87 protein-coding genes are annotated in these 89,436 nt (G+C 60.5%); 45 read left to right on the forward strand and 42 right to left on the reverse strand.

Features of this window, described 5'->3' with window-relative positions; genetic code table 11:
* Positions 1-312: 312 nt before the first annotated feature.
* Complete coding sequence (locus QD409_RS22020) at positions 313-933, reverse strand: hypothetical protein (RefSeq protein WP_092856614.1); 621 nt, start codon at positions 931-933, stop codon at positions 313-315.
* A gap of 313 nt (positions 934-1,246) precedes the next feature.
* On the opposite strand from QD409_RS22020, the gene thrC reads away from it, so the two are divergent.
* From thrC to QD409_RS22040, 4 genes are read left to right on the forward strand one after another with little or no spacing between them, the layout of a single operon-like run.
* On the forward strand, positions 1,247-2,644 hold the full coding sequence (thrC, locus tag QD409_RS22025) for a threonine synthase (RefSeq protein WP_092856612.1): 1,398 nt from the start codon (positions 1,247-1,249) through the stop codon (positions 2,642-2,644).
* 20 nt (positions 2,645-2,664) lie between these two features.
* On the forward strand, positions 2,665-3,963 hold the full coding sequence (locus QD409_RS22030) for a M16 family metallopeptidase (protein WP_092856611.1): 1,299 nt from the start codon (positions 2,665-2,667) through the stop codon (positions 3,961-3,963).
* A 50-nt stretch (positions 3,964-4,013) separates the two neighbouring features.
* Entirely contained in the window at positions 4,014-4,628 is a 615-nt protein-coding gene (locus QD409_RS22035) for a GNAT family N-acetyltransferase (RefSeq protein WP_092856608.1), read from the forward strand.
* The gene (locus QD409_RS22040) at positions 4,625-7,537 is read left to right on the forward strand and encodes an EAL domain-containing protein (protein ID WP_430763702.1); all 2,913 of its coding nucleotides are present in this window, start codon (positions 4,625-4,627) and stop codon (positions 7,535-7,537) included. The genes QD409_RS22035 and QD409_RS22040 overlap by 4 nt, the downstream gene beginning before the upstream one ends.
* A gap of 36 nt (positions 7,538-7,573) precedes the next feature.
* Here QD409_RS22040 and QD409_RS22045 read toward each other — a convergent pair whose 3' ends face one another.
* Both QD409_RS22045 and QD409_RS22050 read right to left on the reverse strand, forming a co-directional pair.
* Positions 7,574-8,632, reverse strand: coding sequence for a zinc-binding metallopeptidase family protein (locus QD409_RS22045; RefSeq protein WP_092856603.1), 1,059 nt, complete (start codon positions 8,630-8,632; stop codon positions 7,574-7,576).
* Positions 8,633-8,921: 289 nt separating this feature from the next.
* Positions 8,922-9,527 carry a YqgE/AlgH family protein gene (locus QD409_RS22050; RefSeq protein WP_092856600.1) on the reverse strand — a complete coding sequence of 202 codons (606 nt, stop codon included), beginning with the start codon at positions 9,525-9,527 and terminating at the stop codon, positions 8,922-8,924.
* Between the two features lie 139 nt (positions 9,528-9,666).
* Between QD409_RS22050 and QD409_RS22055 the strand changes: the two genes are divergently transcribed.
* The 6 genes from QD409_RS22055 (at position 9,667) to QD409_RS22080 (ending at position 14,011) form a co-directional block, all read left to right on the forward strand.
* Positions 9,667-10,506: a protein-disulfide reductase DsbD domain-containing protein gene (locus QD409_RS22055; RefSeq protein WP_167668109.1), complete on the forward strand. Its 840-nt coding sequence runs from the start codon at positions 9,667-9,669 to the stop codon at positions 10,504-10,506.
* 84 nt (positions 10,507-10,590) lie between these two features.
* The gene (locus QD409_RS22060) at positions 10,591-11,076 is read left to right on the forward strand and encodes a peroxiredoxin (RefSeq protein ID WP_092856597.1); all 486 of its coding nucleotides are present in this window, start codon (positions 10,591-10,593) and stop codon (positions 11,074-11,076) included.
* 236 nt (positions 11,077-11,312) lie between these two features.
* Positions 11,313-11,441 (forward strand): hypothetical protein, encoded by a 129-nt coding sequence (locus QD409_RS22065; protein ID WP_280949819.1) that lies wholly within the window; start codon positions 11,313-11,315, stop codon positions 11,439-11,441.
* On the forward strand, positions 11,438-12,220 hold the full coding sequence (locus tag QD409_RS22070) for a metal ABC transporter ATP-binding protein (RefSeq protein ID WP_092847135.1): 783 nt from the start codon (positions 11,438-11,440) through the stop codon (positions 12,218-12,220). Before QD409_RS22065 ends, QD409_RS22070 begins: the two co-directional genes overlap by 4 nt.
* Entirely contained in the window at positions 12,217-13,089 is an 873-nt protein-coding gene (locus QD409_RS22075) for a metal ABC transporter permease (protein ID WP_092847133.1), read from the forward strand. Before QD409_RS22070 ends, QD409_RS22075 begins: the two co-directional genes overlap by 4 nt.
* A 19-nt stretch (positions 13,090-13,108) precedes the next feature.
* Positions 13,109-14,011: a metal ABC transporter solute-binding protein, Zn/Mn family gene (locus tag QD409_RS22080; protein WP_092847131.1), complete on the forward strand. Its 903-nt coding sequence runs from the start codon at positions 13,109-13,111 to the stop codon at positions 14,009-14,011.
* Positions 14,012-14,091: 80 nt separating this feature from the next.
* Here the strand turns inward: QD409_RS22080 and QD409_RS22085 are convergent, their stop codons facing one another.
* Entirely contained in the window at positions 14,092-14,400 is a 309-nt protein-coding gene (locus tag QD409_RS22085) for a Dabb family protein (RefSeq protein WP_092847129.1), read from the reverse strand.
* Between the two features lie 223 nt (positions 14,401-14,623).
* Between QD409_RS22085 and QD409_RS22090 the strand changes: the two genes are divergently transcribed.
* From QD409_RS22090 to QD409_RS22100, 3 genes are all read left to right on the forward strand, one after another.
* Complete coding sequence (locus QD409_RS22090; RefSeq protein ID WP_092847127.1) at positions 14,624-14,947, forward strand: ArsR/SmtB family transcription factor; 324 nt, start codon at positions 14,624-14,626, stop codon at positions 14,945-14,947.
* Positions 14,944-15,354, forward strand: a complete 411-nt coding sequence (locus tag QD409_RS22095; protein ID WP_092847125.1) for an SRPBCC family protein — start codon at positions 14,944-14,946, stop codon at positions 15,352-15,354. Before QD409_RS22090 ends, QD409_RS22095 begins: the two co-directional genes overlap by 4 nt.
* A 66-nt stretch (positions 15,355-15,420) precedes the next feature.
* Positions 15,421-15,648, forward strand: coding sequence for a hypothetical protein (locus QD409_RS22100; protein ID WP_092847123.1), 228 nt, complete (start codon positions 15,421-15,423; stop codon positions 15,646-15,648).
* 95 nt (positions 15,649-15,743) lie between these two features.
* On the opposite strand, the gene QD409_RS22105 is transcribed toward QD409_RS22100, so the two are convergent.
* A complete protein-coding gene (locus QD409_RS22105) occupies positions 15,744-15,890 on the reverse strand; it encodes a hypothetical protein (RefSeq protein WP_159432157.1) in 147 nt (48 codons plus the stop codon).
* Positions 15,891-16,497: 607 nt separating this feature from the next.
* On the opposite strand from QD409_RS22105, the gene QD409_RS22110 reads away from it, so the two are divergent.
* Positions 16,498-17,163: a YiiX/YebB-like N1pC/P60 family cysteine hydrolase gene (locus QD409_RS22110; RefSeq protein ID WP_092847115.1), complete on the forward strand. Its 666-nt coding sequence runs from the start codon at positions 16,498-16,500 to the stop codon at positions 17,161-17,163.
* A gap of 86 nt (positions 17,164-17,249) precedes the next feature.
* Here the strand turns inward: QD409_RS22110 and rnhA are convergent, their stop codons facing one another.
* From rnhA to ispH, 3 genes are read right to left on the reverse strand one after another with little or no spacing between them, the layout of a single operon-like run.
* Complete coding sequence (rnhA, locus tag QD409_RS22115; protein ID WP_092847113.1) at positions 17,250-17,690, reverse strand: ribonuclease HI; 441 nt, start codon at positions 17,688-17,690, stop codon at positions 17,250-17,252.
* Positions 17,687-18,652: a homoserine kinase gene (locus tag QD409_RS22120; protein ID WP_092847111.1), complete on the reverse strand. Its 966-nt coding sequence runs from the start codon at positions 18,650-18,652 to the stop codon at positions 17,687-17,689. The genes rnhA and QD409_RS22120 overlap by 4 nt, the downstream gene beginning before the upstream one ends.
* 34 nt (positions 18,653-18,686) lie before the next feature.
* The gene (ispH, locus tag QD409_RS22125; protein ID WP_092847164.1) at positions 18,687-19,694 is read right to left on the reverse strand and encodes a 4-hydroxy-3-methylbut-2-enyl diphosphate reductase; all 1,008 of its coding nucleotides are present in this window, start codon (positions 19,692-19,694) and stop codon (positions 18,687-18,689) included.
* A gap of 236 nt (positions 19,695-19,930) precedes the next feature.
* Between ispH and QD409_RS22130 the strand changes: the two genes are divergently transcribed.
* On the forward strand, positions 19,931-20,212 hold the full coding sequence (locus QD409_RS22130) for a hypothetical protein (protein ID WP_092847109.1): 282 nt from the start codon (positions 19,931-19,933) through the stop codon (positions 20,210-20,212).
* Here the strand turns inward: QD409_RS22130 and QD409_RS22135 are convergent.
* From QD409_RS22135 to QD409_RS22145, 3 genes are all read right to left on the reverse strand, one after another.
* A complete protein-coding gene (locus tag QD409_RS22135; RefSeq protein WP_430763703.1) occupies positions 20,187-20,540 on the reverse strand; it encodes an NIPSNAP family protein in 354 nt (117 codons plus the stop codon). The two genes, QD409_RS22130 and QD409_RS22135, sit on opposite strands and share 26 nt — an antisense overlap.
* Before the next feature lie 379 nt (positions 20,541-20,919).
* Positions 20,920-21,681, reverse strand: coding sequence for an SURF1 family protein (locus QD409_RS22140; RefSeq protein WP_092847105.1), 762 nt, complete (start codon positions 21,679-21,681; stop codon positions 20,920-20,922).
* A complete protein-coding gene (locus QD409_RS22145) occupies positions 21,674-22,093 on the reverse strand; it encodes a DUF983 domain-containing protein (RefSeq protein WP_425348528.1) in 420 nt (139 codons plus the stop codon). The genes QD409_RS22140 and QD409_RS22145 overlap by 8 nt, the downstream gene beginning before the upstream one ends.
* Positions 22,094-22,240: 147 nt before the next feature.
* Here QD409_RS22145 and QD409_RS22150 point away from each other — a divergent pair, with 147 nt between their 5' ends.
* Positions 22,241-22,894 (forward strand): chloramphenicol phosphotransferase CPT family protein, encoded by a 654-nt coding sequence (locus QD409_RS22150; RefSeq protein ID WP_092847103.1) that lies wholly within the window; start codon positions 22,241-22,243, stop codon positions 22,892-22,894.
* 62 nt (positions 22,895-22,956) lie between these two features.
* Here QD409_RS22150 and QD409_RS22155 read toward each other — a convergent pair whose 3' ends face one another.
* From QD409_RS22155 to coxB, 6 genes are all read right to left on the reverse strand, one after another.
* Positions 22,957-23,835, reverse strand: coding sequence for a cytochrome c oxidase subunit 3 (locus QD409_RS22155; RefSeq protein WP_092847101.1), 879 nt, complete (start codon positions 23,833-23,835; stop codon positions 22,957-22,959).
* Positions 23,836-23,897: 62 nt separating this feature from the next.
* Entirely contained in the window at positions 23,898-24,509 is a 612-nt protein-coding gene (locus QD409_RS22160) for a cytochrome c oxidase assembly protein (RefSeq protein WP_092847099.1), read from the reverse strand.
* 9 nt (positions 24,510-24,518) lie between these two features.
* Positions 24,519-24,659: a hypothetical protein gene (locus tag QD409_RS22165; protein WP_037149692.1), complete on the reverse strand. Its 141-nt coding sequence runs from the start codon at positions 24,657-24,659 to the stop codon at positions 24,519-24,521.
* Positions 24,656-25,615: a heme o synthase gene (locus tag QD409_RS22170; protein WP_092847097.1), complete on the reverse strand. Its 960-nt coding sequence runs from the start codon at positions 25,613-25,615 to the stop codon at positions 24,656-24,658. The genes QD409_RS22165 and QD409_RS22170 overlap by 4 nt, the downstream gene beginning before the upstream one ends.
* Positions 25,616-25,673: 58 nt before the next feature.
* Positions 25,674-27,368 (reverse strand): cytochrome c oxidase subunit I, encoded by a 1,695-nt coding sequence (ctaD, locus tag QD409_RS22175; RefSeq protein WP_092847095.1) that lies wholly within the window; start codon positions 27,366-27,368, stop codon positions 25,674-25,676.
* 17 nt (positions 27,369-27,385) lie between these two features.
* The gene (gene coxB / locus QD409_RS22180) at positions 27,386-28,276 is read right to left on the reverse strand and encodes a cytochrome c oxidase subunit II (protein WP_092847093.1); all 891 of its coding nucleotides are present in this window, start codon (positions 28,274-28,276) and stop codon (positions 27,386-27,388) included.
* A gap of 334 nt (positions 28,277-28,610) precedes the next feature.
* Here coxB and QD409_RS22185 point away from each other — a divergent pair, with 334 nt between their 5' ends.
* Together QD409_RS22185 and tldD are read left to right on the forward strand one after the other, a co-directional pair.
* Entirely contained in the window at positions 28,611-29,225 is a 615-nt protein-coding gene (locus QD409_RS22185; RefSeq protein ID WP_092847091.1) for an invasion associated locus B family protein, read from the forward strand.
* 63 nt (positions 29,226-29,288) lie between these two features.
* On the forward strand, positions 29,289-30,704 hold the full coding sequence (gene tldD, locus QD409_RS22190; protein WP_092847089.1) for a metalloprotease TldD: 1,416 nt from the start codon (positions 29,289-29,291) through the stop codon (positions 30,702-30,704).
* A 12-nt stretch (positions 30,705-30,716) separates the two neighbouring features.
* Here the strand turns inward: tldD and QD409_RS22195 are convergent, their stop codons facing one another.
* Together QD409_RS22195 and QD409_RS22200 are read right to left on the reverse strand one after the other, a co-directional pair.
* A complete protein-coding gene (locus QD409_RS22195) occupies positions 30,717-31,025 on the reverse strand; it encodes a pyrophosphatase (protein ID WP_092847160.1) in 309 nt (102 codons plus the stop codon).
* Positions 31,026-31,133: 108 nt separating this feature from the next.
* On the reverse strand, positions 31,134-32,456 hold the full coding sequence (locus tag QD409_RS22200) for a D-alanyl-D-alanine carboxypeptidase (protein ID WP_092847087.1): 1,323 nt from the start codon (positions 32,454-32,456) through the stop codon (positions 31,134-31,136).
* A gap of 227 nt (positions 32,457-32,683) precedes the next feature.
* Here QD409_RS22200 and QD409_RS22205 point away from each other — a divergent pair, with 227 nt between their 5' ends.
* Entirely contained in the window at positions 32,684-33,742 is a 1,059-nt protein-coding gene (locus QD409_RS22205; RefSeq protein WP_092847085.1) for a polysaccharide deacetylase family protein, read from the forward strand.
* A gap of 24 nt (positions 33,743-33,766) precedes the next feature.
* Here the strand turns inward: QD409_RS22205 and pdxH are convergent, their stop codons facing one another.
* Positions 33,767-34,387, reverse strand: coding sequence for a pyridoxamine 5'-phosphate oxidase (gene pdxH / locus QD409_RS22210; protein ID WP_092847083.1), 621 nt, complete (start codon positions 34,385-34,387; stop codon positions 33,767-33,769).
* A 64-nt stretch (positions 34,388-34,451) separates the two neighbouring features.
* Here pdxH and QD409_RS22215 point away from each other — a divergent pair, with 64 nt between their 5' ends.
* The 4 genes from QD409_RS22215 to QD409_RS22230 all read left to right on the forward strand — a co-directional run bounded on the left by QD409_RS22215 (position 34,452) and on the right by QD409_RS22230 (position 37,949).
* Positions 34,452-34,910, forward strand: coding sequence for an RT0821/Lpp0805 family surface protein (locus QD409_RS22215; protein ID WP_092847081.1), 459 nt, complete (start codon positions 34,452-34,454; stop codon positions 34,908-34,910).
* A gap of 304 nt (positions 34,911-35,214) precedes the next feature.
* Entirely contained in the window at positions 35,215-36,393 is a 1,179-nt protein-coding gene (locus tag QD409_RS22220; RefSeq protein ID WP_092847079.1) for a DnaJ domain-containing protein, read from the forward strand.
* 122 nt (positions 36,394-36,515) lie between these two features.
* A complete protein-coding gene (gene fabI / locus QD409_RS22225; RefSeq protein ID WP_092847077.1) occupies positions 36,516-37,334 on the forward strand; it encodes an enoyl-ACP reductase FabI in 819 nt (272 codons plus the stop codon).
* An 18-nt stretch (positions 37,335-37,352) separates the two neighbouring features.
* Positions 37,353-37,949 (forward strand): histidine phosphatase family protein, encoded by a 597-nt coding sequence (locus tag QD409_RS22230; protein WP_092847075.1) that lies wholly within the window; start codon positions 37,353-37,355, stop codon positions 37,947-37,949.
* Positions 37,950-38,052: 103 nt separating this feature from the next.
* Here the strand turns inward: QD409_RS22230 and QD409_RS22235 are convergent, their stop codons facing one another.
* The gene (locus QD409_RS22235; RefSeq protein ID WP_004110020.1) at positions 38,053-38,313 is read right to left on the reverse strand and encodes a DUF1344 domain-containing protein; all 261 of its coding nucleotides are present in this window, start codon (positions 38,311-38,313) and stop codon (positions 38,053-38,055) included.
* Between the two features lie 310 nt (positions 38,314-38,623).
* Here QD409_RS22235 and aroC point away from each other — a divergent pair, with 310 nt between their 5' ends.
* Entirely contained in the window at positions 38,624-39,721 is a 1,098-nt protein-coding gene (gene aroC, locus QD409_RS22240; RefSeq protein WP_092847158.1) for a chorismate synthase, read from the forward strand.
* Between the two features lie 10 nt (positions 39,722-39,731).
* Positions 39,732-40,835, forward strand: coding sequence for a 3,4-dihydroxy-2-butanone-4-phosphate synthase (gene ribB, locus QD409_RS22245; RefSeq protein WP_092847073.1), 1,104 nt, complete (start codon positions 39,732-39,734; stop codon positions 40,833-40,835).
* Between the two features lie 109 nt (positions 40,836-40,944).
* On the opposite strand, the gene QD409_RS22250 is transcribed toward ribB, so the two are convergent.
* Positions 40,945-42,150, reverse strand: a complete 1,206-nt coding sequence (locus QD409_RS22250; RefSeq protein WP_092847071.1) for a winged helix-turn-helix domain-containing protein — start codon at positions 42,148-42,150, stop codon at positions 40,945-40,947.
* Between the two features lie 207 nt (positions 42,151-42,357).
* Between QD409_RS22250 and QD409_RS22255 the strand changes: the two genes are divergently transcribed.
* The 3 genes from QD409_RS22255 to QD409_RS22265 are packed head-to-tail and all read left to right on the forward strand — an operon-like array spanning position 42,358 to position 44,223.
* The gene (locus QD409_RS22255) at positions 42,358-43,035 is read left to right on the forward strand and encodes an energy-coupling factor ABC transporter ATP-binding protein (protein WP_092847069.1); all 678 of its coding nucleotides are present in this window, start codon (positions 42,358-42,360) and stop codon (positions 43,033-43,035) included.
* Positions 43,035-43,637, forward strand: a complete 603-nt coding sequence (locus QD409_RS22260; protein ID WP_092847067.1) for an energy-coupling factor transporter transmembrane component T family protein — start codon at positions 43,035-43,037, stop codon at positions 43,635-43,637. The genes QD409_RS22255 and QD409_RS22260 overlap by 1 nt, the downstream gene beginning before the upstream one ends.
* Positions 43,638-43,665: 28 nt before the next feature.
* Positions 43,666-44,223: a biotin transporter BioY gene (locus tag QD409_RS22265; RefSeq protein ID WP_092847065.1), complete on the forward strand. Its 558-nt coding sequence runs from the start codon at positions 43,666-43,668 to the stop codon at positions 44,221-44,223.
* A 7-nt stretch (positions 44,224-44,230) separates the two neighbouring features.
* On the opposite strand, the gene QD409_RS22270 is transcribed toward QD409_RS22265, so the two are convergent.
* The gene (locus QD409_RS22270) at positions 44,231-44,632 is read right to left on the reverse strand and encodes an acyl-CoA thioesterase (protein WP_092847063.1); all 402 of its coding nucleotides are present in this window, start codon (positions 44,630-44,632) and stop codon (positions 44,231-44,233) included.
* 168 nt (positions 44,633-44,800) lie between these two features.
* On the opposite strand from QD409_RS22270, the gene QD409_RS22275 reads away from it, so the two are divergent.
* The 4 genes from QD409_RS22275 to dxs all read left to right on the forward strand — a co-directional run bounded on the left by QD409_RS22275 (position 44,801) and on the right by dxs (position 49,032).
* Positions 44,801-45,742, forward strand: coding sequence for a histone deacetylase family protein (locus QD409_RS22275; RefSeq protein ID WP_092847061.1), 942 nt, complete (start codon positions 44,801-44,803; stop codon positions 45,740-45,742).
* A 2-nt stretch (positions 45,743-45,744) separates the two neighbouring features.
* Positions 45,745-45,996, forward strand: a complete 252-nt coding sequence (locus tag QD409_RS22280) for an exodeoxyribonuclease VII small subunit (RefSeq protein ID WP_034488124.1) — start codon at positions 45,745-45,747, stop codon at positions 45,994-45,996.
* Between the two features lie 70 nt (positions 45,997-46,066).
* Positions 46,067-46,990 carry a pirin family protein gene (locus QD409_RS22285; protein WP_092847059.1) on the forward strand — a complete coding sequence of 308 codons (924 nt, stop codon included), beginning with the start codon at positions 46,067-46,069 and terminating at the stop codon, positions 46,988-46,990.
* Between the two features lie 125 nt (positions 46,991-47,115).
* Positions 47,116-49,032 (forward strand): 1-deoxy-D-xylulose-5-phosphate synthase, encoded by a 1,917-nt coding sequence (dxs, locus tag QD409_RS22290; protein ID WP_092847057.1) that lies wholly within the window; start codon positions 47,116-47,118, stop codon positions 49,030-49,032.
* 46 nt (positions 49,033-49,078) lie between these two features.
* Here dxs and QD409_RS22295 read toward each other — a convergent pair whose 3' ends face one another.
* The 4 genes from QD409_RS22295 to QD409_RS22310 all read right to left on the reverse strand — a co-directional run bounded on the left by QD409_RS22295 (position 49,079) and on the right by QD409_RS22310 (position 53,638).
* A complete protein-coding gene (locus tag QD409_RS22295; RefSeq protein ID WP_092847055.1) occupies positions 49,079-50,107 on the reverse strand; it encodes a sensor domain-containing diguanylate cyclase in 1,029 nt (342 codons plus the stop codon).
* Positions 50,108-50,189: 82 nt separating this feature from the next.
* A complete protein-coding gene (locus tag QD409_RS22300; protein WP_092847053.1) occupies positions 50,190-50,393 on the reverse strand; it encodes a hypothetical protein in 204 nt (67 codons plus the stop codon).
* A 63-nt stretch (positions 50,394-50,456) separates the two neighbouring features.
* On the reverse strand, positions 50,457-52,403 hold the full coding sequence (locus QD409_RS22305) for a methyl-accepting chemotaxis protein (protein ID WP_092847051.1): 1,947 nt from the start codon (positions 52,401-52,403) through the stop codon (positions 50,457-50,459).
* A 227-nt stretch (positions 52,404-52,630) separates the two neighbouring features.
* Positions 52,631-53,638: a DUF4424 domain-containing protein gene (locus QD409_RS22310; RefSeq protein WP_092847049.1), complete on the reverse strand. Its 1,008-nt coding sequence runs from the start codon at positions 53,636-53,638 to the stop codon at positions 52,631-52,633.
* 112 nt (positions 53,639-53,750) lie between these two features.
* Here QD409_RS22310 and QD409_RS22315 point away from each other — a divergent pair, with 112 nt between their 5' ends.
* Positions 53,751-54,491, forward strand: coding sequence for a TlyA family RNA methyltransferase (locus tag QD409_RS22315; protein ID WP_092847047.1), 741 nt, complete (start codon positions 53,751-53,753; stop codon positions 54,489-54,491).
* On the forward strand, positions 54,488-55,738 hold the full coding sequence (locus tag QD409_RS22320) for a class I SAM-dependent RNA methyltransferase (protein ID WP_092847045.1): 1,251 nt from the start codon (positions 54,488-54,490) through the stop codon (positions 55,736-55,738). The genes QD409_RS22315 and QD409_RS22320 overlap by 4 nt, the downstream gene beginning before the upstream one ends.
* Positions 55,739-55,742: 4 nt before the next feature.
* Here the strand turns inward: QD409_RS22320 and QD409_RS22325 are convergent, their stop codons facing one another.
* Entirely contained in the window at positions 55,743-56,495 is a 753-nt protein-coding gene (locus QD409_RS22325; RefSeq protein ID WP_092847043.1) for a crotonase/enoyl-CoA hydratase family protein, read from the reverse strand.
* Positions 56,496-56,504: 9 nt separating this feature from the next.
* Entirely contained in the window at positions 56,505-58,283 is a 1,779-nt protein-coding gene (locus tag QD409_RS22330) for an acyl-CoA dehydrogenase (RefSeq protein WP_092847041.1), read from the reverse strand.
* Positions 58,284-58,570: 287 nt separating this feature from the next.
* Here QD409_RS22330 and QD409_RS22335 point away from each other — a divergent pair, with 287 nt between their 5' ends.
* Positions 58,571-59,572, forward strand: a complete 1,002-nt coding sequence (locus tag QD409_RS22335) for a transporter (protein WP_092847039.1) — start codon at positions 58,571-58,573, stop codon at positions 59,570-59,572.
* Between the two features lie 68 nt (positions 59,573-59,640).
* Here QD409_RS22335 and QD409_RS22340 read toward each other — a convergent pair whose 3' ends face one another.
* Positions 59,641-60,105: a BA14K family protein gene (locus tag QD409_RS22340; protein ID WP_092847037.1), complete on the reverse strand. Its 465-nt coding sequence runs from the start codon at positions 60,103-60,105 to the stop codon at positions 59,641-59,643.
* A 246-nt stretch (positions 60,106-60,351) separates the two neighbouring features.
* On the opposite strand from QD409_RS22340, the gene QD409_RS22345 reads away from it, so the two are divergent.
* Positions 60,352-61,356 carry a glycoside hydrolase family 25 protein gene (locus QD409_RS22345; protein WP_092847035.1) on the forward strand — a complete coding sequence of 335 codons (1,005 nt, stop codon included), beginning with the start codon at positions 60,352-60,354 and terminating at the stop codon, positions 61,354-61,356.
* A gap of 26 nt (positions 61,357-61,382) precedes the next feature.
* Here the strand turns inward: QD409_RS22345 and QD409_RS22350 are convergent, their stop codons facing one another.
* From QD409_RS22350 to QD409_RS22360, 3 genes are all read right to left on the reverse strand, one after another.
* Positions 61,383-62,471, reverse strand: coding sequence for a hybrid-cluster NAD(P)-dependent oxidoreductase (locus QD409_RS22350; protein ID WP_092847033.1), 1,089 nt, complete (start codon positions 62,469-62,471; stop codon positions 61,383-61,385).
* 2 nt (positions 62,472-62,473) lie between these two features.
* Positions 62,474-63,718: an aromatic ring-hydroxylating oxygenase subunit alpha gene (locus QD409_RS22355; RefSeq protein WP_092847032.1), complete on the reverse strand. Its 1,245-nt coding sequence runs from the start codon at positions 63,716-63,718 to the stop codon at positions 62,474-62,476.
* A 410-nt stretch (positions 63,719-64,128) separates the two neighbouring features.
* Positions 64,129-64,542 (reverse strand): ACT domain-containing protein, encoded by a 414-nt coding sequence (locus QD409_RS22360; RefSeq protein ID WP_092847031.1) that lies wholly within the window; start codon positions 64,540-64,542, stop codon positions 64,129-64,131.
* A 98-nt stretch (positions 64,543-64,640) separates the two neighbouring features.
* Between QD409_RS22360 and QD409_RS22365 the strand changes: the two genes are divergently transcribed.
* From QD409_RS22365 to QD409_RS22375, 3 genes are read left to right on the forward strand one after another with little or no spacing between them, the layout of a single operon-like run.
* The gene (locus QD409_RS22365) at positions 64,641-65,258 is read left to right on the forward strand and encodes a DUF6656 family protein (protein WP_092847029.1); all 618 of its coding nucleotides are present in this window, start codon (positions 64,641-64,643) and stop codon (positions 65,256-65,258) included.
* Positions 65,259-65,316: 58 nt separating this feature from the next.
* A complete protein-coding gene (locus QD409_RS22370; RefSeq protein WP_092847027.1) occupies positions 65,317-66,291 on the forward strand; it encodes an L-threonylcarbamoyladenylate synthase in 975 nt (324 codons plus the stop codon).
* A 29-nt stretch (positions 66,292-66,320) separates the two neighbouring features.
* Entirely contained in the window at positions 66,321-67,751 is a 1,431-nt protein-coding gene (locus QD409_RS22375; RefSeq protein WP_092847025.1) for an FAD-binding oxidoreductase, read from the forward strand.
* 4 nt (positions 67,752-67,755) lie between these two features.
* Here QD409_RS22375 and phnF read toward each other — a convergent pair whose 3' ends face one another.
* Positions 67,756-68,490 carry a phosphonate metabolism transcriptional regulator PhnF gene (phnF, locus tag QD409_RS22380; RefSeq protein ID WP_430763704.1) on the reverse strand — a complete coding sequence of 245 codons (735 nt, stop codon included), beginning with the start codon at positions 68,488-68,490 and terminating at the stop codon, positions 67,756-67,758.
* A 72-nt stretch (positions 68,491-68,562) separates the two neighbouring features.
* Here phnF and QD409_RS22385 point away from each other — a divergent pair, with 72 nt between their 5' ends.
* The gene (locus QD409_RS22385) at positions 68,563-69,114 is read left to right on the forward strand and encodes an MOSC domain-containing protein (protein ID WP_092847155.1); all 552 of its coding nucleotides are present in this window, start codon (positions 68,563-68,565) and stop codon (positions 69,112-69,114) included.
* 142 nt (positions 69,115-69,256) lie between these two features.
* On the opposite strand, the gene QD409_RS22390 is transcribed toward QD409_RS22385, so the two are convergent.
* Positions 69,257-72,208 (reverse strand): DNA translocase FtsK, encoded by a 2,952-nt coding sequence (locus tag QD409_RS22390; RefSeq protein WP_092847021.1) that lies wholly within the window; start codon positions 72,206-72,208, stop codon positions 69,257-69,259.
* Between the two features lie 218 nt (positions 72,209-72,426).
* On the reverse strand, positions 72,427-74,934 hold the full coding sequence (locus QD409_RS22395) for a DUF1217 domain-containing protein (RefSeq protein ID WP_092847019.1): 2,508 nt from the start codon (positions 74,932-74,934) through the stop codon (positions 72,427-72,429).
* A 317-nt stretch (positions 74,935-75,251) separates the two neighbouring features.
* On the opposite strand from QD409_RS22395, the gene QD409_RS22400 reads away from it, so the two are divergent.
* Complete coding sequence (locus QD409_RS22400) at positions 75,252-75,818, forward strand: DUF6101 family protein (RefSeq protein WP_092847017.1); 567 nt, start codon at positions 75,252-75,254, stop codon at positions 75,816-75,818.
* A 123-nt stretch (positions 75,819-75,941) separates the two neighbouring features.
* Here QD409_RS22400 and ubiA read toward each other — a convergent pair whose 3' ends face one another.
* Both ubiA and QD409_RS22410 read right to left on the reverse strand, forming a co-directional pair.
* Positions 75,942-76,904 (reverse strand): 4-hydroxybenzoate octaprenyltransferase, encoded by a 963-nt coding sequence (ubiA, locus tag QD409_RS22405; protein WP_092847015.1) that lies wholly within the window; start codon positions 76,902-76,904, stop codon positions 75,942-75,944.
* A 67-nt stretch (positions 76,905-76,971) separates the two neighbouring features.
* Entirely contained in the window at positions 76,972-77,781 is an 810-nt protein-coding gene (locus QD409_RS22410; RefSeq protein WP_092847013.1) for a MipA/OmpV family protein, read from the reverse strand.
* Between the two features lie 267 nt (positions 77,782-78,048).
* On the opposite strand from QD409_RS22410, the gene QD409_RS22415 reads away from it, so the two are divergent.
* Positions 78,049-78,480, forward strand: a complete 432-nt coding sequence (locus tag QD409_RS22415) for a hypothetical protein (RefSeq protein ID WP_092847010.1) — start codon at positions 78,049-78,051, stop codon at positions 78,478-78,480.
* Positions 78,481-78,573: 93 nt separating this feature from the next.
* On the opposite strand, the gene QD409_RS22420 is transcribed toward QD409_RS22415, so the two are convergent.
* Both QD409_RS22420 and QD409_RS22425 read right to left on the reverse strand, forming a co-directional pair.
* Positions 78,574-79,833 (reverse strand): SAM-dependent methyltransferase, encoded by a 1,260-nt coding sequence (locus QD409_RS22420; RefSeq protein ID WP_092847008.1) that lies wholly within the window; start codon positions 79,831-79,833, stop codon positions 78,574-78,576.
* Positions 79,834-79,977: 144 nt separating this feature from the next.
* A complete protein-coding gene (locus tag QD409_RS22425; protein ID WP_092847006.1) occupies positions 79,978-82,287 on the reverse strand; it encodes a Tex family protein in 2,310 nt (769 codons plus the stop codon).
* A 247-nt stretch (positions 82,288-82,534) separates the two neighbouring features.
* On the opposite strand from QD409_RS22425, the gene purD reads away from it, so the two are divergent.
* The 3 genes from purD to QD409_RS22440 all read left to right on the forward strand — a co-directional run bounded on the left by purD (position 82,535) and on the right by QD409_RS22440 (position 86,606).
* Positions 82,535-83,803 carry a phosphoribosylamine--glycine ligase gene (purD, locus tag QD409_RS22430; RefSeq protein WP_092847004.1) on the forward strand — a complete coding sequence of 423 codons (1,269 nt, stop codon included), beginning with the start codon at positions 82,535-82,537 and terminating at the stop codon, positions 83,801-83,803.
* Positions 83,804-84,019: 216 nt separating this feature from the next.
* On the forward strand, positions 84,020-84,448 hold the full coding sequence (locus QD409_RS22435; protein ID WP_092847002.1) for a plant virulence effector HPE1-like domain-containing protein: 429 nt from the start codon (positions 84,020-84,022) through the stop codon (positions 84,446-84,448).
* Between the two features lie 340 nt (positions 84,449-84,788).
* Complete coding sequence (locus QD409_RS22440; RefSeq protein WP_092847000.1) at positions 84,789-86,606, forward strand: methyl-accepting chemotaxis protein; 1,818 nt, start codon at positions 84,789-84,791, stop codon at positions 86,604-86,606.
* A 74-nt stretch (positions 86,607-86,680) separates the two neighbouring features.
* On the opposite strand, the gene QD409_RS22445 is transcribed toward QD409_RS22440, so the two are convergent.
* Both QD409_RS22445 and glyS read right to left on the reverse strand, forming a co-directional pair.
* The gene (locus QD409_RS22445; protein ID WP_092846998.1) at positions 86,681-87,175 is read right to left on the reverse strand and encodes a DUF523 domain-containing protein; all 495 of its coding nucleotides are present in this window, start codon (positions 87,173-87,175) and stop codon (positions 86,681-86,683) included.
* Between the two features lie 14 nt (positions 87,176-87,189).
* Positions 87,190-89,304: a glycine--tRNA ligase subunit beta gene (glyS, locus tag QD409_RS22450; RefSeq protein WP_092846996.1), complete on the reverse strand. Its 2,115-nt coding sequence runs from the start codon at positions 89,302-89,304 to the stop codon at positions 87,190-87,192.
* Positions 89,305-89,436: the final 132 nt, after the last annotated feature.

Below are 89,436 nucleotides of genomic sequence, written 5' to 3' on the forward strand. Positions count from 1 at the left end.
TCACCGATACGCCCGCTTCCGAAGTCTCGTGTGCGTCAGATGCCAGTGCCTGCTGGCTGCCGCCGCCCAGAACATCAAGAAGATCGCAATGGCCCTCACAAAGGCGCCAAAGCCAAGCATGGCCTGAGCAGATCAGGCCGTTTCAACAAAATCGAAACGCCACCTTCTCAAAAGCATCAATCCGCAAACACAAAACCCGCCGAAAATATCGACGGGTTTGTCAGCGGTCTGAGGCCGCGCTCTCAGGCGGGGCCTTTTCTTTTCAACCTATCACGGCCCAGCGTTGTTACGCACGGGCCGTGATCAAATATCTTAATGACGCTTCTTGCGCACCGGCTTTGCGCCCTTCACAGGCTTCTGTGGGCCTTGGTCGAAGCTAATCTGCACGATCGTGAAGCCACCGGAGCCGCCGGCGACCTGGATATCATTGTCGGTAAACAGGAACTGCGCCGTGGTCTCGCCCGGCGGGATCTCGGCGACATAGTTGATGGTCTTGCTGTAAAGGGCGTTGTCGTTGTCCATGACGGCGACATGGATCGGCAGGGTCACCTTGCCCGAGCTGCCCATCGGGCCGGCAACCAGACGTCCCTGCGCTACGACGTTAATGCCGAGGCTGGTGCCGTCGCTGGTGCACTGGCGGGTCGCCTGAGCCAGCGAGGCCTGGTAGATCAGCTGCTTCGGATCGTCCTTGGCGCCCTTGGCGTAGGTGCGATAGACCGAGTCATCGTCCCGGATAACCGCCTGGGGGCACTTGCCGGCGATGTAGGCCTGACCGCCCGTCGGCGTGGCACCCGGAGCCGCAGCTTGCGGCGCAACCGTTACTTCCGTTGCGGGCTGCTTGTCATTGTTGCCGCCAATACCCAGAGTGCTGCAACCCGTCAGCAATGCCAGAAGCGAAGCGGAGAAAAGACGACGCGAAACCTTGCCAAACACTATTATTCCACCCTCTCCATATATTTCACATTATCGGTCTGCAGCCTGTCAAACGGGCCTTTTATGACACTTGGCGTTGGTCTATACCAGCGACGCAACGAAAAATCGATTGGGTAGACACCGTTTTGGCTCACTTTTCGAGATCGACAGATTGCCGGAAACAACCTCCACATGGCGCCGATCCCGCGCGCCTTGCGCAAACGCGAAAACCACGCGGCTGATCCGACGCAAAAAGACGGGCCGCCGTCGCTTCGTTCCTCTACCCTCTCAATCGATCACTCAGGCAATTTTGCGACCAAAGGAATTCTAAACCGTGGACTACATTTCAACGCGGGGAGAAGCCCCTGCCCTTGGCTTCTGCGACGCCCTCCTGGCCGGTCTTGCTCGCGATGGCGGGCTTTATGTTCCTCGTGAATGGCCGACGCTGCCGAAAAAGGAAATCCGCGCCTTTCGCGGCAAGAGCTACCAGGAGGTCGCTTTCGCCGTCCTGTCGCCCTTTACCAATGGCGAGATCCCGGCGGATGTCTTCCGCGGCATGATCGACGATGCCTATGCCACCTTCCGGCATCCCGCGGTGGCGCCCCTCGTCCAGACCGGGCCGAACAGCTTCGTCATGGAGCTTTTCCATGGCACGACACTCGCCTTCAAGGACGTCGCCATGCAGCTGCTCGCGCGGCTGATGGACTATGCGCTGGAAAAGCGCGGCCAGCGGGCAACCATCGTCGGTGCCACGTCGGGCGATACCGGTGGTGCAGCGATCGACGCCTTTGCCGGACGTGAGCGCACCGACATCTTCATTCTCTTCCCGCATGGCAAGGTTTCGCCGGTACAGCAGCGCCAGATGACCACTTCGACGGCGGCGAACGTTCATGCACTGGCGGTCAAGGGCAATTTCGACGATTGCCAGAACCTCGTCAAAGCCATGTTCAACGACGCCGCCTTCCGCGACAAGGTCAAGCTGTCCGGCGTCAATTCGATCAACTGGGCGCGGATCATGGCGCAGGTGGTCTATTACTTTACGACGGCTGTCGCGCTGGGCGGCCCGGATCGGAAAATTTCCTTCACGGTGCCGACGGGCAATTTCGGCGACATTTTTGCCGGCTACGTCGCCAAGCGCATGGGCCTGCCGATCGAACGCCTGGTCATTGCCACCAATGAAAACGACATCCTCGCCCGCATGCTGAAAACCGGCCGCTACGAGATGCGCGAAGTCAAAGCCACTACCTCGCCATCGATGGATATCCAGATCTCCTCCAACTTCGAACGGCTGCTGTTCGAAGCCAACGGCCGCGACGCCTCCAAGGTGCGCGCCGCCATGGAGAGCCTGAAGCAGTCGAACGGTTTTTCGATCAGCGAAGAGGCCCAGAAGTTCATCAAGAAGGACTTCCGCGCCGGTCGCGCCAGCGAGAAGCAGGTGGCGGAAACGATCCGCAAAACGCTTGCCGATACGGGCTATCTGCTCGATCCGCATACGGCGATCGGCGCCTTCGTCGCCGAGAAGAACGAGCGGTCGACAAGCCCGATGGTGACGCTTGCGACCGCGCATCCGGCAAAATTCCCTGCCGCAGTAAAATCCGCCTGCGGTATTGACCCGGCGCTTCCGACGTGGCTTGCTGGTCTGATGACCAGGGAGGAGCGTTTCGACATTCTCGATCCGGAGCTTATGGCCGTTGAAAGCTTTATCGGCAAGCGCACCCGGGCCGGCGAATAACAGACGCGGAAAGACAGGCGATGACAGTGGAGTGCACCCGGCTTGCGTCCGGGCTGACAGTAGCGACCCAATCGATGCCACACCTCGAAAGCGTGGCACTCGGCGTTTGGATCAAGTCGGGTTCGCGTAACGAGACCGAGGCAGAACACGGGATCGCCCATCTGCTCGAGCATATGGCGTTCAAGGGCACGGCGCGGCGCAGCGCCCGGCAGATCGCCGAGGAAATCGAGAATGTCGGCGGCGAAGTCAATGCCGCCACTTCGACCGAAACCACCTCTTATTATGCCCGCGTATTGAAGGACCATGTGCCGCTCGCCGTCGATATCCTTGCCGATATCCTGACCGAATCCGCTTTCGACGAAGAGGAACTCGCGCGCGAAAAGCAAGTCATCCTGCAGGAAATCAACGCTGCGAACGACACGCCCGACGACGTGGTCTTCGACAAGTTTTCCGAGGTCGCCTATCGCGGCCAGACGCTCGGCCGCGCCATCCTCGGCACGCCGGAGACCGTCGTCTCCTTCTCGCCGAAACAGATTCGCCACTATCTCGACCGCAACTATACGACCGACCGCATGTTCGTCGTGGCGGCCGGCGCAGTCGATCACGAAAGCTTCGTGCGTCAGGTCGAGGAGCGTTTCGCCAGCCTGCCGACGAAACCGTCCGCTCCGCCCGTTATCGAGCCTGCCCGCTATATCGGCGGCAACATCCGCGAGACGCGCGACCTGATGGATGCGCAGATCCTGCTCGGCTTCGAAGGCCGCGCCTATCACACGCGCGACTTCTACTGTTCGCAGATCCTCGCCAATATTCTCGGCGGCGGCATGTCTTCGCGCCTCTTCCAGGAAGTGCGCGAATTCCGCGGCCTCTGTTATTCGGTCTATGCCTTCCACTGGGGCTTCTCCGACACAGGCATCTTCGGCATCCACGCCGCGACCGGCGGCGAGAACCTGCCGGAATTGCTGCCCGTCATCGTGGCCGAGCTGCACAAGTCGTCCCACGACATCCAGCAGCAGGAAATCGAGCGCGCCCGCGCGCAGATTCGTGCGCAGCTTCTGATGGGCCAGGAAAGCCCGGCCGCTCGCGCCGGTCAGGTCGCCCGGCAGATGATGCTCTACGGCCGTCCGATCCCGAATCAGGAGATGCTTGAGCGCCTGCAGGGCATCACCATCGAACGCCTGACCGATCTTGCCGGCCGGCTGTTCTTCGATACAGTACCGACGCTTTCGGCGATCGGGCCGCTGGAACAGCTTGCACCGATGGAAGACATCGTCACGTCGCTGTCGTCACCGGCGCGCGCCTCCAAAAGCGCGAGCGGCTAGGGGCACGCCGCGAGCCGATGGGTTCAATTCTCGGGGGAGTGCTTGGCGGCATGCAAAAATCTGTCTTTCGGTTTCTCTCACGTCATCCGGACGCGGTTGAACTCGAAGACGACACATATTTGCTGCGCCTGCCGCGCTACTCCGATTTCAACCAGTGGCACAGGCTGAGGGCCGAAAGCCGGCGCTTTCTGGAGCCCTGGGAGCCGACTTGGCGGCATGACGAGCTGACGGAGGGCGCCTATAGGGCGCGCATCATCAGGGGCAAGCAGGAATACAACTCCGGCCAGGCCATACCGCTCTTCATTTTTCTCAGGGAAAACATGACGCTGGTTGGCGGCATCACGATCGGCTATATTCGCCGCGGTGCTGCGCAGAGCTGCATGATCGGATATTGGATGGGCGAGCGCTATTCCGGTCAGGGCCACATGTTCGCCGCACTTCGGTTGGTTATACCCTATATCTTTTCCGGACTTGAGTTGCACCGTATTGAAGCAGCCTGTATTCCGGATAACGAGCGTAGCATGCGGCTTTTAGAAAAAGCCGGTTTCCAGCGGGAAGGTCATTTGCGCGGTTATCTTAAAATCAACGGTCAGTGGCGCGACCATGTGATGTTTTCAAGGCTGGCATCCGACGCCGGCCCGAATCAAAGCACCGACCAGCGATGATCGCCGGATTCATGCAGACGCGGCACATGGCCTGGCGGCTACGCGCGCCGATCGCAGCGCTTGCGGCAACCATGCTGCTGTTGATCGCTGGAATGGCGCAGGCAGCCGAGCCCGTAAAGATTTCGCGAGACGATACCGCTCTCGACCTGACGGCAACGACGGAAATCTACACCAATCAGGGCGAAGCTTTTCAGGTTTCGACGGCGGCCGGCGCCGACGGCATTCGCCGACGCATCGAGGTCAGATCCTCTTCGGCGAACCACCAGGGCGACTGGGCGGTCTTTGCGCTCGCCAACGTTTCTGAAGAGCAGCTCGAGCGCGTCATCGTAACCCCGCATTTCCGCCTGGTGAATTCCAAGGTGTTCTGGCCCGACCTCGGCTCGCAGCGCATCGTCGCCATTACGCCGAGCGAAGGTTTCGCGCTCGACCGTCAGCCGAGCGACGAGGCGGACGTTTTCCGCATCACGCTGAACCCCGGCGCCGTCGTTACCTTCGTTGCCGAGCTTTCGTCTCCGAACCTGCCGCAGCTCTATCTCTGGGAACCGAACGCTTACAAAGACACGGTCAACGCCTTCACGCTCTATCGTGGCATCGTGCTTGGCATCGCCGGTCTGCTGGCTGTCTTCCTTACCATTCTCTTCGTCGTCAAGGGCACGTCGATGCTGCCGGCGACGGCGGCGCTCGCCTGGGCGGTGCTCGGCTATATCTGCGTGGATTTCGGCTTCCTCGGCAAACTCATCAGCATAACCTCCAGCGATCAGCGAATATGGCGTGCCTGTGCGGAGGTGGCGCTCGCGTCGAGCCTGGTGATCTTCCTGTTCACCTATCTCAATCTCAATCGCTGGCATGCCCATCTCGGCTATGTGACGCTCGCCTGGGTCCTCGGCCTTGCGTTGCTTTTCGGCGTGGCGATCTACGATCCGTCGATCGCGGCCGGCATCGCGCGGCTGTCGCTGGCGCTGACGGCGACGGCCGGCCTGCTGCTCATCATCTATCTCGGCTTCAGCCGCTATGACCGCGCCATCCTGCTCGTGCCCGCCTGGGCCTTGATCCTCGTCTGGCTGTTCGGGGCCTGGATGACGGTCATGGGCAAGCTCGACAACGACATCATCCAGCCGGCGCTCGGCGGCGGCTTGGTGCTGATCGTCCTGCTGATCGGCTTCACTGTCATGCAGCACGCCTTTGCAGGCGGCGCTTTCCAGCAGGGTCTATTCTCGGATCTGGAGCGGCAATCCCTAGCGCTGACCGGTTCCGGCGACACTGTCTGGGACTGGGATGTGGCACGCGACCGCGTCGTGACAACGCCCGATATCTCGATGAAGCTCGGCCTTTCGCCCGGCACCATGCATGGCGCAGCGCGCAATTGGTTGCCGCGACTGCATCCCGATGATCGAGACCGTTTCCGTGCCACGCTCGACGTGCTTTTGGAACATCGGCGCGGCCGGCTGAACCACGAATTCCGCATTCGAGCCGAGGATGGGCATTTCCACTGGCTGTCGATTCGGGCCCGGCCGGTGCTTGGGTCGAACGGCGAGATCATTCGCTGCGTCGGAACCATCGTCGACATCACCGAGCAGAAGAACTCGATCGAGCGGCTGCTGCATGACGCAGTCCACGACAATCTGACAGGATTGCCGAACCGCCAGGTCTTCCTCGACCGCCTGCAGTCCGTTCTGACGCTCGCATCCGATGGAAATCAGTTGCGGCCGACAGTCATGATGATCGATATCGACCGCTACAAGCTCGTCAACGATACCCTTGGTTTTGCTGCAGGCGACAATATCCTGATCGCGCTGACGCGGCGTCTTCGCCGTCTCATGAAGCCGCAGGATACGCTGGCCCGCCTTTCGGGCGACCAGTTCGGCCTCATCCTCGTTTCCGAACGCGATCCGGCCAAGGTCGCCGATTTTGCCGATGCGATTAGCAAGGCGATCATGGTGCCGATCAATTTCGCCAACCGCGAGATCATCCTGACGGCATCGGTCGGTCTGACATCGTGGGTCGATCAGCAAGAGAACGCGGCCGGTATGCTGAGCGACGCCGAGCTTGCCATGTACCGCGCCAAGCGCGCCGGCGGCAATCGTGTCGAGCCGTTCCAGCCGGCCTTCCGCAGCTTCGGCACCGACCGGCTGCAGCTCGAAACCGATCTGCGCCGCGCCGTCGAGCGCAAGGAGCTTTCGCTCGTCTACCAGCCGATCGTGCGCCTTGAGGACGCTGAAGTCGCGGGCTTTGAGGCGTTGATGCGCTGGGAGCATCCGAAGCGGGGCAATATCCCGCCATCGGAGTTCATCCCGATCGCCGAGGCTTCCGATATCATCGGCCCGCTCGGCATGTTCGCGCTGGAGCAGGCCACCAACGATCTGAAGGCATGGCAGCGACAGACCGGTGACCTGCCGCTGTTCGTCTCCATCAATCTTTCCAGCGTGCAGCTGCTCAACAACGAGCTTTATGACGATATCCGTGCCCTGCTCGCCAAGACCCATTGCGATCCGCACCGGATCAAGTTGGAGCTGACGGAATCGCAGGTGATGGAGAATCCGGAACAGGCGCGGCTCGTGCTCGACAAACTGCGCGACGCCGGCATCGGCCTGGCGCTCGACGATTTCGGCACCGGCTATTCATCGCTCGCCTATCTAACCCGCTTCCCCTTCGACACGATCAAGCTCGATAAGGCGATGGTCCGCGACGACAGCGACAAGAAGGCGGTCCTGCTGCGCTCGGTCATTTCCATGGCGCGCGAGCTCAACATGCGCGTGGTTGCCGAGGGTATCGAATCCGAAGAGGATGCGCTGGAGCTTGCCAAGATCGGCTGCACCTACGGCCAGAGCTTCATCTTCGGCCCGCCGATGGGTTCGGATTCCGTGATCCGTCTGTTGAAGGAACGCTTTCCGCTGACGAGGCGCGCTTAAGGCATTTCCCCAATCATCGTCGATGACTTGCGGCGCCTATCCGGCGCCGCCAACCAGTTCCCGTATATAGTCAAGCTTCACGACCACGGGCGGCGAGAGAATGAATGGATAGGAATCCGGTTGGCCCATGCTGCGCTGGATGGAATTGATTGCTACGCTCAACGGGATCCAGGCCTTGACGAGCTGATCGGCGCTTTCGGCCTTGTAGGGATTGAAATCCACTTCTGTGGCCATGTCGTGATAGCTATGGGGGTCGATCGCAAGGCCGAAGGAACGCGCCGTTTCCAGCGTGTCGACGATATGCACATAATGCGCGAAGCATTCGGCAAAATCCTCCCAAGGATGGGAGCTTGCATAGGCGCTAATGAAGCTTTCCTGCCAGTTCGCGGGCGGGCCGTTATCATAATGGACCTGAAGCGCCAGGCCATAATCGGCACGCTCGTCGCCGAAGACGGCACGAAAGGTATCGAACTGGCCGCGGTCTCGAACGAGCTTATTCCAGATGAAATGCCCGGTCTCGTGGCGGAAGTGACCGAGCAAGGTGCGGTAAGGCTCGTTCATCGAGGTGCGCGCCTGCTCGCGCGTCACATCGTCAGCTTCAGCAGCACGGATGGCGATCAGCCCCTCCTCGTGGCCGGTCATGGCCGGGACGACGGTGTCGCCCTGTACTTCATCCTCCAGGAAATCGAACACCAACCCGCCTTGAGGATCTTCCGTCCGATCGGGAAGCGGCAGGTTCCAGCGCAGAAGGGAATAGAACAAATGCCGCTGAGCCTGCCCGATGCGCCGCCAGCGATCTATCCCCTGCTCCATGTCGGTGTTTGGTACAAGGCGATTGTGACGGCAGGCGACGCAATAGGGCTGCGGATCGTCCGCATCGATGAGCCAGTCGCAGATATCGAGTCCGGCATTGGCGCAGAAACGGACGTGCCGTGCCGGTTCGGAGACGAGATGCCAGTTCGAATCGCCATCGGCTTCCAGAGCATGAATTGCCAGACGATCCGGAACGAAGCCGAGCTGATGGCCGCAACGGACGCATTGCCTATTGTCGAAATGCACAGGTTGACCGCAATGGTCGCAGGTGAAAAGCCGCATGCTTCCCTCGCAAAATCTATCGGCCACGGCAAAGAGCCTGCCACGTTTCCGAAACAGGCGAGGCGCAGCAGCGATTATGGATTGGTAAATACAAGCAGCCGATCACATCCGGTCGACGGCGCCCTCGACCTTATCTTCGGCCTTGCCGGCGATTTCGTTCACCTTGCCGGATACCTTGTCGGTCGTAGTGCTCATGTCTACGCCTCCTTGGCCGGCACGGCGGTATTGCCGTCGCTCCTTCAGGAAAACGTGACGAATGCCATTTCGTTCCGAAAGAATGTGGATCGGCTCAGCTGTGACCCGCATGCGGCGATAGCATCGCAGCATTGATTCCCATCAGCGCCAAGGCACGCTCATATTTGTTGTCGAGGCTGCGATCGAAGATCAGTTCTTCCTTTGCCGGGCAATTCAGCCAGCCATTGTTGCTGATCTCCGCCTCGAGCTGCCCTGCCCCCCAGCCGGCATAGCCGAGCAGCATGGTGGCGCGTTTCGGCCCGCTTCCCTTGGAGATGGCCCGCACGATATCGAGCGTCGCCGTCAGGCTAATATCGTCGCTGACCGGAATACTGCTGTCGCTGAGATAATCGTCGGAATGCAGAACGAAGCCGCGGCCGCTTTCAACCGGACCGCCGGTCTGGATCGGGAAATCCCGTGCGTCCGCCGGAAGGACAATGGCATCTTCGTCCTTGATCATGTCCAGATGCAAAAGGACATCCGTGAATGTCAGCTTCTGCGGCCGGTTAATGACGAAACCCATGGCCCCGGCATCGGAATGAGCGCAAATGTAAATGACCGTCCGATTGAAGTTCCGATCTTCCATGCCGGGCATGGCGATCAGGAACTGACCGTCGAGCAAACCTCTTTCGCGTCTATTCTTCAGCGTCGATAGGGACATCGTGCCTCCTGACCGCAGTTCATAAATGCACCGCTAAAAACAAGATGAGGCAATGTCATAAATCAATCAACTGAAAATGATCATTTCTTGTTTATGCGGCGCTGGCTCCATTCCGTCCGATCCGTTAAGTCCTGTTTTCATGATCGGATTTGCTACCTTCACCCGCCTATCGACCCTATCAGCCGCGGCGCTTGCCGCCACTCTCTGCCTCGGCCTTCCTGCCCGTGCCGCGATGAGCAACTGGGTTGACAACCAGGGCGGCCGCATGCGCCTTGTGGCGCTGCCGCCGGACACGCAGGGCCACATCCGCGCCGCTTTGCAGATCGAACCGCAGCCCGGCTGGATCACCTATTGGCGCGAACCGGGCCAGAGCGGAATTCCGCCGCAGGTCACCCTCAAGCCCGGAAGCGGCGTGACGCTGGAGAAAGCCAGCTATCCCATTCCAAAGCAGATCATCGTCGGCAACATACATGAGATCGGCTACGACGCGCCGGTGACGCTGCCGCTCGATTTCAAGATCGAAGGCAAGTCTCCAGCAAAGCTGGAATTGACCGCCTTCATCGGCCTCTGCAAAGAGATCTGCATCCCCTTCCAGGCGGATTATTCCCTGTCACTGCCAGCTGACGAACAACCGACGACGCATGAACTGGCCCTGCTGGACGCGGCGAAAGCCTCGCTGCCGCAGGCGCCATCCTCCGATTTCACCGTTCAGGGTCACAGCCTGTCGGCAGATGCGCAAAGCCTCTCGCTCCACATCATTTTACCGGAAGCGGCCGGAGATGCCCCGGCGGTTTATGTCACCGGTCCTGCGGGTTATGTGTTCTTCCAACAAGCGAATGCGAAGCGGGAAGGCACCGCCTACTCGACCGATATTGCTATCGGCAAGCTGCCGAAGAACTATGATATCAAGGGCAAAACCTGGGGCGTTCTGGTCGTCGACGGCGACCGTGCCATGGAAACTAGCCTTGCGTTGAAATAGGCCGGATCTATAGTTCTGCCCGACAATTTCTGTCCAATCGGAGGCGGTTCAAGCGCCCCGAAATCTTGTCCCAAGGAGAGAGTCATGACCATCGCAATCGGCGATAAACTGCCCGCCGCCACCTTCAAGGAAAAGACCGCCGACGGCCCGGTCGAGATCAGCACCGAGCAGCTCTTTGCCGGCAAGCGCGTCGTGCTCTTCGCCGTTCCCGGCGCTTTTACGCCCACCTGCTCGCTCAACCATCTGCCGGGCTATCTGGAAAATCGCGACGCCATTCTCGCCAAGGGTGTCGATGATATCGCCGTCATCGCGGTCAACGACTGGCATGTGATGGGCGCCTGGGCGCAATCGTCCGGCGGCATGGGCAAGATCCATTTCCTCGCCGACTGGGACGGCTCCTTCGCCAAGGCGCTTGGCCTCGATATCGACCTCTCCGCCGGCGGCCTCGGCGTCCGCTCGAAGCGTTACTCCATGCTGGTGGAAGACGGCGTGGTGAAGACGCTCAACATCGAGGAAAGCCCTGGCCAGGCAACAGTTTCAGGCGCTGCGGCGATGATCGAGCAGCTTTGATCGCCAATTTCAGCTAGAGATGAAAGGGCGCCTCGACGGCGCCCTTTGCTGTTTTTGCACGCTTGCAGGATCTTCGATCCGATCGGATCGGATCGGGCTCGATACGCACTGGTCGCCTAGCTCTCTAATTCACCTCCTGCTATCGCCAGCCACACTCATTCCACCTGCCGCCTCTTTTTCGACACATTCCCTCGGCTACAACATGTAATGTTATTACATAAATGAAAGCCCCGAGAATGCCATTCGACCATGATCCCTTCGCGTCCTCCCTGATGGGGCGCTCCGCCTTGATGCGCCTTGCCTATGTCGCCGTCGGCATAGCCGTGCTTTGGGCGGCCATCGGCTGGGCGGTGGCCTTGGCATGAGCGACCTGATCCGCCTCAGCAACCTCACCGTCACCTACGAGCGTCATCCCGCCGTGCACCATATTTCGGGCGGCTTTGCCGCTGGCAGCCTGACGGCGATCGCCGGGCCGAACGGGGCCGGCAAATCGACTTTGCTCAAGGCGATCGTCGGCGAATTGCGGCCGGCGGAGGGGTCGATCGATCGCGGGGCACTGGCACGCAATGATTTCGGCTATCTGCCGCAGGCGGCGGATATCAATCGCCGCTTTCCGATTTCGGTCGCCGATACCGTCATGCTCGGCGCCTGGAAGAATGCCGGCGCTTTCGGCCAGTTTTCGCGCAAGGATGCAGAACGGGCGCGCGAGGCGCTTGGCATCGTCGGGCTCTCCGGCTTCGAAAACCGGCATATCGGCTCGCTTTCGGCCGGGCAGTTCCAGCGCGTGCTCTTTGCGCGGCTGCTGCTGCAGGATGCGCGCGTCATCTTGCTCGACGAACCCTTCACCGCCATCGACCAGCGCACGACGCGCGACCTACTCGACCTCGTTCTTCGCTGGAATAGAGAGGGGCGGACCGTCATCGCCGTGCTGCATGATTTCGAGCAGGTGCGCGCGCATTTTCCCGAGACGCTGCTGATCGCCCGCGAGCTCGTCGGCTGGGGGCAGACGCAGGCGGTGATGAGCGCGGCAAACCTCATCAAGGCGCGCGCAATGGCCGAACGCTGGGATGAGGCAGCGGAAGAATGCTTGGCCGAAGGCGAGCAGGACGACGGTAGCTTGGCGAAGCGGGAGCCGGCCGAATGACCGCCTACGATATTTTCCTCGCGCCCTTTGCGGATTATGGCTTCATGCGGCGAGCGCTTGTCGCCTGCCTCTGCCTCGGTCTTGGCTCCGGCCCGATCGGCGTGTTCCTGATGCTCAGGCGCATGAGCCTGATGGGCGATGCCATGAGCCATGCCGTGTTGCCGGGTGCGGCCATCGGCTATCTTATCGCCGGCTCGCTGTCGCTGACGGCCATGGGGCTCGGCGGGCTGGTGGCCGGCCTTTCGGTGGCGCTGCTGTCCGGCCTCGTCAGCCGCATGACGGTGCTGCAGGAGGATGCGAGCTTCGCCAGCTTCTATCTCACATCCCTCGCGCTCGGCGTTCTCATCGTGTCGCTGCGCGGTTCCAACATCGATCTGCTGCATGTGCTCTTCGGCACCATTCTGGCGATCGATGCGCCCGCCCTCTACCAGATCGGCGCGATCACGACCGTCACGCTGCTGGCGCTTGCGGTCATCTATCGACCGCTCGTGATGGAATGCTTCGACCCCGGCTTCCTGCGCGCCGTTGGCGGCCGCGGGCCTGTCTATCACTTCCTCTTCCTGCTGCTCGTCGTGCTCAATCTCGTCGCCAGCTTTCAGGCGCTCGGCACGCTGATGGCCGTCGGGCTGATGATGCTGCCGGCGGCCGTGGCGCAGCTCTGGTCGCGCAGCTTGCCCGCGATGATGGCGATCGCGACGGGAACGGCGGCGGTGTCAGGCTATATCGGCCTTATCGCCTCCTACCACCTCGAATTCGCGTCGGGGCCAACCATCATCATTACCGCCAGCGTGATCTACGGCTTCTCCATTCTCTTCGCACCCTCGGGCCTTGCCCGGCGGTTCTTCCCCCGTCCCCATCTCCGGGGCTAATCCGAACAAGGAGACTCGCATGAACAAACAGAGACTGCTTCTCTCAGCCGCGGCATCGGCCTTCATCGCCTTTGGCGTCGCTGCCCCCGCCTCGGCCGAAACGTTGAATGTCGTCGCTTCCTTCACCGTGCTTGCCGATGTCGTCAAGCATGTCGGCGGCGACCATGTGAAGGTGTCGAGCCTCGTCGGCCCGAATGGCGACCCCCATGAATTTGAGCCCTCCCCTGCCGATGCCAAGACGTTGAATGCCGCCAAGGTCGTCTTCGTCAGCGGCGAAGGGCTGGAAGGCTGGATGGACCGGCTGATCATCGCATCGGGCTATAAGGGATCGCCCGTCGTTGCCTCTGAATGCATCAATACCCGCACCATGGTCGATGATGGCAAGACGGTCATCGATCCGCATGTGTGGAACAGCCCGGTCAACGTGAAGGTCTGGGTCGGCAATATCGAAAAGGCTCTATCCGCTGCCGACCCGGCCGACGCTGCCGATTTCAAGGCCAATGCCGAGCGCTATACCAAGGTGCTGACCGAGCTTGACGCCTATGCGCACAGCAAGTTCGACAAGATCCCGGAAGACCGCCGCAAGGTGCTGACCAGCCACGACGCCTTCGGATATTTCGGCCGTGAATACAAGGTCAGCTTCCTGTCGCCTCTCGGCGTTTCCACCGAGACCGAAGCCTCGGCCGCCAACGTCGCCAAGCTGATCGAGCAGATCAAGACCGAGCATGTGAAGACCTACTTCTTCGAAAACTCGAACGATCCGCGCCTGGTCAAGCAGGTTGCCAAGGCGACCGGCGCGGAGCCTGGCGGCGAGCTCTATGTCGAGTCGCTTTCAAAGGCCAACGGACCGGCTTCGACGTACGAGAAAATGTTCCGTTATAACGTTGACCAGATAGCTGCGGCGATGGCGAAGTCGAGCTAAGCCGAAGATCGGGCAAGCAGTAAACAAACCGGGTCGCAGGACTGTTTCACCTGCGACCTGCGTGCCTGAAGCCACTCTGCTTAAATATTGAGATCGAAGACGAGAATGCCAGCCAAGCCGCCGTCCGTCGAAGAGACGATCCTCTCACCGACGGCGACATGATCTGGATGGACGAGATAGGCATCGCGCGCTTCCGGGCTCTCGAACGTCACGGCAAAGCCATCGACGAAGCCGCCATGCAGCCCCTCCGGCGAAACATTCGGCCCATATTTCACATCGACGATGCCGGGAATGACCTTCTGCAAGGCGACGACGGATTCGAAGAGCGCCCGCTTCTCATCCTGTGTCATGGCGGATTTGAGCCGAAGAAAAACGCAATGCAGGATCATGAGTCAGCCTCCCTGGGTGTTTGGGGCAGCATAGAGGGAAAGGAGTGAGGGGCAAGACGCCACGCCACGAGCATCGCATTTTTACCGGCAATGAATGTTGTCGAGAGATAGCTCCCCTTCCCGCAAGAGCGGCAATGGTTTCCTTGATGTGAACATCCCGGCTTGACTTATTCATAGCTCGGCAGCTATACGTTAATTCATAGCCGGTGAGGTATGAATTGAAATGTCGAATGCGCATGACTTGCTGTTCCGGACGCTTGCCGATCCGACGCGCCGGGCCATTTTCGAGAGGCTGTGCCGTGAAGGTGAAAAGACTGTCGCGGCGCTGACGGCTCGGGCTGGAGTGTCCCAGCCCGTCGTCTCAAAGCATCTTGCCGCCCTGAAGCGTGCCGGCCTGGTGCGCGATCGCCCGGAAGGCCGGCAGACGCATTACAGCGCGCAGCTTGCAGCCCTGGCGCCACTGACCGACTGGACAAATGAGATGACCGGGTTCTGGGAGAGCCGGTTCGACGACCTTGAAGATCTACTCAGAAGGATGGACCAATGAACGATACGTCAACCGAGATCCGCTCCGTCGTTGTCGAGCGGGAGGTCGCCTTTCCGCCGGAAAAGATCTGGCGCGCGCTGACCCAGCCGCATCTAATCGAGGAATGGCTCATGAAGAACGACTTCAAGCCAAGTGTGGATCATCGTTTCAAGCTCAGCGCCGAATGGGGCTCCGTCGACTGCCGCGTTCTGGAAGTCGAGCCGAATAAGACCCTCTCCTACACATGGGATGCCTATGGCCTGGAGAGCGTCGTCGTCTGGACTCTAACACCGACAGGCACGGGAACCCGCCTGCGCATGGAGCAATCCGGCTTCCGGCCTGATCAGCAACAGGCCTATGTCGGCGCCCAATATGGCTGGCAGAAATTCTTCGCAAACCTGGATCAGGTTTTGGCGCGCCCGGACTGACATCCGATCGACCTATCAGAACAACGAGAAGCAAGAGCAAATCGGCTCGCCTTTGGAGGAGGCAAGATGAATTGGAGCAAGTATATTCGGCAGGTCCATCGTTGGCTTTCCATCATCTTTACGGTGACGGTTATCGCCAATTTCGTCGCAATGGCGATCGGCACGCCACCGCCTTGGGTGGTTTACTCACCACTGCCGCCGCTCTTCCTGCTGCTGTTCAGCGGCCTATACATGTTTGCGCTGCCCTACACCTCCGCAAGGCGAAGTTCACATGGTATCGCTGAACGGGGATGACTTAGCCAGTTGCCAAAGACAGCTGACAGATGGCCGTGTCCCCAAGTAGCGGACACGGCCTCGACCATTCATGCAACAGCGCGGGCAGTGATTGGCTATTCGCCAGCCCGCTTGAGCTGATGCCAACCCAGCATCGATTTCGCCCTCGCGTTCGAAACCGGGTCGCCATCCTCGACCACGTTGAAGACGCGGATCAATAAGGTTTTCACGGCAAGCAAGGCGGCGCGCGGCATCATCCACATGCAGGGTTATAGCTCCGATCGGCACATCACAGCCGGTCCCCGGTCCATAAAGCAGGCCATATCGCAAAACCGCGCCGGCAATGCCTGGGGTCGTGAGGGTGAGGGCTTCAAGCCTTCTGATCACGGTCGCGCCCTCCTGAAGCGGGGTTTCTTCCGTGATCTGGCCGGCACCGGCTTGATAGGACCAGGCGATATCCATCCTGCTGCTGTCGCTGGACGCGTTCAAGATGGGGGTTGGCGTCTTCGATATGCCTGAAGATCATGTTGGCTCTCGCGGAATTGGAACAGCCAAGAGCTACGCTTCCCTCGGCTCGGTCGATAGAACCAAAAAGCGAAAAATGGACTGGGCCATGACCTTTGATCAAGGGCAGCATCGCCTTGTGGCAGCCATAGGCCGCATCGAGCGCTTATCGCAGCTCGGCTTTCTTCACCGGCTGCTTGTTCGCAGTCTTGTTTGGACGGAGGGCCTACCTGCTGGCACTCGCTCGGATTGCAGCTCATATCGTCATCTATTTCATCATCGGCCTTCCAGACGCCATCTTTCAGGGTGAAGAAGTCTTGTGAAAGGCAAATTGATCGAAAGCTTTCAATCGGCTCCGGGGATGGCATGAAGAAGCTGGTGGCAATTGCGCTCTTGTGTGCTTGTCTTATCGCAGGAACGCTCTATGCCTCGGTGGGCGGCGACTATCCGCCGCTTAACGATGGTGATCTGATTTTTCAGACGTCGACTAGCAGCCAATCGGGCGCCATCATATTCGCGACCGGTTCGACCTTTTCGCATATGGGCATCGTGAAGAATGACCATGGCGTCATCACCGTCATCGAAGCGGCCGCGAAGGTCAAGGAAACGCCGTTAAAGGCCTGGGTCAGCCGCGGCTTGCTGAAGCGGGTTGCGATCTATCGTGATCAACGCCTCACGCCTGAAATGGCACAACAGCTCCTGTCTTACTCCCGCACGCTATATGGCAAGCCCTACGACCTGTTCTTCTCCTTCAACAACGATGCGATCTACTGCAGCGAGCTGCCCTATCTCGCCTACAAGGCTGTGGGGATCGAGATCGGCAAGACGCAGAAAATATCGGCGCTAAATATCGACAACATGCTTGTCAGGAAGCTGGTTCAGTCGCGATGGCAGCGCGACAGCGAATGCACAGAGCGCGGTTACGATTTCGACCAGTGCTATCAATACATCCTCAACCAGAGCCTGGTGACTCCGATCAGCATTGCCAACGATCCAAATCTAAAAATGATTTACTCGAACTATCCGCTGTGATGGGTGCGATGCTTGGCGTCGATGGGATCGACAACCGAAATAACCCCGCCAGAGAAAATCTGGGCGAATAGCGAAGACAACCGCCCCTACTTCCGTTTAAACGGCTCCATGCCCTTGCGCGCCAGCTCGTCGGCCCGCTCGTTCTCGGGATGCCCGGCATGGCCCTTGACCCAATGCAGCGTCACCTTGTGCCTGTTATAGGCCTCATCGAGCGCCTGCCACAGCTCGGCATTCTTCACCGGCTTCTTGTCTGATGTCTTCCAGCCGTTCTTCTTCCAGCCAAAGATCCATTTGGTGATGCCGTCTTTGACGTAAACGCTGTCGGTGTAGAGATCGACTTCGCAAGGCGCCTTCAGTGCGCCGAGGGCCGATATGGCCGCCATCAACTCCATGCGGTTGTTGGTGGTGTCCGCCTCGCCGCCGCAAAGCTCCTTCTCCACCTCGCCATAGCGAAGCACGGCTCCCCAGCCGCCGGGACCGGGATTGCCCGAGCAGGCGCCGTCGGTGAAAATATCGATGTGCTTCATGCCTGCAGCCCATATTCGGCTGATGAGGCGATCTGGCGGTGGAAGCGCAGCTTGCGCAGATATTCGATCGGGTCTTTCTTGGTGACAAGAGCACCGGCCGGCGTCGTCAGCCAATCATAAAGGCGCGTCAAGAAGAAGCGCAGCGCCGAGCCGCGGGCCAGCGTCGGCAGCGCGGTAATCTCGGCTGCACTCATCGGCCGCACGCTCTGATAGCCTTCCAGCAGCGCCTTGCCCTTGGTGATGTTGTAGGCATGATCCTTCTCGAAGCACCAGGCATTGAGGCAGATCGAGACGTCATAGGCGAGCTGATCGTTGCAGGCGAAATAGAAATCGATCAGGCCCGACAGCTTGTCGCCGAGGAAGAAGACATTGTCCGGGAAAAGATCGGCATGGATGACGCCTTCGGGCAAGTTCTTCGGCCAATGCTTTCCGAGGAAATTGAGCTCGCTGCGGATCTCGTCCTGCAGGCCGGCTTCGACTTCATCGGCGCGCGCCTCAGACTTTTCCCAGAGGAGCTGCCAGCCTTCGACCGACAGCGCGTTCGGGCGGCGGATTTCAAACCCTTCGCTGGCGACATGCATGGCGGCCAGCGCCTTGCCGACTTCGCGACAATGATTGGCATCGGGCTTGCGCAACCACATGCCTTCGAGGAAGGAGATCAGCGCGGCCGGACGACCGGAGAGATGGCCGAGCAAAGCGCCGTCACGGCGCGGCAGCGGCAGCGGGCAGGACAGGCCGCGGCTTGCCAGATGCTGCATCAACCCCAGGAAAAACGGCAGGTCGCCCTTGTCGACGCGCTTCTCATAGAGCGTCAGGATGAGTGGATCACGCGTCGTGTGCAGCAGGAAGTTCGAATTCTCGACCCCCTCGGCAATGCCCTTGTAGGAAAGCAATTCGCCGACCTCGTATTCCGTCAGGAACCACTTCAGATCGTCTTCGGTAATATCGGTATAAACAGCCACGAAATAGTCCTGCGCTTGGGCACTTAGGGATCGGTCATTCGCCGTTGACGAAAGCCATGTCAGCGGTCGTCAGCTCAATGCTGCGCAGCTCGCGATTGACGAGGAAATTCTCGGTTTCCTTGACGGTCTCGGCAAGCTCCACAACAGCATTGTAGCGGGCACGGAACGCTTCGATGATCTCGTTGACGATAACTTCCGGCGCAGATGCACCAGCCGAAAGGCCGACGGTTCGGATATCGCCGATATTATCCCAATCGATCTCCGAAGCGCGCTGGACAAGCACCGATTTTGTTGCCCCTGCCCGCAGCGCCACTTCGACGAGACGCTTGGAATTCGAGGAATTCGGGGCGCCGACGACGATGAAGAGATCGCAGCCCGGAGCCGCCTCCTTCACCACTTCCTGGCGATTGGTCGTGGCATAGCAGATCGAATCGGCGGCCGGCGCCGTGAGATTGGGGAAGCGCTCCTGCAGCTTTGCAATCACGCCGGCGGTGTCGTCGACTGACAGCGTCGTCTGCGTGACGAAGCCGAGATTATCGGGATCGGCGGGCTCGTAGGCATCGGCATCCTCGACCGTTTCGATCAGCGAGACCGCACCTTCGGGCAATTGCCCCATGGTGCCGATCACCTCGGGATGCCCGGCATGGCCAATCAGGACGACGTGGCGGCCAAGGCGATTGTGGCGCATGGCCTGCTTGTGGACCTTGGAGACCAGCGGGCACGTCGCATCGAGATAGAAGAGATTGCGTGCATCGGCATCGGCCGGCACCGATTTCGGCACGCCATGGGCGGAGAAGACGACGGGCTGAGCGCGATGTTCGGCCGGGATCTCGTCCAGTTCCTCGACGAAGATGGCGCCCTTGGCCTCCAGACCTTCGACGACATAGCGATTATGCACGATCTCGTGGCGGACATAGACCGGCGCGCCATAGGCCTTCAGCGCCAGCACGACAATCTGGATGGCGCGGTCGACGCCGGCGCAGAAGCCGCGCGGCCCGCAGAGCCGGATGGTCAGGTCAGGTTTGGAAACGGCTATGTTCATATCTCTTCCGAAATGCGCGACGATGGCTTGAGCATAGATAGTGCCCCATGCCGCCTGCTCCATCTAGTCCGCATGATCTTGTCCAAAAACCGCTGCGCACTTGTTGGGATCATGCTCTAGACGAATATTCCGTCGAAATGAAGCTATTTTGGCAACCGGATCGTCATTTTGTGTTCCTCATCCGTTCTTGATATGAGGTAGCTCCATTAAGGCATTTTGTCGAGAGTCCGGAACCGATGTCCAACTATTCGAACGCCACTTGGGCCGGCATGATCGCCATGGGTCTGCGGCTGTTCGTGCATTGCACGCCATGCGACAAGTCTGTCGAGATCGATATGACCAGGCTGCCACCGGAGGGAAGGGCGATCGGCGCCAGGTTCCGCTGCAAGGATTGCAATCGGCTCGGCACGAACGCGGTGATCCACAAGAGTGCCTATCGAGCGGTGCCGTATCAGCGGTCGTGCCCCCGCGATACCGCTGGGCTAAAGCCGCTCAGCGAACGGACGAAAAGTCAGTAGGTAAAAGGAAACTGCTCGCTATCCGTTCGATGATCGGCCCGTTAGCTTCGCTGGCAGCGCTCACACTCCGCCACTCAGCGTCTGTGACAAATGCGGACCACTTCGCCTCTCGCTCAGCTAGACTTTCCCACCTCAGCAAGTATGTGAGTTGGTTACTGTCAGGCCCCACAGCAGTCGTCCAGAATCCGGCTTGCTCGATACCAAGCCTCTTCCAAATGCCGAGCGTGTGAACTCGAAAGCGCGCAAGTAAATCGGGGAGACGTCCAGGAACGGCGAGATAAACTCTCTGTTCGTATATCATGCTCACTTCCAGGTTACGGGGTTGCATGTGATCGAAACACCTATATTCGTCCAGCAGGTGGTGTCAAGCGAAGCGAAGGTGCCCTCCCTATCGCCTCGTTACCGACGTTGCTGGCGCTGAGGCGGTCGATCCCCCAGTCTCAGACCTCAAGTTCACTCAATGAGATTGAGCGACTGTTGTTGCGCGACAAAGACATGCAGTGCGCTTATTTGAAAAGAGGGACACCCATATCTACGATCTGCACTCCTTGCCGTTCTCAGGGTGTTCCCAGCCATCGTTGATCGAGAGAGCCCGGTCTACGCGAGCCGGATGTGATCTCGATGGCCATTCATCGAGAACCGGCAGCATTGCAAGCGCGTCATCTAGCTTGTAGCCGGCCTTACGCTTGGCAGCTCTATTGCCGATTTCACTGGCTCGGCGCATCCGGATGACGTTTGCGCCACCAGGAGATCGCGACGATTGCAGCCAGCGCCACCGCCAGCCCGTACCATGTCACCGCATATTGCAGATGATTGTTCGGCAGATCGATGATGGTGACGCCGCCCACTGGCAAGCCCCGCGGATTGGGCGTCTTGTCAGCGTCGATGAAGAAAGGCAGCACCTTGTCCTTCGGCAGCCCGACGCTGGATGCCATGACGTCGAGATCCTTCCAGAAGAAGAAGTTCTTGACGAGATCGTTGTCCGGCATGCCATCGGGCCGGCTTGTGAGCCTGGCGCGCACAAGGCCGGTAAGGCTCTGTTCGCCGGTCAACTGTCCCTGCTTGCGCATCTCCGGCTCTTTGGCCGCAGAAGGGACGAAACCCCTGTTGACGAAGACGTAGCGACCGTCGTCAAGCTGCAAGGGCGTGTAGATGTAAAAGCCGGGTTCGTCGCCATAGGTGGCGAGGAAATGCCGTTCCTTGTCGTTGAGATAGTGGCCGCGCGTCGTGACGACGCGATATTCGATGTCGCCGCCGGAGGCAGCCATGGCCTCTACCGCCGATAGCGGCACGGCCGGTGCGTCCTTGCGCGCGGAGATATCGGCCAGCAGGCCCTCTTTCCAATGCAGCCGCTCGACCTGCCAGGTGCCGAGCCCCAGCAGAATGACGAGCGCGGCAAGCAGGATCAAAGCCTTGCCGATCTGCCACAAAGGATTGGCGCGGCGAGCAGGCACGGCGATCTCAGTCACCGCTGATACGCCCTTCGGCGGCATTGTTGCGGTACTGCAGAGCGATCAGAATGCCCTTGCACCAGCGCAGGGAAAGCAGCGACAGAATGATGGTCAGCGGCGCAAACAGCACTATGTAAACCCAGATCGGCGGCGCGTAATTGACCTGCATCCAGAGGACCAGACCGATGACGATGAAGCCGACGATCAGGATGACAAAGACCGCGGGACCATCGCCCGCATCGGCGAAGGCATAATCGAGATTGCAGGCGGAGCAGCGTGGCTTGATCGACAGCAGCCCGTCGAAAAGCTTGCCATGGCCGCAGCGCGGGCAGCATCCCTGGATACCGACCTTGAACGGATCGACGGGTGCAAAGAGAGCACCATCATTATGCGGCGCCTCAGTGGAGTTTTTGTCTTGCTCTGAGCTCAAAGTCCGGTCTCGATCAGTCTGCAATTGTGGGCGAGCATCATGATCTCGCCCCTGACATAATCAGTAGCCGTGATGCATCCATTCGTCCAATCGAAAAGCTCACTTATCGCTGCTCCGACCTAGATATCAGCAAAGAGGATCTGTCTCATGGAACATGGCGAGAGCGAGACCGCAGGCCAGATCATCATCCTGAACGGTGCGCCGCGATCTGGCAAATCGAGCATTGTCGAAGCCATCCAGGCCGGATTCGACGGCGTGTGGGTCAATCTCGGCGTCGACGCCTATGTGCGGCACATCACGCCGGCGCGCTATCGCCCGGGCATCGGTTTGCGTCCCGGCGGCGAGCGACCCGATCTCGAGCCGTTGGTTCCGCGCTTCTATGCCGCACTCTATGCCTCGATCGCCGCCCATAGCCACCTCGGATTGAATGTCGTCGCCGAGTTCGGGCATCACGACGCCTATTCGCGCCCGCTCGGCATCCTTGCCGCTTGCGCAAGGCAGCTTGCGGGATTGCCTACCCTTTTTGTCGGGGTGCGCTGTCCGCTTGATGTGGTGATGCAGCGCCGGCTGGCGGAGGGGCCGGAAAGGCAGGGCGTTTATGTTGCCGTCGAAGCCGGCGCACCCATTCCCCCGCCGGTCGTCGCCTGGCAAGACCATGTGCATCGCCCAGGCATCTACGATCTGGAGGTCGATACTTCAACGAAAAGCCCGCAGGCATGGTCAGAAGAGATCAAGCTGGCGCTTGAGCGCGGTATTCCACGTCCGTCGGCATTCGAACGGCTGGCAGCCGGCGGCGGCTAGTGCAGAAGCAAAAAAGGCGGACGCCAGACGCCCGCCTTCTATCCTTAAAAGATCGTGGCCGATCAGCCAGCTGCGACTGGCGCGCCCCAGCTGCCCCAGATGTAGATGCAGAAGAACAGGAAAAGCCAGACGACGTCGACGAAATGCCAGTACCAGGCAGCCGCTTCGAAGCCGAAATGCTGCTTCGGCGTGAAATCGCCCCTGATGGCGCGGACCAGGCAGACCAGCAGGAAGATGGTGCCGATCAGAACGTGGAAGCCATGGAAACCGGTCGCCATGAAGAAGGTCGCGCCATAGATCGAGTTCTTGAACGCGAAGGGCGCATGCGCATATTCGTAAGCCTGCACGCAGGAGAACAGCGCGCCGAGCAGCACGGTGAGCGTAAGGCCCTGGATCAGTCCCTTGCGGTCGCCATGCAGCAGCGCATGGTGCGCCCAGGTGACCGTGGTGCCTGACAGCAGCAGGATGACGGTGTTGTAGATCGGCAGGTGCCAGGGATCGAGCACCTCGATGCCCTTCGGCGGGAACTGGCCGCCGAGGAATGCCGTGCGCGATGCCTGAATCGCTTCGTTCGGGAACAGGCTGACGTCGAAATAGGCCCAGAACCAAGCAACGAAGAACATCACTTCGGAGGCGATGAACATGATCATGCCGTAGCGCAGATGCAGCGATACGACACGCGTATGCGCGCCTTCATGCGCTTCCTTGATCGTATCTGCCCACCAGCCGTACATGACGTAGAGGACCACGGCCAAACCGATGAAGAACAGCCAAGGCTGAGCGAAATTGATCCCGAACAGATGCACCGCGCCACCGTTGAGGTAGCGCATGAAGCAAACACCGCCGAACGTAATCACGAAGGCACCGAAGGCCGCCACGATCGGCCATGGGCTAGGATCGATAATGTGATAGTCGTGTTTTCTCTGATGCACTTCGGCCATGTCAGCAATCCCCGAATAACTTTTCCCATATTGCTTCCGGTCAAACCGAAAAGCACTCTCCATCAAAGCTTCTTTTCCGCCGGCTTCACTGCGCCGTCGTTCGATGCCACGGGTTTTGCGCCTTCCCGTGGGTAGTAGGTGTATGACAGTGTCAGCGCGTTGATCGTCTTGGTTTCCACTGCCTTGGCGATCTCCGGATCGACGTAGAAAACCACCGACATGTCGCGCTTTTCCCCTGGCGCGAGATCCGTCTCATTGAAGCAGAAGCACTGGACCTTGTTGAAATACACACCGGCTTCCAGTGGCGAGACATTGAAGATCGCCTGCCCGCGCTCCGTCTTGTCGGACTTGTTCTCGATCTGGAACTTGACCTCGATCGTCTCGCCAATCTTCGGGCTCACCGAGCTCTGCAGCGGTTTGAAACCCCAGGGCAAACCGGGTGCGACATTGGCGTCGAAGGAAACCTGGATCCGCCTGTCGAGAATAAGGTTGGACACCTGCTCGACGCGCTGCGTCGTGCCGTTATAGCCCGTCACCTGACAGAAGAGACGATAGAGCGGCACGGCTGCGGCGCACATGGCGCTCATGCCGATGACGAAGCTTAGGCACATGGCAACGACCAGCCCGTTGTTCCGGCTGCCGGTTCTTGCGTTCTTTGTTGCCTCCTCCTCCATCACGCCTCCTCAAACGTGTCCGGAACCGACCTTGATGATGGTGATCGCGTAGAACAGGATCACCAGGCCGGCCAATACCAGGCCGAGCGCTATGTTGCGCCCGCGCCGCGATTTCTTCTGCGCTTCCGTCAGCTTGACAAGCTCGATCATAGCCAGCCTCCTGCGCCGCTCGACATCAACACAGCGGCAAGCCGGTCGATCAGCAGCGCGGAAAAGATCGCAAAGAGATAAAAGATGGAAAAGCCGAAGAGCTTCTTTGCCGGCACCATCTTTACGTCGCCATCGGCCATGCGCCAGACGGCGATGGAACAGTGTATGAAGATCACGCCAAGAATTGCGGCTACAATGCCGTAACCCAGGCTTGCAAAGCCCATGAAGGTGGGCACAACGCCGATGATCGCGGTCAGAACGGCGTAGACGACGATCTGGTTCTTGGTCGACGGGATACCGGCGACGTTCGGCAGCATCGGCACGCCGACGGCCTCGTAGTCGCCCATCTTGAACAAGGCGAGCGCCCAGAAATGTGCCGGGGTCCAGAGGAAAATGATCAGGAAGAGAACGATGCTCTCGACCGTGACGCTGCCCGTCACGCAAGCCCAGCCGATAACGGGCGGAAAGGCGCCGGCGGCACCGCCGATGACGATATTCTGCGGCGTCGAGCGCTTCAGCCACATCGTGTAGACGACGGCATAGAAGAAAATGGTGAAAGCGAGGATGCCAGCGGACAGCCAATTGATGGCAAGGCCGAGGATCGTCACCGAGAAGCCTGACAGCACCAGGCCGAACGCCAGAGCTTCGGACGGGCTGATGCGACCCGAGGGGATCGGCCGGCGTGCCGTACGGCTCATGACCGCGTCGATATCGGCATCGTACCACATATTCAACGCGCCGGATGCGCCGGCTCCGACAGCAATGCAGAGGATGGCGATGAAGCCGAGAACCGGATTGATATGGCCGGGGGCCAGCACGAGACCGGTGAAGGCGGTGAAGACGACCAGCGACATCACGCGCGGCTTCAAAAGCTCGAAATAATCGCGCGCGCTCGCTTCCGACAGGCCGCTTTCGGCTTGTTTTGCGAGTGCTTCGTGATTGTCGACGACCGTCATTCTTTTTCCAATTATTCAGTTGAGACGGACGCCGCTTATCACGGCGTCCGGAAACAGGCTACTTGATGCGCGGCAGCTCTTCCCACTGGTGATGCGGTGGCGGCGACGAAAGCTGCCATTCGAGCGTGGTTGCGCCCTCGCCCCAGGGATTGTTGCCTGCAACGCGCTTCTTTGCGAAGGCATCTATAACGCCCCAGAAGAAGAAGCAAAGACCTACGGCTGCGACATAGGAGCCGATGGAGGACACGAAGTTCCATCCGGCATAGGCATCCGGATAGTCGATATAGCGGCGCGGCATACCCGCACGACCCAGGAAGTGCTGCGGGAAGAACACCATGTTCACACCGATGAAGGTGATCCAGAAGTGCCAGTTGCCGATCCGCTCATTGTACATGTAGCCGGTCATCTTCGGGAACCAGTAGTACCAGGCGGCGAAGATCGCGAAGACGGCGCCGAGCGACAGTACGTAGTGGAAGTGTGCCACCACGAAGTAGGTCGCATGCAATTCACGGTCGAGACCGGCATTGGCGAGCTGAACGCCGGTGACGCCGCCAAGCGTGAACAGGAAGATGAAGCCGAGCGCCCAGATCATCGGCGTGCGGAACTCGATGGAGCCGCCCCACATCGTCGCGATCCATGAAAAGATTTTCACACCCGTCGGGACGGCGATAACCATCGTCGCGAAGACGAAGTAGCGCTGCGTATCGAGCGAGAGGCCCGTCACATACATGTGGTGAGCCCAGACGACGAAGCCGACGGCACCGATCGCGACCATGGCGTAGGCCATGCCCAGGTAGCCGAAGATCGGCTTGCGCGAGAAGGTCGAGATGATGTGGCTGATCATGCCGAAGCCGGGCAAGATCAGAATGTAGACTTCCGGATGGCCGAAGAACCAGAACAGGTGCTGGTAGAGCAGCGGATCGCCGCCGCCTTCCGGCGCGAAGAAGGTCGTGCCGAAGTTGCGGTCCGTCAGCACCATGGTGATGGCGCCGGCAAGAACCGGCAGCGACAGGAGCAGCAGGAATGCGGTGATCAGAACCGACCAGGCAAACAGCGGCATCTTGTGCAGCGTCATGCCCGGAGCGCGCATGTTCAGGATCGTGGTGATGAAGTTGATCGCACCGAGGATCGAGGAGGCACCCGCGATGTGCAGCGCGAAGATGACCAGATCGATCGCCGGACCCGGGTGGCCGACGGTACCCGACAAGGGCACATACATCGTCCAGCCGCCGCCCGCGCCGTAAGCGCCCGCAGGCCCTTCGACGAACATCGAGAGGAGCAGCAGCAGGAAGGCCGGGACGAGGAGCCAGAAGGAGATGTTGTTCAGGCGCGGGAAGGCCATGTCAGGCGCACCGATCATGATCGGCACCATCCAGTTGGCGAAGCCGCCGATCATAGCCGGCATGACCATGAAGAAGATCATGATCAGCGCGTGAGCGGTGACGAAGACGTTGTACATCTGCTTGCCGCCATCGATGGCAGCATCGCCCGAATAGCCGTAGACCATCGACGCCAGACCGCTGAAGATCTGAATGCCGGGTTCCTGCAGCTCCATGCGGATGGCGACGGACAGGAGGAATCCGATGACGCCCGCGAAGATCGCGAAGATCAGATAGAGCGTGCCGATGTCCTTGTGATTCGTCGAAAACAGCCAACGCTCGGCGAAGGTCTGCTTGTGGGCGTGGTGATCATCATGCGCATGGGCGTCTTGAAGACTGTGCGAGTGATCGTCGTGTGCCTTTGATCCAGACATTGTTCCTACCCCTCCTCTTACTTGGCCGTGTTTTCGGCGACCTTGACGGTTGCCGGTTGGTCGACAGCGGCCATTAGAGCCTTATTCGCTTTGTTCAGATCGGTTGCAGCGGAAGCAAGCCACTGCTTGTACTGATCGTCTGAGACAACGCGAATTGCGATCGGCATGAAAGAGTGATCCTTGCCGCAGAGCTCGGAACATTGCCCATAGAACAGGCCTTCGCGGTCAGCCTTAAACCAGGTCTCATTCAAACGACCGGGAATGGCGTCGATCCTGACACCGAAGGACGGCACGGCGAAGGAATGGATGACGTCAGCCGGCGCAGCCGTGACGAGAACGCGGACATTCTTGCCGACGGGCACGACCATCTCGTTATCGACAGCGAGGAGCCGAGGATATTTCGACTTATCTTCCTTGCCAGCCGTGGTGCGATCCTGCTCCTTCAGCATGAAAGAATCGAAAGCGAGCGGCGCAACGCCGCTGTTCTCATATTCATAGTTCCACTGCCATTGCGTCGCAGTCGCCTTGACGGTCACGTCGGTCTGCTGCGGAAAGGTCAGCTGGTCGGTGAGAAGATTGAAGGAAGGAATTGCCAGAAACAGCAGGATGAGAACGGGGCCAATCGTCCAGATAACCTCGATCAGCGTGTTATGGCTCGTCTTGGACGGTACCGGGTTCTTGGAGGCCTGGAACTTCACCATGACGACCACGAGGAGAACGAGGACAAGCAGCGTGATCGGAATGATAAACCAAAGCGTGTATGCCTCAAACCAACGGATTTGATGCATATTGCCGGTTGCCGCCTGCTGCATACCGATTTCCCAAGGTCTCGGCTGATCGGCATAGCTGCCTGTCGCAAAAAGCAGACAGATCAGAGCCGACAGAGCCGCGTAAGCTCTCTTAATCACGATGTCTCTCCCTCCAGCGTTTGATCCCAGATCTTCCTCAAACGCAGTATCCCTACAATCCATTGCGCTTCAAACCACAGTTTGGGGTACTCCGCAACAACTCAAGACATTTGTTAGTGCGGCATTTTTGCGCGAAGTTGCTCCTCCGCCGACCGAACATGGCAAGCATTTCATCATCATACGAAAAATTGCATCGCGGTCCATGGCGCCACCCGGACAAAATGGAGTAGATGTCGTATTTCCGCCGTAGTCGATTGGAATCCAGCACCGGGGCTTTTCATTTGCCGGCCTGGGCTTCAACAATAGCGGCACTGATTCGAATCTAGAGGTTTCCATGGGTTTTCGTTCCCTCGCCCGGCTTTGGCTTGTTACCGGCAGCGTCGTTGCCGCAGTTGCGGCGCCCGCATGGGCGCAACAAGCACAGCAGACGCAGCCGCCGGCGCAGCAGCTACAGCCCCAGCAACAGGGCCAGCCGCAGCCTCATACGCAACAGGTTCCCACCAGCCAGGTTCCGCAGCCGCCGGGCACGGTGCGTTCGAGCCACGGCGCATGGTCCGTCGTCTGCGACAAGCCGGCAGGCGCCTCGACCGAGCAATGCGCGCTGATGCAGAACGTCATCGCCGAGGATCGTCCGGAAATCGGCCTTTCCGTCGTTGTCCTGAAGACCGCCGACCGCAAGTCCAAGATCCTGCGCGTGCTTGCGCCGCTCGGCGTGCTCCTGCCGAACGGCCTCGGCCTCAACATCGACGGCAAGGATATCGGCCGCGCCTATTTCGTCCGTTGCTTCTCCGATGGCTGCTATGCTGAAGTCGTGCTTGAAGATGAGCTGTTGAAGACGCTGCGCAGCGGCGCCACGGCGACCTTCATCGTCTTCCAGTCGCCGGAAGAAGGCATCGGCATTCCTGTTGATCTGAAGGGCTTCGCCGAGGGTTACGACTCCCTTCCCTGACCGGATGGGCTTGCTCTTGCGCAGTGCGAAGCCTACATCCGCTCTGAACGGAGCAATTGACCCATGAACACCGATCTCCTTACCCTTTTCGACGCCGACGAAGCGAAGCTTCGGGCCATCGTGGCTGAAGCGCTTTCGGGTGCCGACGACGGCGAGCTCTTCGTCGAGCATGTCCAGGCCGAATCGCTGACCTTCGACAACGGCCGGATGAAGGGCGGAAGCTTTAATACCGAGCAGGGCTTTGGTCTTCGCGCCGTGGCGGGTGAAGCAGTGGGCTACGCCCATGCGGGCGATCTTTCAGAAGCAGCACTGAAACGCGCCGCCGACGCCGTGCGCGCCGTTACCTCGGGCTATGCCGGCTCCTATGCGGCTGCGCCCCAGCGCACCAACAAGGTGCTCTACGGCGACGGAAACCCGATCGGTGCCCCGACCTTCGAGGAAAAGGCAAAGCTACTCCAGCAGATCGACAGCTATCTGCGCAACAAGGACGACAAGGTGCGGCAGGTGACGGCGTCCATCGCCGCAAGCTGGCAGGTGGTCGATATCCTTCGCGCCGATGGCCATCGCGTCCGCGATATCCGTCCGATGACGCGAATCAACATCTCAGTCGTCGTGGGCGACGGCGACCGCCAGGAAGCAGGTTCCTTCGGCACGGGCGGCCGCATCGGTTTCGGCGATTTCGTCACGCAGGACAATTGGCATCGCGGCGCAGATGAGGCCCTGCGGCAGGCACTTGTCAACCTCGAAGCGATCGATGCGCCGGCCGGCACGACGGACGTCGTACTTGGCTCCGGCTGGCCGGGCGTCATGCTGCACGAGGCCGTCGGGCACGGGCTGGAAGGCGATTTCAACCGCAAGAAGACCTCGGCCTTCGCGGGCTTGCTTGGCCAGATGGTTGCCGCGCCCGGCGTGACCGTCGTCGATGACGGGACGATCGAGAACCGCCGTGGCTCCATCACGGTGGACGATGAAGGCACGCCTTCGGCCTATAACGTGCTGATAGAAAACGGCAAGCTGGTCGGCTATATGCAGGATCGGCAGAACGCACGGCTGATGGGCATGAAGGCGACCGGCAACGGCCGCCGCCAGGGATATGCTCACACGCCGATGCCGCGCATGACCAACACCTATATGCTCGGCGGCGACAAGACACCGGAGGAAATCATCGCCTCGGTGAAGAAGGGCATCTATGCCGTCTCCTTCGGCGGCGGCCAGGTTGACATAACGTCCGGCAAGTTCGTCTTCGGCTGCACCGAGGCCTATCTTATCGAGAACGGCAAGATCGGCGCTCCGATCAAGGGCGCCATGCTGATCGGCAACGGGCCTGAGGCCATGAAGCGGGTTTCGATGATCGGCAACGACATGAAGCTCGATACCGGCATCGGCAATTGCGGCAAGGCCGGCCAATGGGTGCCCGTCGGCGTGGGCCAGCCGCATCTGCGGATGGATCAGGTCACAGTGGGCGGCACCAAGGCTTAAGGCGCCCCGCCATCAGTCCTTACGAGGCCGGAAATACCATTTGCGCTCGACGGCAGCGGCCAGATCAAGGCCGTTGCGGTGCGCAAAGAGCAGGATATGGCCGAGCACATCGGCGGTCTCGTCCGCCAGGGCCGTCGCCAGTTCCGCTTCGCTCATGCCCTTGCGGCGCCCACGACCGGTCACCCTGTTCCAGATCTGGATCAGTTCGCCCATCTCCTCCTGGAGTTTCAGGACGAACCAGTCGTCGTCGCGTTCCAGGCCGTTGTCGGCGGCATAACTTGCCGAAGCCACTTCAAATTGCTGCATCAGATCTTTCAACATCGGCGTCGTTCCCTTTATGTTCCTGGCATTGATGAACGATTCCGACAAAAAAGTCGAGCCGGCGGAGTTTTGCCCCGCCGGCTCTCATTTATCCAATATGCTCTATGCTCAGCCCTTGTTCGGGAGCAGCATGCAATCGAAATCCTTGCGCTTCAAAGCCGAGCAGGCTGAATTCGCATCGTCGCGGCTTGCAAAACCGACGAAGCGGGCACGATAGACCGTGTTGGCACCCTTGCCGACGGCTTCCGTGTAGGGCGAGGCATTGGCGAGCGCATTGCCGGCCCTGGACTTCGCCTCGGACAATAGATCCTTAGCGGCCTGTGCGGTCGGCGTTGCGGCGATCTGCACCTGCCAACCGCCGGCCGCGGCCGGCTTGTTGGCAACGAGGATCTGGTCCATCGCAGCGGGACGGTCCATCGGAACGGTGACGTTCGAGGCTGCGGCAAAGGCCAGCGGAGCGGCCTCGACGCGCTTGCGCGCTATCGTGGTGGTGGCTGGTATCGTAGCGGCGGGTGTCGTTGTAGCCGTGGTCTGCGCATCGACATCGACGGAAACATCGTCGGATGCAGACGCCACTTCGACCTGCTTTGCCACCTTGCCGCCGCCAACGCTGGCGAGCAGCCGCGGTGTCGCAGCCGGGCTTGCCTTCGGCACATAGCGATCCAGCAGAGAGGCCATCAGCGCATCGCGACCGCGTGCGGTGGCGCCACCCATGACGACGCCGATCACGCGGCGGTTGCCCTGACGCACGGCGCTGACGAGGTTGAAGCCGGAGGCATTGGTGTAGCCGGTCTTGATGCCGTCCATGCCTTCATAGCGATACATGAGGTTGTTGTGGCCGCGAACGCGTTGGCCGCGATAAGTGAAGCTCGGCTGCGAGAAGAGCCGGTATTCCTGGGGATAGTTGTTGATGAGCGCAACGGCAAGCGTCGACATATCGCGTGCGGTCGTCACCTGCTGCATGCTCGGAAGGCCGGACGCGTTCACGAAGACAGTGCGGCGCATGCCGATCTCGCGCGCCTTCTGCGTCATCAGCCGGGCAAAGCCGCTTTCGCTGCCGCCGAGCGCTTCCGCCATGGCAGCGGCGGCATCGTTGGCGGATTTGACAATCATGCCGTCGACGGCTTCGCGAACGGTCACCGTGCCGCCCGCCTTCAGACCGAGCTTGGTCGGGGGCTTGGTCGCGGCAGCGCGCGATACCGGTATGCGGGTGTTCCAGCTGAGCTTGCCGCGATGGATAGCCTCGAAGGCCAAATACAAGGTCATCATCTTGGTCAACGATGCCGGATGGTTGAGGCTATCCGCATTGTTGGAAGCCAGCACATTGCCGGTCTTCGCATCCATGATGAAATAGGCGCCGCCGGCGAAGCTCGCCACAGGGGCGCTCACCAGCAGGACGGCCGCAGACAGGGCCATCAAAAGTCTTTTCATATTCGTCCCCAACCGAAAGAATGCCAACACACCGCATCAATCCCTGTATGATTTTGCGACAGAAACCCTGATATCAGTGCGATATTGAGGCAACAGCCTCCATAGTTCTCCAATTTTGCCTTTCCTGGTAAAATAACTATTAACGCATTGGAAATTATGGCAAAGATTCAGTAAGGTTTAACGGGGATGGGCTACAAGCCTGACATTCGTCAACCGGATCGATCCGCATGGAACAGGGCATCAAGGTCCGCCTGAAGCGCAGGCTGATCTCCAGCGGACTTGAGGCGGCCGCAATTCTTAAGGGTGCCGGCCTGATGCGAGACGTCGCCGTCATCGGCTCCATATTCACCCTGCATCATGTCCGCCCTACCCTGTCCCGACGCTTCGCACCCAACGCGCATCTCGAGGTCTCCCCCGATTTTCTCGACCGGGCGATCGGCCGCCTGAAGAAGGACGGCTACGAGTTCATCCCTGTTGACGCATTGCCGGCGCGGGTCGCGAATGCCGATGGCAAGCCGCCATTCGTCGCCTTCACGCTCGATGACGGCAACCGCGACAATCTCGATCACGCCCTGCCGATCTTTGCCCGCTACAATGCACCCTTCACAATCTTCGTTGCCCAGGGTCTTTCGGAACGGACCCATAGCCTGTGGTGGGAAACGCTGGCCGAACTTCTTGAGCGGCTGGATCGGCTGACATTCGATTTCGGGTCCGGCGAGGAATTCCTGCCGCTCGGAAAGTACAGTCAGAAGCAGGCTGCCTTTTCCCGTTTTGCGGCTTTCGTTCATGGCAATGACGAGAGCGAGGCCGTTGCGCGGATCGACGATCTCGCCAGACGGAACGGTCTGGAGCCGCTGGATATCGTCCGTGCATCGATCATGGATCGGGCGGAGTTGCGGGACCTCGCCCGCCATCCCCTCGCTTCGCTTGGCGCGCATACAGTGAGCCATCGGGCGCTGGCGCGGCTGCCCGAGGCGGAGTCCGCGGCGGAAATGGCGCTTTCAGCCGACTATGTGGCCGACATCACGGCGAAACGACCGACCGTGATTGCCTATCCCTATGGGACGATCGATGCGGTCTCGTCGCGAGAGGGCAGGCTTGCTGCCGAACTCGGCTTCTCGGTCGGGGTCACGACACGACCCGGCATGATCACGGCGGCAAGCGGCGGCGGCCTCACCCTGCTGCCGAGGCTGTCGCTGAACGGTCACTATCAGAAGGCACGCTATGCCTCGGCGCTCGCCTCCGGCATTCCCATGCGGCTGATGGGACGCCGGGAGGCGATGTAGCTCCGCCGGGCGACGGTGCCGATCTTACGGATACATCCGCACCTTTTGCCAGGCGCCTTCCGGCACATCACGTCGAAATTCGATACGGTCGTGCAAACGGAACTGGCGGTCGTGCCAGAATTCGATCGACAGCGGGCGGATACGGAAGCCGGACCAGTAAGGCGGGCGCGGAATGTCACCGATGGCATAGCGGGCGGTATATTCGGCAACAGCCTTTTCCAAGGCGAACCGACCCTCAAGAGGACGAGACTGCTTCGAAGCCCAAGCACCGATTCGGCTGCCGCGAGCTCTCGTCTTGTAGTACTCGTCCGCCTCCTTGTCAGTCACCACCTCAACCAGACCGCGCAGGCGCACCTGGCGACGTAGCGATTTCCAGTGGAAACACATGGCTGCTTTCTTTTGGGAAAGAATTTCTTGGCCTTTCTGGCTTTCGAAATTCGTATAGAATACGAATCCGTCGCTATCGAAACCCTTCAGAAGGACCATGCGAACATTTGGCAACCCATCCTTATCAACCGTTGCCAGAGCAACCGCATTCGGATCATTGGGTTCAGTGGTCTCCGCCTCGCGCAGCCAGGCTGCAAAAAGAGTGAAGGGTTCGTTCTGCTCGGTGAAGTCACCGCTTGTTAACTCGTTTTCCGACATATTAGTTTAAATACTCCGCAATTCCTAGAAACAGTCGGCCTCTCAGGCTGGCCGAAATATTCGGGTGGAAGTCATAGCAAAGTCGACCGTTCATACAAAGCGCAAGCTTGCAAAAGACGCGACGATGGCTATCGCCCTTGTCTCCCTTTTCACCCTTGGCGGCTGCGTTGGCGGAGGGATGGACTATCTCAGCTCAGCGAAAGTGGACCGCAGCGTCTCGACCGGCACAGTGCCGACCGCCCCTGTAACCACCGATAGTATCTCCGACGAAGCCACAGTGCGCAACGCCGTAACTTCGGCGGATCTTCACAAGCTCAACGGCCAGTCGATTCCCTGGGCCAATGCTTCCACGGGCAGCGCCGGCGTCATCGACATGATCGTCGAAAACAATGCCTCGGGCGTGGTCTGCCGCCAATTCCGTACAACCCGCCATTCCTATGACGGCATCGCCAACTTCTCCGGCAGAACCTGCCTCGTCGGCCAAGGCGAATGGCAATTGCTGAGCTTTCAGCAGGCCGGCTGATTAGCACTTTTCTAGCTTCCCAAAGCCAGGGCAGTCCGGCTCGACGGCCGCCACAATACATATGGCATGCTACTCCAGTTTCACGCGCCCGTCGTTAGCAATCGGCTAACCATCTCGCAAAATGGCCATTGTCCGCTCCCACCAGGCGTAACGCCTGATTAGCAACTTTTCCCGCAGGATCATTTCATACGCGCAACGACCTTGCCTCTTAAAGGGCGCAGGACAGCGAAGCGCGGACCATGAATTTATTTTGCTGGGATGCTCCTACGGTGCCGGGCACACCCATGAAACAGTGGCGGGAAAGATGCGTGATCCTTACAAGGTGCTGGGCGTAAAGAAGGATGCCGGGGCGGACGAGATAAAGTCCGCATGGCGCAACCTCGCAAAAACGGCCCACCCCGATCACAATATGGGCGATCCAACCGCCACCGAGCGTTTCGCCGAGATCGGCCGGGCATACGAGACGCTGAAGGACCCGCAAAAGCGCAGCCGCTACGACCAGATCGCCCGCATGGCCGAAGCAAAAGGCCAGAGCACCGAGCAGACGATCATACAGCAGCGCCAGGCGGCGCGCGAAATGGCCGAGCGCGCCAGGGCTGCACGTGCCAATGCTGAAAAAGTCATGGAGGAACTGGCCCGGGCAAACGCCCGCAAGGCGGCCGCAGCCGCTGCCGCGTCCAGTCAGCAGACGGCCACGAACGAGTCGCCCGAGGACGTGGTCGAGCGCATCTTCGGCGCAAAAGCCGCCCGCACGCAGCAGGAGCAGGCCACGGCCGAGGCGGTTGCACAGCAAGCCGGTAAGCAGCAAGCCGGCAAGCCGCAGGAAGCCGACACGACCACCACCGAAGAGGCACAGGTCGAAGAGGAACTGCTGGCAACGGGAACCGGCTCGGTAAGCTCGCGCTCGGCATTCGGCATTCTAAGCTCGTTCGTGCGCCGTATTACCGGCAGCAATGTTCAGGAGAAGCCACCGGAAAAGACGCCGGAAGTCGCTGCCGAAGCGACCGTGGCGCTCGACGACATGCTGAAGGCGCGCTGGATGACCGTGCCTCTGTCCGACGGTCGCGAGGCGCGCTTCCAGGCAACGACGGATATCAGCAACGGCCAGGTGCTTCACCTGAAGGGCCAGGGATTGAAGCTGCCGGGAATGCTGCGCGGCGATGTCGCCGTCACCATCCATTTGTCCACCGACAGCCGCTTCACGCTCGATGGCCATAACGTTCGCACCACACTGCCCGTGACGATAGAAAATGCCGTGCTCGGCTGCGAAACCACGGTCGAAGGGCTGAACGGTCAGGTCAGACTTACGGTACCGGCATGGTCCGGCTCGGATCAGATCGTTCGTATTCCCGGCGAGGGATTGCCTGACGGCAGTGGCGGCAAGGGCGATCTTGTCGTCGAATTGCGGCTGATGCTTTGGGAAAAACCAGACGACAAGATTACAGACCTGATGCGCAGCATGCGCGAAGGGCTTTTCCTGTGAAATTTTGGTGACAACAGCACCCTTTGTTACGATCCCTAACAGTTGATGATCTTTACGATGCTTGAACAGGGGAACGGCCTATGCCATAGGCAGGGTCATTCGAAAGTTCAAGGGAGCAGAATATGGCTCAATCCACTGGCCTCATGGCAGGCAAGCGCGGCGTCATCCTCGGCGTAGCAAACAACCGTTCGATAGCGTGGGGTATTGCCAAGGCCTGTTCGGATGCCGGAGCCGAGATCGCATTGACATGGCAGGGCGACGCTCTGAAGAAGCGCGTCGAGCCGCTCGCTCAGGAACTCGGCGCCTTCATGGCAGGCCATTGCGACGTGACCGAGCCGTCAACGATCGACGCCGTTATCGACGCGCTGGAAGCAAAGTGGGGCAAGATCGATTTCATCGTGCACGCGATCGCCTTCTCCGACAAGGATGAGTTGACCGGCCGTTACCTCGATACCAGCCGCGACAACTTCACCAAGACGATGGACATCTCCGTCTATTCGTTCACGGCCGTCGCACAGCGCGCCGAGCGAATCATGAATGACGGCGGCTCGATGATCACCCTCACCTATTACGGTGCGGAGAAGGTCATGCCGCATTATAACGTCATGGGTGTCGCCAAGGCTGCTCTGGAAGCAAGCGTGCGCTACCTCGCAGTCGATCTCGGTAGCCGCGGCATTCGCGTCAATGCGATTTCGGCAGGCCCGATCAAGACGCTCGCAGCTTCCGGCATCGGCGACTTCCGCTATATACTGAAGTGGAACGAGTACAACGCGCCGCTGAAGCGGACCGTTACGATCGACGAGGTCGGCAACTCCGCCCTCTACCTTCTGTCCGACCTGTCGACGGCTGTCACAGGCGAAATCCATCACGTCGATTCCGGCTATCACACAGTCGGCATGAAGGCTGTGGACGCGCCCGACATTTCCGTGGCGAAGGACTGATCAACAGGAAGACTGACCGTGGCGCCCATCCTCTATGTGATACGTCACGGTCAGACCGACTGGAATGCCGAGCGCCGCCTGCAGGGGCAGAAGGACATCGATCTCAATGCCATCGGCCGCGAACAGGCGCGGCAGAACGGCATCGACCTCGCCGAAATCCTCGCATTCGAAAACCGACCTTTCGATTTCATCGCCAGCCCGATGCGGCGCACGCGCGAGACCATGGAAATCGCCCGGCAGGCCATCGGCCTGCCGCCCAAGGACTATCTCACCGACGACAGGCTGATCGAGCTGTCGTTCGGCGCCTGGGAAGGCTTTACCCTCAAGGAACTGAAGGCAACGCAGCCTGACCGGCTTGCAGAGCGCAAGGCGAATAAATGGGATTTCATCCCACCCGGCGATGACGCCGAAAGCTACGAAATCCTCTCCTGGCGCGTGGGCTCCTGGTTGGCCTCAGTCGACCGGCCAACCGTCTGCGTCACGCATGGCGGCGTCATCCGCACGCTATTCCGTCTGATCGGCGATGTTGCGAAGGAAGAGGCGGCCGAAATCCCGATCCATCAGGACCAGATCCTGAAGGTCGATCCGCAAATGAAGATTATCGGCTGGATCTAAGATATTTCCGGGAAGAGTCGGCGGCTTTCTTCGACCGGAATTATATGAAATCACACATTGCCACGGTGCCCATGAGCCGCCGGCAGCCTAGTGGCGTCAGCATTTACTGGACGATATCGAGATCGTTGACGACGCGCTTGCCGTCGACTTCCGTGTAGAAGACCACGACCTTGACGCCGGCCTGCAGGCCGTTGAAATCAAAATCCTCGGGAACCTGATAGTTCTTGCCATCATCCAGCGTGATGCTGAAATTCTTCGTATCGACCTTCTTGATCGTTGCCTCGACATCCGCGCTCTCGGCAAAGCCAGCGACGGGAGCAAGCAGGCTTGCCGTTGCTAAAAGCGTCGCTACGAAAAAGCGCATGGTCGTTACCCTTCAGGTCAATTTGCTCGTGATTTCTTATGCGGCGTAGAAAACACGTCGAATATGGCGGAAGTTGCCCCCAATAGTGACTTCGCCCGCCCAATTGATGAATGTCTCGTCACAATCCACAATTCGGATTAATCTTTGTTTACCATGCCGATGGTCGGTGCAAGATGGGAGCCAAGCGCCGGTCCTGCGGCAACGGAAAGAAAGATTTTGTCTTACCGGCTTTTTGGCCTATGAGTGGGCCACAATCGCAAGAGACAAGACGCGGTCTGTTCGTCAGGCCGCACCAATCCGGTCGTTTTTCATGTCGCACAATACTTTCGGTCACCTCTTCCGCGTCACCACCTGGGGCGAAAGCCACGGCCCGGCACTCGGCTGTGTCGTCGACGGCTGCCCTCCAGGTCTCCGCTTCAAGCTCGAGGATCTTCAGGTCTGGCTCGACAAGCGCAAGCCGGGACAATCACGCTTCGTCACGCAGCGGCGCGAGGACGATCTCGTCAAGGTGCTGTCCGGGGTGATGATGGACGAGGACGGCGAGACCATGATCTCGACGGGCACGCCGATCTCGATGCTGATCGAGAATACCGACCAGCGCTCGAAGGATTACGGCGAGATCGCGCGGCGTTACCGCCCAGGCCATGCCGACTACACCTATGACGTCAAATACGGCATTCGCGACTATCGCGGCGGCGGGCGCTCGTCGGCGCGCGAAACAGCCGCACGCGTTGCTGCCGGCGGCATTGCCCGCCTCGTCGTGCCCGGCGTGACGATCCGCGGCGCGCTGGTACAGATCGGCAAGCACAAGATCAACCGCGCCAACTGGGATTGGACTAAGGTCGATCAGAACCCCTTCTTCGCCCCCGATCCGGAAATCGTGCCGGTGTGGGAAGAGTATCTCGATGGTATCCGCAAGGCCGGCTCCTCGATCGGCGCTGTGGTAGAAGTCGTGGCCGAAGGCGTGCCGGCCGGTCTCGGCGCACCGATCTACGGCAAGCTCGATCAGGATATCGCCTCGCTGCTGATGTCGATCAACGCCGTCAAGGGCGTCGAAATCGGTGAAGGCTTTGCCTCTGCCGAGCTGACAGGCGAGGAGAATGCCGACGAGATGCGCATGGGCAATGACGGCAAGCGCATCTTCCTGTCCAATCATGCCGGCGGCATCCTCGGCGGCATTTCCACCGGCGAGCCGGTGATCGCCCGCTTCGCCATCAAGCCGACCTCTTCGATCCTGACCGAACGCCAGTCGATCGATGCCGATGGCCACAATGTCGATGTGCGCACCAAGGGCCGTCACGATCCGTGCGTCGGCATTCGTGCCGTGCCGATCGGCGAAGCGATGGTTGCTTGCGCCGTTGCCGACCATTATCTGAGGGATCGCGGCCAGACGGGCCAGCAGAGATAGGAATTTCTAGATGCCTTACGACCAGAAGCGTGTTGTCGATGCCATCCGGGCCTTCGAGGCCGGCGAAATCGTCGTGGTCATGGATGATAACGATCGTGAAAACGAAGGCGACCTGATCGTCGCGGCGGTTCACTGCACGCCGGATAAGATGGCCTTCATCGTTCGGCACACCTCGGGCATCGTCTGCACGCCGATGCCGCGAGAGGAAGCCAAGCGCCTGAACCTCAACGCCATGGTAGCGGAGAACGATTCCGCCCACACGACAGCCTTCACCGTCTCCGTCGACTTCAAGCATGGCACCACCACGGGCATTTCCGCCGACGACCGGACGCTGACGGTGCGCAACCTCGCCAATCCGAATGTCGGGCCCACCGATTTCGTCCGTCCCGGCCATATCTTCCCGCTCGTTGCCCGCGAGGGCGGCGTGCTCATGCGCTCCGGCCATACGGAAGCTGCCGTCGACCTCTGCAAGCTTGCCGGCCTGCCGCCGATCGGCGTCATCAGCGAGCTCGTCAATGACGACGGCACGGTGACACGCGGCCAGCAGGTGGTGGAATTCGCCGAACAGAACGGCCTGAAGCTTGTCTCCGTCGCCGATCTCATCGCCTATCGCCAGCGCAAGGAAACGCTGATCGAACTCGGCAACAGCTTCGATATCGAGACGCCGTTCGGCAAGGCGCGCGCACATACCTATTCGCTGCCCTGGGACCCGATGCAGCATCTCGCCGTCGTCTTCGGCGATATCCGCGACGGCATCGACATACCGGTGCGCCTGCATCCGGAAAACGTCGCCGATGATATTTTCGGCAAGAGCAGCCCGGTCGATTTCTACATGCAGAAGATTGCCGAAGAGGGCCGCGGCATCATCGTCTATCTGCGCGAAGGCTCCGTCGGCGTCGGCCATTTCGACAACGGCCGCAAATCGCGCCAGACCGGCCGCGAAGCCCATGCCGAAGCCCAGACGCGCGAGAACGAATGGCTGGAAATCGGCCTGGGTGCACAGATCCTGAAGGATCTCGGCGTCACCTCGATCAAGCTGCTTACCAGCCGCGAGCGGCACTATGTCGGCCTCGAAGGTTTTGGCATCAAGATCGCCAAGACGGAAATCTGCTGAAATTCGCCCTGCTCTTGACCGGGAGGGTCGGAGCAGAGCTCCGGGGTGAGGCGATGTCTCTCCGCACTCAGGGTCACCCCACCCCGTGTGTTCCGGGCGATCTCCCCTCTCAAGGCGGAGGTGGTGAGCCCCGCCACCCCTCGAGAAAGACGACCTTTTCGACGCCGGCGAAGCGAGCGACGCGGTCCAGCTCGGCCTCCAGCTTCTCCAGCCGGCCGGCCGAGGCCTTAATACCCGGCTCCAGCCACAGGCGCTTGACGTCCAGAGTGCCCAACTTGCGATCGGCCTTCATGTCGATCCGTCCGATCAGCCGGTCTCCCTCCAGCAGCGGGAAGACATAATAGCCGTATTCGCGCTTCGGTTCCGGCACGAAGATCTCGATGCGGTAGAAGAAACCGAAGAGACGTTCGGTGCGGTCTCTGTCTCGCAACATCGGGTCGAAGGGGCTGAGGATGCGGATGCGCGCCGGCGCTTCCGGATGATCATCGAGCGTTGCATGGAATTGCGTGAAGGCAAGGGATGGGCGCGGCTTGCCGCCGCCGGCAGGCTCGATCAGCACATCCGTCAATTCGTCACGATGCGTCTCGACCCAGGCCTTGGCCTCATGGGGTTTGACAAGATCCCAGAAGGCAGCGATTTCACCCGAGGTGGCAAAGCCCAGGCGCTGCAGCGCGCTGCGGCAGGCCCAGTCGACGAACTCGTCATGCTCCACTTCCGGCTCATGGAAACGGCTCGGCAGCACGCGTTCGACGAGATCGTAGACCTTCTGGAAATTGGTGCGGCCGGCGATGGCGAATTTGCCGGTACGCCAGAAATATTCGAGCGCCGTCTTATTCGGGTGCCAATTCCACCAGCCACCGGAGACGTGATCCTCCGCCTTGACTTCACGGGCGGTGATGGCGCCGTTCTTCAGCACACGCTCGTAGGTTTCCTCGAAGGCGGCCTCGAAGCCCTCCCCGCGCCATTTGCGCCACCGTTCGACGATCGTCACTTCTTCGCGGCGAAAGCGATGCTTCCAGTAGACGAAAAAGGCGCTCGGGAGGATGGAGGCATCATGAGTCCAGTTCTCGAAGAGTGCGCCATCCTTTTCCAAGAGCTCCGTCAGATGCTCTCGTCGATAGGTCTGGTTGCGCGAAAACAGGATCTGATGATGGGCGCGCTCCACGGTGGCGATGCTGTCCACCTGCACGAAACCGATGTCATTAATGAGCTGCAGCAACCCCGCCTTGGTCAAGGCGCGGTTCGGCGGATTGGCGAGCCCCTGCTTGGCAAGGAACACGCGGCGGGCGTCACGATTCGAAAGCAGATTCGTCATGGCGGATCATAGGCATAAATTCCCATGCGTTCAAAGAGGCATTGATTTGATAAATCGATGCGATGCGCTATAGCTCCGCGATAGAGCAATTCCAGGAAAAGTGTGCAGCGGTTTTCCGTCCGGAATTGCTTGAAATAAAGAGATAGAGCGGTTCAGAGGTTCCGTGAAGCGCTGAACCGCTCCAGTATCATGGGACGGGGAAGCCGCTTGGATATTCGCTTCGACAATGCCGGTGTCGATTATGGCACGCGCACCGCGCTGTTTCCGCTCAGCCTGGCGCTTCGGGAGCGCCGCATCGGTGTGATCGGCCTTAACGGTTCCGGCAAGACCACCTTTGCGCGGCTGATCAACGGGCTCGTCAAGCCGACGACCGGACGCATCGTGGTCGATGGGTTCGACACGGTCGGTGACGCCAGTGAAGTGCTCGGAAAAGTCGGCTATATCTTCCAGTCGCCGCAGAACCAGATCATCCTGCCCATCGTGCGCGACGACATCGCCTTCGGGCTGAAGGCGCGCGGATACGGCAAGACACAGATCGAGGCGGCCGTCGAGAACATTCTCGACCGGTTCGGCGTCAGCCATCTCGGCGCACGGCGCGCCCACGAGCTTTCCGGCGGAGAATTGCAGATGGCTGCCCTCTGCTCGGTGCTGGTCACCGGCCCCGACATCCTGATCCTCGACGAACCAACCAACCAGCTCGACCTCAAAAACCGGGCATTGGTGCAGAAGACCATCGCAGGGCTGCCCGAGGCCGTCATCGTCATCAGCCATGACCTGCCGCTGGTCGAGGATTTCGATCGGGTGCTGCTGTTCGACCAAGGCCGCCTGGTGGCCGATGCTCCGGCCGCCGAAGCCATTGCTCTCTACAAGGAGCTGGCAGGCTGATGCAAACGCTGCATGTCGACGCGGATACATGGATGCATCGGCTTTCGCCGCGCGTGAAGCTGCTGGCACTCGCGGCACTTGGCGTTTTGCTGTTCCTGACGCAATCCATCACGGTGCTTGCCTGTGCAAATCTCATCGGCTCAGGCTTCTATTTTCGCACCGGCTTGGCGTTCGGGGATGCGCTGAAGCGATTGCGTCCTATCCTGATCTCGATTACCGTGCTGGCTGTCTTTGCAGCACTTTTCGGCCCGCTTCACATCGCAATCGTCACCGCGCTGCGCCTGACGGCGCTCGCACTGTTTGCCGCCACCGTGACCGCGACGACATCGATGGCTGGGTTCATCGACGAGATCACCGCCCTTGCTATGCCGCTCGATAAGATGGGCCTGCTCAAAGCAGCCGATATCGGGCTTGCGATCGGCCTCGTTATCCGTTTCGTGCCTGAAATTCTCGACCGCTACCGCGCGATCCGCGAAGCGCATCAGGCCCGGGGGATCGAGATACGGCTGGCAACCACGCTTGCGCCGCTGATCATCCTGACGCTGCGCGATGCGGACAATATTGCGGCGGCGATTGACGCGCGCGGCATTCGGCGGCAATGAACATAGATCTTTTTCGGAAGGAGCCGCCATGAACACCCGCGATCTCGTCCTCTCGGCACTTTTTGCCGCCATCATCGTGGCGCTTGGCCTGCTGCCGCCGATCCCGATCGGCATCATTCCCGTACCGATAACCGCGCAGTCCCTCGGCGTCATGCTGACGGGCGTGGTGCTCGGAGCGAAGCGTGGCACCATCGCAGTGCTGATCGTCGTTGCGCTCGTCATCATCGGCCTGCCGGTGCTGTCGGGCGGCCGCGGCGGTCTTGCCGTCTTTGCAGGTCCGACGGCCGGCTTCTTCGTCGGCTGGATATTTGCAGCCTTCGCCACCGGTTATCTCTCGGAGCGGCTGGTGAAGCCCGAGCAGAGCGGCCTCAACCAGGGCATCAGCTTCTTTGTCGCGGCCGTGACCGGCGGCGTCGTGGTGCTCTATGCCTTCGGCATTGCCTGGCTGGCAATCAATATCGGCTTCAACAAGGCTTTCTTCGGCTCCCTGGCTTTCGTGCCGGGGGACCTCATAAAGGCTTTTGTCGCAGCCCTTGCCGGCCGTGCGGTCATGGTCGGCTACCCGCTGCTGCCGCAGCGAAGCTAGGCCGGGTTCAGGCCAGATATTTGTAGAGCCAATCGCGCGTGTCTTCCGGCAGCGGCGCGGGATCGTGCTCGTCGCCGCGAACCGCGAGCCAGAGAATTTCTACCTCTGCCGCGAGTTCATTGCCGGCCTCGACCGCAACGACGAAGCCGATCGACTTTCCGCCAATCTTGTTGACGCTGATCGAAAAGCGAGCAAGATCATCGTAGCGAAGGGGCCTGTGCAGGGAACAGGACGCCTTCCTGGCGATATAGATCGGCTCGTCATCGACCAAAGGCCGCGTGCGCCAAAAATTCGAAAGCGCCGTCTCCGCCTGCGAGATATAGGATGCTATGAACATGTGGCCATGCCTGTCGACATCGCGCGGCGGCACCCTGACTTCGATGACATCGGATCGCTCTACACTCATCATCACGCAACAACCCTGGTCGACGCCATACTGACCTTAATGAAAGCTTAACACCGCGCCTCGATAAGTAAACGGGCGCCCTTCCAAAGTGGTTAAGATGGATTGTTGACATCGTGGTGACATTGTCCATGTCCTGTAATAGGCGTCACACCTCCTCTATAGATTGGCCCCATGAGCACACGTCTTTACGAACATCCGATCTTCCTAGAACATATTGTTCCGCCCGGCCACCCGGAGCGGCCGGACCGATTGCGGTCGCTGAATATCGCGCTTGAGCATCCGAACTTCGAGCGGCTGGACCGGCGCAAGGCTCCGCCCGCTCCCGAGGATGCGATCCTGCTCGCACATCCCGAAGAACACCTGGAATTCGTCCTGCGCTCGATGCCGGACAGAGGCGACGACGGCGAGATCAACCAGCTCGAGGCAGACACCTATGCCAGCCCGAAGACGCTGCAGGCGATCCTGCACGGCGTCGGCGGCGCCATGGCGGCGGTGGACGACGTGTTTTCCGGCGCTGCCGACAATGTCTTCGTCGCGGCCCGCCCGCCCGGCCACCACGCCGAGAAGTCCAAGGCCATGGGCTTCTGCTTCTTCAACAATGCCGCGATCGCCGCCCGCCATGCGCAAAAGGCCCATGGCGCCGAGCGCGTCGCCATCGTCGACTGGGACGTGCACCACGGCAACGGCACGCAGGACATTTTCTGGGACGACCCGTCGGTGCTCTTCTGCTCCACCCATCAGATGCCGCTCTATCCGGGCACGGGCAAGAAGGACGAGCGCGGCGCGCACAATACCATTGTCAATGCGCCGCTTTCGCCGAACACCGGAGGGGATCATTTCCGTGAGGCCTTCAAATCGCGGATCCTGCCGGCGCTCGATGATTTCCGCCCGGACATCATCATCATCTCCGCCGGCTTCGACGCCCACTACCGCGATCCGCTGGCGCAGCTCAACCTCACCGGCGAGGATTTCGACTGGGCGACGGGGCGGCTTCTGGAGGTCGCCGACCGCAGCGCCAACAACCGGGTCGTCAGCCTGCTCGAAGGCGGCTATGATCTGGAAGGCCTCGCCGAGTCGGCGGGGATGCATATTCTACGCATGATGAAGGGTTGACGATGAGCGAGAGCGCCAAGGTAGATGTTTCAGGCTATTCCTTCGAGAAGGCCGTGGCGGAGCTTGAGAGCATCGTTGCGCGGCTGGAACGCGGCGACGTGGCCCTGGATGAATCCATCACCATCTACGAGCGCGGCGAAGCGCTGAAGAAGCATTGCGAGGCGCTGCTGTCGGCCGCCGAGAACCGCATCGAGAAAATCAGGCTCGACCGCGCCGGCAAGCCGCAGGGCACGGAACCGCTGGACGGTGCGTGAGAGCAGCGAGAAAATTTGAGTTTGCCTGACATTCCCGGTAGGTTGAGCGTCAACCGAAAGGAGAGCCCATATGTCCTTCTTCCCAGGCAAAGATCCTCAGGCCGGTGATGCCTTCGCCTGCGACGCGATCGAAAACCTCATCATTCCGCGTACCAGCGACCTTGGAGGTTTTTCGGTGCGGCGCGCGCTTCCGAGCAGCCGGCGGCGGCTGGTGGGGCCGTTCATCTTCTTCGACCGCATGGGTCCCGCGATCCTGCGGCCAGGCGAAGCGCTCGATGTCCGCCCGCATCCGCATATCGGCCTTTCCACGGTCACCTATCTGTTCGACGGCGAGATTCGCCATCTCGACAGCCTCGGCACGGCCAAGGTGATCCGCCCCGGCGACGTCAACCTGATGACGGCCGGGCGTGGTATCGTGCATTCCGAGCGCACCCCCGAAAATCTGCGTGACCATCCGTTTGCCATGTCGGGCCTGCAGACATGGCTGGCACTTCCTGATGACAGGGAAGAAATCGATCCCTCCTTTGCCCACACGGAAAAAGACGACCTGCCAGTCATCGACGATGGCGGTGTGACGGGACGGGTGGTGATCGGCAGTTTCGAAGGCCTCACCTCGCCGGTAAAGTCCTTTTCCGACACGCTCTATGTCGATCTACAGCTGCAGCCGGGCGGGAAGTTTCCTTTCGGAGCGGCGCATGAGGAGCGTGCCGTCTATATCCTTTCCGGCTCGCTCGTCGTCGCCGGCGACCGTTTCGAACAGGATCAGCTCCTCGTTTTCCGCCCCGGCGATGCCATCACCCTCGAAGCTGCGGAAAAAGGCTGTCATCTCATGCTTTTTGGAGGTGCGGCGCTCAATTCGAAGCGCTATATCTGGTGGAATTTCGTGTCATCTTCCAAGGAGCGCATCGAGAAAGCCAAGGAAGAATGGCGCACAGGCCGCTTCGACATCGTACCGGGTGACGAAGAAGAGTTCATCCCCCTGCCGGAAGGCTAACAGGTTCATAACAACCCTACATGTTTCTTGTTCGGGAACACCTTGAATTTGGCGTCTTTTGTCGCAATTTGTTTTGACATAAAGGCGGCCCACCGCCCAAGAATAGCAAGAAAGAGGCTTCAGCCTTGACACAAATGCCACAGACGCCCCTGCTCGATCGGGTCCGCTATCCTTCCGACCTGCGAAAGCTGGAGGACCGTGAGTTGCCGCAGCTCGCCCGCGAAGTCCGTGACGAGATGATCGATGCGGTATCGCGCACGGGCGGACATCTCGGTGCCGGACTTGGCGTCGTCGAGCTGACCATCGCTATCCACAACGTCTTCAATACGCCGAACGATCGCCTGATCTTCGATGTCGGGCATCAGTGTTATCCGCACAAGATCCTGACCGGGCGGCGCGATCGCATTCGCACGCTGCGTCAGGAAGGTGGCCTTTCCGGCTTTACGCGCCGGGCCGAAAGCGAATACGACCCCTTTGGTGCTGCACATTCGTCGACATCGATCTCCGCCGGCCTCGGCATGGCGGTTGCCGCCGAGCTTGATCAAACCGACCGACGCGTCATCGCCGTCATCGGCGATGGCGCCATGTCGGCCGGCATGGCCTACGAAGCCTTGAACAATGCTGGCGCGCTCGATGCGCGGCTGATCGTCATCCTCAACGACAACGACATGTCGATCGCCCCGCCGACGGGGGCAATGAGCGCCTATCTCGCCCGCCTCGCCTCCGGCCGCACCTATATGGGTTTCCGCGATTTCGGCAAGAAACTTACCGCCTATCTCGGCAAGAAGGTCGACCGCGCCATCACCCGGGCGGTAGAGCACGCACGGGGCTATGTGACCGGCGGCACCATGTTCGAGGAGATGGGCTTCTACCATATCGGCCCGATCGACGGCCATTCCTTCGAGCACCTGCTGCCCGTGCTGCGCAATGTCCGCGACAATGCGCAAGGGCCTGTGCTGATCCATGTCGTGACGCAGAAGGGCAAAGGCTATCCGCCGGCTGAGGCGGCTGCCGACAAGTATCACGGTGTCAACAAGTTCGACGTCATCACCGGCACGCAGACCAAGGTAAAGCCGAACGCGCCGAGCTATACGAGTGTCTTCGCCGATGCTCTGGTGCAGGAAGCGGCACTGGACGAGAAGATCGTCGGCATTACCGCCGCCATGCCGAACGGCACCGGCCTCGACAAGCTGCAGGAATTCTTCCCCAAGCGCTGTTTCGACGTCGGTATTGCCGAACAGCATGCCGTGACCTTCGCAGCCGGCCTCGCCGCCGAAGGCTACAAGCCCTTTGCCGCCCTCTATTCCACCTTCCTGCAGCGCGCCTATGACCAGGTGGTGCATGACGTGGCGATCCAGGGCCTGCCGGTCCGCTTCCCGATCGATCGCGCAGGTTTCGTCGGCGCCGACGGCCCGACCCATGCGGGCTCCTTCGACACGGCCTTCCTCGCCACACTGCCCGGCTTCGTCGTCATGGCTGCCGCCGACGAGGCGGAACTCAAACACATGGTGCGCACCGCCGCCGCTTATGATCTCGGCCCGATCTCCTTCCGCTATCCGCGCGGCGAAGGTGTGGGCATCGAGCTGCCGGAGCGCGGCCAGATCCTGGAAATCGGCAAGGGCCGCGTGGTCAAGCAGGGTTCGAAAGTCGCGCTGCTGTCCTTCGGCACACGCCTGGCAGATAGCCTCGCCGCAGCGGAAGATCTCGATGCCGCCGGCCTGTCGACGACGGTTGCCGACGCGCGTTTCGCCAAGCCGCTCGACCACGACCTCATCCGCCAGCTTGCCGCTCACCACGAGATGCTGATCACCATCGAGGAAGGCTCGGTCGGCGGCTTCGGCAGCCAGGTCATGCAGTTCCTCGCCCGCGAAGGCCTGCTCGACAACGGCCTGAAGATCCGCTCGCTCGTCATGCCCGATATCTGGATGGAACAGGCGAAGCCCGAGGCGATGAACGCAATGGCCGGCCTCGACCGCGCCGGCATCGTCCAGACCGTGTTCAGAGCGCTCGGCCATGGCCGGATCGCCGAAGTGGTCGGCTAGTTTAACCCGTCGGCAATTCTATCCCGACCCGGCCTCGCCTTAAGTATCAGGCACCGAAGACCGCGACGCGATCGCGGCCGGCGGCTTTTGCCTTGTAGAGCGCGGCATCGACATTCCTCAGCAGCGATATACGCGTTGCCCCATCCTGCGGCGCAGCGGCGGCGCCGATGCTCAGCCGCGCGAAAATGGATCCGCCATCAACGATGAATGGCGCCCGAAAGGCTGCGAGCAAGCGCTCGGACAGGGAAACAAGCGTGTGCCTTTCGGGCAGGTCGGGAACAAATATCGCAAACTCGTCGCCCCCCATGCGCACGACGATGTCATCGATGCGAATGACGGAGCGGATGCGGGCCGCAGCTTCGCATAGCACCTCGTCACCGACATTGTGGCCGAAGCGGTCGTTGATCGCCTTGAAGCCATCCATGTCCAGATAGAGCACGCCGAAGCCCCGGTCGTCAGCGATGGCGGCGCTCAGGGCTCCATCGACGATGCCCTCCAGCGCCGACCGGTTGAAGAAACGGGTCAGAGGATCGGTCATGGCGGCGGTACGCAAGCCGTTCTCGGCGATCCCCATCAACAGATTGGTCTTCTGAAGGCGCAGAAGCGCGCCCGCGATCTGAGCAAACCGCATGAGGCTCTGCTGCTCGCTCTCCTTGAAGCGTCTCGGCGCCTGATCGAGAATGCAGAAGGCGCCGACGGGCAAGCCATTCTCCAATCTGACCGGTGCGCCTGCATAGAAGCGGAAATACGGGTCTTCGAGAACGAAGGGGGCGGCCTTCAGTTCCGAATCCTCGACAAGATCGGGAATAACAAGCAGCTCATCATCGAAAACCACTCGCGTGCAGATCGACATATCACGCGAGCATTCAGCGATCTTCAGCCCTGCCTGCCCGGCGATACGCTGCCAATCCTCATCGATGATGTTGATGGCCGCATAGGGCGTTTCAAACACGCCTCTCGCCAACTCCGCGAGGGTCGCAAGCTCCGGCGTCGGACTGCTGTGTACCGCATTCAGGGAGCGTACGGCCAAAAGTCTCTGTGTTTCGTTGGCCGGAACTCGGACGAGCTGTCCCATTCGAACCTCCCTCGGCGATCATCCTACGATTTATAAAAATGGCGGTTCGCCGCTCAGAGCAACCCTGCCACCGATCAAATATTTAATAAATCTTGACCAAAGGATGATCCGTCAAATTGCCGAACACGAGCGTATAGGCCCGAACAGCGTGCTTCCCAAGGAAAAGAGCGCTGACGACAAAGACAAGGCTGCTCCAAAATAACGCAGGCGTCGGCGAATGATATTTTCGCAAAGCCTGTGAAAAACGGAACGGCCCGCCGCAAAGCGACGGGCCGATGACGTTCATGGAGGTGATTCGTCGCGAGCCGCTCTGCCAGACATCGTCTACAGAGCAGCGGTCACAGGGTGATCAGAACTCTTCCCAATCGTCCTGAGCGGCAACGGCAGCAGCAGCCGTCGCCTTACCGCCGAAAGCCTTGGCGACGGTGCGACCCAGAACCCGGGCCGGCGATGCGGCCGGCTTCGACCGCGCCGTTGCAATCGCTGGCCGGGCGGGTGCAGCCTGCACGGCGTTGCTCAAACGGAATTGCCGAAGCAGCTCGTTGAGAGCTGCAGCTTCGCGGGCAAGCGCATGGCTTGCGGCCGTCTGCTCCTCGACCATGGCCGCATTCTTCTGCGTGCCCTGGTCCATGTTGTTGACGGCGGTATTGATCTCCTGCAGGCCGGTCGACTGCTCGCGGGTGGCGGTGACGATCGCGCCGACGTGCCGGTTGATCTCCTGCACTTCGGATACGATCATTTCCAGAGCCTTGCCGGTTTCACCAACCAGAGAGACACCGGTGTTGACCTGATCGCTCGACGTATTGATCAGGGATTTGATTTCCTTGGCCGCATTGGCGGAACGCTGGGCAAGCTCGCGCACCTCCTGAGCAACGACGGCAAAGCCCTTGCCGGCATCTCCGGCGCGGGCGGCTTCAACGCCAGCATTCAGTGCCAGAAGATTGGTCTGGAAAGCAATATCGTCGATGACGCTGATGATGTTGCTGATCTCGCCCGAGGACTTTTCGATCTGCTGCATGGCGAAGACCGCCCTACGCACGACTTCACCGGACTTTTCGGCGCCGACGCGCGCGCGCTCGACGAGATGGCCGACATCCTCAGCCCGCTTGGCGGAGTCGCGAACGGTGGTCGTTACCTGCTCGAGCGCCGCGGCGGTCTCTTCGACCGCGGCAGCCTGCTGCTCGGTGCGGTGCGCCAGATCGTCGGCAGCCGAGCGGATCTCGTCGGCACCGGCATTGATGGCGGCGGCATTGTGACCAACCGACTGCAGCGCCGCTTCCAGCTTTTCGACGGCATTGTTGAAGTCGGCGCGAACGCTGTCGAACTGCGGCGCGAAGGCCCGTTCCAGGCGCGCCGCAACATTGCCGCCGGCGAGTGTGGAAAGCCCGCCTGCAAGCGTTTCCATGGCGAAGCGGATTTCACCGTCTTCGCGCGCCTTCTGCTCATCGCTCATCTGGCGCTGACGCTCCGCATCGTCGCGCATGCGATCGGTCTCGCCGGCAAGGCGCAGCTTCTCGATGCCGGCCTGCTTGAAGACGAGGACAGCGTCGGCCATGCGGCCGACTTCATCACCACGACCGACAGCCGGGACTTCTACATCATGATCGCCATTCGCCAGGCGGCCCATTGCCGCCGTCATGCCGACGATGGGGCGCACGATGACGCGCGACAGCAACCAGGCAAGCACGGCGGCGGCGAGCGACGCGAGAATGCTGCCCAGAATGAGGGTCAGGCGCAGATCGCCATTGGCGTCGTCCTGCGTCGCGGCCAGCTCAGCAGCCTTGGTACGGGCAGCCTGCTTGATCTTGGCGGCAGCTTCGCGGAAGCCATCGAGCTGGCCCTTGGTTTCGTTCTGACCGATCTTGACGATCTGGTCGAGCGGCATCTCGGTTTCCTTGCGGGCCTTGGCCTGCGGCTCTGCGAGCTGGTGGAAATAGAGATCGGCAGCCTTCTGCATGTTGTCGATGGCCTGCAGCAGATCCGGAGAGCCGGCTGCGACCTGCTTGGCCGCAGCGATGCTCTTCAGCATCCGCTCGCGATTGTTGAAGATATCGCCATAGGTGCTGTCGCTGCGCAGCAGCAGGAAGCCGCGCAGATTGACGGCTTGCTCCAGCATGGCCTGCAGGGAATCATCGATCAGGTTGACAAGCTGGTGCGAACCGGCCTGCTCAGAGGCAGCCTTGGCCGAGACCTCTTCCTTGGCGTAAACGAATGCGGAAACGCAGGCGAAAATGGCAATCAATACGGTAAACGTGATGGCAAGCTTGCCATTCAACGAAAGTTTTTGTGCAAACATGAGTGAGCGCCTCCTGAGCGCCGGTCCTGGCGAGCATCGACAGGCCGCGATTGGGAGGAAACACAGCCGGACGCCCGAAGAATTCAGGGAGAGGCATGATTGGGGCGCAGAAGCGCGAAGCCTTCATGGCAGGCGACGACCTCGAAACAGATCATCGCAATCCTGCGCATCAGTAGTGGCTACCGCTTTAAAATTATTTAATTTTGCGCAACCGGTTTTAAACGGGCCTAATTCACAGGCGTCGCGGTGAGAATAAGGATGTCGAGATCCCGGTCGGGATAGAAATCCTGCGCCGTCATCTGGAAACTGGTCGGACCGGTCTTCTTCACGTCCTTGCCGCAGAAGCTGATGTAGTTATCCGGGCTGCCCTTATCGACGGTCAGCTCGAAATGCTTGATGGGGCCGGACCAATTGGCGCCCGTCGTCAGCACGTAGGAGATCCAGCTCTCGGTATAGGTGCGTCCGCCCTTGTCTGCTGCGGCGGCAAGCTTGGTCGCGGTCTTCAGGAAAGCCTCGTCGAGGCAATATTTACCGCGATAGGCCTGCAGCTGCTGCGTTTGATACTCCTCCTCACCGGCAAAGGTGATGGCCACGGTGCCGCCGACGCTCGGCTTGTAGCGATGCTGGACAGCGATTTTGGCCTTGGCCGGAAACTTGGTGCGCCACCAATAGGTCGTGTGCAGCGTCCACATCGGCGTCGGATGATGCTTCATGCCCTGGCCGTCATTGTCGTATTCGTCATCTGCGATCAGTCCGCGAGCCGTCCAGTCTTCCAGCACATCCGCGGGCAGCTTGGCGGCGGCATCCGTTGCCGCACCGCTCAGCGGCAACAACGGCACGCCATGCGCCTTCAGCTCATCCGTCATGTCGACCCCGGCGACCGTAACCCGCTGCTGAAGGGTCGGGGTTATGGCCTTTCCGTCCTGCGTCACGGTGAAGCCGAGGAAGTTGTCGGCCTCGACATCTCCGGCATCGACCGTGCTGTCGACATCACCCTTGATATCCGGCATCGGGAAAGCGACGAGGCTCTCGACCTCTTTGTCGGAGGTATTTTCGAACACATAATCGACGCGCACTTCGGCGGGCGAAATGAACAGCTTTTCCTGGGCCATGCTGATATCGCCGGAGCGGACATAGGCGAGGCCGCCCGTCCGCAGCTCGGCCATCGTGTCATTCGCCAAGGCGGGCGCGGCGAACATCGCCAATAGCGCCGTATAGCCACCGATTTTTCGCATGGTGTTCCCCAACCGCAGATTTGTTCGATTATGGCCAGCTGCAATCCGCCGTCAACGCCGGCATCAGCACAAAAGGCTTGCAACGCACTGCATTGCCCGGCATGGACTGCCTATGTCCGAACCGCAACGCCTCGACCAGCTTCTCGTCTCCCTTTCGCTCTTCGCCAGCCGATCCCGTGCGCGCGATGCCATTCAACGCGGCACCGTGACCGTCGACGGCAAAGTCGTGACCAAACCGGGGGCGCTGTTTACCGAAGAGGCGCAGATCGGCATCGACGATCCCGCCCAGGATTATGTCTCGCGCGCGGCGTTGAAACTGGTAGCCGCCCTCGACCATTTCGGCCTTGATCCGCAAGGGCAGCAATGCCTCGATGTCGGCGCATCGACCGGGGGCTTCACCGAAGTGCTGCTGCAACGCGGCGCAGCCCATGTCACCTCCATCGACGTCGGCCACGGCCAGATGCATCCGCGCATCTCGGCCGATCCACGTGTGACCAATATCGAGGGGCTGAACGCCCGCAACCTGACAGCCGAGGACATCGGCAGGCCCATTTCCTTCATCGTTTCCGACGTCTCCTTCATCTCGCTGAAGCTGGCGCTAGCACCGGCGCTCGCTCTTGCCGAGCCGGGTGCGCGTGCAGCGCTGCTGGTGAAGCCGCAATTCGAGGCAGGCCGCGATGCGATCGGCAAGAACGGCCTGCTGAAGGACCCCTCCTCCGCTCCGACAGTCGCCGCCGAACTCGAGCGCTGGTTTGCCGAGGATATGGGTTGGCGGAGCCTCGGCCTCATTGCCTCGCCGATAACAGGCGGCGACGGCAACCATGAATTTCTTCTCGCAGGGATCAAGCCATGAGCACTGAAAATGTCACCATCCAGAAGCTCGGCGCCCAGGGCGACGGCATCGCGCAGGGCGCTGATGGCCCGATCTACGTGCCCTTCACGCTGCCGGGCGAAAACGTCGCCATCGCGCGGGTGAAAAGCCAGGGCACGCTGATGTCGATCACGACGGCCTCGCCGGAGCGCCAGGAGCCACACTGTCGGCACTTCGGCCCGCACGGCGTCAATGGCGCCTGCGGCGGCTGCACCCTGCAGCACTATACGGACGCGCCCTATAGGGGTTTCAAGCGCCAGCTCGTCATCGATGCGCTGCGCTCGAAGGGTCTGACGCCCGAGGTGGACGATATCGTTGCCGCCCATCCCGGCGAGCGACGCAAGGTGGTCCTCGCCGCACGGAAAACCGAAAAGGACATGCTCATCGGCTTCAACCAGGCCGAAAGCCATCACATCGTCGCCATTGAGGAATGTCCCATTGCCGCAGCCGGCATCATGGCCCGCTTGCCGGCAATCAGGACGATCGCCGCGGCGATGGCCATCAATGCTGAGGCCTTCCGCATTTCCGTGCTGGAGACGCAGACCGGCCTCGATCTCGCCGTCGACGGCATCAAGTCGCTCTCTGATAAGCAGCGCCGCAGCACGATCGAAACCGTGCTGTCGCTTCGCGGCATTGCGCGCCTTTCGCTGAACGGAGAAATCCTGGTGGAGCCGGCAAAGCCGATCATCGATTTCGGCGGCGTGCAGGTCTCGCCGCCGCCGGGCGCCTTCACGCAAGCGACCAAGCAGGCCGAGGACGCCATGGCCGAGCTGGTGACGGCCCATGTCGGCAAGGCGAAGCGCATCGCCGATCTTTTCGCCGGCAGCGGCACCTTTTCGCTTCGTCTGGCGCGGATCGGGCGCGTGCATGCGGTGGAAGGCGAAGACAAGCCGCTCGCAGTGCTCGACCATGCCGCGCGCAATACACCGGGGCTGAAGCCCGTCACGGTCGAGCGTCGCGATCTCTTCCGCCGACCGCTAATGACACAGGAACTGAAGGTCTACGACGCCGTCGTCTTCGACCCGCCTCGTGCAGGGGCCGAATTCCAGTGCAAGGAACTGGCCCGGTCGCAGGTCAAGAAGATCGTCGCCGTCTCCTGCAATCCGCTGACCTTCGCCCGCGATCTCGCATTGCTGGTCGAAGGCGGCTACCGCATCACCCGGGTGACACCGATCGACCAGTTCCTGTGGACCTCGCATGTCGAGGTGGTTGCGGCGCTGGAGAAATAAGCCTTCAGCGCTTCATGAACGCCTCGAAAGCCGCGCGGGCTTCGGCACTCTTCAGCTGGGCGGCGAAATGCTCGGCTTCTTTGTGAATGCGGTCGAGGACCGCGTCCGGCGGGCCGCGCATCAGGTCGCGCGCAATCCGCAAGGCTTCGGGCGGCTTGGCGGCGATCTTGGCTGCTAAAGACAGCGTTTCGGTCTCCACCGCGTCCGGCGCGGTCACCTTCCAGATCAGGCCGGCATCCTTTGCTTCGGCAGCGGAAAAGCCTTCGCCGAGGGCAAGCAGGGCGAAAGCCCGCTGATGCCCCATCACCTGCGGCGCGATCAGGCTCGATGCGGCCTCGGGAACGAGAGCAAGGTCGACGAAAGGCGTTTTGAACAGGCTGCGATCGGAGGCAACCGTCAGATCGCAATGCAGATGGATCGTAGTGCCGATGCCGATCGCCAGGCCGTCAACGCCGGAGATGACGGGCTTTCGCGCGCTCGCCAGCGCGATCAGAAAATCGATCACCTCCCGGCCCATGCTGCCGCCCATGGCGAAGGCCAGGAAATCAGCCATATCGTTGCCGGCGGAGAAGCAGCCCTCGGTGCCGAGGAAGACGTTGACGCGGATATCAGCTGTATCTTCCGCCGCCTTCAGCGCATCGGTCATCGTCTGATACATGGCCCGCGTGATCGCATTCTTTTTTTCCGGACGATTGAACCGGATAATCTGGATATGCGGGGCGTTTTCGGGGCGTTCAATGAGGATATGGTCGGTCATGCTGGTTCCCTAAGCAAACGCGATGCGGGCGGCTTCAAGGCTGCCGGCTCCGGCAACGACACGGTCGGAAAGAGCTGCAGTCTCAGCCAGAAGATTCTCGGCTGCAAAACGGCAGAGCGCGACACGTTTCGCCCCTTCGCCATCCCCCGCATCCGCAAGGGCGCCCTTGGCCAGATAGCTTCCGGTCAGCACGAGGCCGAAGAGCCGCTGGTAAGGTGTAGCGCCGGCCAGGGCTTCGGTGACTGAGCCCTCCGCCTGCCTCGACAGGAGCCATTCGCTTGTCTTTTCCAGATCGGCGATGGCTGCCAGCAGCCGCGGCGCCGTCTCGCCGAAACCTGCAAGATTGGATTTGGCGACGGCGTCGGCGATCCCGCGCAGTTCGGCGATAAAGCCACGCACATGATCGCCGTTCGCGATCGTCAGCTTGCGCGTCACCAGGTCGATGGCCTGAATGCCGTTAGTGCCCTCGTAAATCGGCGCGATGCGCGCGTCACGCAGCAGGCGTGCCGCACCGGTTTCTTCGATGAAGCCCATGCCGCCATGGACCTGAATGCCAAGCGAGGCGACATCGACGCCGGCATCGGTGGAAAAGGACTTGGCGATCGGCGTCAGCAATGCTGCGCGCTCCTGCCAAAAGCCGGCCTTTTGCGGGTCGCGATGAGACATGTCGATCGCCTCTGCGCAGGCGTAGCAGATGGCGCGCGAACCCTGTGTCAGCGACTTCATCGTCAAGAGCATGCGGGCGACATCGGGATGCTCGATGATGGGGCTCATGCCCGATGCTGTCGTGCCCGGCGCGCGGCCCTGGGTGCGCTCTCCGGCGTAAGCGATGGCCTTCTGCGTGGCTGCTTCCGCAATCGCCACGCCCTGGATGCCGACGGCTAGCCGGGCATTGTTCATCATCGTGAACATGCAGGCGAGGCCTTTGTTCTCTTCGCCGACGAGCCAGCCGATGGCGCCCTTTTCTGCACCATATTTGCCGTCGCCAAAGATGAGCGTGCAGGTCGGCGAGCCGTGAATGCCGAGCTTGTGCTCCAGAGAATGGGCAAAATAATCGTTGCGGGCGCCAAGCGAGCCATCCTCGTTCACGAGGAATTTCGGCACGAGAAAGAGCGAAATGCCACGCGTGCCGGCAGGCGCATCCGGTAGACGGGCGAGGACGAGATGAATGATATTCTCGGTCGCCTCATGATCGCCCCAGGTGATGAAGATCTTCTCGCCGAAGATGCGATAGGTGCCGTCATCACGACGTTCGGCGCGCGAGCGCAGAGCCCCGACATCGGAGCCGGCATGAGGCTCCGTCAGGTTCATGGTTCCGGTCCACTCGCCCGATACGAGCTTCGCCAGATATTTCCTCTTGAGATCATCGCTGCCATGGGCTCGCAGCGCCTCGGACGCCCCCATGGTCAGCGTCGGCGCAAGGCCGAACGCCATCGAGGCGGAATTCCACATTTCCAGCGTCGCGATATTCAGCATGTGCGGCAGGCCCTGCCCGCCATACTCTTCCGGCGCCGTCAGCCCGTTCCAGCCGCCGGCAATCCAATCGCGGTAGAGCTTCTCCCAGCCATCGGGCAGCACCACCTTGCCGTCGACCAGCCTTGCGCCCTGCCTGTCGCCATTGCCGGCGAGCGGCTCAACCTCCTCGCCGGCAAATCGCCCCGCTTCCGATAGGATGGCATCGACGACATCGGCGCTGAGATCGCCGAGAATGCCCTCCTCCATCGCGCGCTCCATGCCCGCGACATGCTTCAGCGTGAATGCGATTTCTTCGACGGGTGCCTTGTACATGCTGCTTCCTCCGCATTGGTGCTGCCGGCGACCCGCCTCACCCGGGTCGTCGCCGATGTGCAGTATAGCTAGTTTATTTTTACGTAAACGTCAATTTTGACGGGATGCCATTCGCGACGATTTCCACCCTGTCGCGAACGGGAGCGGCGCGTACGTCTTGCGCGCGCTTTACGCGTGCGAAATTGATGCCGGGACATGCAATTATTCCATGAGAAGGCGGACTTGCATAAACAACCGTCATGAACGAAGACTAAGGCAACTGTTCAGACAATGCGAACGACAACTCCATGAACACGCTCACGTCAGCTACCACAATACCGGGTTTCGTCTGGGCCTATCGTCTCCGTCCCGGCTCGACCAAGCCGGAACGACTGCCTGATGACACCGATCGCTCGACGCTCTTCAGCGAAGAAGGGTTTCTCTGGCTGCATCTCAATCTCGTCGACGCGCGTGTGCCGGCCTTCCTCGAGGATGCGCCCGGACTAAACGAAGCCGCTCGCATCGCCCTGACGACGCACGAGAGCCATGCGACGCTCACCGTCGACGATCAGATGCTCTTCGGCACGCTCGTCGACTTCCAGCGGGATTTCGCCCAGGATACGCGCGATATCGGCTGGCTGCACTTCGTTGTGACCGACCGCATGCTCATCACCAGCCGCCTGCAGCCGCTTCGCAGCCTGGACCGGGCTCGCGTGCTGATCGAGAAGAACGCCACCAGATTTTCCCGGCCACTGGATATTTTCGAGCTGCTGGTCGTCGAGTTCCAGCGCACCCTGATTTCCGTCGTCATCGAGATCAGCGAAGAGCTGAACCTGATCGAAGACTTCGTCCATGGGAACACGTCTCGCGACGAACGCACGCGGCTTCCGTCCGTTCGACGGACGATCGTGCGGCTGCACCGCCACTTGCGCACGGTCCTGTCGCTGATGCGCCATGCCGCCGCCTCGGACGATGAGGAGATGCCGCTCGGATTCGAGGATGTGGCCGCGCGTTTGAGCGGACGGCTGGAAGCGGTCGATCACGATGTCTTTGCGCTGCAGGAGCGCGCCAGGTTGCTGCACGAAGAAATCGGCGCGAAGCTCTCCTCCGAGATCAATCGCCATCTTTATGTCCTGTCGATCATGACTGCGTTTCTGCTGCCGCCGACGCTGGTGACCGGCTTCTTCGGCATGAACACATCGGGCCTGCCGCTTGCCGGCGGTGCGAGCGGCACCGGCTATGCCGTCGGCTTCATCGTCGCCTCCATCCTGCTGGCATGGTGGCTGCTGAAACGGGTCGACATTCTCTGACATCGGGATATGCAAAAGGCCGCCCGGCATATGCAGGGCGGCCTCTATCGATCATTCAGGGATCTCGCTCAATAGAAGGGCGAATAGCACTGCCGGCGTGGGCCATAATTCGGCTGGAAGGTATTGTCGTAAGCCCGGTATGAGCGATAGCGGTCTGCACACCATTCGACGTGGCGCGGATTGATGCTGCCGGACGGAGCCGGAGCGGCATAATAGCGGGGCTGGCTCGCAATCGCGCCGCCGATGATGGCGCCGGCGCCGAAGGCGGCGAGCGGGAACCAGTAGCCGTCGTAATAGCGATAGCCATGACGATAGCCCGGATAACCGCGATAGCCGCCATACCAGCCGCGGCGATAATAGCCGCCGCGATAGTCGCGCCACTGAACCTGTTCGACATTGGCAGGTGCGGCCTTGTCGACGGTGGACATGATCGGTGCGGCGGGCATTTGAATGGCGAAGGACGGCGTAAAGCTTGTCAGAGTGACAGCGGCCGTCATGGCGATGGTCGCAATTCTCGCGCGGAAACCAAGCATTCTTATCTCCATTCCCTGGTTTGACTTGTGCACAAGTGCGCAGCGTTTCATATCGGGAAGGCCTCCCGAGTAAGATTCAACCGACTGCTTCGTCGCACGTCTGACTAAACAACAAGAAACGCGACAACACCTCATTCCGTTCCTTAAATCCCTACCGATTTAAGGAGTTATGCGAGGGTTCCACAATGAACCTATCGTGTTTTTGTCCTTAACCCAAGATTAACCAGGAATCCTTACTATTATTTCATGAAAGGATCCTGGCAGACCCACGCCCTGATTTGCAGCTTCCTAACGGTTCTGACCTTCATGGGGCCGGCCACGAAGCCTTCGGCTGGTGAAAGCCAACCCTGGACGGATCCGAAAAACGCCCTCATCGTCGACGCCTACGAGCTGAATACCATCGACTGGAATGCGTTTTTGCAGGACAAGCGCATCGCCGCCTTCATCTCCAAGGCCTCGGACGGTCTGCCCGCGACGTATAATTGCACTGGCAATCATGCCGGCGACACACCTGCCCACTGCAAGACGATCTGGCGCAAATATGCCATCAGCCGCGAACTTTATCAGACGCGCCGCATGCTGGCGAAGACCAATGGCCTATTATGGGGCGCCTATCACCTGGGGCGGCCGGGCAATCCGATCGATCAGGCCAACCATTTTCTTGATTATGCCGACCCGCAGCCGGACGAGCTGATGGTGCTCGACATAGACGGTATGGACGCCACGCAATTCATGTCGCTGGACGATGCCCAGATCTTCGTTGCGCATATCAAGGTCAGGACCGGGCGCTACCCTATCCTCTACACCAATCACAACACGGCGCGATATATTGCGGATCATCGCAATAGCTATCCGCTGCTATCGCGGCTGCCGCTTTGGTATGCACGCTACAAACCGGATGTGAATGGCACCTTCCCGCTCGGCAATTGGGACAATTATGCCATCTGGCAGTTCGTCTCGTCAGAGAACTGCTCCGACAAGAACTGTCCCTACCGCGTTCCCGGCACACTGACTGACATCGACGTCAACATCGTGCCGATGACGAAGATCCAGCTCGCGAAAATCTGGCCGCAGGGCGAGCTGGTGCCAGCCAAGCCGCTCCCGGCACCCGACCTGACGATCGCTCAGGCTGCGACCTGCGACGGAGCGCGACAGACGCTCGTCTCGCTGCTGATCGACCCTGTCGTTACGGCATCGGCCCCGCAACCCAAGCCGGTCGAGATCAATGAGCTGAACTATCAGGATTTCTAGGCGATCAGGCGAAGCCGGAGATCGACTCAGGCTTCGACCTGCACATCCGTCTTCGGGCGCGAGCAGCAGGCCAGGATATAGCCCTCCTCGATCTCGTCATCGAGGATGCCGCCATTGTGGCTCATCTCCACCTCGCCCGAAAGCTTCAGCACGCGGCAGGTGCCGCAGAGACCGGATTCGCAGGCAGCACCGATGCGCACGCCGGCGCCACGCGCGGCCTGAAGCACGGTCTGACCGGCCGGGCAGGCAACATCCTTGCCGGCCATGGTAAAGCGGATCGTGGTCGCGGCCTCGGTCGACGCATCGTCGGCGACCTCGGCGAGCGGCGTTGCCGCATTCGCCGGCTGGAAGCTCTCCTGGTGGTAGCGCGACATGTCGAAGCTATGCGCTTCCAGCATGGAACGAACGGCATCCATGAAGACTTCGGGGCCGCAGCAGAAGATGGTGCGATCCATGAAATCGGGCGCAAGCAGGGCGATCTTTGCCTTGTCGATACGGCCCTTCAGGCCCGACCAAAAATCGGTGCGGCCGCAGCCCTCGACGATCAGGCCGAGATTGAGGTTCGGCATGAAGCGGGCGAGATATTCCAGCTCAGAATGGAAGATGATGTCGGCCGGGCTGCGCGCGCAATTGATGAAGCTGATATCGGAGAGCGGTGCCGTGTCGGCCATGTAGCGGGTCATGGACATCATCGGGGTGATGCCGGAACCTGCCGAGACGAACAGGTATTTTTCGCCGAGGTGGCGGATATGGCTGAAATCGCCAAGAGGACCGAAAGCCTTGATGCGCATGCCGGGCTTCAAGTTATCGAACATCCAGCGCGTGCCGATGCTGTCCTTCTGCGCCTTCACCGTCACGGCGACCGAAAAGGGCCGTGACGGCGTAGACGACAGCGTATAGGTACGCATGACCGGCTCCGGCGTCGTCGGCAGCTCAAGCGTCACGAACTGGCCCGGCAGATAGCGGAACCAGTTGTCCTTGTCGGGTCCGAATGTGAAGGTCATCACATCGGGCGCTTCGGGCGTGACGGAGAGGCATTCGAGCAGATGCTGCCTGTCGCTCCAGGGCTGCATCTGATCGAGGTGTCGATGACGTTGCGAGGCGGTCTTGCTCATATTCAGGCTACCGCCGAGAGCTTGGCCTGATCGCCCTGCAGACGGTCGATCATGAAGTTCGAGTACCATTCGACGAACTGCATGACACCACCTTCGTGGATTTCCGAATAGGGACCGGGCTCGTAGGCCGGCGAGTGGATGCCGAAGGCATTTTCCTCGACGATACGGCGGTCCTGATCGTTGGTTTCGTTCCAGACGTGGGTCAGTTCCTCGATATCGTAGTCGACGCCTTCGACCGCATCCTTATGAACCAGCCATTTGGTGGTGACAGCGGTTTCCTCGGCATTGAGCGGCAGCACGCGGAAGGAAATGGCATGGTCGCCGAGAAGGTGGTTCCAGGTGGTCGGATAGTGGAAGAGCAGCATCGTGCCAATGCCGTTCATCGTCACGTCGGAGGCCAGCTGGCGCTTGACGGCCTTCTGGCCGGACATGGTGTAGCTTTCAGCCCCTTCGATCAGCGGCATGCGGGCAGTGCGGAACTGACCATCCGACGAGATCTTGAATTCGCTCGGCAAGCCGGCAGCTTCGCAACGCGCCCAATGCTCGAGGATGATGGGATCGCTCATCGCGCCCTGCACGCCGGTCACGGTCGGCGCTTCCGGGAAGGTGCGGCAGAGCTCGGGGTGATTGGCGGCGCAGTGGTAGCACTCGCGGTTGTTTTCCCAGACTAGCTTCCAGTTGCCCTTCTCGATGATGGTGCTCTGGAAGGCGACCTTGGCTTCGCTCATGCGATGCGGCGCCATATAGGGCTCGATCGCGGCGCGGACAGGGGCGAAATCCGGGGCGTTCTGCGCCAGGCAGATGAAGATATAGCCAGCGACGCTTTCGCAATGCACGGGTTTCAGGGAATATTGCGTCTTGTCGAAGTCTTCCGCCATCTGGCGGGCAAAGAGCAGCGAGCCGTCGAGTTCGTAGGTCCACTGGTGATAGGGGCAGACGAGCTTAGCCGAGGAACCGCGTTCGGTCGAGCAGACGCGCGAACCGCGATGGCGACAGCTATTGTGGAAGGCGCGGATCACCTGGTCGCGGCCGCGAACGATGACGACCGGATATTCGCCGATCTGAACCGTGAAATAGTTGCCGGCGCGCGGTACTTCGCAATCATGGCCGATGAACAGCCAGTCGCGATAGTAGATCATTTCCATATCGAGCTTGAAGTAATCCTGATCGATATAGAAAGGCTGCTCCAGGCTGAAGCCCTCGCGGCGGTTCTTCAATTGCCGTAAAACATTGCTCTTGATATCCATTTGCCTATCCTCGCGCAGTACCGGAACGAGCGAAGAACATGTATGGCCATCAGGAACGGTCCAAAGCAATGTCCGACCGCCCGCTGCGGCCAATAAACCATATCTGCCCAAGGCTGATTTCCGGGTTCTGGAACACCCTGTCGCCAGGATCTCCGTCTCTCTAACGGACGGCACCTTGAGATTGATATCATCATAGCTCTCGGCCCTATCGGCCGCTCCGCTACAATGCGACATCGACTTCGAAATTGGCGACAGACGAAACCATATGTGGAGACGGTTGTGCGCTGCGACAATATAGAAAGGCAATTCAATCTCTTAAGCAACGCCATCGGGCATGGGAGCTTCCGTCGATCGGCACCTCGTCAATGACGCTTTATTCTAATTGCGACAGAATCGTCGGCCGCGGGCGCTCAATGGGACGCCTGTGCAGCGGAAAGAGCGAGCAGCGCCGCCATCGCACGGTCAGCATCATTCGATGGGACGAAGATGTGGTCGTGATAATAGGCGGCGACGACATTGGCACTGATACCCTCATTTCCCAAGGCTGTGGCGAAGGCAGCGGTGAGACCGACGGCCTCCAGCGAGGAATGGATATCGAGCGTGATCATGCGCATGGCAGGCGCAGTCGGAAGCCCGGCCTGCCGGGCGGTTTCCAGAGGAAGGATCAGGGTCACGCCCTCCCGTTCTCGGAAAATGCCTACGGGTTCCAGCTTCATATGATCACCGAGAGCAGACGCCGGCACGCTGCAATAGATGAACTCGCCCTCGATGAGATTCGGCTTCATGCTGGAAAGCAGCAGCTTGAGATCGGTTATTCCGGACATTTTTGATCTCCCCGAGAATTCGCAGGCGGCGTAGTTAAGCCCGGCTCAAGCCAGGCTAGTTATCATGCAGTCTCCAGACCTCTATAGCGAGACCCGGCATGGCCAAACTCAGATATTTCGACACTGGGAAGCCTGCCGACCCCGAGCCGGCCCCAGCGGTATCGACGACGGGGCATAGCGAATTCCTGCGCACCGGTCGCATCAATCGTGACAGGCCAGATTGGCTTGCCGAAGAGCGGCGATACATGACTCACCAAGAGGTAGCGGAGCGCACGGCGCAGAAGCTGCTAAGCGCCGGCGAAAAGACCCACGACCGACTGAACGGCTTTCACAAATCCATCCGCTTCCCCAAGCTCATCTTCCATCACACGCTGAAGGACACGCCGCATCTCGGCTATTGCCACGTCACCGCCGCGCGCACGCAGTTCGCGCAGTATGAGGAAGTGAACTGGGCCTTCTATATCGCCAATTTCTTTGCCCGTATCGGCCAGGAAGAGAACTTCTTCGAAGACATCAGCCTGAAATATTCGCGGATGTATTTCGCCGTCGCTGTCCATCCGGACAGGCAAGCGGAAGACAAGAAGCTGACGATCAATCGCGACATTCGCGGCAACGGCGTGCTGTTCCACACGCACGATCCGCAGATCGCCATCCGCAATGTTCTCCTGCTGGGCGCCCGCAACGAACAGCTTCGCGACATCATTCGCCAGCTTTGACGATTGATCCGAAAACTCGAAAAGCATAAGAACGGCCTGAACTGCAAGCAGGCAGGCCATGGCACGACACATAGACATTCTCGAACATCCGCAAACGGCAATCGACGTCGCGACGGCAACCCTCGCCGAAGGGCTGCCGATCGGGCTGCCGACGGAGACGGTCTACGGGCTTGCTGCCGATGCCACCAACCCGGCTGCCATTACTCGTATCTATGAGACGAAGGGGCGGCCGCGCTTCAATCCGCTGATCTGCCATATGAGCGATCTCGCCATGGCGGAACGCTACGCGGTCTTCGACCCCGTTTCCCGCAAGCTCGCGGAAGCCTTCTGGCCTGGTCCGCTGACGCTGGTGCTGCCACTCAGGCCAGAAAGCGGCATCCATCCGCTGGCAACGGCCGGGCTCGACACGGTCGGCGTTCGCGTGCCCCAGGGCTTTGCCGGCGAGCTGATCCGCGCCTTCAACCGTCCCCTTGCCGCGCCGAGCGCCAACACCTCTGGCAAGATCAGCGCCACCAGTGCCGATCATGTCGATGACGATCTCGGAGAGCGGATCACGCTGATCCTCGATGCCGGCGCTTCGGTCGTCGGCGTGGAGTCGACCATCGTCAAGGTCGAGGACGGCGAGATGCGTCTCCTGCGGCCCGGCGGCCTCGCAGCAAGCGAGATCGAGCGAGTGGCCGGCAAGCCGTTGAAGCGCAAGAAGAAGGCCTCGGCTGCCATCGAGGCGCCCGGCATGCTTGCCTCGCATTATGCACCGGGGGCAGCGGTGCGGCTGGACGCTACGGATGTCTCCTCAAACGAGGCGCTGATCCGCTTTGGCATGCCTGATATTGCCGGAAGCGAAAATGCCGTTGCCGTGCTGGATCTGAGCGCCAGCGGCGATCTTTCGGAAGCCGCCGCAAATCTTTTCGACTTCATGAAGCGCGCCGATGCCACCGGCGCTGCGACGATTGCTTTTTCGCATATTCCTGACGAGGGCCTCGGCGAGGCCATCAACGATCGGCTGCGCCGCGCAGCTGCACCCAGAGAATAATCGCCCGACCTATCGGCAAAGGACACGCCATGAGCAGCTCCGCCCCCTCTTCCGACCTCCTCGATCGCTTCGCCGCCATCGTCGGCGAAAAACATGCCGTGCGGGACCCCGCCGAGATCGCACCGCATCTGGTGGAAAATCGCGGGCTCTATCACGGCGCTTCGCCCATGCTGCTGAAGCCCGGCTCGGTGGAGGAGGTTTCGGCGATCCTGAAACTCGCCAGTGAAACCGGCACGGCCATCGTTCCGCAGACCGGCAATACTGGCCTTGTCGGCGGGCAGACGCCGCGCGAGGGCGGCTCCGACATCATCCTGTCGCTGGAACGCATGAACCGGGTGCGCGATATCGATCCGGTCGGCAATACGATTGTTGTCGACGGCGGTTGCATTCTCGCCGATGTCCATAAGGCCGCGGCGGAGCATGGCCGCATGTTTCCGCTTTCGCTCGGTTCCGAAGGCTCCTGCCGCATCGCCGGCAATCTTTCCACCAATGCCGGCGGCACCGCCGTACTTGCCTATGGCAACATGCGCCAGCTCTGCCTCGGCCTCGAAGTCGTGCTGCCCACGGGCGAGATCTGGAACGGCCTGCGCCGACTGAAGAAAGACAATACCGGCTACGATCTGCGCGATCTTTTCATCGGCGCCGAAGGCACGCTCGGCGTCATCACCGGCGCGGTGCTGAAACTCTTTCCGCAGCCTCTCGGCCATCAGGTCGCCTTTGCCGGACTGCAGTCGGTCGATGACGCGCTGGCACTGTTCAAAAATGCCTCCAGCCTGTGCGGCACGGCGCTGACCGGTTTCGAGCTGATGCCGCGCATCGGCGTCGAATTCACCACCCGGCATATTCCGGGCGTGCGCGATCCGCTGGAGGCGGCGCATCCCTGGTATGTGCTGATCGATATATCCACCTCGGATTCCGCCGAGACGGCCGAGCGGATGATGGCGGCGCTGCTCGAGCAAGGTTACGAAGCGGGCCAGATCCGGGATGCGACCATCGCCAGCTCCGAGGCGCAACAGCAGGTCATCTGGCATATGCGCGAGAGCATGTCGGACGCGCAGAAGCCGGAGGGCGGCTCGATCAAGCACGATGTTTCCGTGCCGGTGGCGCAGATCCCGCAATTCATGGCGGAGGCCGAAAGGGCCGTTGTCGCCGCCATGCCGGGCGCACGCGTCTGCGCCTTCGGCCACATGGGTGACGGCAATATTCATTATAACATCTCCCAGCCTGTCGGCGCCGACAAGGCGGAGTTCATCGGCCACTGGCGCGAGATGAACAAGATTGTGCACGGGCTGGTGCTGCAGCATGGCGGCTCGATCTCCGCCGAGCACGGCATCGGCCAGCTGAAGCGCGACGAGCTGGCCTCCATCCGCTCCGATATCGAAATCGACCTGATGCGCCGGATCAAGACGGCATTCGACCCCGCCGGGATCATGAATCCGGGGAAGGTCCTCAAGGTCTGAGATATTAAACGGTTACGACGACGCGCTCGGAAGCAAAGCAGCCGATCTGGCACGAGATGATCGTGCCATCGGCATCGATGTCTTCCCCAGCATAGGCAAGCACCGGTGTCAGGCGCGATTGCTGCAGAAGGCGCGCCTCAGCCTCTGTCGGCATGCGCGCCGTGATGTCGGTGGAGCGACGCCAGTAGTCCGTCACGCCGTAATCCCTCAGCGCCGTTGTGAACGAGCCCGTCGCGGCGAACTTCTCCGCAAGATCGGCAAAGCGTTCCGCCGAGCAGCTGCGCATGACGACCGAGACGGGAAGCGCATCGGCATAGGCGACCACACACATTTCCAGCACCGCATCGCCTGGCTGCAGAGCCAGCCTCGCAGCGATATCGGCATTGGCCGGAATCTCCCTGGCGGAGAGAACCTTGCGCGTGAGGTTAGCATCCGTCGCAGTCAGATCCTTGCTGAACCGTACCTTGTCACCCAACTGGAAGCGAACAGGCATGTCGGCGCGGACATAGGCGCCGCTTCCGCGCGCCACGCGCAGCAGCCCCTCCCCCTCCAGCTCGGCAATCGCGCGCCGCATCGTCACCCGCGAGACGCCGAACTGTTCGGACAGAGCGCGCTCGCTTGGCAGGCGGCTACCCGGAGCGTGCTTGCCTTCATCAATGGCGTTTCGCAGCTCCGCGGCAACGGTCGCCCAGCCGCTACCGGTTTTTACGCCTTCTCCCTGCCGATTTTTCTCAACCATCACAATTCTGTCGCCTTGAAATTGGTATATACCAATTTATAAAGATCTGGATCGTTTATGGAAGGGTTCGGCATGGGCGACAAGCGCATATATGTGACGGCGGTCAGCAGCAGCGACATGCACGGTTTCAGCAAGCAGAACCGGGATCATATCCAGCTGCTGACAGGGCTCGGCGTGGAGGGCGACGCGCATATGGGAGTGACGGTAAAACACCGCTCACGCGTCGCGGTCGATCCAAGCCAGCCCAATCTGCGCCAAGTGCATATCATCCACGAAGAGCTTTTCGAGGAGCTGACCGAGAAGGGATTTTCCGTCACTCCGGGCGACATGGGCGAAAACATTGCAACCAGAGGGATCGACTTGCTTTCGCTGCCACAGGGAACGAGCCTGCATATCGGCGACGAGGCGATCGTCGAGGTCACCGGGCTGCGCAATCCCTGTAAGCAGATCGACGATTTCCAGAAAGGTCTCTTGCACGCCGTACTCGATCGCGATGCCGATGGCGGCCTGGTCCGCAAAGCTGGAATCATGGGCATCGTCTCGCAGGGCGGCCGGGTCAAACCTGATGACGACATCCGTGTAGAGTTGCCGCCGCTGCCGCATATCAAGCTCGAGCGGGTTTGACATCAAGGTCGATCTGATGCGCTCCCATAGGGAGAAATCAGCTCTGAATATGCCGCGCGTCTGATACCCCCTCTGTCACGAAGGGACAGAGGGGGTGCTCACTCTCCACGACGCCCGCAGCCAGTATCATCCCCCAATTGAATCAATCGAGATCATCATTGCCCGAATTACCGCCACCGTTGCGGTTGCCGGTGATGATCTCGCGCTTGCCGACGTGGTTGGCAGGCCCGACCAGACCGTCCTTCTCCATGCGTTCGACGAGCGAGGCGGCACGGTTATAGCCAATGCCGAGGCGGCGCTGGATGTAGGAGGTCGAGCACTTCTTGTCGCGCATGACGACCTTGATCGCCTGTTCGTAGAGATCGTCACCGTCTTCGGAGGCGATGGCGCCCTTGTCGAAGACTGCGGTGTCTTCTTCCTCGTCTTCCTCGTCCTCGTCGGCCGTGACCGTGTCGAGATATTCCGGGCGGCCCTGCAGCTTCAGATGTGCCACGACCTTCTCGACTTCCTCGTCGGAGACGAAGGGGCCGTGAACGCGGGAGATGCGCCCACCGCCGGCCATATGCAGCATGTCACCCTGGCCGAGGAGCTGTTCTGCGCCCTGCTCGCCGAGGATGGTGCGGCTGTCGATCTTCGACGTTACCTGGAACGAGATGCGCGTCGGGAAGTTTGCCTTGATCGTGCCGGTGATGACGTCGACCGAAGGGCGCTGCGTCGCCATGATCAGGTGGATGCCGGCCGCACGCGCCATCTGCGCCAGACGCTGGATCGCGCCTTCGATCTCCTTGCCGGCGACCATCATCAGGTCGGCCATCTCGTCGACGATGACGACGATATAGGGCATCGGCGTCAGATCCATTTCCTGTTGTTCTTCGATCGGGGCACCGGTGCCCTTGTCGAAGCCGGTCTGAACCATGACGTGGATCGTCTCGCCCTTTTCCTTGGCGGAGGCAACGCGGCTGTTATAGCCGTCGATGTTGCGCACACCGAGGCGCGACATCTTCTTGTAGCGATCCTCCATTTCACGCACCGCCCACTTCAAGGCCATTACGGCCTTCTTGGGATCGGTAACGACGGGGGTCAAAAGGTGCGGAATGCCGTCATAGACGGACAGTTCCAGCATCTTCGGGTCGACCATAATCAGGCGGCACTGTTCCGGCGTCATGCGGTAGAGCAGCGACAGGATCATCGTGTTGATCGCGACCGATTTACCCGAGCCTGTGGTACCTGCCACGAGCAGATGCGGCATCTTCGCAAGCTCGGCGATGACGGGCTCGCCGCCGATGGTCTTGCCGAGGCCAAGCGCCAGCTTGTAGCCGCTCTTCTCGAAATCCGGCGAATCGATCATCTCGCGGAAATAGACGGTCTCGCGGTTGACGTTCGGCAATTCGATGCCGATGACGTTGCGGCCGGGGACGACGGCGACGCGAGCGGACAGTGCCGACATCGAACGGGCGATATCGTCTGCGAGGTTGATGACGCGCGAGGATTTGACGCCAGGCGCCGGCTCGAATTCATAGAGCGTGACGACCGGGCCTGGACGGACATGAATGATCTCGCCCTTGACGCCGAAGTCCTCGAGTACGCTTTCCAGCAGGCCGGCATTCTGCTCCAGCGTTTCCTGCGTCATGATCACGCCCGAACGGATGGCAGGTTCCTGCAGCAGTTCGCGTGGCGGAAGCTCGTATTCGCCATCAACGCTGAGGGCGATCGGGCGCCACTCGGGCGGCGTCAAGGATGCGGGCCGGCGCGGCGAGATCCGTGACGGCGGCGCATCGATCAAACGCTGGGCGGCAGCTTCGACGGCCGGAAGGGTCGGTGCCGCCTTGGCGACAGGTTCTGCCGACGCAGGCGCTACGACCTTGGTCGGCATCGGTGCCAAGACCATGACCGGCGCAGGACGAGATTCGACAGAGGGCGGGGCTTCAGCGCCATAGACGGCGGTGACGAAAGCGGGTGGCACGAATGTTTCCGGCAGGGTCGCGGCCTGTGGCTCGACGGGAGCCGGAGCGGCAATCTTCGGGATCTCTTCGACGACAGGCGCCAGAACGACAGCTTCCCATGCGGCGAGTTCATCCATGTCGGGCGTGGTGACGGCCACCAAAGGAAGGCTGGGAACGGCCTCGACCACAGCAGGTATTTCGACGACCGGCTGGATCTCTGCGGCTGCAACCGTCCGGCGGCATTCCACGACGCGGAATTTCGCAACGATCGATTCGGCCTCGACCAGAAGCTGCGGGATCATCACCGGCTGTGCCGGCTCGCCCTTGACGGCAGAGACGAATTCGCCGTCGAAGGGCATCGCATCCCAGAAGGCGAAATCGGAAAGATGGGCAAGCCGCGACTCGGCCACAGGCGCGACTACGGACTCGGGAACATTCAACGATACTGAGGAAGCATCCAGCGCGATCGCCGGAGCCTTCGAAAATGCGGTAGCGATAACAGTCATCTCCAATGCGTCCGGCTCGTTCGCCGGGGATTTCTGAATTACGGAGGGCATGTAACCCTCTACCGCAAAAGGCATGTCCTCGAGCGGCGGCAAATGGAACTCGGCAGGCTGCGCCGGCGAGGTTGCGACGAGGGCTGGCGTGGAGCCGATGACCGGTGGCTCCATCAGACGCATCGTTGCGTGCCCGGAGACCGGCCGCGTCACCTCGACCTGAGGTTCTACGGGGGGACGTCGGCTGATGATTTCGTTTTCCCGTGTGCGGGTAAACCGAACGTTCGGCCCCATCAGGAACGCGTTCTGCCAGCCGGGCGAGGCAAGATCTTCCGCAGAGATTCCCTGTGGCAAAACGGGCATTACCGGAGCGCTTACCGCGGGTGTCGCCTGCAGAGCCTCGACGACCGGCTTCGGGGCGGCGGCGGTCCGCTGCCTTATCTCTTCGGCACGGCGCAGCTCCTCGGCGCGACGCTGCTCTTCCGCCCTACGCTTGGCTTCGCGGGCGTTGCGGATCTTCTCTTCCAGGAATGCACGGCGAGCGGCGATCTGCTCGGCCCGGCGCGCCTCTTCGGCTGCCTGTTCCGGGTCGAGTTCGCCCTCTGGCTGAACGCCTTGTGACGCATTTGAAACTGTCGTTCGGGAAAGACGCATGAGACCTGCAACCCAGTCATTGATATTGCCGATGGCTTCTCAAATCGAATAGGGCAAGGATGGTTAATAAGTTCCTTCCTGACGCCTCTGAAAGCTCTTATTTCCCGCCCCCTGTGCCGCTGCGACAACATCGAAAACCCCAGGCAAACAGGCGCACGGAAACGACTTTGCCGCAAAAAACGCGGCAAAGAGACCCGTTAAATTTTTTGCGTGGCTCGCTATCTCGCCGAGGACAGTTGCGCGATCGAAAGCAGGGTGTCGGCGCTGATCCCGACGCCGGAAGAAGAGCCGGAGAGAATCGATAGGGCCGGCGACGTGGACGACGTCGTATTGCTCTGCAGATCGTACATCGCGGAGAATCGCTGCATCAGCGCGTCGACCTTGGTCGGGTCCTTCAGATCGCTGACCTTGACGAAGTTGCCCAGCATCTTGGCCTGTGTATCGACATCCATCGACGACATCGCGCTCGGCAGGCTATAGGTCGTGGTGATGACGGCATAAAGCGCCGCATCGCCCATGATGTCGTAGACGGAATTGATATTCGGCGCCTTGCGCTGGAAATAGAGGGCCAGACGCACACCGGGGTTGGTGTCGCCTTGCTGATCTTCCAGCGTCTGATGCAGGTAGAGATCGTTGGTAGACGCGAGCGCTCCCTGATTTTGCGCCGTGCCGAGCTTGCTATCCGTCAGATTGCCATCCGTGCCGAAGTTAAATGCCTCGACGATGCTCTTGAACTTGGCACCAGCAGCCGTGTTGATGAAGCTCTTCGCATCGGACGGATCGGAAGCGAAGGCCTTCTTCAGCGTCGCCGTATCGACGGTTTTCGGATCGATGCCGCTGGCCGTCAGGATGAAATTGGTGAGCTTGCTGTCGGCCAGGAGTTCCGTGACGGTGCTAACCTTGGTGATATTGGTCGCGAAGTAGGTGCCGGCGGTCTTGGCGTCGCTACTGGCCTTGGTCAGCAAGGCGCCTGAGAGCCCGGCGGTGGTGTGGCTGGAATATTGAGAGATAAAGCTGTTGATCTGCCCCTGCGACAGGGATTGAACCGGAACCTTCAGGTTACCCTTGCTGTCGAAGTTGAAGGCCTTTGCAAGCTCGGTAAGGCGTGAGTCCTTGAGCGAGTTGACGTAGCTCTTCGGATCGTAGGGATCGCTTTCGAGAATCTTCGTCAACTGCGACTTCGTCACCTCGTCCGAGCCGATGCCATAGGCGCGCAGCGCCATCTGGTAGAGTTCGGGGGCACTGTCGTTGGATGTGCTGCCGTCGGCCGTATTGCTCGTGAAGAAATCCTTGATGGTCTTCACGCTGGCGATGCGGTTTTTGTAGTTGTTGACCGCATCCGTCGTCAGGCTCGATTGCGACGTTTTGTAATTGCTCATATAGGCCGCCGAGGCCGCGTCGGTCGCGCTCTGAGACTGCGCCGCCTGACCGGCGGCAAGTGTCCCGTCCGCTTGGAAATTGAACGCGGCGACGACGTTCGTCAGGCCGAAGATGGAGGCGGTCGTCGGGTCGCCGAAAGCATTCTTGAAAACAACGGCGGGCGTGGTCGGATCGATACCGTAGGCGGTCTTGATGAAGTTGAAGAGGCGCGGATCCGAGGTCAGCTGATCGACCGATGTAACGGAGCCGATATGGTCCTTGTAATATTGGTTATTGTCGGTCGCACCGATGCTCGTAATGAATGACGGCACGGTGGAATTGTAGGCGCCCATCACATCGGCCTGCTGGCCGAGCGTCTGTGGACCGCCGACGTAGTTCGCGGTATAGGCCGCTGTCGTCGCGCTCACCTGAGCCGATGTCTGCGCCTGCGAGCCGGCGGCAACAGTCCCGTCCGACTGGAAATTGAATTGGGCCATGACATTGGTCAGCCCGTTCGACGTCGCGACGCCGGCATCCTCGGCCGAAGCGTTGAATTGGTCGGCGGTGATATAGGCCGGGATGTTGAGGGCGGTCTTGACGTATTGGAACAGCCGCGGATTGGATGTGAGCTGGCCGACCGAGGTGACCGTCCCGATATTGGCCTGATAAAAGGCGGTGTCGCTGTCCGGTGTCGAAGCCTTGACCGTGCCGTCCGCATTGAAATTGAATTCGGCCGCGAGAGCCTTATCCGCGGTGCCGCCATTCTGATTGAGATAGCTGTTGGGGTCGCTCGGATCGCTCGTCAGCATCTGCCTGAGATTGGAATTCGATGCATTGGTCGGATCGATGCCGTAGGCCTGCAGCACATAGTTTCTCAGCCGCGTGTTACCGAGAAGGTCATCGACCGTCTTAACGGAGCCGATGTTCTGGGCGTAATAGCTTGTTTCGGTGGCCGCGGACGTCTCTTCATTCGTAAACGATTGCTGATAAAGCCCGATGAGATCGTCTTCCTGCGCTCCCGATTGCGCCGTCTTCGTGCTGCCCGTACCGAAATTGAACGCGGCAGCGAATGCCTTGTAGCGGGAATCGTTGAGCTGATTCGCAAAACTGGTGGAATCGCTCAGGTTGCTGGTCAGCACCTGTTTCATAAAGGCTTTGGCATAGGTCATGTCGGAGAGCCCGTAGGCTTCCATGGCATAACTGTATAGCTGATAGTCATTCAGGAAGTCATCGACATTGGTTACTTTGCCTATATTGGCTTTGTAATAGTCGATCAGACGCTTGTTTTGCGACTGCGATGCCACCTGATTGAGCGAGGTCGCCATATCTCTGGTTGTGATCTTATAACCTAGATAGGTGGATATCATTAGCAAAATCCCAATAGATCTTCAATATAGACGGCGAATCCAGCCTTCATCATTACATGCAAACCTTACCCGAGACTTACACGTGCTCACTCTATACGTGCACTATATCGAGACGACTTCCCTGCCGTGTGTTCACCTTATGGAAACCCTGATGCATTCGACTTTGCTAACCATTTGACGACGCAAAGTTTTCTTAACCTCGATTTTTAAGCTGTCCGGAAGGGACGGCGCCTAATCTGCCCAACAACGAGAGGACAAAAGTTCTCCGAGAGAAGGCCGGGAAACGGGCTCTCAGGTAAAGCAAGGGTAGAAAATCGATGACAAATACCGTCCTAAAGCCCGATTGGGCTGGAACCACACTGCGGCTTGATCCGACGCGCTTTCCCCAACAGGTCAGCTACGCCATGCGCGGTGCCGATGGAGACGTCACCATCACGATCGACGAGCGCGGCGCAGTGCTGCGCAAGATCCTGCCCTCCAGTGGGCTGCCGCTATCCGTCGCCCTGCCGAAACGCGCCTTCAAGGGTGTCGCCGCCCGGGCTATCGACCATGGCGACGGCGAAGTAACCGTCACCCTGGAACTGCATCATTCCGATCCGGATCTCTGCATCCCCCTTCTCGTTGCTCACGATCTGAGCGATATCGCTGCCGACTGGCGTTCCTGGTCGGACGCCTTCCGCATTCCGATGCTGATGATCGAAGCAGACGGCGTTGCCCGCCCGCTGGAAGAGCATCTGGGCGGCGTCCGCTCGCAGGACAGCCAGCCGCGTCGCCGCCACTCCTACTTCGCCGATCGCCGCCCGCGCTTCCTCGTGCGCCGCTCCACCGGCAAGCTCGGCATCAAGATGAAGATCGAAGGCCGCGAGATCATCGCAAGGCACTAAGCCGCACGCGCTTAAAAACTGAATATTGCAAAAGATCGGCCGTGGGATACCCAGTCCCGCGGCCGAAATCGTTACGACTACAGCGAAGAGCTGTGTCCGCGACCTTACGAAAGCGCTTCGCCGTCAGGGAATGAGCAGCAGAAACGACAGGAAAAGACCTGCGAAGATGATCAGGCCGACCCGGTTGTTGGATTTGAACAAAGCAAGGCATTGCTCGCCATCATTGATGTCGAGCACGGCAATCTGATAGGCGAACATGCCGCCGGCGGCGATCAGGCCGAGATAAGCGAGCCAGCTTGTTCCGGCCAATGTGAAAGCGATCAGCATCAGAAGCAGCGTCGCTCCATAGAGGCCGACCAGCCAAAGGCGTGTCTGGTCGCCAAAAAGCCGCGCGGTCGAGCGCACACCGATCAGTTCATCATCTTCCTTATCCTGATGCGCATAGATCGTGTCGTAGCCGATCGTCCAAAGGATGGCGGCCATGTAAAGGATGATCGAGGTAAGCGACAGGTTGCCGAAAATGCCGGCCCATCCCATGAGGGCGCCCCAGGAGAAGGCGAGGCCGAGGAAGAATTGCGGCCAATCGGTGAAGCGCTTGGCGAAGGGATAGAGCGCGACGATGCCCAACGACAACAGGCCGAGAATGACGGCAAACCAGTTGAACTGCAGCAGCACGAAAAGACCGACCAGAGCCTGCAGGGCAATGAAGACCTTGGCCTGAAGGCGCGTCACGCGGCCCGATGGCAGCGGGCGGGAGCGAGTGCGCGCCACCGACATGTCTATCTCGTGATCGACCAGGTCATTATAGGCACAGCCGGCGCCGCGCATGGCGACCGCGCCGATGAAGTACAGCACGAGATGGTAGATCACCACGAAGCCGGGCGAACCTCGCCCCATGGAAATCGAGGCATTGGCGGCGAGCGCGACCGACCAGAAGCACGGCCACATCAAGAGCTGCCAGCCGATGGGCCGGTCCCAGCGAGCAAGCTGCGCATAGGGCCAGAGCCCTGGGGGCAGAACGCGGTACACCCAGTTGCCGGAAGGCGCGTCAGCGACGCGCCCATTGATGTCGCCTGTCTTTTGCATGAGCGAGTAGTAGTGACATCTGGCGCTCAAGGTCAAGCGGCGGCGGGGTCGCAGCCCCGCTCATTTCTCAGTTCGTCGTGAAGTTGAACTTGTAGCTGGCGGACATGCCGATCAGGAGCTGGTTGCGATCGCCGCGTTCTCTCACCAGGCTGCTGTCTGCGGCAGGGCCGGTCAGGCGGGTGTATTCCACGAACGTGCTGGCGGTCCAGTTTTCCGATGCCTTCCAGGTCAGCGCGCCGCCGACGCCGACGGACTTGATGCCGCCGCCCGGATTGTACTGGCTGAGGCCCGATGCCGCCGCGTCCCGTGCATTGACGCCGTAGTAGGTGTTGAAATAGTCGTTGGTGGCAAGCGTCATGCGCGGACCACCGGAGAGACGCAGTTCCGGGGTAATGTCGGTGAAGGCATCGACGGCGGCATCGGCAACGAGACCGCTATGAGCGCGGATGCCCTGGCGCACTTCGACGCGTGCGCGCAGCCAATCGGTCGGGTAAGCCTCGACAAAACCGCCGGCTTCCAGGCCCCACTTCACCTTTTTCAGGCCCGTAAGCTCGCGACCGTCGCCACTGTCGCGGCTACGCACGAACTTGCCGACGATGCCGACCCGAAAGGCATCACTCTCGATGAAAGCAAAAGATGGATTGTCGTTGCGCGAGGAGAAACGTGGCCCCGGCCCCTGCCTGCCGATCGACACCAGCGGCTGCCATTGCAGCTTGTTGTGCTTGCCGCCCTCGAATTTCGGCGCCGAGAAACCGGCCGCCCCGACGCTTAGATACCAATTTCCCGACCAGAAATGCTGGCCGTCTCCAGCTGAAGCCGCAGAAGCGGAGGCGACAAGTAAACCGAAACTGATAAAAAGGCGCGATTTTGCAAACACAATGCAACTCCATAATACGCAATACAAAGGGCCGTACACGCGGCCCTAGAGTTGCTTCAAATTATTCGGATCGCGTTACCGGCTTCTTAACCAAAAGCAGCTGAATCGGCAGGGAGATCGAATTTAAGTTGAAGTTGGCATCCTCCGGCCTGCGCCGATCTGTCGCGGTGATTTAATTAAGCTATAGGCTACTCAATCATAAGTAATGCCAGCTATCCTCTGTGGTACATGGCCATTCACAGCCCCAGGTCCCTAAAAGAGAAACAAATGAAGACCACATCCCTGATTTCCCTAGGCCTATTCCTCGGCGTAAACGTCGTACTATCAGGTTGCGTCAGCGCACCGATCGGCGGCGCCAAGCAGGATCAATATTCGCACAGAGTCATTTCCGGCAAGAAGACGGCGCTCGGAATGGCTTCGTCGGTGAAGCGGGACTGCACATTCAACTCCTACCCCTATACAGGGGTGGTCAAGCAGCCCAGCCATGGCAAAGTCACATTCGAACATGGCACGGTTCACGTCAAATACGACAAGGATAGCGACGCCTATATCTGCAGCGGCAAGCCCGTTGAAGGCACTACGATATATTACACATCCGATCCCGGTTTTGTCGGCACCGACCAATTCACCCTGCGGGTAACCGTGTTGTACGGAAGTAAAGTCAGCGACGAGAATCTGACCGTCAAAGTGGTCAAGTAGTACTCATATCCTCGCTGACTGGCAGGACTGAACAAAAACGCCGGACCATGGAAACCCATAGTCCGGCGCGACGACGTATTGATACGCGAAGGCTTAGAACGTCACCTTTTCCAGAGGTGCGCGCGTCGCCTCGAATTCCTTCAGCTTCGCCTCGCGCTCCCCGATGTAATTGCGGTTGTCCGGAACGGCGAACTGATTCTTGGCGATCTGGATCTGCATGATGAAAAGCTCATCCCAGCGGAAGCCCATTTCGGAGCCTGCCAGATAGAATTCCCACATGCGGAAGAACTTCTCGTCATAGAGCGCGACGGCGTCGGCCTTGCGGGCGACGAAGTTGTTGCGCCAATGCCTGAGCGTATAGGCATAGTGCATCGGCAGGGTTTCGACGTCCCTCGTCAGCAGACCGGCCTTCTCAAGCGGCGGCGTGGTTTCGCCGATCGACGGAATATAGCCACCCGGGAAAATATACTTTTCGATGAAGGCATTGGTGGCGTAGCTCGGCTTCGGACGCGCGATCGAATGCAACAGCATCACGCCGTTGTCGTCGAGCAATTCCGAAACCTTGCGGAAGAACTTGCCGTAATCGCCGATGCCGACATGTTCGAACATGCCGACGGAGACGATGCGGTCGAACTTCTTGCCGGTCAGGTAGCGATAGTCCTGCAGCTCGAAGCGGACGCGATCGGACAGGCCGCGCTTGGCCGCACGGTCGCGCGATACTTTCAGCTGCTCTTCGCTAAGCGTGATGCCGGTGACGTCGAGGCCCGGATAGGCTTCGGCAAGATACATCGCCATGCCGCCCCAGCCCGAGCCGATCTCCAGCACCTTCTGACCGGGCTCGACCAGCAGCTTCGCAGCGATATGGCGCTTCTTGGCCACCTGCGCTTCGTAGAGGCTGATGCCTGGCGGATTGAAATAGGCGCAGGAATATTGCCAATCCTCATCGAGGAAGAGATCGAACAGCTTGGCCGACAGATCGTAGTGATGCGCAACATTGTATTTATTGCGGTTGATCGGCGAGCGGCTCTTGATCTGCTGCAAGGCGATGCGGCCGAGCAGCAGCGCCGCCATGCGGAAATCAAAGATCTCATTGGTGGTGTTCTGCTTCACCAGCGAGAGGAATTCATAGATATCCCCTTGCTCAAGAATGAAGCGCCCCTCCATGTACATTTCGCCGAGCTTGAGCGTCGGATCGCGAGCAATCGCGTCCTCCGCCTGCTGGTCGGCAATGCGGACAGCCACTGTCTCACCGGTTCCGTCGCCGACCATATGGGTCTCGCCGGAAGCGAGCATAAGCTTGAGGGAGCCTTTACGGATAAGCTTCTTAACGAGAGAGAGAAGTACCGACGCCATGGACGCCTCGAATGTTATGACATGACATTGAGGCAACTTTAGCGCTTCACAGCCTTGTGGCAAGCGCAGCTTTTCGCACACGTTGGCACTCTGGCAACAACTCTGCCAGAGTGTGACATTCTTGCATAATCTCTCGCTAAGTCCTTATTTTCGTTTGAATGCGTCCGCCAAGGCGGCACCAAAACTACCCCGTTCCTCGGTCTTTGGACGGGTGTTGCTCCTAACGCCAGCGTTGCGAGCGCCGCCTTGCTCGCGCGACTCACGCCCGGAGGGGGCCGCCACAGTGCCGCCATCTTTGCGCATGGAGAGGGCGATTCGCTTCCGCTTCACGTCGACCTCGACCACCCTCACCTTCACCACATCGCCGGCCTTCACGACCTCATGCGGATCCTTCACGAAGCGGTCGGCCAGTTGCGAGACATGCACCAAACCGTCCTGATGGACGCCAATGTCGACGAAGGCGCCAAAGGCAGCGACATTGGTAACCGTTCCCTCCAGCAGCATGCCAAGCTTGAGGTCGCTGATCTCGTTGACGCCTTCGGCGAAGGTCGCGGTCTTGAAGCTCGGACGGGGGTCGCGGCCGGGCTTTTCCAGCTCGGCGATGATGTCGCGCACGGTGGGCAGGCCGAACTTGTCATCGATGAACTGCCTCGGGTCGACAGCCTTCAGGACAGCAGTATCGCCCATCAGGGTCCGCAGATCGCGGCCGCAGGCGGCGACGATCTTCTTGGCGACGCCATAGGCTTCCGGATGCACGGAGGAAGCATCCAGCGGCTCCTTGCCATTGGGGATGCGCAGGAAGCCGGCGCATTGCTCGAAGGTGCGCTGGCCGAGACGGGCGACCTTCAACAGATCGCGACGGGTTTCGAATGCCCCTTCGCCGTCACGATGCTTGACGATCGCCTCGGCGATCGAGGGACCGAGGCCCGAGACTCGGGCAAGCAGCGGCGCCGAGGCCGTGTTCAGATCGACGCCGACAGCGTTCACCGCATCTTCGACAACCGCATCCAGCGAGCGGGACAGCTTCTGCTGATCCACGTCATGCTGATACTGGCCGACGCCGATCGACTTCGGCTCGATCTTCACCAGCTCAGCCAGCGGATCCTGCAGGCGGCGGGCGATGGAGACGGCGCCGCGCAGCGAGACATCGAGGCCGGGGAATTCCAGCGCTGCCGTTTCCGAGGCGGAATAGACGGAAGCGCCTGCCTCCGAGACGATAACCTTGGTCGGCTTCGGCGCCGGCAGATCAGCGAGCATGTCGGCCACCAGCTTTTCCGTCTCGCGGCTGCCGGTACCGTTGCCGATGGAGATCAGCTCGACATTGTGCTTGCGGACAAGGGCCGCCAAAGTCGCCTGCGTACCGCGCACGTCGTTCCTCGGCGGGAAAGGGTAGACCGTCGTCGTTTCCAGGAGTTTGCCGGTGCCGTCGACGACAGCCACCTTGACGCCGGTGCGGATGCCTGGGTCGAGACCCATGGTGGCACGCGAGCCGGCTGGCGCGGCCAGCAGCAGATCCTTCAGATTGCGGGCGAAAACATGGATCGCCTCTTCTTCGGCGCGCTCGCGCAGCTCACGCATCAGATCGAGCGACAGCGACATGGAGAGCTTCACGCGCCATGTCCAGCTGGCGACGTCCATGAGCCAGCGATCGCCGGGCCGGTTCGAGCCGATTTCATAGGCGGTGGTGATCATTCGCTCGACCGGCTTGTTCGGCGAAACGGCGTCCACATCGACTTCGATATTCAACGTCAGGAACTCTTCGTTCCAGCCGCGCAGCATGGCGAGTGCACGATGGCCAGGGGCCGTTGCCCAGCGCTCCTGATGCGCGAAATAGTCGGAGAATTTTGCGCCGGCTTCCTGCTTGCCGTCGACGACGGCGGCTTTGAGGGTGGCGTTCGTCTTCATATAGCCGCGCAGCTTGCCGAGCAGGTCGGCATTTTCGGCAATGCCTTCGGCGACAATGTCGCGCGCGCCCTCGAGCGCCGTCTTCACATCCGTAACTTCGGCTGTGATGAAGCCTTCGGCGAGAACGGCGGGCTCTTTCGAGCGATCGGCGAGGATCGTGTCGGCGAGCGGGCCGAGCCCACGCTCCCTCGCGATCTCGGCGCGGGTGCGGCGCTTCGGCTTGTAGGGCAGATAGAGATCTTCCAGCTCGGCCTTGGTGGCGACGGTTGCGACCTTGCGCATCAGCTCGTCGGTCATCTTGCCCTGGCCGGTGATGGATTCGATGATGGCGGCGCGGCGGGCTTCCAGTTCGCGCAGATAGACGAGCCGTTCGGCCAGCGTGCGAAGCTGTGTGTCATCGAGGCCGCCGGTGACTTCCTTGCGGTAGCGGGCGATGAACGGCACGGTCGCGCCTTCGTCGAGAAGCTCGATGGCGGATTTGGCCTGATCCGGGCGGGCATTGATCTCGGCGGCGATGGTGGCAGCAAGGGAACGGATATCGGCGGCCATGTGACTCTCTGAACTGGACAATCGTGAGGGGACCATAAGCACGATCCCGTTGGTATAAGAAACAGTTTTCGACGCCGATCATGCCGATCCCGCATGGAAGGGGAGATCTCGCGTCCAAAACCATACCCGCTTTAGCGATAGAAAAAGGCGTGGCAATGTTGGTCGCCAAACCTCCACAGGATTTGATGCTTGACCTTTGGCCCAAGCCCGCTTAACCGCGCAAAGGGATGCAACGAAAGGGCAAGCCATGAGAGTTCTGTTGATCGGATCGGGCGGACGCGAGCACGCACTGGCCTGGAAACTGGCGCAATCGCCTCTCATGACGGAATTCTATGCCGCACCCGGCAATCCGGGCATTGCCGAGCATGCGACGCTTGCGTCACTCGATATCGACAATCACGATGCCGTCGTCGCCTTCTGCAAGGAGAAGGCCATCGATTTCGTCGTCGTCGGACCGGAAGCACCCTTGGTCGCTGGCATCACCGATGCACTGCGCGCCGCAGACATTGCCGTCTTCGGCCCTTCGGCAGCGGCAGCCCAGCTCGAGGGCTCCAAGGGTTTCACCAAGGATATCTGCGCACGCTATGACATCCCGACGGGAGCCTATCAGCGCTTCAACAACGCGCCGAAGGCGAAAGCCTATGTCCGTGCGCAGGGTGCGCCGATCGTGGTCAAAGCCGACGGACTTGCTGCCGGCAAGGGCGTGACGGTGGCCATGACGGTCGACGAAGCATTGGCGGCCATCGACGATTGCTTCGAAGGGGCATTCGGCGAGGCCGGCGCGGAAGTCGTCATCGAAGCCTATCTGGACGGCGAAGAGGCAAGCTTCTTCTGCCTCTGCGACGGCAAGCATGCGCTGGCGCTGGCAACCGCCCAGGACCACAAGCGCGTCGGCGACGGCGATACCGGACCGAACACCGGCGGCATGGGCGCCTACTCCCCCGCCCCGGTCATGACCCCTGACATGGTCGAGCGCACCATGAAGGAGATCATCGAGCCGACGATGCGCGGCATGGCGGAAAGCGGCCATCCCTTCTCCGGCGTCTTCTTCGCGGGCTTGATGATCACCGCCAAGGGCCCCGAGTTGATCGAATACAATGTCCGCTTCGGCGATCCCGAATGCCAGGTGCTGATGATGCGGCTGAAGAGCGATCTGCTGCCGCTACTCTTCGCCTGCGCCAACGGTACGCTCGATCAGGTGGCCGCCGAATGGAGCGACGATGTCGCTCTGACCGTGGTCATGGCCTCGAAGGGCTATCCCGGCTCCTATGCCAAGAACACGCCGATCGCAGCGCTACCGGCCGATGGCGAGGGAGCCAAGGTGTTTCATGCCGGAACAGCCTTGAAGGACGGCGCACTGATCGCGACTGGCGGCCGCGTTCTCAACATTACCGCGACAGGCAAGACGGTCGGCGAAGCGCAGAAGCGCGCCTATGCCCTTGCCGGCGAGGTGGAATGGGAAAACGGCTTTTATCGCAATGACATCGGCTGGCGCGCGGTCGAGCGCGAAGCGTAAACTACCGAGCCGATCCGGTCACTGAAAGTCCATTAAATTTTTACCTAATCTCCTGACGGTATGGAAACAAAGCTTCGCTAATGTCTCCATCAATCTAAAGCGCATCGCGATTTTCAGATTCGCTTCTTGCGCTTTAGCTCTTTGATTTTACGCATGTCGTTATCGCAAAACCGCTGCACAGTTTTGCGCGACATGCTTCGGACGGAGTTGTTGGTGATGCGTTCCTTCTTCCTGACCTTGGCATGCGTGCTGGCCGGCGGCTCCGCCATGGCCTCGTCGATCCAGCCGGTCGACGGCAAGATGATCGGCGGCAAGGGCAGCATCGTCGCCAAGAATTGCGCCGACTGCCCTCCCCTCAAGCCGCAAATGGTGGAAAAGGAATATAATGTTCCGACGCTGGCACCCGGCACTCAGACGGTTGTCATCCGCAATATCGACGGCGAAAAAAGGGTCGTGCGCACTGAAGCCTGGATGGGTGGCTCTCCGGTCATGTTCGTCAGCAAGCCTACTCCGGAAGCCCTGGCTGCGGCCGGCACCTCTTCCGACGGCATCGACGTGACAGCAAAGACCGCATCCTTGACGGAAGTGGCAACAGCTCCCGAGCCGGCGCCGCTCGATCTCTCCGCCTTCCAGCTTCGCCAATAATTGCGACTCTTAGGTCGACGGATCAGCCGCCGCGCAGCAGTATCTCAAAACAAACTTCGCTAATATTCGAATTTTCGAAAATATGATAGATTTGTGGATAATATTCTCAAATCTAACTATGTATTACTGACATCAGCGAGAGCATATCCCTGGTTTCATCTCTTGCGAAATACAATCGAACCCCTGCTATTAAAGCTTTATTAGACATAAACAGCGACTTTGTTGTCCACCGGACAGCAGCATGTCATTTGAAGCAGCGGCAAGCGTATTGGGACTCTCTCAGGCGATCGCACAGGCGGTAGGATACCGCACCGGTATTCAATTACCTGTGGAGGCACTATTGAAGAATCTCAAGATCGCACATCAACTATTCGCCCTGCTCGGCCTGCTGATGGCTGCCTTCGCGGTGGCCACCTATTTCCAGATCCGGTCTCAAGCCGATACCATTTACGACGACCGCTTCGACATGCTGCGCACGCAGGTCGAATCCGGCATCTCTGTTTTGAACCAATATTATCAGCGCGAAAAATCCGGCGAGATGACGCATGAGGCCGCTCAGGCCGAGGCCTTCAAGGTGTTGTCGCATGTCAGCTTCGCGCCGGCAGGCTACTTCTTCGGCTTCGATTTCAATGTCATCCAGCGCATTCACCCAAGCCCCGTCAATATCGGCAAGGACATGTCCTCGCAGGTCGACAAGAACGGCACGCATTTCAGCAAGGAAATGGTCGAAAAGGCCATCAAGGGCGGTGGCCGCACGATCTATTACTGGAACAAGCCTGGCCGCCCCGAAAGCGAGTTCTTCCTGAAGGGCAGCTATTCCGGCGCCTTCGCTCCCTGGCAGATCGTGCTTGGCTGCGGCGTCTACATGGATGACCTGCAGGAGCAGATCAACACGACGATGTGGCGTGCCCTGCTGATCTGCGGACTTGTTTTCCTCGTCGGCATCAGCGCGTCTCTCTATTGCATCCGTGGCATCGCCCGGCCACTCGCCGACGTCCACGCAGCCCTCAAGGCCGTGGCCGACGAAGACGTGAAGATCACAATCCCGCATGTCGAGATGCGCAACGAGATCGGCCTGATGGCCAAGGCGACCCAGGCGCTGCAGGAAAAGATCCGCGAACGCCACATCCTGGCCGACCGCCAGGCGGCGCAGGAGCTCGAAATCAGCAGCGAGCGCGAACAGAACCTGCGCCAGCAGCAGGACGAAGCCCGCGAACAGGCGCGCGTCGTCTCCGTTATCGGCAAGGCGCTCGAAGATCTCGCGCGCGGCGACCTGACGGTGCGTTGCGGCGATCTCGGCGCCAGCTATGCCGGCCTTCGCAACAACTTCAACGAGGCGCTGTCGCATCTGGAAGCCGCGATGGGGCGGGTCAACGCCAAGGGCAACGACATCGGCCTCAGCAAGGAAGAAATCCGTCGCGCCTCCAACGAGCTGTCGCAGCGCACCGAGCGTCAGGCCGCCAGCCTGGAAGAGACCTCGGCGGCCCTCGACGAGCTCACGGTCGCCGTCCGTCAGACCGCGGAAGGCGCGCATGAGGCCAGCAAGCGCGTTCACACCGTCAGCACCGAAGCATCGCGCAGCGATGCCGTGGTTGCCCAGGCAATCGAAGCGATGAGCGGCATCGAGAAGTCCTCGGCGGAGATCGGCAAGATCATCGGCGTCATCGACGAGATCGCCTTCCAGACCAACCTTCTGGCTCTGAACGCCGGCGTCGAAGCCGCCCGCGCCGGCGAATCCGGCAAGGGCTTTGCCGTCGTCGCCCAGGAAGTGCGCGAACTGGCTCAGCGTTCCGCGGCGGCCGCCAAGGAAATCAAAGACCAGATCGCCCGTTCCTCCGGCCAGGTCGACCAGGGCGTCCGCCTTGTCGGCGAGGCAGGCGAAGCGCTGAAGCGCATCTCCGACCAGATCAAGGCTGCCAACGAGATCGTCTCGAAGATCGCCCACAGCGCCTCCGAGCAGGATACGACGCTGCGCTCGATCTCGTCTTCGATGAACCAGCTCGATGCCGCCACGCAGCAGAACGCCGCCATGGCTGAAGAAACGACGGCCTCGGCCGAGACGCTCGCCGCCGATACGGAAGATCTGCTCGCACTCATCCGCGGCTTCCGTGTCAACGACGGCCACCCGGCCATGGATCACCGCCGCCGCGCCGCCTGAGCAGCATAGGTCAGAAAATGAGAAACCGCCGGGCTTGCGTCCGGCGGTTTTCTTTTGAGCTTTAATTGGCTGCTTCAGTCTGCCGCCTTCAGCAGCTCGACCAATTTTTCGATCTCGCGATCGGAATAGACCTCGATACCGGCCTGCTGCAGCCGCGCCGCGGTGACGCCCCGGCCGCTCTGCCGGCCACCGAAAAAACTTCCGTCATAGATGAAGCCAGAGCCGCAGGATGGGCTGCCGTCTATCAGCAGGGCATAGCGGCAGCCGGTATCCTGTGCGAGCGCCAGAGCATTTTCAGCCGCCTGACGAAATTCCGCCGTGACATCACCGCCGGTGATCTCCATCACCCGCGCAGTGCCGGCAAGCACATCCTCGCCGGTGGCGCCGTCTGCGATTTCGGCCGGCGGCCTCGGAACGGCCATGCCCGCAGACATTTCCGGACAGATCGTCACCAGCCGCCCCTCCTCACGCCAGCAATCGATCGCCGGATGGATGAGCGGCTTGGAACGGCCGTCATAGCGGACGGCGTGGCCCATGAGGCAGGCGCTGACGAGGATCTTTCCGGTCATCGCGCCCCCATATCTTATCCCGCAATCTTCGAGAAGTCGGCGACCGTGCTGGTTGCCTCGCGGATCAGACGCAGCAGCGCCAGGCGGTTGGCGCGGATAGCGGCGTCTTCATCGTTGACGAGCACGTCTTCGAAGAAGCGATCGACCGGCGCGCGCAACTTCGAAAGGGCTGCCATGGCCGAGCGGAAATCTTCCTTGGCGATCGCATCGGATGCCTCGGCGGAGGCGGCCTTGACGGCGGCGAAGAGATCCTTTTCGGCATCAAGCTTCAGCAGCGCTTCCGAAACGCTGTCAGCGACAACGGTGCCCTTCTTCTCCTCGGCTGCCAGAAGCTGCGTGGCACGCTTGGTGCCGGCGAGCAGGTTCTTGCCGTCCTCTGACGTGATGAAGGCGGTCAGCGCCTCGACGCGACGGGCGACCATCAGCAGATCGTCGGTCACCGGTGTCAGCACGGCGTCGATGAGGTCATGGCGGGCGCCGAGATCGCGCAGGTAGACCTTGAGGCGATCATGGAAGAACGCCAGCAGATCGGCGTCCTTGGTGGTTGCCAGCAGTGGCAGGCGCACGCCCCGCTCCAAGAGGATACGAACGACGCCGAGGGCGGCGCGGCGCAGCGCGTAAGGATCCTTCGAGCCTGTCGGCTTCTCGTCGATTGCCCAGAAGCCGACGAGCGTATCCAGCTTGTCGGCAAGCGCGACTGTGATCGCGACCTTGTCTTCGGGAACGCGGTCGGAAGGGCCCTGCGGCTTGTAGTGATCTTCGATCGCAGCGGCGACCGAGGCATTCTCGCCCTGCAGCACCGCATATTTGCGGCCCATGAGGCCCTGAAGCTCGGGAAATTCGCCGACGGCTTCGGTGCGCAGATCTGCCTTGGCCAGCACGACGGCGCGGTCGACCAGAGCGGCATCGGCGCCGGTGATCTTGGCGAGGTCAGCGGCCAGCGCACGAATGCGGGCAACACGCTCGCCCTGGCTGCCGAGCTTGGCATGGAACGTGACGTTCAGTGCGTCGAGCTTGGCCATGCGCTGATCGAGCGGTTTCTTCAGGTCGAGACCGAATTTCGCAGCAGAGGCTTCAAGCGTTTCGAGATCGGGCAGATCGCCCTGGTCGCGCTTCCAGAAATGCAGCGCGTCGGACAGGCGGGCACGCACGACCTTGCCGTTGCCGTGGATGATCTCCTTGCCGCCATCCGTCGCCTGGATGTTGGAGACGAGAATGAAGCGGTTGGACAGGGTTTCTCCCACCTGCGGGCGGGTGACGAAACACTTCTGATTGGTCTTGATGGTGAGGCGGATAATTTCCGAGGGGATCGAGAGATAGTCTTCCTCGAAGGAACCCATCAGCACCTGCGGCCACTCGACCAGGCCGGACACCTCTTCCAGCAAGCCTTCGTCCTCGACCAGTTCCAGGCCATTGGCAAAGGCGACATCGCGGGCGTCGTGCAGGATGATGTCCTTGCGGCGCTCGGCATCGAGGATGACGTTGGCCTTTTCCAGGCTCGATACGTAGTCATCGAAGCGCTTGACCGTGATCGCATCAGGCGCATGGAAACGATGACCGTAGGTCACGTTGGAAGCGACGATGCCATCGATCTCGAAGGGGATGACGACGGTCTCTTCATGTTCGGTGCCGAAGGTGCAGACGATCGACTGCAGCGGGCGCACCCAGCGCAGCGAGCCGGGTTTGGCCGATGCCTTGCCCCAGCGCATGGATTTCGGCCAGGGGAAATTTCTTACGATATCAGGCATCACGGCGGCGACGATTTCTTCCGCGGCGCGGCCGGGCTTGGAAATGATCGCAACGTAGAAATCACCCTTCTTCGGGTCGCTCTGCACCTGCGCTTCGGAGATGGAGGAAAGGCCGGCGCCGCGCAGGAAGCCTTCGATCGCCTTCTCGTTGGCATCGGTGCGCGGACCCTTGCGCTCCTCGAGTACGTCAGCCGAGCGCGCCGTCAGGCCGCGGATATCGAGCGTCAGCCGCCGGGGCGTCCAGTATTCCCTGGCACCTTCATAGGAAAGGCCTGCTTCGACCAGAGCATCGGTCACCAGCTTCTTCAGGTCGCCGGCAGCCTTGCGCTGCATACGGGCGGGAATTTCCTCGGAGCGGAGTTCGAGCAGGAGATCGGGCATGGGAGCTGTCTTTACCTTGAGGCGGAAATGATCCGGGCGGACTTAGCAAGCCCGGCGGCAAAAGTCACCAAGGCAAAAGGCGAATTTACCATCCGCCGCCGCCGCCACCTCCGCCACCGCCTCCGGAGGAAC

It is taken from the genome of Rhizobium sp. BR 315 (genome assembly GCF_050577975.1).
In the GTDB taxonomy this organism is placed as follows: Bacteria; Pseudomonadota; Alphaproteobacteria; order Rhizobiales; family Rhizobiaceae; genus Rhizobium; species Rhizobium miluonense.

Excerpts from the sequence above, each read along its gene's own strand:
- QD409_RS22030 (WP_092856611.1), top strand. The coding sequence starts at position 2,665 with ATGACAGTGGAGTGCACCCGGCTTGCGTCCGGGCTGACAGTAGCGACC.
- QD409_RS22035 (WP_092856608.1), top strand. The coding sequence starts at position 4,014 with ATGCAAAAATCTGTCTTTCGGTTTCTCTCACGTCATCCGGACGCGGTT.
- QD409_RS22040 (WP_430763702.1), top strand. The coding sequence starts at position 4,625 with ATGATCGCCGGATTCATGCAGACGCGGCACATGGCCTGGCGGCTACGC.
- QD409_RS22045 (WP_092856603.1), bottom strand. The coding sequence starts at position 8,632 with ATGCGGCTTTTCACCTGCGACCATTGCGGTCAACCTGTGCATTTCGAC.
- QD409_RS22050 (WP_092856600.1), bottom strand. The coding sequence starts at position 9,527 with ATGTCCCTATCGACGCTGAAGAATAGACGCGAAAGAGGTTTGCTCGAC.
- QD409_RS22055 (WP_167668109.1), top strand. The coding sequence starts at position 9,667 with ATGATCGGATTTGCTACCTTCACCCGCCTATCGACCCTATCAGCCGCG.
- QD409_RS22060 (WP_092856597.1), top strand. The coding sequence starts at position 10,591 with ATGACCATCGCAATCGGCGATAAACTGCCCGCCGCCACCTTCAAGGAA.
- QD409_RS22065 (WP_280949819.1), top strand. The coding sequence starts at position 11,313 with ATGCCATTCGACCATGATCCCTTCGCGTCCTCCCTGATGGGGCGCTCC.
- QD409_RS22070 (WP_092847135.1), top strand. The coding sequence starts at position 11,438 with ATGAGCGACCTGATCCGCCTCAGCAACCTCACCGTCACCTACGAGCGT.
- QD409_RS22075 (WP_092847133.1), top strand. The coding sequence starts at position 12,217 with ATGACCGCCTACGATATTTTCCTCGCGCCCTTTGCGGATTATGGCTTC.
- QD409_RS22080 (WP_092847131.1), top strand. The coding sequence starts at position 13,109 with ATGAACAAACAGAGACTGCTTCTCTCAGCCGCGGCATCGGCCTTCATC.
- QD409_RS22085 (WP_092847129.1), bottom strand. The coding sequence starts at position 14,400 with ATGATCCTGCATTGCGTTTTTCTTCGGCTCAAATCCGCCATGACACAG.
- QD409_RS22090 (WP_092847127.1), top strand. The coding sequence starts at position 14,624 with ATGTCGAATGCGCATGACTTGCTGTTCCGGACGCTTGCCGATCCGACG.
- QD409_RS22095 (WP_092847125.1), top strand. The coding sequence starts at position 14,944 with ATGAACGATACGTCAACCGAGATCCGCTCCGTCGTTGTCGAGCGGGAG.
- QD409_RS22100 (WP_092847123.1), top strand. The coding sequence starts at position 15,421 with ATGAATTGGAGCAAGTATATTCGGCAGGTCCATCGTTGGCTTTCCATC.
- QD409_RS22105 (WP_159432157.1), bottom strand. The coding sequence starts at position 15,890 with ATGTGGATGATGCCGCGCGCCGCCTTGCTTGCCGTGAAAACCTTATTG.
- QD409_RS22110 (WP_092847115.1), top strand. The coding sequence starts at position 16,498 with ATGAAGAAGCTGGTGGCAATTGCGCTCTTGTGTGCTTGTCTTATCGCA.
- rnhA (WP_092847113.1), bottom strand. The coding sequence starts at position 17,690 with ATGAAGCACATCGATATTTTCACCGACGGCGCCTGCTCGGGCAATCCC.
- ispH (WP_092847164.1), bottom strand. The coding sequence starts at position 19,694 with ATGAACATAGCCGTTTCCAAACCTGACCTGACCATCCGGCTCTGCGGG.
- QD409_RS22130 (WP_092847109.1), top strand. The coding sequence starts at position 19,931 with ATGTCCAACTATTCGAACGCCACTTGGGCCGGCATGATCGCCATGGGT.
- QD409_RS22135 (WP_430763703.1), bottom strand. The coding sequence starts at position 20,540 with ATGCAACCCCGTAACCTGGAAGTGAGCATGATATACGAACAGAGAGTT.
- QD409_RS22150 (WP_092847103.1), top strand. The coding sequence starts at position 22,241 with ATGGAACATGGCGAGAGCGAGACCGCAGGCCAGATCATCATCCTGAAC.
- QD409_RS22155 (WP_092847101.1), bottom strand. The coding sequence starts at position 23,835 with ATGGCCGAAGTGCATCAGAGAAAACACGACTATCACATTATCGATCCT.
- QD409_RS22160 (WP_092847099.1), bottom strand. The coding sequence starts at position 24,509 with ATGGAGGAGGAGGCAACAAAGAACGCAAGAACCGGCAGCCGGAACAAC.
- QD409_RS22165 (WP_037149692.1), bottom strand. The coding sequence starts at position 24,659 with ATGATCGAGCTTGTCAAGCTGACGGAAGCGCAGAAGAAATCGCGGCGC.
- QD409_RS22170 (WP_092847097.1), bottom strand. The coding sequence starts at position 25,615 with ATGACGGTCGTCGACAATCACGAAGCACTCGCAAAACAAGCCGAAAGC.
- ctaD (WP_092847095.1), bottom strand. The coding sequence starts at position 27,368 with ATGTCTGGATCAAAGGCACACGACGATCACTCGCACAGTCTTCAAGAC.
- QD409_RS22185 (WP_092847091.1), top strand. The coding sequence starts at position 28,611 with ATGGGTTTTCGTTCCCTCGCCCGGCTTTGGCTTGTTACCGGCAGCGTC.
- tldD (WP_092847089.1), top strand. The coding sequence starts at position 29,289 with ATGAACACCGATCTCCTTACCCTTTTCGACGCCGACGAAGCGAAGCTT.
- QD409_RS22195 (WP_092847160.1), bottom strand. The coding sequence starts at position 31,025 with ATGTTGAAAGATCTGATGCAGCAATTTGAAGTGGCTTCGGCAAGTTAT.
- QD409_RS22200 (WP_092847087.1), bottom strand. The coding sequence starts at position 32,456 with ATGAAAAGACTTTTGATGGCCCTGTCTGCGGCCGTCCTGCTGGTGAGC.
- QD409_RS22205 (WP_092847085.1), top strand. The coding sequence starts at position 32,684 with ATGGAACAGGGCATCAAGGTCCGCCTGAAGCGCAGGCTGATCTCCAGC.
- pdxH (WP_092847083.1), bottom strand. The coding sequence starts at position 34,387 with ATGTCGGAAAACGAGTTAACAAGCGGTGACTTCACCGAGCAGAACGAA.
- QD409_RS22220 (WP_092847079.1), top strand. The coding sequence starts at position 35,215 with ATGCGTGATCCTTACAAGGTGCTGGGCGTAAAGAAGGATGCCGGGGCG.
- fabI (WP_092847077.1), top strand. The coding sequence starts at position 36,516 with ATGGCTCAATCCACTGGCCTCATGGCAGGCAAGCGCGGCGTCATCCTC.
- QD409_RS22235 (WP_004110020.1), bottom strand. The coding sequence starts at position 38,313 with ATGCGCTTTTTCGTAGCGACGCTTTTAGCAACGGCAAGCCTGCTTGCT.
- aroC (WP_092847158.1), top strand. The coding sequence starts at position 38,624 with ATGTCGCACAATACTTTCGGTCACCTCTTCCGCGTCACCACCTGGGGC.
- ribB (WP_092847073.1), top strand. The coding sequence starts at position 39,732 with ATGCCTTACGACCAGAAGCGTGTTGTCGATGCCATCCGGGCCTTCGAG.
- QD409_RS22250 (WP_092847071.1), bottom strand. The coding sequence starts at position 42,150 with ATGACGAATCTGCTTTCGAATCGTGACGCCCGCCGCGTGTTCCTTGCC.
- QD409_RS22260 (WP_092847067.1), top strand. The coding sequence starts at position 43,035 with ATGCAAACGCTGCATGTCGACGCGGATACATGGATGCATCGGCTTTCG.
- QD409_RS22265 (WP_092847065.1), top strand. The coding sequence starts at position 43,666 with ATGAACACCCGCGATCTCGTCCTCTCGGCACTTTTTGCCGCCATCATC.
- QD409_RS22270 (WP_092847063.1), bottom strand. The coding sequence starts at position 44,632 with ATGATGAGTGTAGAGCGATCCGATGTCATCGAAGTCAGGGTGCCGCCG.
- QD409_RS22275 (WP_092847061.1), top strand. The coding sequence starts at position 44,801 with ATGAGCACACGTCTTTACGAACATCCGATCTTCCTAGAACATATTGTT.
- QD409_RS22280 (WP_034488124.1), top strand. The coding sequence starts at position 45,745 with ATGAGCGAGAGCGCCAAGGTAGATGTTTCAGGCTATTCCTTCGAGAAG.
- QD409_RS22285 (WP_092847059.1), top strand. The coding sequence starts at position 46,067 with ATGTCCTTCTTCCCAGGCAAAGATCCTCAGGCCGGTGATGCCTTCGCC.
- QD409_RS22295 (WP_092847055.1), bottom strand. The coding sequence starts at position 50,107 with ATGGGACAGCTCGTCCGAGTTCCGGCCAACGAAACACAGAGACTTTTG.
- QD409_RS22300 (WP_092847053.1), bottom strand. The coding sequence starts at position 50,393 with ATGAACGTCATCGGCCCGTCGCTTTGCGGCGGGCCGTTCCGTTTTTCA.
- QD409_RS22305 (WP_092847051.1), bottom strand. The coding sequence starts at position 52,403 with ATGTTTGCACAAAAACTTTCGTTGAATGGCAAGCTTGCCATCACGTTT.
- QD409_RS22310 (WP_092847049.1), bottom strand. The coding sequence starts at position 53,638 with ATGCGAAAAATCGGTGGCTATACGGCGCTATTGGCGATGTTCGCCGCG.
- QD409_RS22315 (WP_092847047.1), top strand. The coding sequence starts at position 53,751 with ATGTCCGAACCGCAACGCCTCGACCAGCTTCTCGTCTCCCTTTCGCTC.
- QD409_RS22320 (WP_092847045.1), top strand. The coding sequence starts at position 54,488 with ATGAGCACTGAAAATGTCACCATCCAGAAGCTCGGCGCCCAGGGCGAC.
- QD409_RS22325 (WP_092847043.1), bottom strand. The coding sequence starts at position 56,495 with ATGACCGACCATATCCTCATTGAACGCCCCGAAAACGCCCCGCATATC.
- QD409_RS22330 (WP_092847041.1), bottom strand. The coding sequence starts at position 58,283 with ATGTACAAGGCACCCGTCGAAGAAATCGCATTCACGCTGAAGCATGTC.
- QD409_RS22335 (WP_092847039.1), top strand. The coding sequence starts at position 58,571 with ATGAACACGCTCACGTCAGCTACCACAATACCGGGTTTCGTCTGGGCC.
- QD409_RS22340 (WP_092847037.1), bottom strand. The coding sequence starts at position 60,105 with ATGCTTGGTTTCCGCGCGAGAATTGCGACCATCGCCATGACGGCCGCT.
- QD409_RS22345 (WP_092847035.1), top strand. The coding sequence starts at position 60,352 with ATGAAAGGATCCTGGCAGACCCACGCCCTGATTTGCAGCTTCCTAACG.
- QD409_RS22350 (WP_092847033.1), bottom strand. The coding sequence starts at position 62,471 with ATGAGCAAGACCGCCTCGCAACGTCATCGACACCTCGATCAGATGCAG.
- QD409_RS22355 (WP_092847032.1), bottom strand. The coding sequence starts at position 63,718 with ATGGATATCAAGAGCAATGTTTTACGGCAATTGAAGAACCGCCGCGAG.
- QD409_RS22360 (WP_092847031.1), bottom strand. The coding sequence starts at position 64,542 with ATGTCCGGAATAACCGATCTCAAGCTGCTGCTTTCCAGCATGAAGCCG.
- QD409_RS22365 (WP_092847029.1), top strand. The coding sequence starts at position 64,641 with ATGGCCAAACTCAGATATTTCGACACTGGGAAGCCTGCCGACCCCGAG.
- QD409_RS22370 (WP_092847027.1), top strand. The coding sequence starts at position 65,317 with ATGGCACGACACATAGACATTCTCGAACATCCGCAAACGGCAATCGAC.
- QD409_RS22375 (WP_092847025.1), top strand. The coding sequence starts at position 66,321 with ATGAGCAGCTCCGCCCCCTCTTCCGACCTCCTCGATCGCTTCGCCGCC.
- phnF (WP_430763704.1), bottom strand. The coding sequence starts at position 68,490 with ATGGTTGAGAAAAATCGGCAGGGAGAAGGCGTAAAAACCGGTAGCGGC.
- QD409_RS22385 (WP_092847155.1), top strand. The coding sequence starts at position 68,563 with ATGGGCGACAAGCGCATATATGTGACGGCGGTCAGCAGCAGCGACATG.
- QD409_RS22390 (WP_092847021.1), bottom strand. The coding sequence starts at position 72,208 with ATGCGTCTTTCCCGAACGACAGTTTCAAATGCGTCACAAGGCGTTCAG.
- QD409_RS22395 (WP_092847019.1), bottom strand. The coding sequence starts at position 74,934 with ATGATATCCACCTATCTAGGTTATAAGATCACAACCAGAGATATGGCG.
- QD409_RS22400 (WP_092847017.1), top strand. The coding sequence starts at position 75,252 with ATGACAAATACCGTCCTAAAGCCCGATTGGGCTGGAACCACACTGCGG.
- ubiA (WP_092847015.1), bottom strand. The coding sequence starts at position 76,904 with ATGCAAAAGACAGGCGACATCAATGGGCGCGTCGCTGACGCGCCTTCC.
- QD409_RS22415 (WP_092847010.1), top strand. The coding sequence starts at position 78,049 with ATGAAGACCACATCCCTGATTTCCCTAGGCCTATTCCTCGGCGTAAAC.
- QD409_RS22420 (WP_092847008.1), bottom strand. The coding sequence starts at position 79,833 with ATGGCGTCGGTACTTCTCTCTCTCGTTAAGAAGCTTATCCGTAAAGGC.
- QD409_RS22425 (WP_092847006.1), bottom strand. The coding sequence starts at position 82,287 with ATGGCCGCCGATATCCGTTCCCTTGCTGCCACCATCGCCGCCGAGATC.
- purD (WP_092847004.1), top strand. The coding sequence starts at position 82,535 with ATGAGAGTTCTGTTGATCGGATCGGGCGGACGCGAGCACGCACTGGCC.
- QD409_RS22435 (WP_092847002.1), top strand. The coding sequence starts at position 84,020 with ATGCGTTCCTTCTTCCTGACCTTGGCATGCGTGCTGGCCGGCGGCTCC.
- QD409_RS22445 (WP_092846998.1), bottom strand. The coding sequence starts at position 87,175 with ATGACCGGAAAGATCCTCGTCAGCGCCTGCCTCATGGGCCACGCCGTC.
- glyS (WP_092846996.1), bottom strand. The coding sequence starts at position 89,304 with ATGCCCGATCTCCTGCTCGAACTCCGCTCCGAGGAAATTCCCGCCCGT.